At 34.9% G+C, this 115,343-nt stretch carries 112 protein-coding genes, 9 tRNA genes, 1 other RNA gene and 2 pseudogenes (2 of these 124 running past the window's edge); 83 read left to right on the top strand and 41 right to left on the bottom strand.

The genetic code is table 11. From position 1 onward, the window contains the following. Nucleotides 1-834: the beginning of an AAA family ATPase gene (locus ACZZ9T_RS01450; protein ID WP_463440622.1), read on the bottom strand. 1,641 nt of this gene lie to the left of the window's left edge; only the first 834 of its 2,475 coding nucleotides appear in the window; the start codon lies at nucleotides 832-834; the stop codon falls past the left edge of the window. Between the two features lie 19 nt (nucleotides 835-853). Further along, a complete protein-coding gene (locus ACZZ9T_RS01445; protein ID WP_463440621.1) occupies nucleotides 854-1,918 on the bottom strand; it encodes a PKD domain-containing protein in 1,065 nt (354 codons plus the stop codon). 199 nt (nucleotides 1,919-2,117) lie between these two features. On the opposite strand from ACZZ9T_RS01445, the gene ACZZ9T_RS01440 reads away from it, so the two are divergent. The 38 genes from ACZZ9T_RS01440 (at nucleotide 2,118) to ACZZ9T_RS01255 (ending at nucleotide 35,360) form a co-directional block, all read left to right on the top strand. Beyond that, complete coding sequence (locus ACZZ9T_RS01440; RefSeq protein ID WP_463440620.1) at nucleotides 2,118-2,762, top strand: NlpC/P60 family protein; 645 nt, start codon at nucleotides 2,118-2,120, stop codon at nucleotides 2,760-2,762. Between the two features lie 2 nt (nucleotides 2,763-2,764). Beyond that, entirely contained in the window at nucleotides 2,765-3,700 is a 936-nt protein-coding gene (locus ACZZ9T_RS01435; RefSeq protein ID WP_463440619.1) for a type VI secretion system baseplate subunit TssG, read from the top strand. Further along, nucleotides 3,697-4,695 (top strand): TssN family type VI secretion system protein, encoded by a 999-nt coding sequence (locus tag ACZZ9T_RS01430; RefSeq protein WP_463440618.1) that lies wholly within the window; start codon nucleotides 3,697-3,699, stop codon nucleotides 4,693-4,695. The genes ACZZ9T_RS01435 and ACZZ9T_RS01430 overlap by 4 nt, the downstream gene beginning before the upstream one ends. Nucleotides 4,696-4,697: 2 nt before the next feature. Further along, nucleotides 4,698-5,747 carry a hypothetical protein gene (locus ACZZ9T_RS01425; protein WP_463440617.1) on the top strand — a complete coding sequence of 350 codons (1,050 nt, stop codon included), beginning with the start codon at nucleotides 4,698-4,700 and terminating at the stop codon, nucleotides 5,745-5,747. Between the two features lie 22 nt (nucleotides 5,748-5,769). Continuing rightward, the gene (locus ACZZ9T_RS01420; protein WP_463440616.1) at nucleotides 5,770-6,249 is read left to right on the top strand and encodes a DUF4280 domain-containing protein; all 480 of its coding nucleotides are present in this window, start codon (nucleotides 5,770-5,772) and stop codon (nucleotides 6,247-6,249) included. Between the two features lie 11 nt (nucleotides 6,250-6,260). Beyond that, nucleotides 6,261-8,456, top strand: a complete 2,196-nt coding sequence (locus tag ACZZ9T_RS01415; protein WP_463440615.1) for a T6SS phospholipase effector Tle1-like catalytic domain-containing protein — start codon at nucleotides 6,261-6,263, stop codon at nucleotides 8,454-8,456. A gap of 71 nt (nucleotides 8,457-8,527) precedes the next feature. Then, entirely contained in the window at nucleotides 8,528-9,487 is a 960-nt protein-coding gene (locus tag ACZZ9T_RS01410; RefSeq protein WP_463440614.1) for a DUF2931 family protein, read from the top strand. Further along, nucleotides 9,475-9,606: a hypothetical protein gene (locus ACZZ9T_RS01405; RefSeq protein WP_463440613.1), complete on the top strand. Its 132-nt coding sequence runs from the start codon at nucleotides 9,475-9,477 to the stop codon at nucleotides 9,604-9,606. The genes ACZZ9T_RS01410 and ACZZ9T_RS01405 overlap by 13 nt, the downstream gene beginning before the upstream one ends. A 71-nt stretch (nucleotides 9,607-9,677) precedes the next feature. Then, nucleotides 9,678-10,634: a DUF2931 family protein gene (locus tag ACZZ9T_RS01400; RefSeq protein ID WP_463440612.1), complete on the top strand. Its 957-nt coding sequence runs from the start codon at nucleotides 9,678-9,680 to the stop codon at nucleotides 10,632-10,634. Nucleotides 10,635-11,043: 409 nt separating this feature from the next. Beyond that, entirely contained in the window at nucleotides 11,044-12,144 is a 1,101-nt protein-coding gene (locus ACZZ9T_RS01395; protein WP_463440611.1) for a DUF2931 family protein, read from the top strand. Nucleotides 12,145-12,178: 34 nt separating this feature from the next. Further along, on the top strand, nucleotides 12,179-13,333 hold the full coding sequence (locus ACZZ9T_RS01390) for a hypothetical protein (RefSeq protein ID WP_463440610.1): 1,155 nt from the start codon (nucleotides 12,179-12,181) through the stop codon (nucleotides 13,331-13,333). Nucleotides 13,334-13,418: 85 nt separating this feature from the next. After that, nucleotides 13,419-13,931, top strand: coding sequence for a type VI secretion system TssO (gene tssO / locus ACZZ9T_RS01385; RefSeq protein WP_463429638.1), 513 nt, complete (start codon nucleotides 13,419-13,421; stop codon nucleotides 13,929-13,931). A gap of 7 nt (nucleotides 13,932-13,938) precedes the next feature. Next, entirely contained in the window at nucleotides 13,939-14,550 is a 612-nt protein-coding gene (locus ACZZ9T_RS01380; protein ID WP_463440609.1) for a hypothetical protein, read from the top strand. Nucleotides 14,551-14,552: 2 nt separating this feature from the next. Beyond that, nucleotides 14,553-15,245: a hypothetical protein gene (locus tag ACZZ9T_RS01375; RefSeq protein ID WP_463440608.1), complete on the top strand. Its 693-nt coding sequence runs from the start codon at nucleotides 14,553-14,555 to the stop codon at nucleotides 15,243-15,245. A gap of 70 nt (nucleotides 15,246-15,315) precedes the next feature. After that, nucleotides 15,316-15,744 carry a GPW/gp25 family protein gene (locus ACZZ9T_RS01370; protein ID WP_463440607.1) on the top strand — a complete coding sequence of 143 codons (429 nt, stop codon included), beginning with the start codon at nucleotides 15,316-15,318 and terminating at the stop codon, nucleotides 15,742-15,744. Nucleotides 15,745-15,796: 52 nt separating this feature from the next. Continuing rightward, nucleotides 15,797-17,620 (top strand): type VI secretion system baseplate subunit TssF, encoded by a 1,824-nt coding sequence (locus ACZZ9T_RS01365; RefSeq protein WP_463440606.1) that lies wholly within the window; start codon nucleotides 15,797-15,799, stop codon nucleotides 17,618-17,620. A gap of 192 nt (nucleotides 17,621-17,812) precedes the next feature. Then, complete coding sequence (locus ACZZ9T_RS01360) at nucleotides 17,813-18,262, top strand: hypothetical protein (protein ID WP_463440605.1); 450 nt, start codon at nucleotides 17,813-17,815, stop codon at nucleotides 18,260-18,262. 19 nt (nucleotides 18,263-18,281) lie between these two features. Continuing rightward, nucleotides 18,282-19,646, top strand: coding sequence for a DUF5458 family protein (locus ACZZ9T_RS01355; protein WP_463429632.1), 1,365 nt, complete (start codon nucleotides 18,282-18,284; stop codon nucleotides 19,644-19,646). A 727-nt stretch (nucleotides 19,647-20,373) separates the two neighbouring features. Continuing rightward, nucleotides 20,374-20,760, top strand: coding sequence for a type VI secretion system tube protein TssD (gene tssD / locus ACZZ9T_RS01350; RefSeq protein WP_463429631.1), 387 nt, complete (start codon nucleotides 20,374-20,376; stop codon nucleotides 20,758-20,760). Nucleotides 20,761-20,933: 173 nt separating this feature from the next. After that, complete coding sequence (tssD, locus tag ACZZ9T_RS01345) at nucleotides 20,934-21,320, top strand: type VI secretion system tube protein TssD (RefSeq protein WP_463429630.1); 387 nt, start codon at nucleotides 20,934-20,936, stop codon at nucleotides 21,318-21,320. Between the two features lie 186 nt (nucleotides 21,321-21,506). Continuing rightward, nucleotides 21,507-21,896 (top strand): type VI secretion system tube protein TssD, encoded by a 390-nt coding sequence (tssD, locus tag ACZZ9T_RS01340; RefSeq protein WP_463440604.1) that lies wholly within the window; start codon nucleotides 21,507-21,509, stop codon nucleotides 21,894-21,896. 187 nt (nucleotides 21,897-22,083) lie between these two features. After that, entirely contained in the window at nucleotides 22,084-23,487 is a 1,404-nt protein-coding gene (locus tag ACZZ9T_RS01335; protein ID WP_463440603.1) for a contractile injection system protein, VgrG/Pvc8 family, read from the top strand. Beyond that, complete coding sequence (locus ACZZ9T_RS01330; RefSeq protein ID WP_463440602.1) at nucleotides 23,438-23,995, top strand: bacteriophage T4 gp5 trimerisation domain-containing protein; 558 nt, start codon at nucleotides 23,438-23,440, stop codon at nucleotides 23,993-23,995. Before ACZZ9T_RS01335 ends, ACZZ9T_RS01330 begins: the two co-directional genes overlap by 50 nt. A 12-nt stretch (nucleotides 23,996-24,007) precedes the next feature. Next, the gene (locus ACZZ9T_RS01325; RefSeq protein ID WP_463440601.1) at nucleotides 24,008-25,480 is read left to right on the top strand and encodes a zinc metalloprotease; all 1,473 of its coding nucleotides are present in this window, start codon (nucleotides 24,008-24,010) and stop codon (nucleotides 25,478-25,480) included. Nucleotides 25,481-25,545: 65 nt separating this feature from the next. Then, nucleotides 25,546-26,100 (top strand): hypothetical protein, encoded by a 555-nt coding sequence (locus ACZZ9T_RS01320; RefSeq protein ID WP_463440600.1) that lies wholly within the window; start codon nucleotides 25,546-25,548, stop codon nucleotides 26,098-26,100. 58 nt (nucleotides 26,101-26,158) lie between these two features. Further along, nucleotides 26,159-26,533 carry a hypothetical protein gene (locus ACZZ9T_RS01315; RefSeq protein ID WP_463433505.1) on the top strand — a complete coding sequence of 125 codons (375 nt, stop codon included), beginning with the start codon at nucleotides 26,159-26,161 and terminating at the stop codon, nucleotides 26,531-26,533. A gap of 156 nt (nucleotides 26,534-26,689) precedes the next feature. Continuing rightward, nucleotides 26,690-27,736: a hypothetical protein gene (locus ACZZ9T_RS01310; RefSeq protein WP_463440599.1), complete on the top strand. Its 1,047-nt coding sequence runs from the start codon at nucleotides 26,690-26,692 to the stop codon at nucleotides 27,734-27,736. A gap of 70 nt (nucleotides 27,737-27,806) precedes the next feature. Then, on the top strand, nucleotides 27,807-28,823 hold the full coding sequence (locus ACZZ9T_RS01305) for a WD40/YVTN/BNR-like repeat-containing protein (RefSeq protein ID WP_463440598.1): 1,017 nt from the start codon (nucleotides 27,807-27,809) through the stop codon (nucleotides 28,821-28,823). Between the two features lie 221 nt (nucleotides 28,824-29,044). After that, nucleotides 29,045-29,470, top strand: coding sequence for a bacteriophage T4 gp5 trimerisation domain-containing protein (locus ACZZ9T_RS01300; RefSeq protein WP_463440597.1), 426 nt, complete (start codon nucleotides 29,045-29,047; stop codon nucleotides 29,468-29,470). Nucleotides 29,471-29,473: 3 nt separating this feature from the next. Then, nucleotides 29,474-29,626 (top strand): hypothetical protein, encoded by a 153-nt coding sequence (locus ACZZ9T_RS01295; protein ID WP_463440596.1) that lies wholly within the window; start codon nucleotides 29,474-29,476, stop codon nucleotides 29,624-29,626. Then, on the top strand, nucleotides 29,586-30,125 hold the full coding sequence (locus ACZZ9T_RS01290) for a hypothetical protein (protein ID WP_463440595.1): 540 nt from the start codon (nucleotides 29,586-29,588) through the stop codon (nucleotides 30,123-30,125). The genes ACZZ9T_RS01295 and ACZZ9T_RS01290 overlap by 41 nt, the downstream gene beginning before the upstream one ends. A 2-nt stretch (nucleotides 30,126-30,127) precedes the next feature. Continuing rightward, a complete protein-coding gene (locus tag ACZZ9T_RS01285; RefSeq protein ID WP_463440594.1) occupies nucleotides 30,128-30,976 on the top strand; it encodes a hypothetical protein in 849 nt (282 codons plus the stop codon). A 332-nt stretch (nucleotides 30,977-31,308) separates the two neighbouring features. Then, nucleotides 31,309-32,013, top strand: coding sequence for a phage baseplate assembly protein V (locus tag ACZZ9T_RS01280; RefSeq protein WP_463440593.1), 705 nt, complete (start codon nucleotides 31,309-31,311; stop codon nucleotides 32,011-32,013). 3 nt (nucleotides 32,014-32,016) lie between these two features. Next, complete coding sequence (locus ACZZ9T_RS01275; RefSeq protein WP_463440592.1) at nucleotides 32,017-33,033, top strand: hypothetical protein; 1,017 nt, start codon at nucleotides 32,017-32,019, stop codon at nucleotides 33,031-33,033. A 24-nt stretch (nucleotides 33,034-33,057) separates the two neighbouring features. Next, nucleotides 33,058-33,366 carry a hypothetical protein gene (locus ACZZ9T_RS01270; protein ID WP_463440591.1) on the top strand — a complete coding sequence of 103 codons (309 nt, stop codon included), beginning with the start codon at nucleotides 33,058-33,060 and terminating at the stop codon, nucleotides 33,364-33,366. A 1-nt stretch (nucleotide 33,367) separates the two neighbouring features. Further along, nucleotides 33,368-33,796 (top strand): hypothetical protein, encoded by a 429-nt coding sequence (locus tag ACZZ9T_RS01265; protein ID WP_463440590.1) that lies wholly within the window; start codon nucleotides 33,368-33,370, stop codon nucleotides 33,794-33,796. A 219-nt stretch (nucleotides 33,797-34,015) separates the two neighbouring features. After that, complete coding sequence (locus ACZZ9T_RS01260) at nucleotides 34,016-34,288, top strand: hypothetical protein (RefSeq protein ID WP_463440589.1); 273 nt, start codon at nucleotides 34,016-34,018, stop codon at nucleotides 34,286-34,288. Between the two features lie 55 nt (nucleotides 34,289-34,343). After that, nucleotides 34,344-35,360 (top strand): DUF2931 family protein, encoded by a 1,017-nt coding sequence (locus ACZZ9T_RS01255; RefSeq protein ID WP_463440588.1) that lies wholly within the window; start codon nucleotides 34,344-34,346, stop codon nucleotides 35,358-35,360. Between the two features lie 310 nt (nucleotides 35,361-35,670). Here the strand turns inward: ACZZ9T_RS01255 and ssrA are convergent. Further along, nucleotides 35,671-36,069: a transfer-messenger RNA gene (ssrA, locus tag ACZZ9T_RS01250) on the bottom strand. A 158-nt stretch (nucleotides 36,070-36,227) separates the two neighbouring features. On the opposite strand from ssrA, the gene rpsU reads away from it, so the two are divergent. The 14 genes from rpsU (at nucleotide 36,228) to ACZZ9T_RS01180 (ending at nucleotide 41,488) form a co-directional block, all read left to right on the top strand. After that, nucleotides 36,228-36,425 carry a 30S ribosomal protein S21 gene (rpsU, locus tag ACZZ9T_RS01245; RefSeq protein ID WP_034723363.1) on the top strand — a complete coding sequence of 66 codons (198 nt, stop codon included), beginning with the start codon at nucleotides 36,228-36,230 and terminating at the stop codon, nucleotides 36,423-36,425. 78 nt (nucleotides 36,426-36,503) lie between these two features. After that, nucleotides 36,504-37,391 (top strand): tyrosine-type recombinase/integrase, encoded by an 888-nt coding sequence (locus tag ACZZ9T_RS01240; protein WP_463440587.1) that lies wholly within the window; start codon nucleotides 36,504-36,506, stop codon nucleotides 37,389-37,391. Further along, complete coding sequence (locus ACZZ9T_RS01235; protein ID WP_463429605.1) at nucleotides 37,388-37,678, top strand: HPF/RaiA family ribosome-associated protein; 291 nt, start codon at nucleotides 37,388-37,390, stop codon at nucleotides 37,676-37,678. Before ACZZ9T_RS01240 ends, ACZZ9T_RS01235 begins: the two co-directional genes overlap by 4 nt. A 106-nt stretch (nucleotides 37,679-37,784) precedes the next feature. After that, nucleotides 37,785-37,858, top strand: a tRNA-Thr gene (locus tag ACZZ9T_RS01230). 20 nt (nucleotides 37,859-37,878) lie between these two features. Continuing rightward, nucleotides 37,879-37,959, top strand: a tRNA-Tyr gene (locus ACZZ9T_RS01225). Nucleotides 37,960-38,046: 87 nt separating this feature from the next. Further along, nucleotides 38,047-38,119: transfer RNA gene (locus ACZZ9T_RS01220), tRNA-Gly, on the top strand. Nucleotides 38,120-38,209: 90 nt separating this feature from the next. Next, nucleotides 38,210-38,283: transfer RNA gene (locus tag ACZZ9T_RS01215), tRNA-Thr, on the top strand. A gap of 20 nt (nucleotides 38,284-38,303) precedes the next feature. After that, nucleotides 38,304-38,384 (top strand) — tRNA-Tyr (locus tag ACZZ9T_RS01210). An 87-nt stretch (nucleotides 38,385-38,471) separates the two neighbouring features. Beyond that, nucleotides 38,472-38,544 (top strand) — tRNA-Gly (locus ACZZ9T_RS01205). Nucleotides 38,545-38,584: 40 nt separating this feature from the next. Further along, nucleotides 38,585-38,656 (top strand) — tRNA-Thr (locus ACZZ9T_RS01200). Between the two features lie 99 nt (nucleotides 38,657-38,755). Beyond that, complete coding sequence (locus ACZZ9T_RS01195) at nucleotides 38,756-39,031, top strand: hypothetical protein (protein WP_463440586.1); 276 nt, start codon at nucleotides 38,756-38,758, stop codon at nucleotides 39,029-39,031. A gap of 331 nt (nucleotides 39,032-39,362) precedes the next feature. Further along, the gene (locus ACZZ9T_RS01190; RefSeq protein ID WP_463440585.1) at nucleotides 39,363-40,622 is read left to right on the top strand and encodes a hypothetical protein; all 1,260 of its coding nucleotides are present in this window, start codon (nucleotides 39,363-39,365) and stop codon (nucleotides 40,620-40,622) included. Between the two features lie 500 nt (nucleotides 40,623-41,122). After that, a tRNA-Ser gene (locus ACZZ9T_RS01185) sits at nucleotides 41,123-41,207 on the top strand. Between the two features lie 98 nt (nucleotides 41,208-41,305). Further along, a complete protein-coding gene (locus ACZZ9T_RS01180; RefSeq protein ID WP_463440584.1) occupies nucleotides 41,306-41,488 on the top strand; it encodes a hypothetical protein in 183 nt (60 codons plus the stop codon). A gap of 103 nt (nucleotides 41,489-41,591) precedes the next feature. On the opposite strand, the gene ACZZ9T_RS01175 is transcribed toward ACZZ9T_RS01180, so the two are convergent. After that, nucleotides 41,592-43,100 carry a DUF4394 domain-containing protein gene (locus ACZZ9T_RS01175; RefSeq protein WP_463440583.1) on the bottom strand — a complete coding sequence of 503 codons (1,509 nt, stop codon included), beginning with the start codon at nucleotides 43,098-43,100 and terminating at the stop codon, nucleotides 41,592-41,594. A 249-nt stretch (nucleotides 43,101-43,349) separates the two neighbouring features. Between ACZZ9T_RS01175 and tuf the strand changes: the two genes are divergently transcribed. From tuf to ACZZ9T_RS01070, 21 genes are all read left to right on the top strand, one after another. Next, nucleotides 43,350-44,555, top strand: coding sequence for an elongation factor Tu (tuf, locus tag ACZZ9T_RS01170; RefSeq protein ID WP_463429602.1), 1,206 nt, complete (start codon nucleotides 43,350-43,352; stop codon nucleotides 44,553-44,555). Between the two features lie 54 nt (nucleotides 44,556-44,609). Continuing rightward, nucleotides 44,610-44,680 (top strand) — tRNA-Trp (locus ACZZ9T_RS01165). 13 nt (nucleotides 44,681-44,693) lie between these two features. Next, the gene (gene secE, locus ACZZ9T_RS01160) at nucleotides 44,694-44,897 is read left to right on the top strand and encodes a preprotein translocase subunit SecE (RefSeq protein ID WP_463429601.1); all 204 of its coding nucleotides are present in this window, start codon (nucleotides 44,694-44,696) and stop codon (nucleotides 44,895-44,897) included. Between the two features lie 17 nt (nucleotides 44,898-44,914). Then, entirely contained in the window at nucleotides 44,915-45,457 is a 543-nt protein-coding gene (gene nusG, locus ACZZ9T_RS01155) for a transcription termination/antitermination protein NusG (protein WP_047444878.1), read from the top strand. Between the two features lie 448 nt (nucleotides 45,458-45,905). Beyond that, entirely contained in the window at nucleotides 45,906-46,349 is a 444-nt protein-coding gene (gene rplK, locus ACZZ9T_RS01150) for a 50S ribosomal protein L11 (protein ID WP_162088342.1), read from the top strand. Nucleotides 46,350-46,360: 11 nt separating this feature from the next. Next, the gene (gene rplA / locus ACZZ9T_RS01145) at nucleotides 46,361-47,053 is read left to right on the top strand and encodes a 50S ribosomal protein L1 (protein ID WP_463429600.1); all 693 of its coding nucleotides are present in this window, start codon (nucleotides 46,361-46,363) and stop codon (nucleotides 47,051-47,053) included. Nucleotides 47,054-47,070: 17 nt separating this feature from the next. Further along, entirely contained in the window at nucleotides 47,071-47,667 is a 597-nt protein-coding gene (gene rplJ, locus ACZZ9T_RS01140; protein WP_463440582.1) for a 50S ribosomal protein L10, read from the top strand. A gap of 46 nt (nucleotides 47,668-47,713) precedes the next feature. Continuing rightward, the gene (gene rplL / locus ACZZ9T_RS01135; protein ID WP_219970376.1) at nucleotides 47,714-48,082 is read left to right on the top strand and encodes a 50S ribosomal protein L7/L12; all 369 of its coding nucleotides are present in this window, start codon (nucleotides 47,714-47,716) and stop codon (nucleotides 48,080-48,082) included. A gap of 621 nt (nucleotides 48,083-48,703) precedes the next feature. After that, entirely contained in the window at nucleotides 48,704-49,303 is a 600-nt protein-coding gene (locus ACZZ9T_RS01130) for a hypothetical protein (protein ID WP_463440581.1), read from the top strand. Between the two features lie 65 nt (nucleotides 49,304-49,368). Beyond that, nucleotides 49,369-51,903 (top strand): beta strand repeat-containing protein, encoded by a 2,535-nt coding sequence (locus ACZZ9T_RS01125; RefSeq protein WP_463440580.1) that lies wholly within the window; start codon nucleotides 49,369-49,371, stop codon nucleotides 51,901-51,903. 10 nt (nucleotides 51,904-51,913) lie between these two features. Then, entirely contained in the window at nucleotides 51,914-52,456 is a 543-nt protein-coding gene (locus tag ACZZ9T_RS01120) for a hypothetical protein (protein WP_463440579.1), read from the top strand. 409 nt (nucleotides 52,457-52,865) lie between these two features. Next, a complete protein-coding gene (gene rpoB / locus ACZZ9T_RS01115) occupies nucleotides 52,866-56,687 on the top strand; it encodes a DNA-directed RNA polymerase subunit beta (RefSeq protein ID WP_463440578.1) in 3,822 nt (1,273 codons plus the stop codon). An 84-nt stretch (nucleotides 56,688-56,771) separates the two neighbouring features. Further along, complete coding sequence (rpoC, locus tag ACZZ9T_RS01110) at nucleotides 56,772-61,037, top strand: DNA-directed RNA polymerase subunit beta' (protein WP_463440577.1); 4,266 nt, start codon at nucleotides 56,772-56,774, stop codon at nucleotides 61,035-61,037. A gap of 83 nt (nucleotides 61,038-61,120) precedes the next feature. Continuing rightward, a complete protein-coding gene (locus tag ACZZ9T_RS01105) occupies nucleotides 61,121-61,429 on the top strand; it encodes a DUF3467 domain-containing protein (RefSeq protein WP_047444864.1) in 309 nt (102 codons plus the stop codon). A 278-nt stretch (nucleotides 61,430-61,707) separates the two neighbouring features. Then, nucleotides 61,708-62,358 (top strand): Crp/Fnr family transcriptional regulator, encoded by a 651-nt coding sequence (locus ACZZ9T_RS01100; RefSeq protein ID WP_463440576.1) that lies wholly within the window; start codon nucleotides 61,708-61,710, stop codon nucleotides 62,356-62,358. Between the two features lie 122 nt (nucleotides 62,359-62,480). Further along, nucleotides 62,481-63,320: a DUF5777 family beta-barrel protein gene (locus ACZZ9T_RS01095; RefSeq protein ID WP_463440575.1), complete on the top strand. Its 840-nt coding sequence runs from the start codon at nucleotides 62,481-62,483 to the stop codon at nucleotides 63,318-63,320. Between the two features lies 1 nt (nucleotide 63,321). Beyond that, nucleotides 63,322-63,672 carry a hypothetical protein gene (locus tag ACZZ9T_RS01090; RefSeq protein ID WP_463440574.1) on the top strand — a complete coding sequence of 117 codons (351 nt, stop codon included), beginning with the start codon at nucleotides 63,322-63,324 and terminating at the stop codon, nucleotides 63,670-63,672. Nucleotides 63,673-63,684: 12 nt separating this feature from the next. Further along, entirely contained in the window at nucleotides 63,685-64,230 is a 546-nt protein-coding gene (locus ACZZ9T_RS01085) for a YceI family protein (protein ID WP_463440573.1), read from the top strand. Further along, entirely contained in the window at nucleotides 64,227-64,754 is a 528-nt protein-coding gene (locus ACZZ9T_RS01080; protein ID WP_463440572.1) for an ankyrin repeat domain-containing protein, read from the top strand. The genes ACZZ9T_RS01085 and ACZZ9T_RS01080 overlap by 4 nt, the downstream gene beginning before the upstream one ends. 3 nt (nucleotides 64,755-64,757) lie before the next feature. Beyond that, nucleotides 64,758-65,420 carry a DOMON domain-containing protein gene (locus tag ACZZ9T_RS01075; protein WP_463440571.1) on the top strand — a complete coding sequence of 221 codons (663 nt, stop codon included), beginning with the start codon at nucleotides 64,758-64,760 and terminating at the stop codon, nucleotides 65,418-65,420. Next, nucleotides 65,374-65,517 (top strand): T9SS type A sorting domain-containing protein, encoded by a 144-nt coding sequence (locus ACZZ9T_RS01070; RefSeq protein ID WP_463440570.1) that lies wholly within the window; start codon nucleotides 65,374-65,376, stop codon nucleotides 65,515-65,517. The genes ACZZ9T_RS01075 and ACZZ9T_RS01070 overlap by 47 nt, the downstream gene beginning before the upstream one ends. 265 nt (nucleotides 65,518-65,782) lie before the next feature. On the opposite strand, the gene ACZZ9T_RS01065 is transcribed toward ACZZ9T_RS01070, so the two are convergent. The 9 genes from ACZZ9T_RS01065 to ACZZ9T_RS01025 form a co-directional block, all read right to left on the bottom strand. Further along, nucleotides 65,783-66,223: a hypothetical protein gene (locus tag ACZZ9T_RS01065; RefSeq protein ID WP_463440569.1), complete on the bottom strand. Its 441-nt coding sequence runs from the start codon at nucleotides 66,221-66,223 to the stop codon at nucleotides 65,783-65,785. Nucleotides 66,224-66,365: 142 nt separating this feature from the next. After that, entirely contained in the window at nucleotides 66,366-66,704 is a 339-nt protein-coding gene (locus tag ACZZ9T_RS01060; RefSeq protein ID WP_463440568.1) for a hypothetical protein, read from the bottom strand. A 7-nt stretch (nucleotides 66,705-66,711) separates the two neighbouring features. Next, complete coding sequence (locus ACZZ9T_RS01055) at nucleotides 66,712-67,581, bottom strand: RHS repeat-associated core domain-containing protein (protein ID WP_463440567.1); 870 nt, start codon at nucleotides 67,579-67,581, stop codon at nucleotides 66,712-66,714. Nucleotides 67,582-67,607: 26 nt separating this feature from the next. Beyond that, on the bottom strand, nucleotides 67,608-68,096 hold the full coding sequence (locus ACZZ9T_RS01050; RefSeq protein ID WP_463440566.1) for a hypothetical protein: 489 nt from the start codon (nucleotides 68,094-68,096) through the stop codon (nucleotides 67,608-67,610). A 246-nt stretch (nucleotides 68,097-68,342) separates the two neighbouring features. Continuing rightward, nucleotides 68,343-68,816: a hypothetical protein gene (locus tag ACZZ9T_RS01045; protein WP_463440565.1), complete on the bottom strand. Its 474-nt coding sequence runs from the start codon at nucleotides 68,814-68,816 to the stop codon at nucleotides 68,343-68,345. A gap of 24 nt (nucleotides 68,817-68,840) precedes the next feature. Next, nucleotides 68,841-72,389, bottom strand: a complete 3,549-nt coding sequence (locus tag ACZZ9T_RS01040; RefSeq protein ID WP_463440564.1) for a DUF6443 domain-containing protein — start codon at nucleotides 72,387-72,389, stop codon at nucleotides 68,841-68,843. Between the two features lie 7 nt (nucleotides 72,390-72,396). Continuing rightward, complete coding sequence (locus tag ACZZ9T_RS01035) at nucleotides 72,397-75,831, bottom strand: hypothetical protein (protein ID WP_463440563.1); 3,435 nt, start codon at nucleotides 75,829-75,831, stop codon at nucleotides 72,397-72,399. Nucleotides 75,832-75,837: 6 nt separating this feature from the next. Next, nucleotides 75,838-76,281 (bottom strand): T9SS type A sorting domain-containing protein, encoded by a 444-nt coding sequence (locus ACZZ9T_RS01030; protein WP_463442969.1) that lies wholly within the window; start codon nucleotides 76,279-76,281, stop codon nucleotides 75,838-75,840. A gap of 755 nt (nucleotides 76,282-77,036) precedes the next feature. Beyond that, nucleotides 77,037-77,393, bottom strand: coding sequence for a hypothetical protein (locus ACZZ9T_RS01025; protein ID WP_463440562.1), 357 nt, complete (start codon nucleotides 77,391-77,393; stop codon nucleotides 77,037-77,039). Between the two features lie 205 nt (nucleotides 77,394-77,598). Between ACZZ9T_RS01025 and ACZZ9T_RS01020 the strand changes: the two genes are divergently transcribed. Next, nucleotides 77,599-78,888: an alkaline phosphatase family protein gene (locus ACZZ9T_RS01020; RefSeq protein WP_463440561.1), complete on the top strand. Its 1,290-nt coding sequence runs from the start codon at nucleotides 77,599-77,601 to the stop codon at nucleotides 78,886-78,888. Nucleotides 78,889-78,939: 51 nt separating this feature from the next. Here the strand turns inward: ACZZ9T_RS01020 and ACZZ9T_RS01015 are convergent, their stop codons facing one another. Beyond that, nucleotides 78,940-79,827: an NmrA family NAD(P)-binding protein gene (locus tag ACZZ9T_RS01015; protein WP_463440560.1), complete on the bottom strand. Its 888-nt coding sequence runs from the start codon at nucleotides 79,825-79,827 to the stop codon at nucleotides 78,940-78,942. Between the two features lie 95 nt (nucleotides 79,828-79,922). On the opposite strand from ACZZ9T_RS01015, the gene ACZZ9T_RS01010 reads away from it, so the two are divergent. Further along, a complete protein-coding gene (locus ACZZ9T_RS01010; RefSeq protein WP_463429585.1) occupies nucleotides 79,923-80,279 on the top strand; it encodes a winged helix-turn-helix transcriptional regulator in 357 nt (118 codons plus the stop codon). A gap of 136 nt (nucleotides 80,280-80,415) precedes the next feature. Here the strand turns inward: ACZZ9T_RS01010 and ACZZ9T_RS01005 are convergent, their stop codons facing one another. From ACZZ9T_RS01005 to lpxK, 6 genes are all read right to left on the bottom strand, one after another. Next, nucleotides 80,416-81,471, bottom strand: a complete 1,056-nt coding sequence (locus tag ACZZ9T_RS01005) for an NAD(P)-dependent alcohol dehydrogenase (protein ID WP_463429584.1) — start codon at nucleotides 81,469-81,471, stop codon at nucleotides 80,416-80,418. A 42-nt stretch (nucleotides 81,472-81,513) separates the two neighbouring features. After that, nucleotides 81,514-82,998: an alpha-amylase gene (locus tag ACZZ9T_RS01000; protein ID WP_463440559.1), complete on the bottom strand. Its 1,485-nt coding sequence runs from the start codon at nucleotides 82,996-82,998 to the stop codon at nucleotides 81,514-81,516. A gap of 42 nt (nucleotides 82,999-83,040) precedes the next feature. Then, nucleotides 83,041-84,135 carry a DNA polymerase IV gene (dinB, locus tag ACZZ9T_RS00995; protein WP_463440558.1) on the bottom strand — a complete coding sequence of 365 codons (1,095 nt, stop codon included), beginning with the start codon at nucleotides 84,133-84,135 and terminating at the stop codon, nucleotides 83,041-83,043. 72 nt (nucleotides 84,136-84,207) lie between these two features. Then, nucleotides 84,208-84,723: a TlpA family protein disulfide reductase gene (locus ACZZ9T_RS00990; protein ID WP_463440557.1), complete on the bottom strand. Its 516-nt coding sequence runs from the start codon at nucleotides 84,721-84,723 to the stop codon at nucleotides 84,208-84,210. Nucleotides 84,724-84,803: 80 nt separating this feature from the next. Beyond that, entirely contained in the window at nucleotides 84,804-85,895 is a 1,092-nt protein-coding gene (locus ACZZ9T_RS00985; RefSeq protein WP_463440556.1) for a PIN-like domain-containing protein, read from the bottom strand. Nucleotides 85,896-85,925: 30 nt separating this feature from the next. After that, nucleotides 85,926-86,951 carry a tetraacyldisaccharide 4'-kinase gene (gene lpxK, locus ACZZ9T_RS00980; protein ID WP_463440555.1) on the bottom strand — a complete coding sequence of 342 codons (1,026 nt, stop codon included), beginning with the start codon at nucleotides 86,949-86,951 and terminating at the stop codon, nucleotides 85,926-85,928. Between the two features lie 190 nt (nucleotides 86,952-87,141). On the opposite strand from lpxK, the gene truA reads away from it, so the two are divergent. Both truA and ACZZ9T_RS00970 read left to right on the top strand, forming a co-directional pair. Further along, nucleotides 87,142-87,876 carry a tRNA pseudouridine(38-40) synthase TruA gene (gene truA, locus ACZZ9T_RS00975; RefSeq protein ID WP_463429580.1) on the top strand — a complete coding sequence of 245 codons (735 nt, stop codon included), beginning with the start codon at nucleotides 87,142-87,144 and terminating at the stop codon, nucleotides 87,874-87,876. Nucleotides 87,877-88,024: 148 nt separating this feature from the next. Continuing rightward, nucleotides 88,025-89,776, top strand: coding sequence for an ABC transporter ATP-binding protein (locus tag ACZZ9T_RS00970; protein WP_463440554.1), 1,752 nt, complete (start codon nucleotides 88,025-88,027; stop codon nucleotides 89,774-89,776). Here ACZZ9T_RS00970 and ACZZ9T_RS00965 read toward each other — a convergent pair. Continuing rightward, complete coding sequence (locus ACZZ9T_RS00965) at nucleotides 89,771-90,118, bottom strand: FEKKY domain-containing protein (RefSeq protein ID WP_463440553.1); 348 nt, start codon at nucleotides 90,116-90,118, stop codon at nucleotides 89,771-89,773. The two genes, ACZZ9T_RS00970 and ACZZ9T_RS00965, sit on opposite strands and share 6 nt — an antisense overlap. A gap of 358 nt (nucleotides 90,119-90,476) precedes the next feature. Between ACZZ9T_RS00965 and ACZZ9T_RS00960 the strand changes: the two genes are divergently transcribed. Beyond that, nucleotides 90,477-90,692, top strand: a complete 216-nt coding sequence (locus ACZZ9T_RS00960) for a hypothetical protein (protein ID WP_463429577.1) — start codon at nucleotides 90,477-90,479, stop codon at nucleotides 90,690-90,692. Nucleotides 90,693-90,732: 40 nt separating this feature from the next. Here the strand turns inward: ACZZ9T_RS00960 and ACZZ9T_RS00955 are convergent, their stop codons facing one another. The 5 genes from ACZZ9T_RS00955 to ACZZ9T_RS00935 all read right to left on the bottom strand — a co-directional run bounded on the left by ACZZ9T_RS00955 (nucleotide 90,733) and on the right by ACZZ9T_RS00935 (nucleotide 95,804). Beyond that, entirely contained in the window at nucleotides 90,733-91,497 is a 765-nt protein-coding gene (locus ACZZ9T_RS00955) for a DUF3575 domain-containing protein (RefSeq protein WP_463440552.1), read from the bottom strand. 143 nt (nucleotides 91,498-91,640) lie between these two features. Next, entirely contained in the window at nucleotides 91,641-92,615 is a 975-nt protein-coding gene (locus tag ACZZ9T_RS00950) for a T9SS type A sorting domain-containing protein (protein ID WP_463440551.1), read from the bottom strand. A 61-nt stretch (nucleotides 92,616-92,676) separates the two neighbouring features. Beyond that, nucleotides 92,677-93,027 carry a DUF2200 domain-containing protein gene (locus tag ACZZ9T_RS00945; RefSeq protein ID WP_463440550.1) on the bottom strand — a complete coding sequence of 117 codons (351 nt, stop codon included), beginning with the start codon at nucleotides 93,025-93,027 and terminating at the stop codon, nucleotides 92,677-92,679. Between the two features lie 41 nt (nucleotides 93,028-93,068). After that, nucleotides 93,069-95,126 carry a M48 family metalloprotease gene (locus ACZZ9T_RS00940; RefSeq protein WP_463440549.1) on the bottom strand — a complete coding sequence of 686 codons (2,058 nt, stop codon included), beginning with the start codon at nucleotides 95,124-95,126 and terminating at the stop codon, nucleotides 93,069-93,071. 192 nt (nucleotides 95,127-95,318) lie between these two features. Continuing rightward, on the bottom strand, nucleotides 95,319-95,804 hold the full coding sequence (locus ACZZ9T_RS00935; RefSeq protein WP_463440548.1) for a hypothetical protein: 486 nt from the start codon (nucleotides 95,802-95,804) through the stop codon (nucleotides 95,319-95,321). A gap of 319 nt (nucleotides 95,805-96,123) precedes the next feature. Here ACZZ9T_RS00935 and ACZZ9T_RS00930 point away from each other — a divergent pair, with 319 nt between their 5' ends. Then, on the top strand, nucleotides 96,124-97,020 hold the full coding sequence (locus tag ACZZ9T_RS00930) for a winged helix-turn-helix domain-containing protein (RefSeq protein WP_463440547.1): 897 nt from the start codon (nucleotides 96,124-96,126) through the stop codon (nucleotides 97,018-97,020). Nucleotides 97,021-97,209: 189 nt separating this feature from the next. On the opposite strand, the gene uraH is transcribed toward ACZZ9T_RS00930, so the two are convergent. The 11 genes from uraH to ACZZ9T_RS00875 form a co-directional block, all read right to left on the bottom strand. Next, nucleotides 97,210-97,617 (bottom strand): hydroxyisourate hydrolase, encoded by a 408-nt coding sequence (gene uraH, locus ACZZ9T_RS00925; RefSeq protein WP_463440546.1) that lies wholly within the window; start codon nucleotides 97,615-97,617, stop codon nucleotides 97,210-97,212. A gap of 23 nt (nucleotides 97,618-97,640) precedes the next feature. After that, nucleotides 97,641-98,171, bottom strand: coding sequence for a heme-binding protein (locus tag ACZZ9T_RS00920; protein ID WP_463440545.1), 531 nt, complete (start codon nucleotides 98,169-98,171; stop codon nucleotides 97,641-97,643). 66 nt (nucleotides 98,172-98,237) lie between these two features. Further along, nucleotides 98,238-98,807, bottom strand: a complete 570-nt coding sequence (locus ACZZ9T_RS00915) for a Crp/Fnr family transcriptional regulator (RefSeq protein ID WP_463440544.1) — start codon at nucleotides 98,805-98,807, stop codon at nucleotides 98,238-98,240. Nucleotides 98,808-98,961: 154 nt separating this feature from the next. After that, nucleotides 98,962-99,888, bottom strand: a complete 927-nt coding sequence (locus ACZZ9T_RS00910; RefSeq protein ID WP_463440543.1) for a Kelch repeat-containing protein — start codon at nucleotides 99,886-99,888, stop codon at nucleotides 98,962-98,964. Between the two features lie 229 nt (nucleotides 99,889-100,117). Continuing rightward, on the bottom strand, nucleotides 100,118-100,666 hold the full coding sequence (locus ACZZ9T_RS00905) for a hypothetical protein (protein WP_463440542.1): 549 nt from the start codon (nucleotides 100,664-100,666) through the stop codon (nucleotides 100,118-100,120). Between the two features lie 69 nt (nucleotides 100,667-100,735). After that, nucleotides 100,736-101,512, bottom strand: a complete 777-nt coding sequence (locus tag ACZZ9T_RS00900) for a hypothetical protein (RefSeq protein WP_463440541.1) — start codon at nucleotides 101,510-101,512, stop codon at nucleotides 100,736-100,738. Between the two features lie 265 nt (nucleotides 101,513-101,777). Beyond that, complete coding sequence (groL, locus tag ACZZ9T_RS00895; RefSeq protein WP_463440540.1) at nucleotides 101,778-103,403, bottom strand: chaperonin GroEL; 1,626 nt, start codon at nucleotides 103,401-103,403, stop codon at nucleotides 101,778-101,780. Between the two features lie 100 nt (nucleotides 103,404-103,503). Continuing rightward, entirely contained in the window at nucleotides 103,504-103,782 is a 279-nt protein-coding gene (locus ACZZ9T_RS00890) for a co-chaperone GroES (protein ID WP_047444781.1), read from the bottom strand. Nucleotides 103,783-103,979: 197 nt separating this feature from the next. Further along, entirely contained in the window at nucleotides 103,980-105,119 is a 1,140-nt protein-coding gene (locus tag ACZZ9T_RS00885; protein WP_463440539.1) for a T9SS type A sorting domain-containing protein, read from the bottom strand. A gap of 29 nt (nucleotides 105,120-105,148) precedes the next feature. After that, nucleotides 105,149-107,524, bottom strand: a complete 2,376-nt coding sequence (locus ACZZ9T_RS00880; RefSeq protein WP_463440538.1) for a M1 family metallopeptidase — start codon at nucleotides 107,522-107,524, stop codon at nucleotides 105,149-105,151. A gap of 65 nt (nucleotides 107,525-107,589) precedes the next feature. Beyond that, nucleotides 107,590-108,168 (bottom strand): HupE/UreJ family protein, encoded by a 579-nt coding sequence (locus ACZZ9T_RS00875; protein ID WP_463440537.1) that lies wholly within the window; start codon nucleotides 108,166-108,168, stop codon nucleotides 107,590-107,592. A 64-nt stretch (nucleotides 108,169-108,232) separates the two neighbouring features. Here ACZZ9T_RS00875 and ACZZ9T_RS00870 point away from each other — a divergent pair, with 64 nt between their 5' ends. Both ACZZ9T_RS00870 and ACZZ9T_RS00865 read left to right on the top strand, forming a co-directional pair. Next, nucleotides 108,233-108,475, top strand: a complete 243-nt coding sequence (locus ACZZ9T_RS00870) for a hypothetical protein (RefSeq protein WP_463440536.1) — start codon at nucleotides 108,233-108,235, stop codon at nucleotides 108,473-108,475. 273 nt (nucleotides 108,476-108,748) lie between these two features. Then, nucleotides 108,749-109,249, top strand: a complete 501-nt coding sequence (locus ACZZ9T_RS00865; protein ID WP_463440535.1) for a DUF6702 family protein — start codon at nucleotides 108,749-108,751, stop codon at nucleotides 109,247-109,249. 3 nt (nucleotides 109,250-109,252) lie between these two features. On the opposite strand, the gene ACZZ9T_RS00860 is transcribed toward ACZZ9T_RS00865, so the two are convergent. The 3 genes and pseudogenes from ACZZ9T_RS00860 to radA all read right to left on the bottom strand — a co-directional run bounded on the left by ACZZ9T_RS00860 (nucleotide 109,253) and on the right by radA (nucleotide 113,100). Next, on the bottom strand, nucleotides 109,253-109,846 hold the full coding sequence (locus ACZZ9T_RS00860) for an acyl carrier protein phosphodiesterase (RefSeq protein WP_463429559.1): 594 nt from the start codon (nucleotides 109,844-109,846) through the stop codon (nucleotides 109,253-109,255). Nucleotides 109,847-109,925: 79 nt separating this feature from the next. Then, on the bottom strand, nucleotides 109,926-111,464 hold the full coding sequence (locus ACZZ9T_RS00855) for a M12 family metallo-peptidase (RefSeq protein ID WP_463440534.1): 1,539 nt from the start codon (nucleotides 111,462-111,464) through the stop codon (nucleotides 109,926-109,928). Between the two features lie 287 nt (nucleotides 111,465-111,751). Next, a pseudogene (gene radA / locus ACZZ9T_RS00850) lies at nucleotides 111,752-113,100 on the bottom strand (DNA repair protein RadA). A gap of 116 nt (nucleotides 113,101-113,216) precedes the next feature. Between radA and ACZZ9T_RS00845 the strand changes: the two are divergent. Continuing rightward, nucleotides 113,217-113,786, top strand: a complete 570-nt coding sequence (locus ACZZ9T_RS00845; protein WP_463429555.1) for a YceI family protein — start codon at nucleotides 113,217-113,219, stop codon at nucleotides 113,784-113,786. A 175-nt stretch (nucleotides 113,787-113,961) separates the two neighbouring features. Here ACZZ9T_RS00845 and ACZZ9T_RS00840 read toward each other — a convergent pair whose 3' ends face one another. Next, nucleotides 113,962-114,303, bottom strand: coding sequence for a hypothetical protein (locus ACZZ9T_RS00840; protein ID WP_463440533.1), 342 nt, complete (start codon nucleotides 114,301-114,303; stop codon nucleotides 113,962-113,964). A gap of 94 nt (nucleotides 114,304-114,397) precedes the next feature. Here ACZZ9T_RS00840 and ACZZ9T_RS00835 point away from each other — a divergent pair. Next, nucleotides 114,398-115,343 (top strand): annotated as a pseudogene (locus tag ACZZ9T_RS00835) (CTP synthase); it runs 667 nt beyond the window's last position.

The following is a 115,343-nucleotide window of genomic DNA, read 5'->3' as shown; positions in this document are numbered from 1 at the left end:
TAAAACCGATTTAGAAATCGCCTTAAGTTCCTGAGCGATATTTTTAATACGGTCTTCAATTTCGCCTTTGTAAGAAGCGCCTGCAACAAGTGCGCCCATATCCAGCTCAAAAATCTCAAGACCGGAAAGAATATCAGGAATTTGTTTTAATAAAACTTTTTGAACGAAACCTTCTATTAAAGCCGTTTTTCCCACGCCGTGATCGCCGATAATCAAAACATTCTGTTTACTAAAGCGACAAAGAATTTCGGTAATTTTATTGATTTCGGTATCTCTGCCAACTAATAATTCTTTCTTGTTTTTCTTTTTTACCTGCTCATTTTTGTTGATGCAGTATTTTTGTACAAACCCTTTGTTGGTTTTTTTGGTAGATTCTGCGGTTCCTGTCATTTCTGAAACTCCAAAAGTGGCGATGTCTTTTAATAATTCGTTTCTTGAGACTGGAAAAGTCTTCATTTGATCGAACTTGAAGGCGACTCCTGGTGAACTGATGGCAACCATTACGGCAAAAAGTGAGATTTCTTCATGGCCTAATAATTCTCTTACCGAATCGGCTTCGGCAAAAATTTCATCGATAATTTCATCGGGTTCGCAAGAATATTTGTTGGGCGATTTCGGGAGCTCTTCAATTCGTACTTCTGCCCATTCTTCCAGATAAAAAACATCAACTCCAAGTGTTTCCAGATGTTTTTGTAAAGACAAATCTCTTGTGAGCATAGCTTTAATAAGATGCGCCCCAGTGTAATAAGCATTTAGGCTTTCCCTTCCTATTTTTTGGGCAATATTGATTGCTTTGGTAACTTCCTGATTGTAGGTAACTTCTTCTTGATTCATCGTTTTTGTGTTTTAATTTTTACTCATTCATCCAAATCAAATATTTTTTCACTTTGTATCGGATATTGATATTCTGAATGCAGTTTTTTTGGTTTTTGTTGAGCCTTAATGCTGATATTTTAATTTTTTTACCTGCAATATCTTGGCAAAACTGGTCGAAAGGAATCAATCTATTATTATTGATGACCACAGGAATATCATATTTGCCACACAGATAATCTTTAAAGTCATCTTTTGTTTTGGCTTGTGCAGCAACCTGATTGAGGAGTAACTGAAACTGTTCGTTGGATATTTCCGGTGCTTTTTTCTCCGCAATAATAGAATCTTTTTTAGATTTTGTTTTTGGCGAGACAGGAATGTGTTGCAACATATCAACCAAAGGATCTTCTTGTGCACTTCCTATGGGTAGTGAAAAAGCAGAGTGAGGTCTTTCAAATTCATAAGATGTGATATCTATTTTTTGTTTCGCACGTATGGTTTTTGGGGCTACATAAATTGTTTTTACGGCAGTATGTTCTATGTCACCATTTACGATAAGGGTGATTTTTTTATCACCGACGGTTTTAAATTTATAAAAAGGAGACTTACCCAAAGCATCGGTACTCGCAGTTTCTCCAAAACTCCATTCCCAGGATTCTCCACCTTCTTTCTCTGCATTAAACTGCACTGCATCTCCAACGAAAGCAACATCCGGAGCCATAATAATCGGCAGGTAGCCATTTTGTTGACTGATGCTGGAAATAGTAATCAATTTTTCATGAACGCAGGTTCCATTAAGAGTCAGCTTTACGATATATTCGCCGGGTTTTTTGTATTGATGGAAAGTTCTTTGTCGGTCGTCAGTAGCGGTGTTGTCTCCAAAATCCCACTTCCATGAAGTCGCTCCTTCAGTGTTGTCGTAAAATTCTACCACTCGGTTTACTAAAAATTCATCTGCATGAACGATATATTTTGCATTTTCACAGTCGATGTGACGGAAGTATTGATAAAGAAAGAAAGTAAGACTTATTAGGAAAAGAATGCCAAAACTTATATAAATTCTTGGGTCAATATTCGGAAGAAATTTGAATTTTATTTTTTTCATCATGTTTTTGTATTCATACAAATATATTCAGCATTTTAATTTCTTACAACTTTTTTTTATTAAAATGTGTTTTTTAATTGAGAAAATTAATATATTTGTTAAAACACTAACAAAAAATGATGAAACGACTACATACCATGATTTTAAATAAAAACTAGGATGATAGGCGTGACATCTGAACTATAAAATATATAGACAGATGAATAAAAAAAGAAATCAGTTACTTTTTATTCTTTTTACGGGAATTATTTTGAGTTCCTGTAACAGTAAAAAGTATATTTACGAAATCCCTTACCAATACTCATCGGATGATTTTGCCAATACCAAATCTAAGGAAAAAGAGAAAGCTTCTTCTGGATATTCTACGGTTGATGATAATCCGCAAGGTTTAAGTGATGATACCCTTAGGATAAAAGAAAAATACTCTATCATTCTGGAAGTCATGCCTAAAGAAATTAGGGATTATAAATTGTACTCCTACTTGGATGAATGGATTGGCACACCCTACCAACAGCAGATGCTGGAAAAACAGGTGGGTGTAGAAGCATCTTATTTTGTTCAGGCTCTATACAGTGATATTTACAAGGAAACTTTTCCGAAAACTCCCGATGGCATTTTCCGTTCCAAATCTTTACAATTATTTACGGGACGTACTTTTTTGAAAGAAGGAGATATTCTGTTCTTCAGATATGATAAATTTCATCCTATTTCAGATGTAGGAATTTATCTTCATAACGATCGCATCCTTGCTTGTACCAATAATGGATTGAATATTTACAACTTTAATGATGAATATTTTCAGTTGAGGTATGTTGCAGCAGGAAGAATAAAGGGAAAGGAGTAACTATGGAACCTTTGCAGTACATTTCAGAACTCATTACTACTTTTCATCATGATGTAAAAGCAGAAGTAATTGTCAGCGACCTATTAAGAGCGGGTGACATTGATTCTGACCAATATGTTATTCAAAAAGACGGTCAATTTAATCGTGCTTACCGCTTTGATATTTTGAATGCTGAAATAATTGATTTTGATTATCACAGCAAGCAGCTGCTAAAACTCATTCTTTCCAGAGACAGCATTTACGATATGCTTCCCGAGAGTATTACCCACTACACAAAAAATGATGTTCCTGATAAAGGGGTAGATACCATGATTAAGGAATACAATGCCCGAAAAAAACAGCAAAAAGCAGCAAGAGTCTTTTTTCAACCTTTTGAGAATGAGTTTTTCAGATATGGGGTAGAAATTGAAACGTTTGAAAGTACATTTTTACATGAACTTAACGGAAGCCAGGCTCCGGAAATGTTCTATGATTTTTGGAATATCAGTAAAGATTTTCCGCCATTGCTGGTTTCTAAATTCATCAAACTATTGCCTTTTGCGTACAAAATTGTAGGGGACATTCCTTTAGTGGCGCATATTCTTTCCGTTTTGTTGGAAGAAGAGGTAAAGGTAACCGATCGGGAATATCAAGAATATTCTGATGAAGACCAGGGGATTTTATTAGGAGAAAGCCGGTTGGGTTTAGATTTTATTACCGGAAACAGTTATGATGATTACTCTAAACATCTGGACATTAGAATAGGGCCTTTAAAAAATGCTGCATTCACTGAATTTATCCATGAAGGAAACAAGAAAAAATTTATAGAAATGTTTTATGAGCATTTCTTTCCTATAGAAGTGGAAATAAAAACAATTGTTTTGCTTCCCAAAGAAAAACAAAAATTTGAATTTGATAACCAAACCGAACCTATATTAGGATATAACACGTGTATATGAGCAAGATAAAAAAATATTTTTCCAATTTATTCGATCCGCAACTGCTGATAACTCTTATTGTTGTTATTGCAGTATGCGTCATCTTTTCTATGATTTTTTCCCAAAAAACCGCTGAGTTTAAGAAGAAATACAAATTAAAATTTTATATCTATTTGTTTTCAATGGCATTTGTATATGCTATCATTTCATTATTGGGTTACAACAAGTTATTTTCAGACCATCATTTGTATGAATTTGTTTTTTACCAAATCTGTTCACTGAGTATCGGAATTATTCACTGTTATGCTTACAGAGCCTATTTTGACAAGTTCGGATTCAAAAAATCAGGAATGGAATATTTGTTTGCCTTACTTGCCGTATGCTTTTCAGCAGTCCCTTTTATGCTTATTTATTCATTTCTAAACGGAACCGAACTCACTTATCTCATGTTGGGGCATTTCATTGTATTTTTTATTCCAACATTTCTTAATGATACCTTTAATCGTGCCATGACAATTCCGCCAAAAATATATGTTACATGGCAGTTTCCTGAAAACTATAAAGAGGCAGCCGGAGTAAGTGATGAAGAAATGAGAGACTTAGTCGTTTTCACTTTTTTAATGGATAAAGATAAAAATGCCACCAAGTATAGTGTATATCGAGGAAAGGGTCCTACGAGAATAGATTTTGGGAGATTGTTTTACAATTTTGTAATTGATTATAACGAAAGGCATCCGGGGGAAAAAATACAAGTCGAAGACGAAAACGGATTGTTTGAATGGATATTTTTCCTGCAACCCAAATGGTATGAACCTACCAAATACATCGATCCTAAACTGACGCTTTATATGAACGGTATCGAAGAAAACAGCGTCATCTTCTGTATGAGAACCGACCAAGTATTAAGAAAAAGCATCCCGGAACGAAAAACAGATTTTGAGTACGATCAGGAGAAGGATAATAATAGAGTAGGAAAAAATGATCAATCAGATCAAACAGAAACTATAGGTTCGTAAATATGGCAAACACAGAAAAATATAAAACCTGTAAAATAAGTCCAGGAAAGGTTAGTTTACAGGAACTCGCTGAACATTTTGGTTTGCTGCCCGAAGAACTTCGGTGGTTTCATAATCGTTTTTGCCCAACAGATGATTTAATAGATCCCGAGATAAAGTCGCACGTAGAAGTTATTTATGTTCCCATTCCCGGAATAGAAACAGGATATTTTATGACTACCCAAAAAACGAAACCGCTTTATGAAAAAACCAATACCCTAAATATCCCAAGATCTTTTGAAAATAGATACGGTATTATACAAAAAATATACGAAAACGGAACAGAAAAACTAAAACTACACTACCAAACAGGGGTAAAGAAAACGGGTAAAGACCAGCTCTTTATAACCCGAAATCCTTTGTATATCAATCAAGAAAGACCAGATATGGTAATTGAGCAGATTGCGGATGAGGTAGGAGGTGTTTTTTATCCTTTGCAATTAGAATTGCACGAAAATGCTAAACTGAAGCATATCGCTAATTTCCCCGAAATACAGAAAAGATGGCGAATCAAAAAGCAGCAATTGGCTTCGTATTACAAAGGAGAAGAGGCAGAGAAAATATTGAATAATATTGATGGGCAGTTAGAGTACCGAGGTAAAACCCAACGTGGGATTTTAGACAGTTGGTTTTTTATACTCTATTTTTTTCCGTTGTATGAAATGTTTAATGATGACAAAACGTACACCTTTCAGACATCGCTTCCTGTTTTCCCGAAAGAACCAAGGGTTTTATTTGAAATTACATTGAGGATAGACGAGACGGTTTCGGAAAACCAAAAATTCATCATCACTGCAAAAGGGAAATGTATAGACCCCAGAACCATAACTGAAATAGCCAATGGAAAACTGGTGCATAACTCTGAAATTACAGGTGAAATGCCGGAAGGAAATTTCAATTTCACCTACAAACTCGATGCTAAAGACAACAGCATACATACTATTGTGGGAGAGACTGATTTAAAATGGAGTAAAACCCATCGGAAAATAGCTTTTGAATGTTATACAGTATAGCTAAAAACGTAAAAAACACACTATGAGCGAAAAACATCTCGTTTGCCAGGGAGCTATTTGCAAATGCAACTTCGGAACAACCCCCGATAAGCTGAAGGTGCTTACCCAAAGCAAACGCTACATCAACGATAAAGAGGGCAGTAAAAAACTTACCGCCACGCACAAAGACCTTGGTAAAACCTTTGAGAAAAACACCTTTGGCTCTTGTGCGAAGATGAACAACAACCCTTGTCAGGCTATAGTAACGGAATGGAGCGGGTATTACGAAAATATTACGATAGAAGACAACAGCGGAAAAGTGCTCCTGGAAGACAGCAAAGCAACCTGCCCGGTTGGAGGTAAAGACTGCATCACGATTATAGACCATGGGCAGATCTGTGAAGTTTCTAAACAAAACCTAAAAAACGCAAGCCCCGAAGCATTGGCAGAACTGTGCCCGTTTGTAGATTTTTATGCAGAAGAAGATGAAAATGAAAACGATGAAAATTATGTTACACTCTAAATAGGTTTGATATGAAAATTATAGGAGACATAAGACCATATACCAACCAAAATTATACCTACACGATGGTAACCAACGCAGGAATACCGGTAAAGGTAAACCTTTGGCAAGTGTATAATGGGGACAAATTACTTACGGAAAATGGAAAGGGAGTTTTCAAATTTGGAATTAATACCGCAGGAGCAAATCTGAAATTATTAGCCAAAGTAAGAGATCCTAAAACCGATAAGCTGGTAGATTTTCATATCAATATACAGCCACTTGCGGGGAAGCCCAAAATATTGGATGTGTATTGGCAGGATGTAAACGGAGTTAAAATACAAAACCGTGAAGTGGCTTATCTGGATAAAGTAACACTAGTGGTGAAAACCCAGAACATCCCGCAGGGCGATACCCTGAAAGTGACCATCTATGAAGACGAATATGCAGACGGACACGGAGACAGCTCCCGAAACATGGATACCTACTACACAAAAGGTATTAGCAAAAACGGTTATGCATATGTAGAATTAAATAAGATGAGCCTTTACCAAAAGAAGCTCAACGATATGGATTCTGTGAATGAAGACACCCATGAATATTACGCAAAAATACATTATTACAAAAATAAACTAGACCATATCGAAGACAGTATACAACTAAAGGTAAAAAACGAACTCAAGCAGATGGTACAGCCCAATACAGGAAATAAACCTTCGTTGGTGGGTAAAGTAGAGAGCGTGGCAAAAGACCAAAAGAAACCCGTAAATTTTACATTTGGGGTTTTCTTAGACGGTACGCTGAATAATATGTACAATACGGAGCTGAGAGAAGTTGCCGAAGGCAAAAAGAAAAACACCAATCGTTTCCTTTCGGTTCGGGATATTGCAAAGATTATTGATAAACACGGCGGTGCAGATACAAGCTATGAAAATGCGCTTTCCAATCCTGCCATTCTTTTTAAAAATTATAAGGAAGAACCTAAGAATAAACTGTTCAGAATTTATACTGAAGGGATAGGATCCAATACTAGACCCAATGAGAAAGGAGACCTGAGGAAAGAAGACTACAAAGGCGATGATATCCCCGGTAAAGCTGCGGGTATGGGAAAATCGGGTGTCAAAAAGAAAGTCCGTTTTGCAATTGAAGATATGATCTTGAAATTGAAAACGCTTAAAAAAGATGAAAAAATTAATACAATTACCATAGATGTTTTCGGCTTCAGCCGCGGCGCAGCCGCGGCAAGACACTTTGTGCATGTGGTAACAGCTTCCCCTTATATTGCAAAGAAAAGCACCACCGGTCATGTAACCGGTACGGTAGAAGATATGCAGGGATATGATTTAGATGATCAGTATCAAAACCGCTATATGCCGTCATTCGGTTACTTGGGGCAGCTGTTGGAAGAAAAGGATTTGCTGCATGATGGTATAAAAATCAATATAAGATTTGTAGGGATTTATGATACGGTTCCTCATCATGGGGTGGTGCAGAACAATGATTATTCTGATCTTGGTTTAGATAATGTAAGCAGAGCGAGTTATGTAGTACATATGACTGCTGCAGATGAGCATCGTGCGAATTTTAGCCTGGTAGATATTTCTTCTGTTTCAAAAACTTCTCCCGAAAGTGGTCATAAAGGAGGAATAGAACTGGTTTTTCCGGGGGTACATTGTGATGTGGGAGGTGCTTATGAGGAAGGAAAGCCAGATAAACCCTTACGGATTGATGCTGCAAACACCGAAGATGAACTAAAACTTTTGCGAAGTGAGCTAATTCATCAAGGCTGGTTTAAAGAAAAGGAACTGGTAATAATTAAAGACTCTATTATAAGACCCTCTTCCTTCTTGAATAGGTTTCGTTTGGAAGGGAATAGGGCAAAACTTAGCAATCAATATAGTTTTATTCCATTGCACTTGATGGCAAATTTTTGCATAAAAAAGAATGTACCAATTGATAAAGAAAAAATTATAAAGTTTCAGAATTTTAAAAGTAATTGGATCCCGAATAATGTAGATTTTTTAGAGTCTATTCACGAAAAGCTTTATAACTATGCATTACAAGGAGGCAAACCTCTTACATTCGAAAATGATCCCCAAAATGTAAGTATCCTTAGGAATCATTACTTGCACTGGAATTCCACCTACGGACAAGAGGGAATTGATGTAGGTGTACAGACTAACTATCCCAATAAAGTAAATGGCAAGCGAAAGCGAAAAATACGGTAATGAAAGCACTTATATTCTTATTTTGCAATCTGTTGCTATTGCAAAGCTGTAACAAACAAAACAAAAACAAAATGACACCTGACCAATTCCCTTACATCGTAACTGCATCTGCAACAGAAGAATATCCTATAGAAGTACATATTGGTTATTTATTAAATAAGGAAAATAAACTTATTTGTGGAGTTCCGAAAGCAGGTATGGAAAGAGGTGGTTGGCAATATGATGGCACTGCAGCAGGACAGGGAGGTAACGAAATACCTTCCCATATTACCCTTACGTATGCTGCATATGCAGATAAGAAATTTTACCAAATAGATGCAGATCTTCCTACAGAAAAATTTTTGGAAGTTTTCAGAAAAGGATATGATCATGTAGAGCGTGACGATCGTGTAGTGCACGAAACCTATACTACCCTAACAGTTGGTATGGCTCCGGGAGGTGTAGTTGTGATTTGGCTTTCCGGAAATAACAATAGGGTAGAAATATGCAGGCTTCAGGCGAAAGAAACTTTTGTAGATGTTAATGAATTTTTTCAAAATGCTGATAATGAAAATGAAGAGCAGTTTTTTGAATCAATGTTTAAAATAGCCGTTCCCGACAGTATCCGCACAGAGATTGCTAAAAACGGTATTCCGTATGGTCTTTGGGATAAATACAGGGACAAATACAAATACCGATTTGTGCTAAAGCCATATGATGATAAGGATGTCTTTACGCTTAATTATTATTTATATTACAATGGAGAAGCTGATGAAGTGCTGCGAACAGAATTGGATAAAAAAGAATATTTGGAAAAAGGCATTCCTTACACCTGCAATTTTATTTTCACAAAATACAGTACAGAAATAATTTTCAACGATCAGGAAATGCTTACCGTTTTTAATAAGTTCAAAACTAAATATCCCGATAAGCCTGTAGATATTGTGATCACCCCAACCTTTAATTATGATGATATGAAGGTTTCTGTAAAATGTGAGAAAGAAGAAATAAAGCTGGAGAAATATAAAGTAGTGGGAGTATGGGGAGGGTAGTTCTGGCTAAAAATGACCATCACTGGAACTCTACTTACGGGCAGGGTGATATAGATATTTTGGTGCAGACCAATTACCCGAATATAGAAGGAGGTATCCGAAAACGCAAGATCTATTAACGATGAAATTATTTATAATCAGTATGCTCAGCTTCATATTCTGGACATGCCAAAATAAAAAAACAGAAAATATGGAACAGACTAATTTTCCCTATATGGTAACGGCTGCTGCACCAGAAGAATATCCGATACAAGTGCACATCGGTTATTTATTAAATCAAGAAAAAAAACTTATCTGTGGAGTACCTAAGACAGGACTAGAAAGAGGAGGTTGGCAATATGACGGATCAGAAGGCGGACAGGGAGGTAACGAAATCCCTTCCCATCTTAGCCTTACCTATGTAGCATATGCAGAGAAAAAATTCTACGAAGTAGATACCGATCTGCCTGCGGAAAAATTTTTAGAAGTTTTCAGAAAAGGATATGATCGTGTAGAGCGTGATGATCGTATCGTTCATGAAACGTATACGACCTTAACCGTTGGTCTGGCTCCCGGAGGTGTAGTTGTGATTTGGCTTTCCGGAAATAAAAGCAGGGTAGAAATATGCAGGCTTCAGGCGAAAGAAACTTTTATTGATAAAGATGAGTTTGTTCCCGTACCTGATCCTGATGAGAACCAACAGCAGTTTTTTGACTCTACCTATGAGCTGGTTCCCGACAGTATCCGTACGGAGATTGCTAAAAACGGTATTCCGTATGGTCTTTGGGATAAGTACAGAGGCAAATACAAATATCGTTTTGTACTAAAACCATATGATGAGAGGGATAAAATAACCTCTGTAAGAAATCTCCAATATAATGGTGAAGAAAAGTTTATTACTGATATAAAGAAGACAGAAGTTTATAATGAAGATAGCATTCCTTACACCTGCATGATAGGATTCACTAAATATCATACAGAATTCATTTTCAACGATCAGGAAATGCTTACTGTTTTTAATAAGTTCAAAACTAAATATCCCGATAAGCCTATAGATATTGTGATCACCCCAACCTTTAATTATGATGATATGAAGGTTTCTGTAAAATGTGAGAAAGAAGAAATAAAGCTGGAGAAATATAAAGTAGTGGGAGTATGGGGAGGGTAGTTCTGGCTAAAAATGACTGTGGGCAGGGTGGTATAGATATTTTGGTGCAGACCAATTACCCGAATATAGATGGAGATTAAAAGGATAGTTAAATATTGTAATGATGCAAAAAATTAGTAAAACACATTTTAGACACATATTTAGAAGGGTATTACCTTCTGTATTAGCTGTATTATTTACAATTCTACTAACAATAGTGAGTAGTGAAACTAGTTTAATTAGCTTGAATGCCGCTTACATTATCATGTATTTGTTTTTTGGTGTTATAATTATAAATTTCATCTATCTAATTATAGAAACTATTTGTTTTTATATAAAAAAAGAGAAAACTCTTTTTAGACTAAATTGTTATTTATTGGGAGCAATATTTTTATGTAGTCAATTATTTTCATAATATAAAATAAATAGAATGAAAAAAGCAATATTTTTTATATTAACAATCTTATCATTAACAAACTGCAAACAAATAGAAAACATGAATGATCAATATGAATGGCTGGTAGAGACAGGTGCAGACCAAGGCTACCCAATGTGGATACTATCAGGAAGTTTCATCTATGAAAATGGTGAAGAAGCAGGGATTCCTAGCAATATCTTTTTAGGGGGTGAAAGCTGGTGGTTGTCTTCAGATTCAGGAACTATTATTTCTGGGGAACAATTCCGCCCTATTCCTGTTAAAATGGAAATAGAATGGTATTCTTATGCCGAAGATAAGTTTTATACAGGAAGTTTTCAACTTGATCAACAAAAACTATTAGATTATTTTAGGAAAGGATATACCCAATGTGTCGATGGAAAGGATGCTAACTACAGTGCGTTCATGATAGGTTTAGCACCAGGTGGGCAGGTGTATCTTTATTTGTCGGGAGCCAATAGAATATTGGTACACCAATTTAAAGGACAGGAAGTACAGGTTGCAAATTTTAAAGAAGTAATGAGATATACTTTAGATGAAACAAGAAGTGAGTTTAACAAAGCCTTTGTAAAAAGTATGCCCAAACAAACCCAACAGGAAATAGCGGAGAAAAAAATATCAACCGGTATATGGCAAAATCTACTAAAAAAATATCCATGGAAGCTTACATGGGAGGTACAGCACAGCCTCGGTTATAAATTGAATATTGAGCACCATGGCGTTTCAAAATATATAAGTGCAGAATCTATGGTATGTACTTCTGCAGATTATTTTACAAATTCGGACGCTAAACCGGTTCCTTATGAGATGTTCACTGATTTTGAAAGTCCTGCAGGAAGAACATTTACTCTTTACACTTACTTTGGTTATGTAAATGGTGTAGAACCTGCCAAACAAGATTATGAAATCCATAGAAAAAGAGAACAGGAAATGGTAAAATTGTTTAAAGATTTTTCAGAAAAAATAGGAGGTAAAGAATTTGAGCTTCATCTTAAATTGGATGAAAACCTGAAAACCGCTAAAGCTTACCTTAAGTATGACAAAACAGAACAGGAAATACCCTTTGTAGTATTCGAATTTTATAGTGATAAATAATCAAAAATAACTTTACGATTAAAACCATAAACAAATGATAGAAAAACTTAATTATTTTCCCGTGAATTGGATCGACGGGATGAAAATCAATAAAAGCCACTTTTTAGAAGTGCAGAATTTTGTAAGCGATTCTATTCGCGATTCGGTGGGAATTCATACTTCAATGATGAATTACGGATTATTACCGGTAGATGAGCCTATAAAAATGAATCTTATTATAGACAATCACAAACTACTAAGAATAAAGGTAGAAGAATGCCACGCCATTACGCCCAATGGTTCAAGAATTGACATCGAAAAGTCAGAAAGTTTAAGTTTGTCTATTCCATATCCTGAAGCTGTACGGGAACTCAAAGAAAATGAAAGTGCTGTTTTACTCGCCTGTATATCGGTTAACCATTTTAAAAGAACACCTTATGGAGAGCCGGACCCGGAAGAAAATCCACCACGTTATCCTTATACCCATCCAGAATATTCACTTAATTTAATTCCGGAGGATGAGCTTAAAAACACAATAGGTTTTGGAGACAGCTATTTGACCATAGGGAAAATATTGGTCAATGCAGGAGAATCAAAAATTGATGATAACTACATTCCGCCGAGCATAAGTGTTTCCAGTCATCAAAAATTACAGGAATTATATACCGAAATCGATCGTTTTTACGGGCAAATTGAATTGTACTCGGTGCAGATTGCCCAAAAAATTCATTCTAAAAAGCAATCCACAGATTTGGCGATGATGATGGAAAGGATGACCGATAAAGCCTTGAATTATCTGGGAACGGAAATCAACAGACTCCGATGGATGTCACCGCATACTCCGCCAGCAAATATGTTATTGTCGGTTGTTGCTTTTGCGAGGATTTTAAAGAATTTTATTGATGCACGTTCAGGAGCAGGAAAAGAAGAATTACTCAATTATTTTGCCGAATGGTGCAATGTAAGTCAGGGAGATTTTGAAGTGATTTTCTCAGAGACCATCAATGCCGATTACAACCACAACCAAATGGATATTGTGATTGCGAAAATTACAAGGTTTATGAAAACGGTGGAAGACCTATTCTCTATCTTAAGCAGGTTAGATTACATTGGTAAAAAACGAGACGGAAGCATCTTTGTATCTGAAAACACAGACGATAAGGAATCCGTTATTCATGCAAAACGTAGCCGGACATTTTTGGCAGACTAATCTGTCAATGATCATTGATGAATGAAAATCACTCATCAACTGTCATTTATTACTCATCAAGTATTATTAAAATTAAAAGCACTATATGGAAGTTCTTAATCAAAAACAACGAAACAAAGCCTATTGGTTCTTCGTGTTATTCTTCGTTATTACTGTCGCTGTTTTAGTTTCGGCGGTATTTTTCAATGCTTATTTCCCGTTTAAGGAAAATAGTTTGTTAAAGAAAGAAAATGTCAAAATGCAAAAAGAAATGGAGATTCAGGATAAATTTTCATTTCAGCTGGAAAAAGTAAAAGCAGCGGTAGATTCTATGGGAATGCCAAAACAAAATGATTTTTTCAATGAAAAACTGTCGCTTTCTATTTTGGCAGATATGTACAAGCAGTTGCCGAAAGATACCTTGAAAAACAAAAATATGTACAACAATACCATTATGACCTATAAGGATTTGATTGATGCTAAAAAACAAATCAAGCAGCTTTCGGGAAATCAGGCTTTAATGGATAGTTTAAGTACCATCAACAAAACTCTGAAAGCAGAGTATGACAAAATGAAAACCGATTTAGAGGTTTGTAGACAATTATATCAGGCTCAATAATACACGTATGAAACTCCATAACTTTTTGTTTTTGAATTTTCTGTTTTGGGTATCTTTTTTCAATGCTCAAAGCAAGCCTGCAGATTCTACAGAGTTTGTACGTTTTGACTGCGGTATCACTCAAAATAAGCAACGCCTGGATAAGCTTTTTTTTGCAAGCACCCAACCCATAGAGTTGAGAGTAAACAATGAAGAATTTGTATATGTTACTGTGCAGTTTGGTAAAAGAAAAAACAAATTGTACTTGTATTTGCGAATTCTTGAAGATAATATCTGCATCAAAAAAGAAAAAAATGTGGATATTCAATTTAAATCAGGAGAAGTTATCACCTTAAAAAACGAATATCAGATTAACTGTGAATCTTTTTTTGCTAAACAGCTCAATAAAAAGGAAATCGAAAAACTCTTGCAGAACGAAGTTACGCAAATCAAGATTTACACTTACAAAAAGAATTTTGAGATGTACGTAAATACGGTACAAAATGCGAATATTCAGCAATCGTTAGATTGTCTTGTTCAGTATAAGATAAAAAAATCTGATGAAGTGAAGCTCAAAAAAGAGAAAAGAGAAAAGAATCAAGACCCACAACAAATAACTAACAACCAACAACCAGAATAAAAATGAGTCCACTTCCAGAACTTAACCTGAATCTAGGAATATCCAAAGAAAAAGAGCTACAGAATGGTTCTCAGGATGAGGTCATCGTCCGTACTGATTCTGCCATGAAAAAGCATACCATTACATTGGTGATTTCTAATCAGGAATCAGGGAAGATTTCGCTTAAAATTAATGATCAGGAGCTGGAAGTTCCTACCTATAAATTAACAGTAACAGATGATAAAACCGGCGAAACCAATGCCTATAAGATTACCAGGGATACTTTGAGTTTTGTGAATTCTAAAACCAAGAAAAGTTTTCTTTCGTTTTTCGGGTTCAAACGTTTTGATTCAACTTCTTTTTTATATGAAAACATTCCTTTTGAACCACAAGTAGAATATTTGGAGAAATTTGACATTTCCCGATATCGAAAATTGTCACAAGACGTACTTACTTATGAACTTTCAAGTAACGGAAAAAACGTTTTGCTTTATGCAGGAGATTTAAATGAATTTAAGCTTCCAAAAGAAATCTCTCAATATTTTGTAGTTGCAGACGAAGATCAGGGGAAGAGTTTTATTGGCGATATTCTATATCGTGAGAAATTTTTGAAACTGACCCCAAAAGTAGAACTGCACATTATCAAACGAAAAAAAATCCCTAAAAATTTTGAATATGATGACAAGGGGCATATCAGGAAAGTGATTTATTTATAAAGAAAAATAAAAGAGTAAAGAACAAAGAATTATCACCAACATCCATCAACCCACAACTAAAAACACAGCGATGCAAGGAGTTTATTACAAAATACCTTTCAATTTTGAGAGTTTGACCGAAAAAAAAGATGCAGAAAAAATATCATTGGAAACATCTATCCATCAGCATATTTTTTTGCTTGCCACCACCTCATTTGGAGAATGTAAATTTGACGAGGCCTATGGTTCTGAAATTTGGGAAATGGACTTTGATATTATGAAAAGTGACAACAGTCTGAAAGAATTTATAGCAGAAACACTCAAAAAATCAGTTACGACCTACGAAAGGAGAATCAGATTAGAAAATGTAAACGTGACGATTAATGATCATAACCTAGGAACATTGGGAAAAAAAAGAATGAAAAAAAAAGTTTCTATTTCAATACAGGGAATTGTTTCGGAAACCAACCGACCGTTTATGTTCAGTAATTCCTTCTTTGTAGGACCACTTTCGTATTAGACGGTTAAAACCAAGAAACTACTGAAATTATCAACTGACAATTATCCATCGTATGAATCAAGACCGTATCAAAGACCGCATATTAAGAAGAGCCGCAAGAATGTGGGGATATAACGAATTGGAAGCTGAAACCTCTTTCGATCCTATCGTAAGTTTACTGCTTTCGGCAAGTGCCGCTGAACTGGAAAAATTAGGGTTTGAATTAGAAAGTTCCCGTTCCAGAATTATAGAAAGGGTGTTGGAAGTGATGTTTCCTGAAGAAGTTTCGGGAGTTATTCCTGCGAGAACCTTGTTGCAGGTAAATCCACTCGAGAACAAAGCAGAATTATCATTATTTACCCGTTTTAAAACCACCAAAAAACAGCATAATGTATATAATCCTACCGAGACTACGACGAAAGATTTGTTTTTCAGTCCTACCCTGAAGTCAAAATTGACCACAGGAAAGGTTCAATATATTGCCTATGGAAATGTACTGAACCAAGTAGAAAGTTTTTTCTACGATGATACAATAGGGAAGTCGGAAAAGCATATTCCTTCGGGAGAAATATGGGTGGGAATTCATAGTCCGAACGGCGATGGTTTAGAAGATCTGCAGTTTTTTGTAGACATCAACAATGCCTATCAGAAAGAACTTTTCTTTTATTACATGAAACAGGCAAAAGTCTTTTTTGGAGGCAAAGAATATCCTTTGAAAGATGGCTATAACGTAGAAAACAGTTATCTGAATTTAGACAATATTATCACCAAAAACTATTCAGATCTGGAACATATTTATCATGATGTCAACCAATATTATTTTTCTAATTTTTTCACTCTTAAAGGAAATCTGGATTTCAAAGATGTTCCTGAACATGAAGAATTGTTTACCCGTTATTTTGTGGGGCATCAAGTTGCTGAAGACAAAAATGTGATCTGGTTGAAATTTAAATTTTCCGAAGCCATAGTTCCTGATATTTTACAAAATGTACGTTTTGCACTCAATTGTATTCCGGCTATTAATATCAAGCACGGAACGACGGATCATAGAATAAAGGGCAGGATGAATATTATCCCCATAAAAGTAGAAGATGATTCTTTTTTAGATTTGGATTATGTTGCTGATGAGAAGGGGAAGCGCCTGGATCTTAAGAATTATGAATCTGAAAATGAAGGCGTTTCGGCATTGCTTAGAAAAGGTGGAGTTTCCAGATTCGACCAAAGAAACGCTTCTGAGCTGTTGCAATATCTTTTGGAACTCATTAAAGATGAAACCGCTGCATTTGCGGGAATGGGAGGTGATTCTTCTGTAGAAACCTTGCGGGAGCTGAATCAAAATGTCGCATCGCTCCATCAGACAGCCAAAGAAAAGAATTTTATCCAAAGCAGCAATCCATATCTTATTATATCAACAGGGAATCCCGAAACAAGCTTCCGATGTTTTATTTCTTATTGGTTAACAGCTGCAGAAGAGGCCAATAATCTCAAACCTGCAACAGTGTGTACGCAGGAAGAAAGTGAAGTATTGAATACAACAGCAATAATGATTCAGGCTTCTTTTGGAGGAAGAAAAAAATTGTCATCTCAAGACAAAATTTTAGAATACCGAAATGCACTTCTTACCAGAGGCAGAATAGTTACTATTGCAGACATCAAAGCTTTTGGGTTGAATCATTTTAAAAGTATGATATTGGGGATAGAAGTACAAAAAGGAACAAAAAAAGAAGTGTCATTAAAAGGAGGTTTCAGCAGAACGATAGATATTTTCCTTTTAAAAAATGAAGAACAGACTGGAAAAATAAGTTCATCTGAATGGGAATATTTACGAGAAAGTTTTCTGTTAAAACTGAAAGATTCTTCTTCAAATATATACCCTTATCGGTTATTTGAAAAATAAAATACAGGAAATCATTGTATATTTAAAATATTTTTTTAATTTTATAAAGAAAACAAAAACACATTGATGAAACTTCTGCAATTCTCAGCAAAATTTGAACCTTTCTAGGGCATATTAGATTTTTGAAAATATAGAATTCATCTTTGATCAGCGCAAAATATTTAAAAAAATAAATTTTTAAAACACAATACTATGCTATCAAACAAAGGAATTGGTGGAAACGAAGTTCCACTAAACGTTAATGAGGCCATTGCAGAAATCCCTCAAAACAGAACTATTTTTGCCCAAAAACTAACTGCAGAAGACCCGGTAAGACCTGAATTGGTTGAAGGTCTTACGTCTGTAGAAAAGGTCTTTGAACATTACAAACCAGAAATCAAAGTAGATTTCGAGGATGCTGAAGGAGCCATTAAAATGGAAAACCTAAAATTTAAAAATTTAGGAGATTTCGGAACCAAAGGGATTACAGGGCAAAGCAATTTTCTTACAGGATTGGAAACCGAAAAAGACCAGTACCAGAAAATTGTAAGGCAATTGAAAACCAACAAAATTCTTAAAGCAGCCTTAGAAGATCCTGATGCTAAAAAAGCATTGCAAGATACTCTGCAATCATTAATCAAAGAATTAGAAGATAACAAATAACCAAAAACACAAATTAAGTATGTCAAAGCAACAAGAAACTCAACAGGTAGAAACACCCGTTTTAGAACAAAAAAGGGGTCAGGTTTCGTTAGATAAATCATTGGAAATATTAGCGCGTTATGGTGGTTTCGATTTGTTGGAAACTTCTATTGAAAGCGTTCAGAATATTAATCCGGACAGAAAGGCAAGAAGAAAAATTTTCCTTACCGAAAAAGGAAAAGAAAAAGAAAGAGAAACACTCAAAAAAACATTAGAACTTTGGGCAAGTGTAATGAGCAAGAGCGATTCTCTAACCGATATGGTTGCGCATTGCGATGATCAAAGAAAATCTGCAGAAGATTTGCTTTCAAAAAACCTTTCAAAAGCAGTAGAGGTAACAAGAGAATTGGAAGCTAACTACAGAACGGTTGCTATGTTTTACAAAAATACCGAATCGGATAAAGTAAAAAATATTACTGTGGTCAATGCTAATCTGGAGCAGCTAAAAGATTTGGATAATACGCGTTTTATTGATACCATTCATTCAGAACTTTCTGATAATTATGACCGTTTAGATTTGAAAAATAACTATGGATTACTGGTAATTCCCGGTTATTTAGGCTCCAACAAAGTAGTTGAAAAATGGGCAAAAATTGCTCATGAAAATAAAGTAATGCTGGTAACCGATTTCGAACATTTAGACGAGCCGGATGATGTAATGGAAATGTTTGATCAGGCTTACCTTACAGGTGGAGAAATCTACAGATCCAATGTATTGATGACTTGTAACTGGCTTGTTGGAAGAGGACGTTTTGAAGAAATCAATGAAGCAGACGATTTATTCATTCCGCCATCCGGAGCTTTAGCAGGAAAGGTCTACAAAACATTGATGTCACAAGTTACTGCGGGTAAAAAATTCGGAGGAATAAATGAAGTAGATGGGGTGAGATTTGATTTGAAGAAAAGTGAAATTGCAAATCTTGAAAACTTAGGATTAGTCCCAATGGTCAACGAGTACGGAAAAGTAATGGCATTCTCAGGGAAAACGTTATTCAATGGAGATAATTTGGGGCTTCAAACCTATTCTGTGGTAAGAGTGTTCGATTATGTAACCAAAGTATTGATGGATTTCCTGAACAGGAGAGCTTTCGAAAACTTTACTGCAGTGACCAGAAAAGAAATTATGGGACAAATTGTTCGCTTCCTTGATGCAATTACAGGACCAGGAAAACTGATTGAAAATTTTGAAATCAGAAGATTTGAACAAGATCCTGTACAAAAAGACAGAATTCATTTGGATATCCACATGAAACCGTATTTCCCAGCCAAAAACTTCCTTATTAAAATGGATGGACATAAAGGCGATGACGGAAACGAGTGGGATACAGAATACGAACAGAAATAGATTCTTCTATTTCTATTTTCATCATTGGTGTTTTAAGCATGGGAGCAGTTTTGCTTCTGTGCTTTTTTCGTATAAAACTGATCTTGCAAATCATAATGTATGACGAAGAAGTTCGCAGAGATATCATAACGCTTTCTCATAATGTAAGAAGAATGAAATCAACTCCGATGGGAATACGATCGGAGTTTTTTTATATAAAAAAGAGTAAGTCAATGCGAAAAATATTCTTAGAAAAGCAATATTTAGATAAATAGATGAAGATTTATTCATGCAAAACCTGAATACAATTGAAAAAACAAGCAATTATTAAGTAGTTTTTGTAGATATTTATCTACAAAGGCGAATAAATTATGAATTATTCATTTTACGAATAATTTATTTATAGTATATTATTAATATATATAAGTGTTATTTTTTTGTTTATGTGGAAATTTGAATATAATTTTTGCCATCAATTTTGCGAATATTTATTTGTAACAAATTGATTTACTATAGATTAATTAAATAAAAAGCATTTTAAACTATTTGCAGGATTGAAAAATATTTTTACATTTGTTTTATAAATATTTCTATAAGACGGCAAAATGTTAGAATTATTTTAAATATCCTTAGGATATATATTCCATATTGGTTTGATGTAAAAAATACAAATGATGAAGAAAAAACACAGATCAGAATATATTCCATTTTTGGTAGTAGTAAAAGTTAAATTTTAAATATATTTATTATGTCATTTAAAACCATTTTAGAGTACGCAGGAAAAAAGCGTAACGTACTATCTGTAGAATACGCAATGCTACAGGAAACCGACAAAACCGGAAGACCATCTTCTGTTACCCGAGGCGGGAAAATCTTTATTACGGTAGAAGGTACAGGCGAGACTGATCTTTTCGAGTGGATGACCAATTCATTTGAGAGAAAAGACGGAATTGTAAGATTTGTGAAAAGAGACAGTGATGCTACGCTGAAGGAGCTTAAATTCAAAGAAGCTTACATCGTAAAATACACTGAAAACTTTGATGCATCAGGGGACAACCCATTAACGGAAACTTTTGTTCTTTCAGCAAAAGAAATCGAGTTAGGACATGCGAAGCACACCAACGAGTGGGTATAATCCTTATACATCAACCAACTCATAAGACTCTTTAATCCTGTCAAACTAATCTTATTGTATAAATAGGGATTGAATTGCTTGATTTCAATCGTGTCCTTATGACTTATAAGTTTATTAGGGTTAAAGATTTTTTAAAAACAAATTCTATTTACAACAATTAAAATTTTACAATTATGTCATTTAAATCCATATTAAAAGTAGCAGGAAAAAACTACAATGTATTAAACGTGAACTATGGTTTATTCCAGGAAACAGATGCTACAGGAAGACCATCTACCATTACGAGAGGCGGGAAAATCGAAATAACAGTAGAAAGTACCGGCGAAACAGATTTATTCGAATGGATGACCAATTCGTTCGAGAGAAAAGACGGCAGTGTGGTTTTCTACAAAAGAGACAGTGAGGCTACGTTAAAAGAACTGAAATTCACAGAAGCCTATCTGGTAAAACACAAAGAGAAGTTTGATGCATCGGGAGATAATCCACTTACGGAAAATTTCATCATTTCTGCAAGAAAATTAGAGATGGGAGCCGGAGCTTATGAAAATGAGTGGGTATAAATCACAGATGTAAGGAAAATGGGTAATATAGAATTGCCCATTTTTTTGCTTTTTTTCAGAATAAAGATGAAGACGTGTTTGAAGAGTAAGAAGAGATAAAACAGACGATCTATTTCATCATAAAAACTCCATTCTTTATCTCTCATCATTGATCATTCATCACTAATCATTTATAACTTTATATCTATGTCATTTTTATCAAAACTAGAATTAGACGGAGAAACCTACAATATCCTGGAATGTAAATACAATTTCGTTCAACCTATAGACGGAACCGGAAAACCGAAAGGAATGCCCAAAGGCGGAGATATTATCATCAAAATTGAAAGTACGGGAAACCCTGAACTTTTAGCATGGATGCTGGATCACAATCAGTTGAAAAACGGAAAAATAATTTTTTATCGAAGAGATGCAATGAGTAAACTTCAGGAGCTGAACTTTGAAAAAGCATATTGTATTGAGTTCACAGAGCAGTTTAATGGCAATAACGAACAGCCCCTTCAGATAGAGATGCGGCTGATTGCCAAGAAATTCAACGTCAACGGAGCTATGCACGAAAAACAGTGGATTGAATAAAACTTAAAAACAATAATGGGAAGGGTAGAATTTCATAGTCAGCTATTAACAAAGCACCGATTTTATGAAGGTGCTGAAATTAAAGACAAACTTCTATGATTAAAATGGTCAGAACAAAAGGTCGATCATTGAAAAAAATAAAACACCATCACTATTAAAGTAACAACACCTTAAAAAACAAGTTATTATGGAAAGCGAAAACCTCGATCCCTCTATATTCGGCACTTGCCGTTCTTTTCAAGACTGGCTTCACGACAAAACCAACTCTATGGTTTATTGTCTTTTGACCATAGACGGAAAAGAATTTCTGAGAAAAAACAGCTATGAAGTAGAACTTCACCAGAAAACCAATGACCACGATACTTTTACCATTACCGTTCCGGATGATGCTTTAGACACATTCAAAGGGTATGTAATGGAAAATTCCAGGAAATTACTCGGAAAAGAAATAGGAATTACCTATTGGCGTTTTGGCGAATCCCGGTATTATTTTAGAGGCATCATCGGAAAAATCCGCAACAAAAAAGACGAAGGTGGCGGTTACGGAGATTTGCACATTACAGGATTTGCACCAGGCATTTTGTTAGAAAGCGGAAAAGACTGTCAAAGTTTTGAAGACAAAACACTTGAACAGATCATCAAGCAAGTTAACGAAGAATATCCGGAGGAAGCCCGGGTAGAGATAGACTCCAATCATCTGAATGCTTACAACAAAAAAGCCATTCCTTACACTGTTCAATACAAAGAATCTGATTATCAGTTTATCCGCAGACTCGCCATTCGTCACGGAGAATATTTGTATTACAACGGTGAAAAGCTGGTTTTCGGAGGTCAGGTACAGCCTGTTTTGAAGCTTAGGGAAAATATGGACCTAATCGATGTTGAATTTGAGATGCAGATGCAGGCACAGGAATTTACCTTCACAGGGTATGACTCGCAGAGCGGAGCCAAAATAGAGAAACACAGCAATGGTGTACAAAGCGAGTTCAAAGAAAGTCCTTTTCAGGCAATTGCGGTCATTGCTTCGAAAACCATTTTTAATAAAAAACCAAAAATGCACTTCAACCATACCGGAATCCAAAAAGGGTCAGAAGGGCAATTGGCAGAAGCTGTCCGGTTGGAAAAAGAAAAGCGGGAGAACCTGATGCAGGTAAAAGGCAGAAGTAAAACTCCCGAACTGAAAATAGGTGGAAGAACCCAGCTTTCGGATATCAACGGTAAAGCAATGGAAACTTACCGGATTATAGAAATCAAGCACGTTTATGAACCGGGTGATTATTACAACGAATTTGTGGGAATCCCCGATTTATTCAATGCCTCCCCTTACATCGATACCGAAGCCGTCCCTAAAGGTGAAGAGCAGCCTGCAAGAGTGATGGACAACAACGACCCGATGGGAATGGGAAGAGTTCGGGTACAATTCCCGTGGCAGGAAGATAAAGGACAGAAAACACCATGGATCAGACTGATACAACCACATTCAGGATCAGGCAAAGGTTTTCATTTTATTCCGGAAATTGGTGAGGAAGTATTGGTAAGCCATGAATCCCAGAAATGCAGAGAAACCTTTTGTGATGGGAACGCATTATAATGGGAGTGAAACGAGTTCTTACCACACTTCTGGCAATGATAAGAAAGTAATTCACACAAGATCTGGAACCAAGATCATTCTGAATGATGCAGAAGGTTCTGTTTTCATTGAAGATCCGAGTGGGAATACGTATTTGATGGATGGACAGGGAAATATTAATGTGAATGCACCCAATGACATGACTTTTACTGCCGGAAAAAATATGAACATTAATGTTGGTCAAAATATGACTACTACTGTCGGGATGAATAAATCTAGCAGCATTGGTATGAATAATACTCAAACTGTGGGAATGATGAAAATGACTTCTGTTGTCGGGGACGCAAGTATGTTTATTACTGGAAAACTAACAGAAATAATTGAGGGTGATGTACATAGTGAAACTAAGAAAGGAAAAACGGTAGTTAATAATGATGCTGGTGTAGAGACATCAAGTAACTCATCTATTACAAAACATGCCCAAAACGAGGTTCAGAATAACAGTGGTGAAAAAAGTAAATCTCACTAAAAACTATTTTTTATGAGCAGAATACGGATCATTGGAGGAAAGCTAACCGAAATAGTAGAAGGAGATTACAATATATATTCTACATCTGATATTGTTTATAACTCTGCAACAGAAATAAAAGAAACCGGCGTAGAAAAAGGAATAAGCTATAGCTCGCCAAAGCATGCTCCGGGTATAGAACTTCCTGCAAAATGTGTAGTCTATTTCAGACCAAAGAATAATTGGAAAGGTGAAGACTATGGTTTTGACTGGATGCGTCTTGGTGAAACCACCACTTTTGGAGACACCTATTATGAGGATATAATTGCTGAGCAATATAAGGATTCTACTTTCAATATATTAGAAGCAGATCAGAATGAATACGGGGGTTATTTTAAAACATCATCAAATATGTTTGCAAAATTGAGAAACGAATATGGAGTATACAGTATTCCTTGGAAGAAAAAAAAGGATAAAACTCCGGAAGATTATTTTTGCTCGTGGCTTTCTTTATATCCTACAAAAATTAAGGATAAAACGGGTAACGTAATAGCTTCGGGTTTTAGTAATACGAAAGCTTTGCTTAGCCTAATTGTAGAAGTGAATACAGAACCTGAAACATTAAAGTTTAAAGAAAATCCTCACTTTGCTATAACTCCCATGGAAATTACTGCTAAGTCCAAAGAAAAACATGATCTCAAAGATTATGTAACGATAGAATGTCTGGAAGAGTTTTCTACAGATCAGGCAATTGAGGTGTATGCAATTTCTAAAGATAAAGATGGAAAAGAAATTGAACAGTTAGCCGGAAAACTAAATGTATGGGCAAATGATGCTACGAAAAGGAAAAAATCGAAGGTGTTGCTTGTTAGTATAGATACAGATATTAATGGGAAAACTTCTGGTAATTCAAGCGGTCAGAAAGAATTGTTTGAAAAATATTTGAATCAGGCATTGATACAAGTAGATATTGAAACCTATTCTTTAGATTTATCCTCAGATACCAATCTGCAACCGGGTGGAAAATATGTGGACGGCTCAAAAATACTGGCATATTATGAGGATGAAAGCCTAATTCCTGCTGCTCATGCTCCGGGATACCTTAATCTTGTTTTCTACCTTAATGGTAAACTAAAAGGAGATTTAAAGGCAAAAGGAGAAAATGAATATAAATACAGCAAACATTTTGTAGCTTTCTATTTAGGAGAAAAGGGTTGTGAGAAAAGAAAATCAGGGGCTTATAAAGGGCTTAATGGGTACGCCATATCCGATTTTGTAGTTCTCTTTTCAGGAAAAAGTAACGAAACTCCCACCCATGAATTTCTTCATACTAAAGGGATTCCTCATAGTTTCACCAACTCTGTTGCAGATTCTAATGCCGAATATACTTATATTTATGGAATGACTGAAAATGTTATGGATTATTCTCATAATTTAGGGAAGGGCAGATACAGTCTCTGGAAATGGCAATGGCAAAAAGCAAACTCAAAAATAATCAACATATGAAAAAATATTATTTTTTAATTATATTGATATTAAATATTTCGTGTAACGCTCAAAAAAATAGACTAATGATTTCTCAAATCGATAATAAATTTGAAAAGTTTGATTCAGTAAGATACAATAGTATTAATCGCAATAATTCTAATATAGTATCAATAAAACTAGAAAATGGGACATATATTGAAATGATTAGAGTTAAATCTGGTTCAGCATATTATGAAACTCCAAAAGATTCATATTTTAAGATTGTTAAAGATTATTTTATTTCTGGGAATATTAAATATAAGGGAATAGCTTCAAATGTTTGGGGGGGATTAAAAAAAGGCGTTTGGTACGAATTTGACGAGCAAGGCAATTTGGTAAAAGAAATCGACTATGACAAGCCTTTCAAGTTTACATTTGAGGATATTTTGATGTTCTGTGAAACAAAAAATATTGAAGTAAAAAAAGGACCCATTTCCCAAAACGGTTGGCACAACACCATTTCCAGAAAAATAGAGAATGATAAGCCTATTTGGAAGATAGAACGTTTAAAACGTCCAGATTTGGTAGAAATTATTACTTTGGATGGTATTACAGGAAAGGTTATAAAAAGAGAAACAGAAGAGTATCTTAATAATTGATTTAGGCTGTTTTTTAGTTATAAGCCACGAATCCCAGAATGCAGAAAAACCTTTTGTGATGGGAACGCATTATAATGGTTCTGAAACCAGTTCGTACCATACAAGCGGAAATGACAAGAAAGTAATCCACACACGAAGCGGAACTAAAATTATTCTGAATGATGCGGAAGGAAGTGTTTTCATTGAAGATCCGAGTGGAAATACGTATTTGATGGATGGACAGGGAAATATCAATGTGAATGCGCCTAAAAACTTTACATTAAATGCAGGAGAAAACATTACTATGACAGCCGGAATGAATATGATCACTACTGTAGGAATGAACAAATCCGACAGCATTGGGATGAACAATAGCGAAACTGTAGGAATGATGAAAATGACTTCTGTGTTGGCGATGCGAGTATGTTCATTACTGGAAAACTCACAGAAATAATTAAGGGTGATGTGCATACTGAGACTAAAAAAGAACGAAATGAAATAAGTGAAGGTAAAATAATTTCACAAAGTTCGGGAACTCATGAACATCATTCTGATAAAAGTGTGAAAAATAATAGTTCAGAAAAAGGAAATAATTTTTAAAATTAAAATTATGAGTAGAACTAGGATTGTAAAAGGTAACATTACTAAGATAACTGGAGGAAACTATAAAGTATATTCTAAAGATGAAATTGAAAATATTGGTTCCAAAGTTATACAGGTTGGGAAAGAAGGAGGGGTCATATATGGAGAACCGGAAAAACCCAAGGGGCATGATAAGAAAACATGTAATTATGAACCTATTCCAATAGGTAAAGGAACATGTGATTATTATGTAGACCGTTTCAAAAATTTTATGAAGCGACACCCGGATTGCTTGCATACTCCTCCTGTATATTATTATGGTCCTCTTAGAAATGTAAAGGACAAAGGAAAATTATCCGAATATGAAAAATCTATAATACGTCTAAAAGTTTTAGCTAAAATGCGACTTAGCATATTTGGAGATGTTGATGGACACATGGAAATAGAGGCTGCTGAAAGACAAAGGCTAAAGAAGGATAATGTGCTTCCACAATATGTAAAAGGTAATAAAACTGTAATTCCTTCACCTTGCGGAAGTTACGGCTATAAATATTGTACAGCATTTACTGACGAATTGATGCCAAAGCTTACTGATGCAGGAAAAGATTGGCTAAAAAAAGCAAAACTAAAGCTACAAGATTATATGGAGCAGGGAGTTGTAAATAAAAATTATATTTCTATTTATAATAAATCATATAATATTAAAAATGGCTTAACCCAAGCTAATGGAGTTACTCCTATCAAACCTCCAAAAAAAATAAGTATATTTTATACAAACATAGAACTTAATAACTCTAAATTTCAATTATTTGCCTTTGCCACTCACCCAGATGCATATAATCCATATGAAATGTCAAAGCTTCCTGTTCAAGATTTAATACGTATTCTTTTGACTCCGGAGATGAAAGAGTGGATGGGAGCAGAAACTTGGGAACAGGCATGGATTATGGCAAAAAATATGGATTATGGAAGTGTAACTAATTCTTCGTGGGAACAATTGAAAAAAGATACCAAAGAAATAGTAGAAGGAACAAAAAATAATTTTAAAAATTACTGGGATGAAATTTTTAAATAGAATAGTATCACTATGTATACTTATTTTCGCTGTAAATGTAAATTCTTGTCAAACTCATAAAGAATCAAAAATGGAATGGAAAATAATAGATTTTAATAAAATACAGGGAGAAAAACCTTTTAACACTTATTTTGATGCATTAAATAGGTATGAGTTTAATCAAATAATAACCTACAATAAAGATATTTTTTTTCTGTTAGGGGATGATAGTGGAGAAAACCCAGATAATAAAAATTCTGTAATATATAGAAGTTTAGATTTCGGGAAAACTTTTTATAAAATAACTTTAGGTAAAGGGACAATATCTGAAGGATATTTTGCAGGGAAAAATTTATTTGTAGTATTAAAAGACCGGAATTTTGTTGATGGGGCAAATAAAATATCTTCTTCTCTTTTTTTATCCAAAGACTTTGGAGAAAGTTGGAAAAAAGTTAAAGACTTTGATAATGAAGATTTATATGATATGAATTTCTATTCAGAAAAAGCTGGGATAATCTGTCTCTATAAGGACAAATCAACATATTTATATACAAATGATGAAGGAAAAAGTTGGGAAGAGTTTAATCTTCAATCGGAGCAATTTGATTTAGGGTACGTTTTTCAATCTGAAAATATTATTTTATTTGTTGAAAATAATAATCTTATCGAATACAATATGAAATTGAATGAAAAAAAAGTTATGACAAAAATCCCTGTTCCCGAAGAAATGAAAATAGAAACTTTAACAAAAGATGCTAAAACAGGAGCTACATATTTGAGTTTAGTAAGTAAAGATTTAGAAAAAAATAAGATATCGATATATTATATTGATAAAAAGGAACTAGTCAATCTTCCTGATGGGTATTATGTTACAACATATGGTGATTTCTATTTTGCAGAGCTATATGGAACGCCATATTCAAGCTATATTTGGAGTGAAGACAGAGGGAAAACTTGGCACAAAGAAAAATTAGAAAATTTTTTTATTGTTCCAAGACCTATAGGCTATTCTGGTAAAGGATACATATACATGTTAGCAGCAATGTTTAAAGGTAGCCAGGAAGAAAGAGGGGCAAGATTAGTTATAGGATGTCCAAAAACAGATTAAAATAGTAGTATGGAGCTTATTCTTTTTTGATACAAAAGTTTAATACTCTATTTTAATCTCATCCCCGAGCTCAACGAAGAAGTCTTAGTCGATTTTGAATCCCAAAATGCAGAAAAGCCTTTTATTGCAGGCACGCACTACAACGGCAGCGAAACAAGCGGTTATCACACCGAGGAAACGATCTAAAAGTAATAAGAACCCGAAGCGAAACTAAAATTATTTTGAATGATGCGCAAGGAAGTGTTTTCATTGAAGATCCGAGCGGGAATACGTATTTGATGGATGGACAGGGAAATATCAATGTGAATGCGCCGAATGACATGAATTTTACTGCCGGAAAATCCATAAACATTACCGCAGGAGAAAATGTGAATGTAAGTGCTGGGATGAATATTTTTACTTCCGCTACTTTGAATTATACTCAAACTGTTGGCGTAAACTATGTAAGTACTGTCGCAGGAAATGAAAGCCATTTTATTACCGGAAAATTAATGGAGATAATTGAAGGTGATGTGCATAGTGAAAGTAAAAAAGAACGGCAAGAAACAAGCGGAGGAAAATCTGTAAGCCAAAGTGAAGACCATACAGAAATTCACTCCCAAACGCAAGTTCAAAATAATTCTGCTGAAAAATCTAATAGCCATTAAGTTATGAGCAGAACAAGAATTGTAGGAGGTAATATTACCAAAATAACTGGCGGAAAATATAAAATCTTCGCAAAAGATAATATAGAATTTCACTCTAATAAAAAGGTAATACAGAATGCAAAGATGGAGTTTTTATGGAGAGCCAGAAAAACCTAAAGAGCAAAATCTAAAACCTAAAAAAATAAAGTTTAAGCCTAATAAAATTTCCACTGAAACAAATATAATTTCAGTAATTGAGAAATTAGACGAACCTATAAAAACAGGAGATACAATATGTCTTTCAGGTAAAGTTATCGACGATAATTGGATTAGTTTAAATGGAAAATTATATTTGATACCTGAAAATATTTCGTTTTATGGAACAACATTTTTTAAAGTAAATGAAAACTTATATCAATCTTTAGATAAATTATCAAATTGTGTTTGTTTTCAAGACTATAAAGATTCAATTAATAATCAATTGGATATATTGAAAGAATTTTTGAAAGATATTGATATGTCAAGTCTAAAGTTCAAAACACATATCAAAGACAGGTTAGAACACGATGGCTATTATAGGCTAATAACATGCATTGAAGAGATTGAAAAAAAATTTTCTAATACACCTGATGAAAAGAAGATGAAAGAATGGATAGTTGATACTTTGGAAAATTAATTATGGCAAACATTGAATTAAGGGAATTGAAAGGTAATATTGCAATATATCCTCTTATTAGGAATAAAGAAGAGTTATTTTCAACCACGGTCAAAAATTCTTATAATGAAATATTAAAAGACCTGATCAAAAAGAAGATCAAAGCAGATATTTATATTATAAACGCCAATTGGTATGATGTTTCTTATTCGGGAATTTTGGATGCACAAAATGGTAAAGATCCCGTTCCCGTTGAAGAAACAACTAATTTAGGATTAATTTATAAAAACGGTTACATAACTTCTGGAAAATCTGCCAAAGAGGGATATTACATTTCTTTCATAAGGGATATTGTTTTTAAAGATTCTGACTTGAGAAAAGCTTTTAAAATGGGTATAGGAGATCCTCAATCTAAAGATTTTCCTACAGCAGCATTTGGTGATATAGGACCATTAATTATTAATGATTTGCCCTATGGTGGAATAAATAAATATAAAAACGGAACTTCCGACAAGGCTCCTCTTACAGGAGAGCCTTCAAAAGAATATAAAATAAATCTTATTCAAAGAAGTTCGAAAAAATTTTCACAATTTGACATGAAAGATAAAGAATCAGGATATGTAAAAGGTAAAACATGCATTGGGATTTCAGATTCTAAAGTAATCTTAGGCATTCAAGCAGATGGAATTAAAGGTCCTTCTTTAGGCAGTATTAGAGATTATTTTATTAAACAGAAATGTAAATATGGAGTTTTTTTCGACGGAAGTGATTCTTCTATGCTTTTTGAAAATGGAAAGTTTACTATTAGTATGGGAGAAGATAAGAATGAATTATGTACAGCAGGTATTATTTTATTAAAATATTATGTATAAAAAAAAGATAGTCTTAAATATATTTATTTCAATTATTATTTATTTTATTTTGATTAAATGTAATACTTTTATCAATGGAAATGAATTAGGAATATTTATAAAGTGGTTAGTTAATGGCTATTCTTCTTTAACTTATGAGCTAGATTTATTCAATTTATTAATTGATTTTATGCCTTTTTTTATTTCTATTTTTTCGCTGTTATTTTTTTTGAAATTTAAATACAATATTTTTTTTACAAAAATTATTTATGTATTGATTTTTTTACTTATAGTTTTTATTGCCTCAAATTTTATTGTTTCCGAAATCTATTTAGGTAAAATTTGTAACTCGTGTGATTAAATTTTATGATGTCCCAATCCGAGTGCAATTCCCATGGCAGGAAGATAAAGGACAGAAAACCCCTTTGATCAGACTGATACAACCACACTCAGGATCAGGCAAAGGTTTTCATTTTATTCCTGAAATTGGTGAGGAAGTTCTGGTAAGCCACGAATCTCAGAATGCTGAGAAACCTTTTGTGATGGGAACGCATTATAATGGTTCTGAAACGAGTTCATACCATACTTCTGGCAACGATAAAAAAGTTATTCACACACGCAGCGGAACCAAGATTATTCTGAATGATGCTGAAGGTTCTGTTTTCATTGAAGATCCGAGTGGAAATACGTATCTAATGGATGGACAGGGAAATATTAATGTGAATGCGCCAAAGAATATGACGTTTACGGCGGGAGAAAATGTAACAATTACGGCAGACATGAATATTACATCCAATGCAGGGATGAACATTTCTGAAACTGCTGGAGTAAACCATTCTAGTTTTGCCGGAGCCATGATGATGCAGAATGCGGTTGCAGATTATTCTCTGATGGCGGCGAATATTACAAATGTAGCGAGTGATAAGATCACCAAAGAAGCTAAGGATTATACAAAGCAGGCAGAAAAAATAGAATTATATGCTCTAAAAGAAAATGTGCAAGTTAAATCAGCAAAAACAGTACAAATAAACTCTGGAGAAAACTCAAACTTTCATTAAAATATGGGTGGTAGTGGTAATTTTAGAGAAATCAGCAAACAGTTCAAATTAAAATCTGATAAGATTATAATAGATTCCAAAAAGGAAAAACTGAAGATAAAGAGTAATGAAAAAACATATATAAAGGGAGACACAGGAAATTCAGTAGGTAATTATGAGATTACAGATAAAAAGAAGGAAGAGCCCTATAAAGAAAATGTGTTTTTTTATGAAACAGATGGACATTACAGTACGGTTTATTTAGTCTGTTTAATGCTAGGGATGGCAGAAGCAAGTGCAGAAGAATTAGCTATTGCAACTGAAGATCCCGATACAGATGTACATAGCAAAACTGACTTTGAAATTGATCAAACTTGGGGGTATCCTTCTGATCAAAAAGAAATACATTCATTAACAGGAGGATTTCATGGAACAGAAGAACTTTTAACAGCATTAAAATTTTTATACATAAAAGAAGTTTATGTGAAGGGTGATTCGAAAGAAGAAATTCATAAAAAGACGATAAATAAGTTAGGAGAATTATTACACCGGTTTGGTGACACTTATGCTCATACCAAATTTGATAATATAAAACCAGTTGATTTAGTTTCATATGATTTGAAACACAAACCTGAAAATGCTGAAAAAGCAATAGAAAGTTGGAAAGGACAAGGAGGGAAAAAATTGAGTGATGATGTGGAGCCTTGGATTAAATTTATAAATTATTATATAGATAAATATGGGTATGCATTCTTAACAAATGAAGATTATCAAAAGAAATCTATGTATGGACGTACTTTGAAACAATATTTAAAAGAAATTTATTTTAATAAACCCGGTGAAGATAAATTTATCATGTATGGAACGGAAGGTTATTTTACATTAGACCATATGCAAACAGATGCTGGATATCCTGACTTAATTTATATGAGACCAGAATGGTACTTATGTTATGTGAAAAACTTAGCTTGGATTATTTCAGTTAGATTTAAATTAGATCATAATAAATTGAATATTACTTTATTTAAACAAATGGTATAATTTGCAAAAGAAAACAAATGCTCTATGAAAGGAATTATAGATTATGAAATTGCAAAATTTAGAAAGAAACAAGAAGTATATATTCCTGTATTTTATTCTAAACCTGGAAGAGTTTTAGCATCAGCAGACGCTGTGTATAATACTGAATATCTAGGTAATGCAAGAGTTGTTGTTCAAAATACAAAAAAATATATCAAAGAAAATCTTGGTACGACTACTAATGATGGGCAGGAAACACATCATGGAAATACGAAAATCCATAAAAAACCTAATGGAAAGTGGTATCAATATGAAACATATGATGAGGATTATTTTATAATAAAATTTAAATAAAATGGAGATAAATGTTTTTCAAATTGTATTAGCAATAATTTTATTAGTAATTACACTTTATATATGGTTTAGATATAAAATTTACTTTATAGGTAATTTTTTTATTGGCGGTATAATATTAATCTATCTTTCTCAGTTAGATTTTTTCGGATTTGAAGGAAACATTGGTGCTTTACCTACAGTTTTAATAGGTTTATCTTATATCCTCCTAAATATCTCTACTTTATCTATTTATCTATTTAAAGATAAAAGGAAAATGTATTTTGTTATTCCGATAATTATGTTTACGATTATTTTATTATTTGAGTTCTTCTTTGTTGATCCAAGTAGGTTTATAGAATTCAAAATAGGAATTGCCGTTCGTTTGTTTTTGGCATTTTTTCCCTTATTTATTCTTACTTACTATTTACAGTTTTTAAAAAAAACTTGATCATAAAGAAAATAAAAAAATAAGAGTACAATTCCTGTGGCAGGAAGATAAAGCCAAATGACCGTATCAGATTGAGACAACAAACTCAGGATCAGGCAAATGTTTCATTATTCGCAAGATGAAAAAACGGGTGGTGTAAAGTATTTACAGAAAGGTCTTGATAACCATAAAATACAAGGCGACTTATTAACCCGTATTAACAACCAACTTATTCGCTATATGAATGCATGCAATGATCTCCGAAACCAATATGTAGAGAAATATATAAAAGGAGAAAACCCTTCGGCTGCAGCATACTTGGCAGAAATAAAAAAAATATCGTATCTTGATTTTGTAGAAGAGCAAGACCTAAAAGACCTTCGCCACCAATACCTGCATTGGTCGGTAAAAGCCAACCAAATTGGGTTGGGAGCCAAATCCCAAAACAATGCTCCAAAGAAAGAAGGGGCGTTAGAAGCTAAAAACCGGAAAAGACACATACAAAATGGATAAATTAAAAATTCTACTCTATTTATTAGTATTTACCAATTTAATTTACTGCCAAGAAATGAATAAAACACCTGAATTTCATGTAGAAATATGCGCTCCAGCAAATAAATATGAAATAGAATTTGTATCAGATCGTATTAAAACTTTAGAAGGCAGCCCTGCAGGGTTGTCTTATGGTGGTACTTCCGGAGATTGGGGGCAATCTGGTTCACGTTGGACCGAGCAGCACGGCACACCTACAGGAGCTGATATTACCTACTATGCAGGATATGAAGATGCTTTTTACCGGCTTAATGTAGATTTTCCTGTAGAAACCATAAAAGATTATATGGAACGAGCGTATGCCAACGGCGAAGCACTCCTGGAATTTCATAAAGAACCACTAGAAAAATACAAAAGATTGGGGAGATCCGAAGAATTTGCCTTCCCCCGAAGTCCTTACAACAGCTTTAGCACCCTCGTTTTTGGTTTTGCTCCCAAAGGGATGGTAGTGGTATGGTTGCGTTTCGGGGCAGGAGTGCAGATAGAATTAGGACGTTATCAAGCAGAAGTATTAAACAATAAGGAAGATATTGTAAGAATAAAAGAAAAATATCTTAAAACCTACCGTATCAGTCCAAATCGTTTTGAAGAAGAAAAAAAAGAATTGGCTATCCCCAATGCTTCTCCGCAAGAATGGGAAAACTATAGGGCAAAATATATGTATGCCCCCGTTTTCACTTCAGAAAACAGAGGGTTGAGAATGTTCCGAATGTGGATGGATTTTTACAACGGAGAAGAAGAAGTGTTTTACCGTCTCTGGATCAATGAGGTATCTTATGAAAAACGAGCCATCCCCAAAGAATTGAATTTCACATGGGAAACATCCGGAAATCAGCAATATACGGGGTATGCATACTTTAATTGGGAAAAGACCAACGAAGTTTTTAAAAAAGCAGGCAACCATGCCAAGCTGGAATTTAAGATAGCTCCTGACAATAGTACTTTTGAAGTATTGTTAAATAATCATCCTGTACCAACGGATAGTATTAGGGTTTTTAAAACAAAAGACGAGTTTAATGATTCTTACAAGTAATTAAAAATAGAAGAATTGTTATCAATTAGAGTGCTGAACAGGAGCTGGAAGAAACGGTAAGATTAGAAATAACGCAGAAAATACCTGATGCAGGTAAGGAAAACTTCCGAACTGAAAATAGGCGGAGAGCCCCAGCTTTCAGACATCAACCGTAAAGCAATGGAAACCTACCGCATTATAGTTTAATTAAATTCCAGCAGATTAAAAAATTTCATTTCAAAAATTTGGGTACAACTTTGGGTACAAAAGTAAAAAAGAGAAAATGTAATTATTTAAAATTCAATAATTTACAAATTCTCTTTAATCTTGAAAGTGGAGTTGGAGGGATTCGAACCCTCGTCCAAACAAGCAATACATAAGATTTCTACATGCTTATTTTACTATTGATTTTCGACTGGAGGCAGAGAGTAAACACCCAACTTCCAGCTTATCTTCTGAGGTTTTCGAGTTTTAGCCGAAGCGTCTAAAACCTTATTTCTGCATTACTATATCTCAGAATCAAACGCCGCAGAACAGAGCATTTGTGAGACATCTTGCTTCCTTACTATCTTCGGGAAAGCGCTTGAATCTTACTTTATTCGGATTAAGCTGCAAGAGCGAACTCTTCGTTGCCAGTTAAAAGTTTGTAGCAAGGGATTAAAGAGATTGCACTACGGTTCTCTGCATGCTTACTTACCCATTGGTCTTGCTGTCGAAACCAGTCAACCCCATGTTTTAGTAGCAACAAAGATACAATATTTCTTTAAATTGAATTCATATTAAAGTTGCTTTTAGGAAATTTGAAAAATTAATCTCATTTTTAGTTTAAAATAATTTGCTTATCAAGAAAAAAGTTATACTTTTGCAATCCAAAATGAGATGTAAATTATGTTAATAATACCTGTAAAAGATGGTGAATCCATCGATAGAGCACTGAAAAAATACAAGAGAAAATTTGATAAGACTGGTACAGTTCGTCAATTAAGATCTAGACAAGCTTTTATCAAGCCTTCTGTAACTCTTAGACAATCTAGGCTGAAAGCAGCTTATAAGCAAAGAGGATTAAGCAAGGAAGAACAAGCTTAAGGAATTTTCTTAAACACATACTAAATCACTTCTTAAATAGTTATATTTGAGGAGTGATTTTTGTTTTATATATACATTATGCGAGAGAAGTTTTTAGACTATCTACAGCTCGAAAAGAGGTATTCGCCTCATACCATTACAAGTTACCGTAAAGATCTTGATGATTTTTACTCCTTTTATCTTAAAACGGAAGGCTCTGAAAATATTGTCAAAGCCGATAAAAAAATAATCAGAAATTTTATCGTTGAACTTAGTGAGAATGATATTTCAAAAAGAAGTATCAATCGCAAGTTGTCCTCACTCCGCAGTTTTTATTTATTTCTTTTAAGATTAGGCGAAATAGAAGTTTCTCCTGTGGAAACTGTCAATTCCCTTAAATTTTATGCAGAGAAACAAATTCCCATGTCTATGGAGGAAATGGAGGTGCTTCAGGATGAGATTCTTGTCAATGTTGACGATATTTTAGAAAAATGCATTGTTGAGGTTTTATATCAAACAGGAATCAGAAAAGCTGAACTTTGTGGCTTAATATTTGAGAGTGTAAACCTCGAAGAAGAACAATTGAAGATTCTGGGTAAGGGAAATAAAGAACGTTATGTTCCTATTTCTCCTGACTTAGCGAAACTACTTAAAAGCTATTTGGAAATCAGAAGACCTCACGAAGATTTTAAACAATATTTCTTTGTCAACAAAAAGGGTAAAAAACTGACAGAAAAATTTGTTTATGTAGTGGTTAATAAGTACCTTAGTCTTGTTACTTCTAAGCAAAAAAGAAGTCCACATATCCTGAGACATAGCTTTGCTACACATGTTTTGGATAATGGGGCAGAGATATCTAAAGTAAAAGAAATATTAGGGCATTCTAGTCTCGCAAGCACTCAGGTGTACACGAATGCTAATATAGAACAGTTGAAAAAAGTGTTTAATCAAGCTCATCCAAGAGCTGTTAAAAAAGAAGAATTATGAAGATTTCAGTACAAGCAATCGGCTTAACTCCACACGAACCATTAGAGTCGCATGTTGACAAAAAAGTAAGTAAGCTTAATACGTTTTACGACAAGCTTCAGGAATGCAAAGTATTCTTGAAAGTAGAAAATAATTCAGACAAAGCCAATAAGACAACGGAGCTTATCCTAGTCGTTCCGGGTGACGATATTGTTGTAAAAAAGACAAGTACAACTTTTGAAGATAGTTTAGATCAATGTGTTGATGCGGCTAAGAAACTGTTAATCAAGAAAAAAGAATTAGCTTAGAAAATAAATTATAAAAAGTTTATAAAAAAGTTTGAGATTTCAAAAAATCTGTTCTATATTTGCACTCGCAAAAAGGAACAATCGTTTTTTGAAATCTTTTTTATTTGCCTCCGTAGCTCAGCTGGCTAGAGCAGCTGATTTGTAATCAGCAGGTCGTGGGTTCGAGTCCCTCTGGAGGCTCAATTTAATATAAAATATCTGGGGAGATTCCAGAGTGGCTAAATGGGACTGACTGTAACTCAGTTGCTTCGGCTTCGCAGGTTCGAATCCTGCTCTCCCCACATTTTATATAAAAAAAAAGACTTGCAGATTTAAAAGGATTTTCCTAAGTTTGCACAGCGTTTACCAATGATTTTGGAAACAAAATTGCGGAAGTAGCTCAGTTGGTAGAGCGTCAGCCTTCCAAGCTGAATGTCGCGAGTTCGACCCTCGTCTTCCGCTCAATTTCACACCATATTGGCGTGATTTTTTTTAACTGCTGATGCAGCACAGAGTAGAGTTTCTCTGATAGCTTTCAGTTTTTATTAAATTGCCTCCATAGCTCAGTTGGCTAGAGCAGCTGATTTGTAATCAGCAGGTCGTGGGTTCGAGTCCCTCTGGAGGCTCAATTTAATATAAAATATCTGGGGAGATTCCAGAGTGGCTAAATGGGACTGACTGTAACTCAGTTGCTTCGGCTTCGCAGGTTCGAATCCTGCTCTCCCCACATTTTATATTAGAAAAAATGTACAAGTTTAAAAAGTTTTCTTCTCAAATTTGTATAGCGTTTACCAATAATTTTGGAAACAAAATTGCGGAAGTAGCTCAGTTGGTAGAGCGTCAGCCTTCCAAGCTGAATGTCGCGAGTTCGACCCTCGTCTTCCGCTCAAAAATCACTCTTTTACAGCGTGATTTTTTTCTTTTAATGCCGACTTAGCTCAGCGGTAGAGTGCTTCCTTGGTAAGGAAGAGGTCACGGGTTCAAGTCCCGTAGTTGGCTCAACTCGGAAAGCCTTTCCCACAATGGGCTTTCCGAAGTTTTTAAATACTTCAACAAAGGCAGAAAATGTTTAAAGGTAACTATTAACATTTCGCCATCATGAAACAAGAAGCAAAAAAACTTTTGAATGGATGTTCGCGTTCAGCAATTTTCATTTCTCCAAAAAATTACAAATCGCTTTCAAGCAGATCTGCATTTCCTAAAAATTGGTTTGTGCAATGCCGGTTCTTTGATCCCAATCATTCTAAAGAATTTCAGTACCGGAAGAAATTTTCAAGCGAAGATCTTCAGGAACTAAAATTAACGGCGGAAATCTTCAAAGAAGAAATTGAGTTTATGTTAGATGTGAAAAACTTCAATCCTATTATAAAGTAGTATATGACTGGGAGGAGAAGTTCCTTTCATCTATACATGCTTTTGTAGATGCATTAAAAAAACTCATGAAAAACTTCATAAAACATATACAGAAGACTATTTCTATGAAGTTGGTAGATGTATCACAAATATTAATAAATTAAAGAGTCGTTAGGATTTGAAATTTGTTGATCAACGAAATTAGAACCTGGCATATTAAAAATATTTTGGATGAAATGGATTTGCCAATCACCGACTCATTTTAAACATCAAATTTTGAATTATTTATGTACAAACTAATCTTAAGATTTAATTGTTAAATAGATTTGTATATTTATAAAAACTTTAACCCTTGAAAGAAATAATTGACTTAGTTAAAAACATAATCGAGAATGCTCATGAAAGATTAAAAAATCCTTTTGTTGGAACATTTACAATATCATGGATAATATTCAATTGGAGACCATTATATTTCATTCTTTTTTCAAAGCAAAATGCAGAGTATAAAATCTGTTATATTACTCAATATTATATTAATCCTTTGCCATTAGTAATATTCCCACTCATTTCAACTGGAATTTACCTCTTATTACTTCCATACATTAATTGGGGCATCGAATGGGTTATAAAAAAAGCTAATATTAACCGAAATATTAATAAAAAAATTGATCGTGTAGCCGAATTAGAGCATGAAGGTGATATTCTTGTTGCAGAAACCGAGAGAGATTATAAAAAAACTAAAGCCTTGGAGGCTAATAGTAATGCAACTAGCAGAGAGGCATTACAACAACAGTACGATGATTTAATTCAATTATACAATGATGAAAAATCATATAGTAGCGAAGCAAAGGCAAAACATCTTGATGAAATTTCAGAACTTGAGAAGGCTCATAAAATATTGATTAATAATTTTGAAACGGAAATAAAATCTGTAAAAGAAGATAAACAAAATGCACTTCGAGATTATTCTATTGAATTAGAAAATAATTTAGAAAATGAAAATAAATATATTGAAAGAGGGAAGAAATTAAAAGCTGAATTAGAAAGACTTAGTACAATGTTAAAAAGTACGTCTGAATTCTTAACTGTGGATATCTCAAAAAATAATCGCGCAGGCATTAAGACTAGTAATGACATTTTAAATCTGAATAGTATTTTGGAGCGAGAAGCTGAATTATTTAGAATTTTAAAAAATCAAGCAAAAAGTCGATTTACAAAAATATTGGACTTTGGTCAAAATCGAAAGATACTAGAATATTTTGATAGAGAAAATGACATCATTTATTATAATTTAGAAAACAATACTGAAGTAAACAATGACAGTATATATGAACAACTACGAACCGAGAATGTTCTAGAAATTACAGATACACAGCAGATAAAAAATGCAGTTCACGATTTAATGCTTGCTAACTCATTAAGAGGTAGCACTAATATTCGTAAAGTTTATCATTACAGACTTTTAGATAACGTCTTTCATATTCAGTATGGGTTAGGTAAAATAACTGCTAAAAGTAATTATAACAGAATGGCAACATGTGAAGCAAAATTTGGTAATGAGAAAATCCATTTTGATATGAATAATATTGATGAACTAACATTACTTCCTTAATTCAATATTTTAAAAGGCACCATTCACTATATTTTATAAATTTCTTATAAGCATTCGCCATACTAATATTATAAGGCTCACGCCCATACTTTTTAGCAATCTCCAGAAATCAAGATCCGTTGTAAATCTTCGCAATGATAAACCAGTCTTTATTTAGAATTGCAATTTTCAAATTCTTATCGGTGTCGATGGATTTTTGCAATCTGCCATATCTAATTCTCCAAAGATTCTTTTGTGATCCCACATTTCGCCGACGGTTTTGAAACCAAATATTTTAAAATGAAATCCTAGGTCACGGGTTCAAGTCCCGTAGTTGGCTCAATTTTCATCCAGATTTCTTCGGGATATTTTTTTTCTCAAAATTTCATTTTCATATATTTTATTCCAAGACTTTTAAATTGAGCGAAAATCTTTCTTTTTAAAATTTAAAGATATATTTTGGAGATTCAAAAAAACATATTATATTTGCACCACCAAAACAACGACATCATAGTAGTTATGGAGAGATGGCAGAGTGGTCGATTGCGATAGTCTTGAAAACTATTGACTGTAACAGGTCCGGGGGTTCGAATCCCTCTCTCTCCGCAAGTTGAGAAACTAAGATACAAAAAGCCTTTAAATAGTAATATATAAAGGCTTTTTTGTGTTTATAATAATTCAATTAAAAACAAGGTCATGCGTACGTGGTAAAAAAGAAAATAAGACCCACTAAATTTAATCATACAGTCATTTATAAGCGAATTACTGTTGATGTAAAACGAGTAGAAATCTCTGCAGGAAAAAGCATCAAAACTCCTGAGTGGAATTCCCAGTCAGGGAAATTTCACGAAACCCTCTCAAGTAAAAACTTTAAATTCATTTCTTGAAAGCCTACGAACCAAAATATTCGAATATTAATTTATTTATAAAAATCGAAACCCGAAATAGAATATCTATCTCGGGTTTCTTTATATAATCAAGACTGTGTTTCTAGAATCCTAAACCTATCGTAAATCCTCTTACCGGATTTGGATAAGTTCCTAAAGAGGCTGTAGAGCCGTTAGTAGTATTTACCGTGTAAATTTTTGTTTCAGCACCTACAGAGGCAACTAAATATGCTTTCTGGCTTGTACTTCCAATGTCAAATCCGTTTGCTCCTGTGATGTTTAAACCTAACGCTCCAATTTCGGCAAGTGTACCATTATTTGGTGGATTTTGTAAGTATAATTTATCTGTATTAACATCAATTACAAACAATGATGTTGTGGTTGCACCTGCAAAGTTGTTCGTATATGCAGCAGAGCTCACAGAAGCAGGAGTGGGATTAATTGCTCCGTCAACTGCACTTACGCTACCGTCAATCGGATTCAAACGTAAATTTTGTCCCATATTACTTACAACTCTTATTCGGTCAACAGTTGGATTAAAATCAAAGCCAAACTCAGTTCCAACCAGTGCAGTAGTAAGTGTACCAGTTCCAACTTGCGTTAAAGCACCATTACCCAAATTTACTGTGTAGATTCTGTTAGAACTTCCTAAAGCATACAATTGCCCGTTCAAAGGTCTGAAATCTATTCCTAAAATATTTTCTCCGGCTTGTAATCCTGTAAGTGGTTTTGTAACAGTTGTTGCAGGTTTATTTGGGTCAAATATCTGTAAAGCGTTGGCATTGTCAATTGCATAAGCAACCGGGTTTGTAGGAATAGCAAGATCAATTACTTTTTGGGCTAGAGTTGAAATGCTTGATGCTTTTCCTGTAGCCAGATCTACACTATGTAGTGCGTTTTGCGTTCCGTTGGTCACTGCCATCAGAGCAACTGTGTTTTCAGGGTTAATGTCAAATGCAGCCTGACCGGTAAATGTAAGACCTAAACTTCCTACTTCAACTAAAGTTCCGTTATTGGGAGGATCTTGTTTAAATAATTTACCGGAAGTTAAATCCAAATCATATAAAATAGTGGATGTAGCACCAGATTTACTGTTGGTGTATGCAATTCCTGCGATTGAAGATGTAGTTGCAATACTACCATCTATAGCTACTGACGCTCCGGTTTCGGGATTTAGACGGAGGTTTTGTCCTGTGTTGGTAACCAATCTTATTCTATCAACAGTGGGATTAAAATCTATAGATGCAATCGTTCCTGAAATTGCAGGTGAAAAAGCAGTCGCACTTACCGCTCGTGTAGCTGCAGTAGTAGTATTGATGATATAGAATTTACTCGTACTCGATACGGCATAAAGCTCGCCGGTAGCCGGTCTAAAATCAATACTTAACAATTTTTCTCCGGATGCAAGCCCGGTAATAGGTTTGGTAGAAGTAAATGTTGATGCATTATTAGCGTTGAAAGCTAAAAGTTCATTATTGGCACTTAATCCGTAAACCATTACATCAGGTCCTGCTACGGGTGTTTCCGGCATACTCATTTCATCATCATCATCACAAGAGAATACCGTGATGAAGGCAAAAGTAGCCAGACAAATGTTGAATAGTTTTTTCATAATAATTTATTTTAATTAATAGTTTCAGCTAAATATACGATAGAAAAATCATCTTGGATTTTGAATGTGTTTTTTTTAATTCAATTTTTTGTTATAAATTTGCAGTTCAATTTTTACAAAAAATGTTGGTCTGCACTTTTTGAATTTGAATATTACTTTTTTTTCAAACAAAAAGATTTTAGTATTTAAAAATTCATTATATTTGCACACTGAAAATTTGAATAAACATAAAATAAATAATTTAATATCATGGCAAAGGAAACGTTTAATCGTAACAAACCACACTTGAACATTGGTACTATTGGTCACGTTGACCATGGTAAAACTACACTTACTGCAGCGATTTCTGCTGTATTGGCTAGCAAAGGTCTTGCTGAGAAAAAAGATTTCTCTGCTATTGACTCTGCTCCAGAAGAAAAAGAAAGAGGTATTACTATCAATACAGCTCACATCGAGTACGAAACTGAAGCTAGACACTATGCTCACGTAGATTGTCCAGGTCACGCCGATTATGTTAAGAACATGGTTACTGGTGCTGCTCAAATGGATGGAGCTATTGTGGTATGTGCTGCAACTGACGGTCCTATGCCTCAGACTAGAGAACACATCTTACTTTGCCGTCAGGTAAACGTACCTAGAATTGTTGTTTTCATGAATAAAGTTGACATGGTTGATGACGAAGAGTTGTTAGAGCTTGTTGAAATGGAACTTAGAGATCTTTTATCTCAATATGAGTATGATGGAGATAACTCTCCGGTAATCGCTGGATCTGCTCTTGGTGCACTTACTGCTGCTACTAATGGTACTCCGGATGACAAATGGTTCAAATCAGTTGAAGAATTGATGGATGCTGTTGATACTTGGATCGAACTTCCTGTTAGAGATCAAGAGAAACCATTCTTGATGCCTATCGAAGATGTATTCTCTATTACAGGTAGAGGTACTGTAGCAACTGGTAGAATCGAAGCTGGTATTATCAACACAGGAGATCCTGTAGATATCATCGGTATGGGTGACGAAAAATTAACTTCTACTATTACAGGAGTTGAGATGTTCAGAAAAATCCTAGACAGAGGTGAAGCTGGTGATAACGTAGGTCTATTGTTGAGAGGTATTGAAAAAACTGACATCAAGAGAGGTATGGTAATCGCTAAGAAAGATTCTGTGAAGCCACACAAAAAATTCAAAGCTGAGGTTTATATTCTTTCTAAAGAAGAAGGTGGACGTCACACTCCATTCCACAACAAATACCGTCCTCAGTTCTATGTAAGAACTACAGACGTTACAGGTGAGATCTTCTTACCAGAAGGTGTAGAAATGGTAATGCCTGGTGATAACTTAACTATTACAGTAGAATTGTTACAGCCAATCGCTCTTAACGTAGGTCTTAGATTTGCGATCAGAGAAGGAGGTAGAACAGTTGGTGCTGGTCAGGTTACTGAAATCTTAGATTAATCATCTTAATATAATAAAAGTTCCGTAAGGAAACTTACGGAACTTTTATAATCTACGGGCATCGTCCAATGGTAGGATACCGGTCTCCAACACCGTTGATCAGGGTTCGAATCCTTGTGCCCGTGCAAAAAGAAAATAATGAGCTTAGTAGAATTTTTAAAAGGTTCTTATCACGAATTTAGACATAAAGTAGAATGGCCAAAGTGGTCAGACCTACAGTCTTCAACTATTGTAGTTACTATTGCAACTGTTATTTTAGCATTGTTTACCTTTGGTGTTGATGAATTGTTTTCTAAAGCAATCAGTAATATCATCGGAATACTAATCAATACCTTCAACTAAAAAAGTATTTTCCCATAATGAGCGAATTGAAATGGTATGTGCTGAAAGCAATCAGCGGACAGGAAAATAAAGTGAAAAACTATATTGAGACAGAAATCAAACGTTTAGGGTTTGAGCAGTACGTTACTCAGGTGGTTATTCCTATGGAAAAGGTTATTCAGCTGAGAAATGGGAAAAAAGTACCAAAAGAGAGACCATATTATCCTGGTTATCTGATGGTAGAAGCAGAGTTGATGGGAGAGATTCCTCACGTGATCAAAAATATTCCCGGTGTAATTTCTTTTCTGAGTTTAACTAAAGGCGGAGATCCTGTTCCCATGAGAAAATCTGAGGTTAACAGAATGCTAGGCAGAATGGATGAACTGTCAGAATTTGCTTCAGATGCAGAAATTCCTTTCATCGTTGGTGAAAATGTAAAAGTAATCGACGGACCATTTAATGGTTTTAATGGTACCGTTGAAAAAATCTTGGAAGACAAGAAGAAAGTAGAAGTTTCTGTTTTGATCTTCGGAAGAAAAACTCCTATGGAGTTAAGCTTTATGCAGGTAGAAAAAGTTTAATACTTTTCAAATATATTAAAATACCGTTCAGAAATGAGCGGTATTTTTTTCTGTTCATAAAACAATGCAAGTTAAAGTCACTGTAATGTTATTTCTTCACTAAATTAAGTTTGAAAAAAAATGCAAACGAATGAATGTTATTTTTATTAAAACATTCTCATTTATTATTTAATTGTTATTAAATTTATTTGTCCTGGTCAAAGATTACTTTTGTTGGGTATTAGAATGGTTGTGTTACAGAATATATTCTTTGGATGGAAATATTAGGTTCAGAAATTTTTCATAAATATCATATTCTTTCTAAAAATCAATCAATTACTTTTGCTATTTAAAATAATTTTCATAATTTTGCAATCCGAAAAGTAGGGTTGCTGTATGTGAGTAGGTAATTCTACTGAATAATAAATGCTTCCAAACTCATTAATTATTCATTATTAAAAATTAAAAAATGGCTAAAAAAGTCTTTAAAATGGTTAAACTTCAGGTGAAAGGTGGCGCTGCCAACCCTTCTCCACCAGTAGGTCCAGCTTTGGGTTCTGCAGGTGTGAACATCATGGAGTTTTGTAAACAATTTAACGGAAGAACTCAGGATAAGCCAGGTCAAGTTTTGCCTGTAGTGATTACAGTGTACGAAGACAAATCTTTTGAATTCGTTATTAAAACTCCACCTGCAGCAATTCAGTTAATGGATGCAGCTAAAATCAAAGGAGGATCCGGAGAACCAAACAGAAACAAAGTAGGTGCTGTATCTTGGGCTCAGGTTCAAAAAATTGCAGAAGATAAAATGACAGATCTAAACTGTTTCACGATGGATTCTGCTCTTTCTATGGTTGCAGGTACTGCTAGATCTATGGGATTAAGAGTAACAGGAACTAAACCAACTAACGCTTAAAACTAATAGAAATGGCAAAATTAACTAAAAAGCAAAAAGAAGCTTTAAGCAAAGTAGAAAAAGGAAGAATTTATAACCTTGAAGAAGGTGCTGCTCTTGTAAAAGAAGTAAACACTGCAAAGTTTGATGCTTCTGTAGATATCGCTGTAAGATTGGGTGTAGATCCTAGAAAAGCTAATCAAATGGTAAGAGGTGTTGTATCTCTTCCTCATGGTACTGGTAAAGATGTTAAAGTTTTAGCATTGGTTACACCGGATAAAGAAGCTGAAGCGAAAGAAGCAGGTGCAGACTATGTAGGTCTTGACGAATATTTACAGAAAATAAAAGATGGTTGGACAGATGTTGACGTTATCGTTACTATGCCGGCTGTTATGGGTAAATTAGGTCCATTAGGTAGAGTATTAGGTCCAAGAGGTTTAATGCCTAACCCAAAATCAGGTACTGTAACGATGGATATTGGTAAAGCAGTAACTGAAGTGAAAGCTGGTAAAATTGACTTTAAAGTTGATAAATACGGTATTATCCATGCAGGTATCGGTAAAGTATCTTTTGATGCTAACAAATTGAAAGAAAATGCTCAGGAATTAATCTCGACATTGATCAAAATGAAACCAACTGCTGCTAAGGGTGTTTATGTGAAGAGCATTTATTTGTCTTCTACAATGAGCCCGGGTATTGCAATTGATAGTAAATCTGTTAACTAATTATAATCCTTAAGACAATGACAAAAGACCAAAAAGTTGTAGCAATACAAGAGATCAAAGACTTGCTTCAGGATGCAAAAGTAGTTTATGTAGCAGATCTAGACGGTTTGAACGCTGCAAAATCTTCTGACTTCAGAAGACAGGCTTTCAAGCAAAATATCAAAGTAAAAGTTGTGAAAAACACACTTTTGCAAAAAGCAATGGAGCAAATTGAAGGAGTAGATTACTCTGAAATGTTCGAAACTTTCAAAGGGAACTCTGCATTAATGATTGCTGAAACAGCTAACGCTCCGGCAAAATTAATCAAAGACTTTAGAAAAAAAGAAGATAAGCCGGCTTTAAAATCTGCTTTTGTACAAGAAACTTTCTATGTTGGTGACAACAACCTTGATGCTTTAGTAAGCATTAAGTCTAGAGAAGAAATGATCGGTGAAATCATCGGATTGCTTCAGTCTCCAATTCAAAGAGTTGTTTCTGCTCTTCAAAACAAATCTGAAACAACAGAAGCTACAGCTGAAGAAGCTGCTGCACCTGCTGTAGAAGAAACTCCTGCTGAGGCGGCTCCAGAAGCTCCAGCTGCAGATAGCACTGAGGAAACTCCAGCTGCTGAATAATTACTCTCAAAAAATTAAATAAATAATCAACAAAAACATTACAACAATGTCAGATTTAAAAAATTTAGCTGAAACGCTAGTAAACTTAACAGTAAAAGACGTAAATGAATTAGCTACTATCCTTAAGGATGAGTACGGAATCGAGCCAGCTGCTGCTGCTGTAGTTATGTCTGCAGGTGGTGGTGCTGAAGCTGCTGAAGAAAAAACAGAATTCGATGTAATTCTTAAAGCTGCTGGTGCATCTAAATTAGCAATCGTTAAATTGGTAAAAGATTTAACTGGTGCTGGTCTTAAAGAAGCTAAAGATATCGTAGATGGAGCTCCTGCTGCTATCAAAACTGGTATCTCTAAAGACGAAGCTGAAGCTCTTAAGAAGCAATTAGAAGAAGCTGGTGCTGAAGTAGAATTGAAATAATTCGTTTCTTTTTACAAGATATGAAGGTCACTATTTTTATAGTGACCTTTTTTTATAAGTATTATTTCGTACTGAACTTATTTCAGAGAATCATATTGTTTTTTGAGAAACACCAACATTTATGTCTATTAATCAATAATGGTGGGATGATGTGCAGGGATTCAGATATAATTTTTAAATGGTAAAGAGAATATGAAAAATTGATATGGAGAGTTAACATCTAAATCTGTAGAAAGAGAAAGTAGCTTGTTTTAAGCTGAGAATTTGTTATTTTGGAGACCTTAACTGTAAATTCTGCACTGTAATTTAATTGCTTGGTTCTGGATGATTTTTTTTATTTTAAAAATAAATTTAATTCAAATTATAAATAGAATAATTCTGGATGAAGAATTATTTTAATTTTTCCAAGGCAAATTGTATTTCATACCATTTGGATAAATTTATAGAAACATGATAAATTCACATATTAACAACAAATTAATGTAATAATATTGATAAATTGGTTATTTTTGCGCTTGTAAATTATTATAGTTGCAAAAATCTCTATTTTATATTAATAATATTGTAAATAATTCAAAGACGAGTAAAGGCTTTGATTATTTTCGTATATTAATAATGTGTTTGCTGTCTTTTTGCAGTATATTGGGATATTCGCAGGAAAATGATACGATAAAACGTACTTCTTCTCCAACCATTTTTCTAAAAAATGATGCAAAAATCTTCTCAAAGGATGAGAGCTTCAATAAGCAGATTCGTGACAAAAAAATTATTCTAAAAAATTCTGATCTTACTTATCAGGAAAACGGAGATAAAGGAAGCTTACTTAAAGTTACTTCTAAAACACAAAAAGAAGAGAAAAAGGATCTTAAAAACCAGCTTAAAACAGTTGAGAAAAAAAAAGAGACAGAAGCCTTAAAAAAAATTAAAAAAGAGATTGATCAGCATAAGGAAAGATCAAAGTCTTTTCTTCATAAAGAGCTGGATACCATTCCTTCTTCCGAAGAGTTTATGGCTTCCACTCATATCAATCAGGATTATGTAGCACCAAGCTATAGAAATCAGGATTTTTCTAAAATATGTCTTATTGAAAACGCACCATATTTACAGACTGCCTTAGATTTTCTCTATTCACAACAATTCTTATCTTATAATAACAAATCTTTAGATTTTTGTTTCTCTGAGGTCTTTTCTGTGAGACCGCCGCCCATTTTTAATATTTAATAGTTAATGACTTGATGGTTATTTATAAATCAAGTTGAATCTTATAAAATATTAAAAATAAAAAAGTGAATAAGAATATACTTTTACTAGCAGCATTTTTTGTGATGCTGTTTAATACAACTGTGTTTTCCCAGCAAGCAGGGAGAATTTATATTTCCTCCGCAACAACAGGAAGAATCTATGATATAACTACAGGCGTTACACCTACAGTGATTAATACTCCTGCACCATTGAATACTAATTTAGGGACAGCTGTTACCAATCTTGCAATAGGTTATGACGCTCCGACTGCGCCTAATACCTTAGTTTATATCAGTTCAAATACAACAGCTGCAGCTGCAATTAATAAAAACGGAACTGCTGTAGCTGGGACAACCCTTCCGGTAGCTATGGGTGGGTTTGGTACTAATAACGTACCGGGAACGTATTTCGGTCAGGTGTTTGGCTTTGGTAGTAATACAAAGAACTTATACAGGGTTTATCCTACACCAAGTGCAACACCTATCACTGTAACTGGCGCAACAGGCGATACAATTTGGAATTTGGGGACAACAACTATCTTTGTTAATGATGCAATATTTGATTATCAGAATAATGTTTATACGGTTGTCGCAAATTCAGCAGATACTAACAGATATTTATACAGAATTACCCTGGTAAATGCTACAACGGCGACGGCGTCACTAGTTGCCCAGATTTCTGGTCCTGTTGCTACCATTGCTAATGGTTTAGGTGCAGCTTACCTTAATGGTAAAATGTACGTTGTGGATAATACAAACCCACAGCAGCTTTACACTATTGATTTAGTTACGGGTGTTTCTGTTGTCGACAGAGTTTTTGATAATTCAGTAAATTTCACAGGAAGTAAGGATTTAGCTTCTGTTGATTATTATATACCGTTTCAGTTTGTCTGTGGTGGTTCGACGTTTATCAACGGAAGTCCTTTTGTACCTGGGGTTACAGCAACTAGAACACTTAGGATTCCTATTACAGCAGTTTATATTCCGGGAACATATAATATCTCTGTAAGCGGAACCAACTTTAATACTGCAAATCAAAGTGTAAATGTGACGAGTACAACAACATACGTTGATGTCGACATGACTTATACCGGAGGTGGTGCGGTCGGTACACGTGCTCTCACTATAAGTTTAAGTACTACAACATGTACCGAAACAGTCTTTGTAGAATTAGATACAGATGGTGATGCGTTGGCAGACAGTGTAGATCTTGATGATGATAACGATGGTATTTTAGATACAGCTGAAGGTTGTGCCGGAACCGTCACAATGGCGACAGTAACACCCGCATTGGCAACAGAACTAAGTACAGGAAATACGGTAGTTTTTCCTTTGGTTCCGCCTGGAGCAACACTTCCCGAAGGCGGTGTTAGAATTACAAAAACGTCTGGAGGAAATGGGTGGGGAACTTTTACCCCTCCTAATGCCACCGCTTCGTTAACAGTCAATGGCTCTGCAACCGCAACTTTCTCCACGACTTATTTAGATGTTGTTGCGGGAGGAACTACGCCTGGAGTTCCAAGAGTTTTAAATTTTAATTTTGGTGCAAGTGCAAAATCAATAAGTACCGCGAATAATGACTACCAATATATAATCGGAATTGCAGGTTTAGGGAATGAGGGTGCGACAATAAGCTCTACGTTTTCAGTTCCTTTGACAGTAATCCAGAATGTGGATGTTTTTAATTCGGGTAGATTCTCGTTGTTTGAAGGTGTTACGCCAACTCCAGGACAGACCGGTACTGTTTTTTCAACCAGCTTACCGAATGCTAGTCCTGCACAGGGGTATACTTTCTTTTTTATTCCTAAAGAGGTTGCTACATTTATCATGAGTATCACCGGAGGAAATGATCCGCATGGTTTTATTTTTGGAGTTTATAGACAGAACTGTACTGTAGATACCGATAATGATACTGTACTCAATTATGTGGATGCCGATTCTGATGGTGATGGTTGTGCTGATTCACTAGAAGGTTCTGAAACAGTACGATACAATCAGATATATCCTTTAACCTTTGCAACGCAGTCACTTAGAGGGCAGATTAGAGTTTTAGGAAATGGGACAACAACAGGAACTCCTTCACAGGTTATAAGCACTGTTGCTGCTGTTAGAGGTGTTCCGTTATTAGTAAATAATGCGGCAAATAATACAGGTGGTGTTGCCGGCATCGCTGATAATACAGATGCAACCGCAGACTTAGGTCAGGGGTTGGGGACTTCTCAGAGCGCAGGTACTAGAGATACAGAGTGCGACAGATGTTTCCGTCCTGCAACATCTCCGGGAGTAGGCGGGGTGCCAACAAATCATGGTATAACAGCTTTAGGAAGAGCAGGTGTTAATAATGGGAACTGGCCAATGAAAATTACAGGCGCATATACTGCTTTGGATGCTAAAACGAAAGGTTTTGTCATCAACAGGCTTCCTTTTACAGGGACTCCAAGTGTGCCAACCGGAATTGCTCCTGCAAACTTTGTACAGGGTATGATGGTGTACGATACTACCAACAACTGTTTAAAAATATATGACGGCACACAGTGGTTCTGCTATACAAAGCAGACATGTGACGATTTTACTCAATAAAAAAGAAAAAATGAAAAAATATATAATATTAACAGTAATATTCATCTCAGGTTTTTTATTCAGTCAGGTAACAATTGGTAAAACTACCAATTCTAATGCTCCTGCTAATACAAGTGTATCTTTAGAATTGGGTAATGCTGCGTCAGGAACAAAAGGAATTGTGCTGCCTTGGGTCACTTCTGCTGCGAGCGTTACAACACCGGTTGCCGGCACATTAATATTTGATTCTACAGACAAAAAAATCAAATACAGAAACAATACGGTTACTTGGTTTGATCTTTCGAATGGAGCATTCAGCCCCGCAGTAGGAGTAGGTGTGCCAGATACGAATCTGGAAGTATCAACTGCAAAAACTCAGATAGGAGGTTTGGTAACAGATACTACATCAGGAATTTTAGTTCTGGCGGATACCAATAAAGCAATGATTTTACCAAGAGTAAGTTCTCATACATCTATAGTCAATCCCAGTCCCGGGATGATGGTTTTTGTAACGGCTACCAACCAGCTTGCGCTTTATAATGGATTAGAATGGTCTTTTTGGACTAAACCTTAAAATATTATTAACTCATATTGAAATGACCACTTCAAAACGAAGTGGTCATTTTTGTTTCTTATTTCGATTTTATTTCGTACATTTGCAGTCTCTTTTGGCGCTAAAACTATACATATTACGGTAAAACATTGTAAATCAACTCTTTCATTTTTTGAAAGGGGTTTCTTGTTTGTAAATGATAGGTACTTTTCGTCTAAAAGTAAAATTTAAAAATATTTTGCATTACGCTGTGAAAAGATATACCAGCGTTGCAGTTAGAATTAGAGTAAATAATAAGAATAAAGAACTAAAGACTGCTTCTGATAGCGCCAAACATCATAAGTCTTTTATCTGAGCTCTTTCTCTTTTAATCTTTTTCTGATATTTTTTGTAAAATCAAAATATTTTTTAACCCTTTCTTAAAAGTTTTATGAGTAAAACAACCGCAATTACTAAAGGAAATGAGAGAATAAATTTCTCTACAGCGAAAGGAAAAATCATTACTCCGGATTTCTTAGATATCCAGTTAGAGTCATTTAAAGATTTTTTCCAATTAGACACACTTCCGGAAGACAGAAAGAAAGAAGGTTTGCACAAGACCTTCCAAGAAAACTTTCCAATTACCGATTCTAGAAACCAATTCGTTTTGGAATTCTTAGATTATCTGGTAGATTCTCCACGTTATTCGATCGACGAATGTGTGGAAAGAGGTTTAACGTATTCCGTTCCTCTGAAAGCCAGACTTAAATTGTACTGTACAGACCCTGAACATGAAGATTTTCAGACTGTTGTACAGGATGTTTATTTAGGTCCGGTTCCTTACATGACTCCGTCTGGTTCATTTATTATTAATGGAGCAGAGCGTGTTATCGTAACTCAGTTACACAGGTCTCCAGGTGTATTCTTCGGACAGACTTACCACGCAAACGGAACAAAATTGTACTATTCAAGAATTATCCCTTTTAAAGGATCTTGGATGGAATTTACTACGGATATCAACAGCGTAATGTATGCGTATATTGACCGTAAGAAAAAATTACCTTTAACAACATTATTAAGAGCGATTGGTTTCGAATCTGATAAAGACATTCTTCAGATCTTTGACCTTGCAGAAGAAGTGAAAGTTTCTAAAGCTGCCCTTAAAAAAGTAGAAGGCAGAACTTTGGCTGCGAGAGTATTGAATACTTGGTTCGAAGATTTTGTAGACGAAGATACTGGTGAAGTAGTTTCTATCGAAAGAAACGAAATCATCCTAGACAGAGAAACGATTCTTGAAAAAGAACATATTGATCTTATTTTGGATGCCGGTGTGAAATCTATCTTGATTCACAAAGAAAATTCAAACGAATTCTCTATCATTCAGAATACTTTACAAAAAGACCCTACCAACTCTGAAAAAGAAGCGGTAGAATATATTTACCGTCAACTTAGAAATGCAGATCCACCCGATGAGGAAACTGCAAGAGGAATTATTGAAAAATTATTCTTCTCAGAGCAAAGATATTCACTTGGTGAAGTAGGACGTTACAGACTAAACAAAAAGTTAGGTCTTAATATCCCGACTACAACTGAGGTTCTTACGAAAGAAGATATCATTGCGATTGTAAGACACCTGATCGAATTGGTAAACTCTAAAGCTGAGGTTGATGATATTGACCACTTATCAAACAGAAGAATTAAAACTGTTGGTGAGCAATTAGCAGGACAGTTTGGGGTAGGTCTTTCAAGAATTGCAAGAACGATTAAAGAGAGAATGAACGTTAGAGATAACGAAATCTTTACTCCTCTTGATCTTGTAAATGCAAAAACTTTAACATCAGTTATTAACTCATTCTTTGGTACCAACCAGCTTTCTCAGTTCATGGATCAAACCAACCCATTGTCAGAGATCACGCACAAGCGTAGACTTTCTGCACTAGGACCTGGTGGTTTATCAAGAGAAAGAGCAGGTTTCGAGGTACGTGACGTTCACCATACTCACTATGGTCGTATTTGTCCTATCGAAACTCCTGAAGGACCAAACATTGGTTTGATCTCTTCTTTAGGTATCTATGCTAAAATCAATACTTTAGGTTTCATCGAAACTCCATATAGAAAAGTAGAAGGAAGTACGGTAGACTTACATGCTGATCCTATTTATCTGAATGCAGAAGACGAAGAAGATAAAGTAATTGCTCAGGCAAACGTTGAGTTAGATGATAACGGAGCGTTCTTAACAGACAGAATTATTGCCAGATTAGATGGTGATTATCCTGTAGTTGAGCCTTCTCAGGTTAATTTGATCGACGTTGCACCAAACCAGATTTCCGGTATTTCTGCTTCATTGATTCCATTCTTGGAGCATGATGATGCAAACCGTGCATTGATGGGATCAAACATGATGCGTCAGGCAGTTCCTTTGTTGAAGCCACAAGCTCCAATCGTTGGTACAGGTCTGGAACAACAAGTTGCAAAAGATTCAAGAATTTTGATCAATGCAGAAGGTAATGGTGTTGTAGAGTATGTAGATGCTGATCAGATTATTATTAAATATGAAAGAAGCGATGACGAAGATTTAGTATCATTCGAATCTGCTACGAAAACATATAAACTGACTAAGTTTAGAAAAACTAACCAGAGTACGACGATTACCCTAAGACCAAACGTAAGAGTAGGTGAAACGGTACATAAAGGTCAGGTTCTTTGTGACGGTTACGCAACTGAAAACGGAGAATTGGCTCTTGGTAGAAACTTAGTAGTAGCCTTCATGCCTTGGAAAGGGTACAACTTTGAGGATGCAATCGTAATCAACGAAAAAGTAGTACGTGAAGACTGGTTTACTTCGATCCACGTAGATGAGTATTCTCTTGAAGTTCGTGATACCAAATTAGGTATGGAAGAACTGACAGCAGATATTCCGAACGTTTCAGAAGAAGCTACAAAAGATCTTGATGAGAACGGGATGATCAGAATCGGTGCTGAAGTGAAGCCTGGTGATATCATGATTGGTAAGATTACTCCAAAAGGTGAATCTGATCCTACTCCTGAAGAGAAACTTTTGAGAGCAATCTTTGGTGACAAAGCCGGTGATGTAAAAGATGCTTCATTGAAAGCAGATTCTTCATTAAGAGGTGTTGTGATCAACAAAAAATTGTTCTCTAGAAACATTAAAGACAAAAAGAAAAGAACTGAAGAAAAACTGAAGCTTGAAGAGATTGAAAACACTTACAAGGCTAAGTTTGACGAGTTGAGAAATACTTTAATCGAAAAATTAAACACTCTAGTTAGCGGTAAAACTTCTCAGGGAGTTACGAATGACTTAGATGAAGAAATTATCGGTAAAGGAGTGAAATTTACTCACAAATTATTGACTTCAGTAGAAGATTACGTAAACGTTAGCGGTGCAGACTGGACGGTTGACAACGATAAAAATGAATTGATTAAACAATTGATTCACAACTACAAAATCAAGTTCAACGATATCCAAGGAGTTAAAAACCGTGAGAAATTCGCAATTTCTATCGGCGATGAGCTTCCTGCAGGGATCATGAAATTGGCTAAAGTATATATCGCTAAAAAACGTAAACTAAACGTTGGAGATAAAATGGCGGGTCGTCACGGTAACAAAGGGATCGTTTCGAGAATCGTTCGTGAAGAAGATATGCCATTCTTAGAAGACGGAACACCGGTAGATATCGTATTGAATCCACTTGGGGTACCTTCTCGTATGAACATCGGACAGATTTATGAAACAGTTCTAGGATGGGCTGGTCAGAAATTGGGAATGACGTTCGCTACGCCAATCTTTGATGGGGCAACTCTTGATCAGATTACAGAGTACACTGAGAAAGCAGGAGTTCCTAAATTCGGTCACACTCACCTTTATGATGGGGGTACCGGAGAAAGATTTACACAGGCTGCAACAGTAGGTATTATCTATATGTTGAAACTTGGGCACATGGTAGATGACAAAATGCACGCACGTTCTATCGGACCTTACTCATTAATTACTCAGCAGCCATTAGGAGGTAAAGCTCAGTTCGGTGGTCAGAGATTCGGAGAGATGGAGGTTTGGGCTCTTGAAGCATTTGGAGCTGCAAATATCTTGAGAGAAATCTTGACTGTGAAGTCGGATGACGTGATTGGTAGAGCAAAAACTTATGAAGCGATTGCGAAAGGGGAAGCAATGCCTGAACCAGGTATTCCGGAATCTTTCAACGTATTACTTCATGAGCTGCAAGGTCTTGGATTAGACGTAAGACTAGAGGAATAATTTTAAATTTTAAATTATAAATGTTGAATGGCAACATTCAAAAGTTAATCTAAAATCTAAAATCTAAAATTTAAAATCTAACAAATGTCAAATAAAAATAAATCAAGTAGATTTAATAAAATAACTATCGGTTTAGCTTCACCTGAGTCAATTTTACAAGACTCAAGAGGGGAAGTTCTTAAACCGGAAACTATTAACTACAGAACGCATAAACCAGAAAGAGACGGTTTGTTCTGTGAAAAAATCTTCGGTCCTATCAAAGATTACGAATGTGCTTGTGGTAAATACAAGAGAATTCGTTACAAAGGGATCGTTTGTGACCGTTGTGGTGTAGAGGTTACGGAGAAAAAAGTACGTAGAGAAAGAATCGGACATATTGGTTTGGTTGTTCCTATTGCGCACATTTGGTATTTCCGTTCTTTACCAAACAAAATCGGTTATCTTTTGGGTATTCCTTCTAAGAAATTAGATATGATTATCTATTACGAGAGATATGTTGTGATTCAGCAGGGTATCGCTAAGAAAGCAGATGGTTCAGATTTTGACGAGAAAGAATTCCTTACAGAAGAAGAATATCTGGATGTTTTGGAAACTCTTCCTCCGGATAATCAATATCTTGATGATGCAGATCCAAACAAATTCCTTGCTAAAATGGGTGCGGAAGCTGTTGAAGAATTGCTGAAAAGAATTGATCTTGATGCATTGTCTTTCGACTTGAGACACAAAGCTCACAATGAAGGCTCTAAGCAAAGAAGAACTGAAGCTCTGAAAAGATTGAACGTAGTAGAAGCATTGAGAGGTGCTAATACAAGAATGATCAACAGACCAGAGTGGATGATTATGCGTGTGCTTCCTGTAATACCACCAGAACTAAGACCATTAGTTCCGTTGGATGGAGGGCGTTTCGCAACTTCTGACCTTAATGACCTTTACAGAAGAGTAATTATCAGAAACAACCGTTTGAAGAGATTATTGGAGATCAAAGCTCCTGAAGTAATCTTGAGAAACGAGAAGCGTATGCTTCAGGAATCAGTAGATTCATTATTTGATAATACAAGAAAATCTTCTGCCGTAAAATCTGAATCAAACAGACCATTGAAATCACTTTCAGATTCATTGAAAGGTAAGCAGGGTCGTTTCCGTCAGAACTTACTAGGGAAAAGGGTAGATTACTCTGCTCGTTCGGTAATTGTTGTAGGTCCAAACTTACAGCTTCACGAATGTGGTATTCCTAAAGATATGGCAGCTGAGCTTTACAAACCGTTTATCATCAGAAAACTGATTGAAAGAGGAATTGTAAAAACAGTAAAATCTGCAAAGAGAATTATTGACAGAAAAGAACCTGTAGTGTATGATATCTTAGAAGGTGTAATGAAAGGTCACCCTGTTTTGCTAAACAGAGCACCTACTTTGCACAGACTGGGTATTCAGGCTTTCCAACCTAAGATGATCGAAGGTAAGGCAATCCAATTACACCCGTTGGTAACAACAGCATTCAACGCCGATTTTGATGGTGACCAGATGGCGGTACATTTACCGTTGGGTCCGGAAGCAATTTTGGAAGCTCAGTTATTGATGTTAGGTTCTCAGAATATCTTGAACCCGGCAAACGGTTCTCCAATTACAGTACCATCTCAAGACATGGTTCTTGGTCTTTATTTCATGACCAAAGAATTAAGCTCTACAGATGAGAAAAAAGTATTGGGAGAAGGTCTTGCATTCTATTCTCCGGAAGAAGCGGAAATCGCTTATGCTGAAGGTAGAGTTTCATTAAACGCTAAAGTAAGATGTAGACTTCCAATTAAAGAAAACGGTGAAATCACAACGAAATTAACTGAAACTTCTGTTGGTAGAATCTTATTTAACCAGATCGTTCCTAAACAGTCAGGATATATTAATGAACTTCTTACAAAGAAATCATTAAGAAATGTTATTGGTAAAGTACTTGCTGATACAGATTTCCCTACCACTGTGAAGTTCTTGGATGCGATGAAAGACTTAGGATATTCAAATGCATTCAAAGGAGGTCTTTCATTCTCATTAGGTGACATCGTTGTTCCTGTTGAGAAAAAGAAAATGATCGCAACATCTATTGAAACTGTAGACGAAATTAGAGCCAACTATAACATGGGTCTTATTACAGATACAGAAAGATATAATCAGGTAATTGACGTTTGGACAAACACCAACGCAGGATTAACTGAAATGATCATGAGCAGAATGAAAGTTGACCAAGGTGGATTCAATTCTGTATACATGATGCTTGATTCTGGTGCGAGGGGTTCTAAGGAACAGATCCGTCAGTTATCAGGGATGAGAGGTTTGATGGCAAAACCGCAGAAAGCTGGTTCTACCGGTGCGGAAATTATCGAAAACCCGATTCTTGCAAACTTTAAGGAAGGTCTTTCGATCTTAGAATACTTTATCTCTACTCACGGTGCTCGTAAGGGTCTTGCGGATACCGCATTGAAAACTGCCGATGCAGGTTACCTAACGAGAAGATTAGTAGACGTTGCACAGGATGTTATCATTACAGAACAAGACTGTGGAACACTTAGAGGAACTGAAGTTACCGCACTGAAGAAAAATGACGAAATCGTTGAAAGAATTTCTGAAAGAATCTTAGGTAGAGTATCTCTTCATAATGTATACGATCCTGAAACCGACGAATTGGTAGCAAACGCTGATCAGATTATTGATGAAGCTTTAGCTAAAAGAATCGAAGAAATGGGTATTGAAGCTTTGGAAGTACGTTCACCACTTACTTGTGAAACTCAAAAAGGAATCTGTGCTAAATGTTATGGTAGAAACCTGGCAACTGGTAAGAAAATCCACATGGGTGAAGCGGTAGGTGTAATTGCTGCACAATCAATTGGGGAACCGGGAACTCAGCTTACGTTGAGAACTTTCCACCAAGGGGGTGTATCTACAAACGTATCAGAAAATCCTTCAATTTCCGCAAGAAGAGATGGTATCGTTGAATTGGATGAGGTAAGAACAATTACTTCTGAAGACGAAAGCGGAAACACTGCGGAAGTAGTAGTATCTCGTACAACAGAATTCAGATTGGTTGCTGATAACGAATCCAGAACTCCATTAATGATAGCAAACGTACCTTACGGTTCTCAGTTATTGGTTAAATCTGGTGATAAAGTGAAAAAAGGTGATATCATTGCAAAATGGGATCCTTATAACGCGGTAATTATTGCAGAGAACGCTGGTAAAGTAGAGTATGAAGATATCATCCAAGGTATTTCATTCCAGTTGGAGATTGACGAACAAACAGGATTTGAGGAGAAAGTAATCTCCGAATCTAGAAATAAGAAAGCCGTACCTACACTGAAGGTGGTAGATTCTAAAGGGGTTGAGCAAAAAGGTTACAACTTACCGGTAGGAGCCCACTTAATGGTAAACGATGGTGAAAAAATTAAGGCTGGTAAAGTCTTAATCAAAATCCCAAGAAAATCTGCTAAGTCAGGGGATATCACCGGAGGTCTTCCGAGAGTTACAGAATTATTTGAAGCAAGAAACCCTTCAAACCCTGCGGTTGTTACAGAAATCGATGGGGTAGTTTCTTACGGAAAAATCAAGAGAGGTAACCGAGAATTGATCGTTGAGGCTAAAACTGGTGAGAGAAAAATTTATTTAGTTAAATTATCAAACCAGATCTTAGTACAGGAAAATGACTTCGTGAGAGCTGGTTCGCCACTTTCTGACGGTTCAGTTACTCCGGACGATATCCTGAAGATCAAGGGACCAACTGCGGTTCAGGAATATTTAGTAAATGAAATTCAGGAAGTTTACCGTCTACAAGGGGTAAAAATCGACGATAAGCACTTCGAAATCATCGTAAGACAGATGATGACAAAAGTATCAATCGTTGACGGAGGTGATACTCAGTTCCTTGAAGCTGCTCTAGAGCACAAATATGATTTCTTGGTTGAAAACAACAGAGTATTTGGTCTTAAAGTAGTTACAGACGCTGGTGATTCTAAAGAATTCAAGCCAGGACAGATGATTACTGCAAGAGAACTGAGAGACGAAAACTCTAAGTTGAAGCGTGAAGATCAGAAATTAGTTGAAGTAAGAGAAGCACTTCCTGCAACCGCTACACCGGTATTGCAAGGGATTACAAGAGCAGCTCTTCAAACTAAATCATTCATGTCTGCAGCATCGTTCCAGGAAACAACTAAAGTTCTGAACGAAGCAGCAGTAGCTGGTAAAGTAGATACGCTGAACGGTCTTAAAGAAAATGTAATTGTAGGACACAGAATTCCTGCAGGTACAGGTCTTAAAGAGTATCAGAATGTAATCGTAGGTTCTAAAAAAGAATTTGAAGATTTAAATTAATTCAAAATTTAATGTTCAGGGTTCAAAGATTTAATTTATTTTTGAGCCTTGAATTTTTTAAACATAAAACTTAAACAAAAATAATGGACAACCAAAATCAAAACAACGATCCAAACAACATCAACATTCAATTGAACGAAATGGTAGCTTCAGGGGTATATTGTAACCTTGCTTTAGTAAACCATTCTCCATCAGAATTTGTAGTAGATTTCATCCAACTAATGCCGGGTGTACAGCAGGCGAACGTGCGTTCAAGAGTAATTCTTGCTCCACTTCACGCTAAGAGAGTTCTTACAGCTCTTCAGCAAAACATCACAAACTACGAGCAGCAGTTCGGAGAAATCAAAGAAGTTGAGCCTTTCGTATTAGGTGGAAACAACGTACAAGCGTAAGATTTTCTCAAAAACATATAAGAATGCCCCAGCGAAAGTTGGGGCATTTTTTTATACTAATTATAGTGATGATATTTATTTGATAACAATTTTCATCCGGAATTTATCCTAGCGAAGTACAATATGTACTTTTCTCTTTCATTGATCATACTTCTAAATATTTGTTTTTTTGTCTAAATGGATTATCAAATATTAATAAAAATATTATTTTTAACGAAAAAAAATATAATGACGTTGTTACAATTTAATACCTTTGCTTTAGATATTATTTAAAATCTATGTTGGATAATCAATTTATTATTAACAAATTTGGTTTTTTGGGTAGCGATTTTTTAAGAGAAATCAATAAACACGCTATTATCACCAATATAAAAGCAAAAACTGAAATAACCAGAGAAGGGCAAAAAAATAAATTTGTTCCGTTTCTCATCAAGGGTTCTATCAGAGTTTTTTCATTAAATGATGGGCGAGAGCTCATTTACTATTATGTAAGAGAAGATGATAGTTGTATGATGACTTTTTCTTCTATTTTTTCTGATTATATAAGTCGTATTTATGCAGTTGCAGAAGAAGATTCGGAAGTTTTGCTCATTCCAGTTTCCGTCATGCACGATTGGTTAATAAAGTTTCCCGCAATAAACAAATTGTTTTTCCAGGAATATGACAAACGTTTTTCAGACGTTATGAATATGGTGAATGAAGCTGTATTTCACAAACTTGATAAAAGAATTCTCAGCTACATCAAACATCAGATTATCTTAACAGGCAATAATCCCATAAAACTTACTCACAGGGAAATTGCTACAAATCTCGGCACCTCGAGAGAAGTGGTAAGTAGAGTACTGAAAAAAATGGAAAATGAGGGAGAGATTTCTCAAGGCAAAGCAGGAATCAGAATTGCCCAGACTGAAAATGTTAGTCAGCTCTAATAAATTTGTTTTAATACTTTTATTAATCTGATTGATAAAAACAATCTCATTGGTGACTTTTGTCACCTACTTTTAAAAATTTTAGTCGATAAGTTTGTTGTATCAATTTTAATTAAAATTATATGACAAAAACTCTCCTCTTTTTGTCAATGTTATCATCAATTCTTGCCTATTCTCAGGAAGATTTGCTGAAGGATATTGACACCATTCAAACAACACAAAATAATCCGCCGGCATTCAAAGCCTTACAAATAGTTACCGGACAATCTACAAAGCTAACTGCCAAAAACGAATGGTATATGGTGGTTGCACACCGTTTTGGCGATGTGAGTATGGGTTTTAAAAACTTCTTCGGATTAGATGAAGCATCCACAAAGTTGGGTGTTATTTATGGTCTTACAGATGGTTTATCGCTCAGTCTTTCCAGAGAAACCAATATGAAAACATTCGAAATGGGAGCAAAATACAGCATTCTGAAACAGAATGATCATTTTCCGTTGGATGTTGTAGGCTATAATGTTGCAGCTCTTAACACAGCATTAGACAAAGATAACTATCCGTACCTGAAGTTTGGTGACAGGCTTTCATATTTAACGCAGGCTCTGATTTCAAGAAGATTCAGTGATGAATTTTCTCTGCAGGTCACACCTTCTTACGTTCATAAAAATTTATATGAGCCGGCTGTAGAAGATGATAATCAGTTTCTTGCAGGATTGGGAGGCCGTTACAAAATCTCGAAGAGAATTTCTATCAACGCAGAATATTTTGTGAATTTTGATCATCACAGTTTCTACAAAAATCCTTTGTCTGTGGGAATGGATATTGAAACCGGGGGTCATGTTTTTCAACTTTTATTCAGCAATTCTCAATTGAATTCAGATATTGGTTACCTCACCAATGCGACCGGAAAGTGGGAAAAAGGACAAATTTTCTTTGGATTTAATCTTTACAGAGTATTTTAAGATGAAAAAAATAATCTACATATCAATTTGCTTTCTTTTCATTACCGCATGCGAAAGCAGAACCTATGAGGAGATTTCGAATAACGAAACGATCACAGAAGCTGTAAAGTACAATCAAAATATAAAACCGATTGTTGATGCGAACTGTATTGTGTGTCATTCTGCAACGGGTTCTGCATCATTTCAGCCGTTTACCAATTATAATCAGGTGAAAAACAACATTGATAACATTTTAAACAGAATCCAAAGACCCAACGGAGATCCGCAAAAAATGCCTCAGGGAGGTTCGTTATCAACAAGTCAGATCAATCTTTTCATCAAATGGAAAGCAGACGGTTTAATTGAAAATTAAAAAACTAATAAAATGAAAAATTTAATAGCAATATTATTTCTTACAATCTGCGGAAATTTGGCTTTGGCACAAAAATACAGTTCAAAAAACGGAAAAGTTACTTTTGAAGCTTCTGTTCCTTTGTTTGAAGATGTTTATGCCCAGGATAACAATAACACGGTGATTTTAAATGCTGATACCGGTGATATGGCAAGTGTCTCTCAGGTGAAAAATTTTAAATTTAAAGTGAAGCTGATGGAGGAACATTTTAATGAAAGCTACGCTGAAACTGCAAAATATCCAAAAACTACATTTAAAGGAAAAATTCAGGGATTTGATAAGTCTAAGTTATCTGCAAACCCACAGAAATACACCATACAAGGTACCTTAAACTTCCATGGTAAAGATCGGCCTGTAACTTCTACTGCAACTCTCTATTCAAAGGATGGAAAAATTTTTATACAAGGAAAATTCTTAGCAAAACCAGTAGATTTTGATGTAACAATACCAAAAATGGTTACAAAAAAAGTAGCTGAAAATGTAAACGTTGAATATAATTATACACTTTCAAAACAATGAAAAATTTAATATTAGTAATAGGATTTTTATTGAGCTTTTCTTATGTATCAGCTCAGGAAAAAGCAAAATCAGTTTTTGATATTGCAAGAAGCGGTACAGTGGCAGAGCTTAAAGATGTAATGAAACAAAATCCTGATGCGATCAACCAAACCAATGAAAGAGGATTTTCTGCATTGATTTTGGCCTGCTACAGAGGGAATAAAGAAGTTGCATCTTTTTTAATTGATAATGTAAAAGACCTTAATTATAAGAGTCAGGAAGGGACAGCTTTAGCCGGGCTTTCTATCCGTTACGATAAAGATCTGGCAGAACATTTACTTAAGAAAAATGCAGACCCCAACATTGCTGATGCGACAGGAACTACGCCTTTATTTTGGGCTGTAAAATCGGGTAATAAAGAACTTGTTGAGATGCTGCTGAAATATAAAGCTGATAAGACCCTAAAAGATGCGATGGGAATGACACCTTTTGAATATGCATTAAAAACCGACAATAAAGAAATCATCAACCTTTTAAAAAATTAATATATGAAAAAATTATTACTTATTTCAAGTCTGGCTTTGGCAACAATTGCTCAGGCACAGTTTTCATCGGGTGTGGTCAATCTTGGATCGACCGGGATGACCGTAAAGTTGGATACAACTCCTACTTTAGCTACAATAACGCTTACAGGAAGTGATACCTCTTACTTAGGAATTGGTTTCGGAAATGCTGGTGAGGGTATGCAAAGTGGGAAAGATGGTTTTATTTATAATTCAACTACCAGTAGAGATTACACATTTGTAGGAGTGGGATCAACTCCTACAGCAGATGCTACCCAAGATTGGACACAAACCACTAACACAACTTCAGGCGGAATTAGAACAGTGATTGCTACAAGATCTTTATCAGGAGGTGCAGGTGATATGGCAATCGCAAACAGTGCAGGAACACTAAATATTTTCTTTGCTAAAGGACCCGGAACTGCTTTGTCAAGTGGTTATCACGGAGGAACAAACAGAGGGTATACTTCTTTAACAATGACAGCATCATTAGGAACTAATGATTTGTTGGCAGAAAGTAAAAAAGTGGTACTTTACCCAAATCCTGCGAAGGAAACTGTAAGCTTCAAAAATGCAGATAAAATAAAATCTGTCGATATTTATGAATCTACAGGGAAGAAAAGTAAAATCTGTGAAGCTGGAAAGTGAAAGCATTAACGTTTCAGATCTGAGATCCGGAAGTTATTATCTGGAAATCACCTTAAAAGACGGAACTTTATCTTTTGAGAAATTAATTAAAGAATAAATTGGAAGCCACTGAAAAGTGGCTTTTTTGTTTTTAAACTTGAGCTTTTAGGAGCTAGAATGGATCGGGCTTATTAAATAACCTCAAGCATAACTACTGGAAACAATGTTAATAAAGAAAAATTTAAATACTTCTTTAATAAGAATGTAGCAGCAGTAAATACAAGATGCAATCTTGAGAGATAAATTACTATATAAATATTTCTTCAGGATCATCAAGGTATATATCTATAAAATCATCAAACTTATCTGATACACTACCGAAGCTACTTAATAATTTCCGCATCTGATTTAAACTTTATTTGAAACGCATTCTCCCGAATTCTAATCGTCTTACCAATTCCTTCTTCAGTTCCAAGTTTATTAAGCACATTGTCTCTTTTTTCAGAATATGAAAATATTTCATCCATTGAAAAATAAAATGGTATTATTAAATTATTCTCTAAAAACACAGCTCTATTGCTGTTCTGAAGCCAGAAGTTTTCAGATTTATTCGGATTTGTATTTAAATATAATACATAAATGTCTTTATTTTCTTGTTCCAAAACTATAAATATTTCTTTATCTATGTAGGTTCTTTTATTAACCTCTTTGGAAAGAATTTCCTTTACAGAAGCAGGCAGAAAATATAGAACATCAGATTTTGTTTTTTGTGCTTGGCAGCTAAATATAGCAAAACAGAACATTATTAATAGGTGTTTTTTCATGATCAAAATTTTATTTTTATAAGTATTTCTGATACATACCGAAGCTACTTGATAATTTCCCCATCTGATTTAAACTTTACTTGAAATGCATTCTCTCTGTTATGAATAGTAGTTTTAATTCCTTCTTCTTTTCCAAGCTTTTTTAGTACGGTTTTCCCTTTTCTGGTGAAGAAAAATATTCATCCATATCAAAATACAAAGGAATTAGTTCTGTTTCTAATAAAACAGATCTGTTACTATATTTTAACCAAAACCTTTTTGAAGAATTAGAAACTGTACTTACATATATTATATACGTTTCTGTATTCTCTTTATCTAAAACAAAGCCTACCTCTTTACCTTCTTTTTTTCTTTTCTGTACTTCTTTGTAAAGAATTTCTTTCACAGAAGCAGGCAGAAGATATACAATATCTGACGTGGATTTTTGTGCATTACAGCCATATATTAAAATGCTGAATAATATGAATATGTATTTTTTCATTACTACTTTATTTATTTTTTATAAGCCTTTTTAAGGCATCCTGTCCGATACTTTGATTATTTGTTGTTCCCACATTTTTCATCATAGTGCCATCTGGCATAACTCTATGAATTGCATTACCTCCTTTTTGAGTTCCTAAATAAGAATCTATAGCATGAATAGGAATCTTTAATTTCCCAGATGTAACTTTATCTCTACCAGATGTTCCAGAAATATTTACTCGGTCAGGGTCTTCGAGTATATTATGTGTATGTATTTGTGTAAGAGCTAGAAGTTTAGTGCCGTCAAACACTCGTCTTTCAGTATTTCCAATTATAGAAGTTTCAGCTTCTCCATCTGTTCCATCTGGTCCTCTAACCGAAGTTATTTGTGCAGTTGGTATATCGCCTCGTGTAACTTCTAAACCTACATATATTTGTCTTTCTTTAGTTTGATCGGCAATAGTTTCATTATTAGCATTATTTATATCAGAACTTATTTGAGTTTCATTTACCGTTATTATTGAACTTTTTGCTTGTAAAGCAGTGGTTGCGTCTGTAGAAAGAGATCCTCCTTTTGCAGAAATAATATCATTCCATTCATTTCCATAGATGATTCTGGTATTTTTTGTTGCAGCACCATCACTACCTAAATACTTGCCATTTGTATCTACATAATCATCAGGCGGCATACTACTTCTAAAATTCCTAAACGCCTGTTGAGCAGCAGATCCTGAAAGAACAGCCTCTCTGCCATCAGGATCTATAAACATGATCGGGTTGTCTAAAGCATAAGTATATGTAGAAAACCTTCTGCTTGTTTCTGCCAACGGATCTACGACTCCCCATCTACCGATATCAGGCATATAGAGCCTTGCGCCGTAATCATAATTTGCCATTGTACTGATAACAATGATCGTCCCATTTAATTTTTACACTTATTTTTTTGAATTTTATTTTTTCTTGGTAAGACTTCAGAAATAATAGGTGAAATATATTCAAATCCATAACCTGTGTTCTTTATAAATATGTTAGGATATGATTGAAAATTGTATATTTTTAACAATAAATATTCTTGTAAAAAAAGTGATAAATTAAGTTGAATGTTATAAGTAATATTATCTAGTTTAGAACAATAACTTGTCACCGTAAAAGATAATGTAGCTTCTTTATTATTAGAAGAAGAAGCGATTTCTTTTAACAATTTATAATCATTTTGATCGATCTCAAATCTTCCAATTTTGTACAGTAATTTAACATTATAGTTATCGAATTGTAAGGTACTTTTAGAAATGAAAGTAGGTTCTATATTAATATCATCTATTGTCAACAAAGTATAAATTTGATTTTGTGCGAATGATTGTATCGACATTACAAATGAAGTTACAATAAAAAAGATGCGTAAGATTTTCATATATTTATTTTACAATTTTTTCAACAACAGTTCTTGGTAAACTTAACAGAAAATTACCCTGTCTATTTCAGTTATTTAGGTATATTTTTACTTCAAAAATAAACAAGAGTAGGGGGGAATACCTACTCTTATTTTGATTGTTAATTTATTAATGCTGTTGAAATTCAGTGAGCTAATCTATTGAAATTGCTCATCACTGACTTTGATACATTACCAGAAAACAACACTTTCTGATACATTAGCATATTACCACCCTATATGGAATTTATTTATATCTTCTTTTAAGTTTTGATAAAAATCTGATTTAAATTGAGAGTTTTTTAAACATTTCAAATAAATTGGGTATTCTTCTTTAATTTTATATCCATTACTGGAGTTAATATTAAATATTAATATTCCTCCGTCTACTGCTTCGCAATTTTCTAATTCATAATTTTCTTTATTTATTTGATTAAACCAGTTATTATTACTCGAATAACTTTTTTGCGCTTTTATTTTTCCTTTGTTGAGAAAAAAAATATTGATTTTTTCTTTTTCGTAAGTCCATATATATGATATTTTTCCTCCTGGAGCAACAAGCTCGAAAACATTATCGTTCTTTTCCAAAAGTTTGTTTAAAAGTTTATTATTTGTAGAAAATTTTTGATTTTCTACTTTTTGAGATAAACAATTGAAAAATAAAAGAAAAGAAAACAATATAAAAATATAACTCTTTTTCATTATAATATATTTAAATTTTAATTATTATTTTTTCTTTGCATTTTGTCCAGCTTGCTTCCAAGATGAATAATCAACAGTTACTATGACACCTTTCTTTTTGAAATAAGTTACAGTTCCTGTTTTTGCTCCAATAACAAAAGAATTTCCCTGATATCCAATTTTCTCTAACCTTCCTTGCGAAATTAAGTCTGCATCTGATGGTGTTGAATGTCCTAATTGAACGCGAGATAAAATATTTATTAATATATCTGGATGGACATGCCAGAACATTTCTAATTTTGAACCATCTGTAGGTCTGAGATTTTTTCCTCCAACATTAAATATAAACATCCCTGCCTCCGTAATAATATTACCTCTTGAATCGTAAGACTGAGAAGCGGGATATCCTTCATCACTTCTAGTAACTTCGCTATCACCTTTTAACGCAAAACCTCCATTTTCTAATCCAGAAGCTCTTGTATCTTCTACAGATTGGACTACAGCATCCATTCTATTTCCAGTAGGGATGTGTGCAATGTAATCACTTTCAGTAAGACTACCTGTGTAAAACTCATTTTTATCTGTTGCTTTTTCAACATCCCTTCTTGCTTTCCCTGTTACAATATATGCTTTTCCATTATTTTGTCCGTCATCTCCAATTAATTTCAGTTTATTACTAAATGTACTTTCTCTTCCGTAAATAGGATCAGGCGGCATACTACTTCTAAAATTCCTAAACGCCTGTTGCGCCGCAGAACCTGAAAGTACAGCTTCTCTACCATCGGGATCTATAAACATGATCGGGTTGTCTAAAGCATAAGTATATGTAGAAAACCTTCTGCTTGTTTCTGCCAGCGGATCTACCACACCCCATCTTCCAATATCCGGCATATAAAACCTTGCTCCGTAATCATACATTCCAGTCTCTTGAAGTTCCTTTCCGTTGTACTTAAAATTTGTATAACTTCCGGTTCCAAAATAGGCATCTTCTTTAGGATCCCTTACAAAGCTCATTCCGAAAGGATAGTAATCATTACTGTCGGTTATTGTCAGTTCTCCGCTTGCTTCTTTTTTATAGCTTAATCTCACGTTACCCAAATGATCTTTATACTGATAAATGTACTCATTATTTTCGAAATCAAAAAAACCTTCTGCAGTGGGTACAAACTTTAACACATTATCGAAGCTTGACGTATGGATCATATTGATAAATGCTTCAGGTTCATATGCCTGCCCTGTTTGTGCATTCCATTCCCACCATAATTCATCTCCTGTAGATGATGCGTAATGAAAGCCATCGAGGTATTCTGTGGATGAGGAGTGCATCGCACCATTATCTCCCGCTGAAATGAAGCTTTTCTTGAGCTTCGTTCCGTCTGCTCTGTACAGATAACTCATACTTTTGTTATACCCGTCAATTTTAAGGAGCTTAGGGAGATTCAGGTGGTTGTAGGTAATATGATCTATCAGTTTATCGGGCATGGCGATCATATTTCCGTTATTATCATAACCGATTGAGCTTCCTCCTCCTTCATAGCCGGTAGAATTTCCTGTGCCGTCAGTAATACTTATAAGCCTGTTTCCATTATAATCATAACTTAAATTGTCAATCTGTTCGGCAGTTCCGTAATACGATGGTGCGTTTCGGGATAAATTGATGATATTGCCATTGAGATCGTAGCTTATCTGCTCATCATATTTATTGTTAACAGGAAGAGAGGTGTTTGGTTCGGAAAATACAGCTTCGGTAAGCCTGTTGAGCTTGTCGTATTGGTAACTGTATCTTCTTAATGAAGAGTCCTGTTCCGTATGATTTTTTACCCAGTCAACTTCTGCGATATTTCCGTTGTATTTGGATGCAGATAGAGACGTATTGGAAGGATTGGTATACTTTATTTCATACCCGAAAAGTTTTCCATTCAAATTCGCAGGATCATTAATCTTTGTCATCCAACCACGGATGTTGTACGCATAATCAATGCTTTGCAGAGGTGTTGCCGGATTGGTTCCGCCTACTTTTTTGTTTTGTAACTGCGACAACTCGTTATAGTTATTCTGAGCAAGAATCTCTTCCGCATTGTTATCTACTTTATGTTTATGAACCAGCAGTCTGTTCTGATGGTCATACGTAAAAGTTTCCGTGATTACTCTTTCGTTATCAGTGGCAAGTCTTTTATGTCGGGTGATCACCTGTTTGGGGGTACCCGAAAAATCAAGCTCAGATTCTGTTTTGGTGTAACCGCCGAGATGGTTGATAGAGTGGGATCCGATCGGTCTTCCCTGGGTGTCGTACCAGCTGTAGCTTTTCGTCCAGTTATCATCTTCAATGTTTTTCACATAAGAGGCAACCGGCAGACTTTTGCTGCTCACATTGGAGTTCTGGGCATCCTGCGAAAGCACGTTCTTCCCTAAAATCTGAGCCGGTATTGAAGGGCTTCCTGTAGGATAAGTATCGTAATAGTTAACGGATAATACGGTCTCTATATCTAAATAACCATTCGTGTAATAAATCTGCATTCCGTTTCTGGTAAAACCTGTCGGATGCTTTGATTCGGTAATCACCAAACCGCCTGCCTGGCTCTGCATACCTGCTCTGTTCCCGCCTGCAATAATACCTGTGTAAATCACTCTGCCATATTGGTCATATTTTGTAATGAGCCATTTACCCTGTTGATTTAAGTTGGCATCCTGCGTCATGATCAATCGGTCTGCTTTATCATACACCATATATTCCCAGCCTTTTCCGGGAAGCTTCTTTTCGACAAGGCGGTTTTTGCTGTCATAGATATACCGGTAGCAGAGATTGTTTAACGTCGTTTCATCTACCGCATTCGCTTCCACAGCCAAAGGCGGGATCACATACGCCAACTGATTGTAATCGTTGTATACATAGTAGGTGTCGGCATTTTTTGTAGCGTCCAGCACTTTTCTTACCAGCAGGATCCGGCCTTCACTGTTTTTAAATTCGATGGTTTTATTTCCGTCTTCGTCTGTCACGGTATTTTTATACAGCTGCCCGATTCCGTAGCTGCCCGATAAGCTGATTGAAGCTTGAGATGTTGTATAATTATAGGTTGCGGTGTACTTTTTTACTTCTCCGTCTGCATTGAAATCGTATTCAAATTTTACAGATTTGCCGCTCCATGCCGTGCCGACCTGTTTCTGCTCCATTACCCTGTCTAGAGGTGAGCTGTCAAATTCTTTTTTTGCAAAAATGATTTCAGATCCGTAAAGATCCGTCTGCGTAGCATTGGCAAGCGGGTCGGTGACTATAGCGCCGTTAGCGGTTCCTCCCTGGGGAACGGGAAGATAATCCAGAGCCTGCCTCCCGTACTGGTCGTACATGATATGAGACACCACATCTCTTCCCAGAGGTGAAGCTTTGATATTGACCACCTGTTTGGGCCTTCCCAAACCATCAGAGTACTGCACGGTTTCAGAGGTTTTTATGGTCTGGTCTGCATCCGTCGGTTGCGGATAATGAAGGTATGTTTTAGAATATACATAATTTTCATTCGTACTGAGATTGGCAGTCTGTGCGTAGGACAAACCTGCTACAAACAGTGCACTGATAGGGATGATTATTTTTTTCATGGTGTTTTTAATGTTTGTAGTTGTATTTGAATTCTTTAAGCACTTTACCGGTAGCATTCTCTTCCCTGATTTCTTTCAGCCTGTTGGCAGCATCATAAAGATAAATCCCTTTAATTCCCGATGGGGGAGTGACACTGGTAGCTCCCACTAAAGGATCATAGGTAAAAGTGGAAATCTGATAACCCGATAATGCCGTGTTTTTTCTGAATGTATCCAGGGCATTGATCAATGCAGGTTCATTCAAAGGATTGGATGCATCTGCATCCGAAGCGCTCACAATCGCAGTAATCAAAGACTGCGGAATATTGGAGAGTAATGCTCCTTCCACCTTTGCAATAGGCTGGGTCTGGTTGTAGCCCCAGATAATTGTGGTGGAAAAGCCATCTTTTGTTGTATACTGCAATAGATTTCCTTTACTGTCATAGCTGTCGTACGTAACTTCGGTAGAAGTATTGTTCAGAAAATCAAATGACAAAGCCGAACTTGGGAACAGGTTTGCAGGATGGTCATATTTTGATTCTGTTTTTCCGATTATTTTACCAGGGTCTGCAGAACCCAGTTTTTGAAGGACAGAAGTTTCTAACGGAACAGCGATCATATTGGCATTGATCAATCTCGTGTTGCCTTTCTCATGAGCATACTGGTAATTGGTTTCAGTAATTTTTGAATCTGAATGAATAGTCACCTGTTTGGTAGGATAATCTCTTGTGTTAAAAGTATTGTCCTGGTATGTTTTTAAGGTTTTTCCGTTAAGATATTCTGTGGTTTCAGAATGATTCTGATTGGCTCTGCCTACAATTTCCCGGCTTGGAGTTTTTGCGATAATTCCTGAAGGATCACCTCCGTTTCCTGCACAGTAATTGCTGGGATCAAAAACATTCACACATCCCGCTACATATTGCTCATAGGTTTTAAAGCCACTTGCATAGAGATACTCTGTATAAGGGGATTGCATATGTCTTAAGTTAAGACCGGTCAGTTTTTCTGTATCTGAAGTGCTGTAAAGGTTGATTTTTTTAGACAAAAGACTGGAAGCATTGTCCTTTCTCTGTTCTTCATTCAGCAAACCTCTTTTATAATCATAATTTCCAATCGGAGCAAATGGCGGAAATTCTGAAGACATCAGTTCCGGATTGGGAGAATCGATGGGAGAGCTGTAGATATAAATGCTTTCCCCCTTATTGTTTTCTGAAACTTTTATTCTCTGGTAACCTACATCTGCACCCTGCGTTTTCTGTACCGGCAAAAAGTTATCAGAAGAATAAACAGTAAATGTATTATTGAAATCTTCTTGGCATCCTTTTGTTATCGTAGTACATTTATAAACAAAGGTATTTGCATAATTATACGTGTAGTGATGCAGAGGTTTGGGAAACACCAGTGCACCGCTGCTTTTTGAAATATCAGCAGCATCTGTATAAGAGAAATTTATTTTTTTCGCAGGTTGGGTATCTCCTGGTTTGTCGTAATAGCTTATGCTGTTGATTCTTACACCGCCACCTGCTAAATAATTTTTAAGATTGGTGGTTTTTTTTGTCTTATGGGTTACGGTAAAATTAACAGTACCACTGTAATTTGCCATAAAATCTACATTGAATACCGTGTAATATTCTCCGGCTTCAAAATATCTTGTATGGTCCTGCGGAAAAGCAGGATCAGGATCTACGGCTGGTCCCACACTTCCTGCAGGGATATATGTATTTCCTTCTTTTCTGAAAAAAGAAACGCTCCACGGATAAGCTGTTGTCTGACTCGCAAAAGTCTGAATATCTACAGTTTGAGGACTGGCTATTGTAAAGAAATATTTTCGTGCATTATTTTCTGTTTTCAGATAGGTAACTTCATTGGTAGACGCCGTCCAGTTATCCGGATTCTGATAAATATCTACAGGCTGATCACCGGTAAAAGAATAGGTATTGGCACCAAAATCAAAAACCCTCACTCCTCCCGATGGAAGTTTCATGCTTTTCAGAATATTGACAGGCATGCATTCTACAGATGCTTCTTTTGCCAAAAGGTAATTGGCTGTAGGCTTTACACAGTTAAAATGGTCCCAGTGATCTTTTCCTAAATTGAGGCCAGAATTATTCTGATAATAATCAAAAACGTAATCAAACTCTTTAGATAAAGCAGAATTGTATTTTGTTATTTTTGAGAGAAAAAGCCGTTTATCGTCCATATCTCTTCCCAATATTCTATAGGTAAAATAATCGTAATCAAATTGATAAGTCTCTAATGTTTTTCCTGCAAAATCTGTTGTACTTATCTTATCCAGCTTATGAAGTTGTTGGGGATTTGTGAAATTAGAATCCTGCCTGCCCTGCAGATAGGTAAAGTTAATTTTCCCTTTACCGGGAACTTCAATGTTCTGCAAAATTCTTACACCGGTATTGGTGGTGGTACTATTGGTTTCCTGTGATGCCGGTATTTCAGAATCAAAAGGAAACTGTTGAGGAGTGAGCGGAATATCCATAGCTCTGTAGACCTGAGAATTGTCTGTATAATACACTTGATGCTCCTCGGGATAATAATTAAATTTCACAAATTCTGATTCTGCCGAATCAGTTATTTTGGTGAGGTGAAAAGCAGAGATGGTTGTTCCCAAAGATGATTCATTGGTATTGATAAATCCTTTGAAACCCACTTTATTTGATAATGTAGACCGGGTTGATTTTTCTACTGTATCAAAAGTGTATTTATTTCCCTGTTCGTCAGTAATCACAAAAGCCGTCGGTTCAAAAGCATTATTAGGATTTGAAGTTATGATGGTTATTTTAAGATTGTTTCTATCTAATTTTTCTACGAACAGATGATTATCAGAATCTTTTTTAATGATAAATCTCCCTGTTTGCCCCATAAAATTGTATTGATACAGATCGTATTCCGTATCATATCTATTGATAAATGCCGCCTCATAAAACAATTTTTTAAACTGAGGATTGCTGGGATCCAGACCAATACCGGTTGCCTGGGCATCAAGATATTTTCTGGTATAGTTTTTATCTGTAAACTTTGACGTAAACTCATCAAAATAAATTCCTATGGTCGGTATACCTCCCATAGCTGCTAAAACAGCCTGATCATCCGGTGTACCGCGTACTGTTCGTGTAATGCTTCCGCCTGCAAATAAACTCCAGCCCAAACCGATATCGCCGGCTTTATCATCAGGTTTTGCATTGAGTGGATGATAGTTTAAAGATACCCCTACTGCAATCTGACTGTTAGCTGAAAGATTTGCGATAGGTATTTTAATATCAGGAATTCCTGTATAGTTGCTTACCGGAACTTCCTCAAATTTCATAAGACTGTTTGCCGCAGGTGCTGCAGGAAATAATTGTTTGATATTGTCCATCGGATTGCTTACAGACGTTGGCGGTTCCGCTGTCTGAGAAAAATGATATTGTGACACCAGTATAATTAATGGCAATAGTATTTTCTTCATGTGTGTTTACTTTTTAATCAATTTAGCATTCGCCGTTTTGTTCGTATCTGTTTTAATGGTTACCAGATAAGCTCCCTGAATCAAATTCTGCGTATTAATCTTGGTCACTTTGTTTTTGGTTTTTAGTGTTTGGAGCTGTCTTCCGCCCATGTCATAAAGCGTAATATCCGCTTCCTTAAAATCGAATCCAATCTCCACATAACAGTAATCCGATACCGGATTCGGATAGATTTTGATGTCTTGTTTTTCAATTAATTGATCAAGCTGTTTATCTCCCAGCTTAACGATCTTCCAGTTTTCCTTTCCTAATTCTTCGGCACTGGTTCCAGCTAAAATAATTGAGCCGTCTCTGTTTAATTTGATGTCAGACAAACGTTCTTCCTTCTGTCTCGATTCTCCTTTTACATGTTTTCTCCACTGTTCACTGCCTTCAGAATTTAAATACAACATCCAGAAGGTTTCGTCATCGGTTTCAATTCTGCCTTCCGCCTGAGTGTAACCGCCGAGTAAAATTCCCTGAGTTAAATCTTTATTCTTTTCTCTGTCATCTTTCCTCTGAATCACATTCATCCCCATCAAAACATCCCTGTTTTTAAAATTGTAGGATTTTTGCCAAAGTTCTTCGCCCCGGTCATTTAAAGAAATCAACCAGATATCGGTTCCTTCTTCAATTCCTGTTGTTTTATTTCCGGATTTTTCTGAACGGCTTTCACCACCTACAAGAAATCCTGTAGAAGTCATTGCCAAAGTTCTTAAATGGTCATCGCCTTTACCTCCAAAGTTTTTTTCCCATTCTACTTTTCCTTCTTTATTTAGCTTGACAATCCAAAAATCTCCTTCACCAAAATTTTCGGTTTTCTTTGAACCACCAACAGTACTTCTTGAATAAATTCCGAGCAAAGCACCGCCGTCCAAAGTAGGAATCATCTTTTCCACTTCATCCAAACCTTTTCCGCCTAAAATGATTTGTGACAGTTCTTTTCCGTTTTTATCGAGTCTTGAGATCACTACATCTTTCGAACCGTAACCTTTTGGAGCATTCTGAACATTTCCGGCTACAAAAAATCCGAAATCTGTGGTTTGAATCACTGCTTTCGCTTCTTCATCAGAAGTTGATCCCAAGGTTTTCTGCCAGAGTTCATCTCCGAATTCATTGATTCTTATCAACCAAATGTCGCTGCCGCCTTTTGCATTGTCTTTTTTGTCTAAACCTGCATTGGAGTACGAAGTTCCTGCCAGTAAAAAACCGCCTTCCTGTGTCGCAACTGTGGCAGAAAGAAAATCATGGTTCTGTCCCGAGAAATATTTTTCCCAGACTTCCTCACCCTGTTGGTTGAGCTTGACCAAGTGAAAATCGTAACCGTTGTTTTGTTTGTTTTCGGAGTCAGTTTTTTTGCATGAATGGAACTTCCTGTAATGAGATATTGCTGATCGATCGTGGTGGTTACCTGAGAAAGAAAATCCTGAGTGGAGGATTTGATGTCTTTCTGCCATACCACATCCTGAGCATAGAATATTGCAGCAGTGCATATAAGGAATGCACTCGTGTAGAGTTTTTTCATCATAGAGTTTTTTTAGTTGCTATTAATTTTTTGCTAATATAAAAATATATTTCAATCTTTCATACAGCTAAAACTTACTTTACTTTTATTTAATGCAAAGATGTCATTCTAATGCGACAGAACCTGACGTAATAAATAATGTTTTTTTAATCTGACAAATTTTTTACAAAGTATTACACGAACTACCTTTGCCAAAAAATTCATAATGAAAGGACTTTCGTTTTTCCTGTTTCTTATTTGTGTTTCTGTTTTTGCTCAAAAGACAATTTCAGATACTGCTCAGGTGATTATTCCCAACCGATTCAATAATATAGAAGCACAATCAAAACCTTACGTAATTATGATTTCTTCGGACGGTTTCAGATACGATTATGCCAAGAAATATAATGCTGAAAACCTTTTAAAATATTCAAAAGCTGGAGTTCAGGCTAAAGCTATGACTCCTAGCTATCCAAGTATCACTTTTCCGAATCACTGGAGTTTGGTTACCGGATTATACCCTTCTCATCATGGTTTGGTTGATAACTTCTTTTACGATTATGAATTGAAGAAAAACTACGCCATGAACAAAAAAGAAATTGTGGAGGAAGGAAAATGGTACGGCGGAATTCCGCTTTGGGCATTGGCGGAAAAACAAGGAATGTTGAGTGCTTCGTTACAATGGGTAGGTTCTGCAAGTGATGCAGGAGGAAAAAGACCAACCTATTATTATCCGTATCATGAAAAGTTTAAACCTTTAGAAAAAGTTGATAAAGTAATTAATTGGTTAAAATTACCGGAAGATCAAAGACCGCATTTTATTTCATTATACTTTCCGGAAGTTGATGGAGCAGGACATCATTTTGGTCCGGATGCTAAAGAAACAGATGCAGCAGTTCATTTGATAGATGACTCAATTGGAAATTTAGTTGAGAAAGTAAATAAGTTAGGGTTGAAAAATGTCAATTTTATTTTCGTTTCCGATCACGGTATGATACAGGTTGATGGCGGAAATCCTCTGGAAATTCCTAAAATTCTTTTCAACAAAGAAAGATTTGATTTTTATAATTCTCAGACTTTGGCAAGGGTGTATGTAAAAAACTCAGAAGAAGTGAAAGATATTTTTAAAGAATTAAAAGAAAATAAAACAGATGACTACGAGGTTTATCTGGATAAAAAGTTGCCTAAATATTTACATTTCGCAACCAAGGATGATCGGTATAATAGGATAGGGCAGATTCTCCTGATTCCGAAAGCGCCCAAAGTATTTTTAGAAAAAGATCAGAAAACATCTCTAGGAAAACACGGCTATGATCCAAAATTAGTACCTGAAATGAAAGCAGTGTTTTACGCATGGGGATCTGAAATTAAAAATAATTTAATTATTGATGAATTTGAAAATGTAAATGTTTATCCGCTTATCGCTGAAATTTTAGACCTAAAATTGGAAAACAAAATTGACGGAAAGCTGAAAGTCCTGAAAAAAACTTTGAAAAAAATAAAAAGGAGCAGATAGAATATATGAATAGAGTTTCGGCGGGCCAAAGGCCCGCCGAAACTCTTGCAACTATAAAGAATTAAATTGATCCGCAAACTCTTTTGCAAATTCTTCCAATTTCGTTTCACCATTAATGGGCGAACCATATTTAATAAAATCATCCTGTACGACACCATTTCTTATTCCTCTTCCCATTTCTTCATACAGTTTCGCCATTTCTTCGGGAAGTCCGGCTTGTGACATTCCTTCAAAAGTCTGTTCATCCGTAAATTCTACCCAAGGCAAATCTGGTTTTCCAATTTCTGAACCCAATACTTTCGCAAAATCTCTTGCTTCAAGGTTGTCACTTACCACATAACGGATCTTTTGGTCAGATGAGGTTTTTACCAGTTCTTCAGCTGCTGCTTTTGCAATATCTTTCGGATGTACCAATGGAACTTTAATTTCAGCAGAGTAATTGGCTCCGATAATTCCGGCATTTTTAATTAACGGAATATCATTGAAGAAATTAATATAAAAATACCCTGCTCTAAGAAAAGTTGAAGAAACGGTTTCAAGATCGCTGTACATTTTTTCAATATGATAAAGACCTGCAATGGGTCCGTTTTCTATTGGAGAATCTGCGCCTACACTGCTGAGCATTACCAGACGTTTTACTCCTGTTTCTTCAATAGCATCAGCGTAAATTTCACCAATTTTAATGGTATTTTGTATAATATTGCTCTCACTTACAAGAGGCGGAGTCATCAGAAAAACCGAATCGGCTCCGGAGAAAGTTTCTTTCAGGAATTCTAAATCTGAAATCGATCCGATAGCGGCTTTTGCACCTAAAGTTTCAATTTCTGATTGCTTTGCTTCGTTGCTGCTGATTACTGTAATGTCGTGACCTTCTTTAATTAATTGCTGTGCTAATGGTCTAGCGACGTTCCCAAGGGAACCTGTGATGATAATTTTCATGAGTGAATTTTTTAATATTAGATGTTGTTTATTTCTGATAACAAAGTTATATTTGTACTTACTTTTATACAAGTACTTACCCTAAAGTATGTAACATGACGGCAATCAAAGAAAATTCTACCATTCAGGAAAACAGAAAACATTTATTGGATCAGTGTCCCGTAATGTATGTCATGGAAAAGATTTCCGGTTTTTGGAAACCTGTTATTCTGTTTCAGCTTTCTACAGGAGAGAAAAGATACAGCGAACTGAAAAGAGCAATTCCTACAGTTACGGAAAAAATGTTGATTCAGCATTTAAAACAATTAGAAAATGACGGACTTGTCATCAGAACCGCAAAACCGGTTGTTCCGCCTCACGTAACATATAAACTGAGTGAAGCAGGAAATAAACTCGCTCCTGTGATTGATGCGATGGCAGAGTGGGCATATCAGGATATGGAGCAGAAATAATATCAGCAGCTTTTTTAAGATAAAGTCTGCGTAGTCTCCTTAATCTTCAAAATAAATTCAAAAGATTTTAAACTCATTTAAACAAAAAAAATACCCTTCAGAGCGAAGGGTATTTCTAAATATATCTTTAAAAAGTCTATGACAAAGATTTCATGTCAATCACAAAACGGTATCTCACATCGCTTTTCAGCATTCTTTCGTAAGCATGGTTGATGTCTTGCATTTTAATCATTTCAATTTCAGAAACAATATTGTGCTCTCCGCAGAAATCAAGCATTTCCTGAGTTTCAGCGATTCCACCGATAACAGAACCGGCAACAGATTTTCTTCCCATAATCATTGGCGGAGTAAAAAGTGCTTCATCCATTTTACCAATAAAACCTACCAAAACATGAGTTCCGTTGACATTTAAAGTCGAAATATAAGGATTTACATCATGGTCATAAGGAACAGTATCAATAATTACATCAAATTTTCCTGTAACAGATTTCATCTGCTCTTCATCTGTAGAAATGACCACATGATCGGCACCCAGTTGTTTTGCATCTTCAGATTTCCCCGGAGTTCTTGAGAATAAAGTAACCTCAGCTCCCAAACCTTTTGCCAGTTTGATTGCCATGTGACCCAATCCGCCTAAGCCAACGACAGCAACTTTAGAATCAGATCCTACATTCCAGTGTTTCAGAGGCGACCAGGTTGTAATTCCGGCACAAAGAAGCGGTGCAACAGCAGCTAAATCTAAATTTTCAGGAATTCTCAAAACATGGTCTGCATCTACCACCACTTTTTCAGAATATCCACCGAAAGTATGACCTCCTAAATGCTCATCTTTTCCGTTATAAGTTCCGATAAATCCGTTTTTGCAATACTGTTCAAGATCTTGTTTACAGCTTTCACAAGTTCCGCAAGAGTCTACAATACATCCGACTCCGGCTAAGTCTCCAACTTTGAATTTTGAAACTTCACTTCCAACTTTTGTGATTCTTCCTACGATTTCGTGCCCGGGAACTGCAGGATATTTTGTTCCGCCCCAGTCGTTTCTTGCTGTGTGAAGATCTGAGTGGCAAACACCACAATATAGAATTTCTATTTCTACATCTTTTGCGGTTGTTTCTCTTCTCTCAATATTCATTTCATTTAAGTCGGCTTCCTTAGATTCCGTACCGTAAGCTTTTACTGTGTATGTATTCATTTTTTAATTATGTTTGAATTTAAATTAATAGTTGTAAATAAATTATTTTTTAGGTGATTCTGGTATCCAGACGCTCACATTACCTGCAGGAACGGGAAAGTTTCCCCATCCATTTTCATCAATGATAATTGTATCTTCGAATCTTTTTAAAGCATCAACAAAATTTTTACCGGCATATCTTTTTCCTACTTCCATAGGTTTATTGTATGCGTCTTTATTGCTGAGCGTTACGGCAAGACCTTCATGTTCTTCATCACCTTCACGAGTCCAGCCAAGACAGTTTGCGTCTTCGAAATAATCTCTCTGAAAGCCATAAGCATTGTTTTTTCTGGCAACCAGCATTTCTTCAATACCGTCCACTTTATCCAGAAATATTTCCTGTTCGTTTCCTTCACGGTCATTATCCTTATAACTTGCACCATACAGATCGGGATAAAAAACACACGGATAACCATTTTCTCTCAATAAAATTAAAGCATAGGCTAAAGGTTTAAACCATCCTTCTACCGGTGCTTCCAAATCCTGTAATGGTTGAGTGTCATGATTATCAACAATACTTACAGAATGCAGTGGGTCGGCTTCAGTCAAAGTTTCCTCAAAAATTCTCCGCAAATCATACGAGTCACCTTCATTAGATGCAGTGTGAAAATTGTGGTGAAGCGAGCTGTCAAAAAGACTCATGCAGCCTTCCGTTGTATCGATATATTTTTGAAGTAAATTCAGTTGCCCGGGAGCCCAATATTCTCCAACTGCAAAGATGTTTTTACCGGAATTGGAACGCAACATCGTCAACCATTCTTTATAGAAATCATAAGAGATATGCTTCAGGGCGTCTAATCTTACACCATCAAAATCTGTCTGTTCAATATACCATTGTGCCCAGTTGTTGAGTTCTTCTCGCACGTGAGGATTTCTATGTTCCACATCATTGAACATAAGATAATCGTAGTTTCCCTTTTCGTCATCGATCATTTTTTCCCAGTCGTTACCGTATTCAGATTGAATTTTGTAGATGTGAGATTCTTTTCCTTCTGCATAATCTACACCGCTGAAACAGGTGAAATTCCATTCAAAATCTGAGTATTTTTTTCCTCTTCCCGGAAATGTAAATTTGGTGTATGACTGAATATCAGAAAAATCTGAAATTATTTTTTCACGATTTTCTTCATCCACTTTAGCAGCCTTAAAGGTTTCAAGCTCATCGCCACCTGCTTTATGACCCAAAACAATGTCAACAATGACCTGTATGTTTTCTTTTTTTAAAGCTTTGATACAATCAAGATATTCTTGTTTCGATCCGTATTTGGTCTTTACACTGTTTTTTTGGTCAAATTCGCCCAAATCATACAGATCGTATGCATCATATCCTACAGAATTCCCCCCGTTTGTTCCTTTGTAAGCTGGAGGAAACCAAACGGATGTGATTCCTAATTGTGATAAATATTTTGCCTCTTTTTCGGCATGTTTCCATAGTACACCGTCTCCGTCACTGTACCAATGGAAAAATTGAATCATTGTCTGGTTCATAGTTATTGTATTTGGTAGTATCAATTTAATGAAAATTACTATCTAATCTTCGAATTCCTCAAAACGAATCTTCAGCTGAACAGAAATCTGCTTTTTTTCTTCGGTATTGAGATGAGATAACGACAGACCCAATAATCGTACCGCTTTATCGTAGGGACGGAGTTCCCAAAGTTTTTTTGAAATTTTAAAATATTCTTGTGATGTGGTGAAGTATTCTTCCTTCGTAATACTTCTTGTATACAGTGAAAAATCTTTATATTTTATTTTTAACGTTAAAGATCTGCCTTTAATATTGTTTTTCTGAAGCCGATTGTGAAGTTCTTCACTAAGGCTGCCAAGTTTTTCATTGATCTGTTGCTCATCAGAAAGATCTTCAAAGAAAGTTCTTTCAACTGCTACGCTTTTCTGAATCCTGTGAGGCTTAACTTCAGAATGATGAATTCCTCTTACCACATCATAATAGTATTTTCCTGATTTACCGAAAAGTCTGGTTAAATCTTCCAGCGATCTTTTCTTTAAATCTTTGCCTTTAAATATCCCTAAAGTAAACATTTTATTGGCAGTTACTTTTCCGACACCATAAAATTTTTCGACAGGAAGTTCTTCCAAAAATTTTTCAATTTTTTCTGGATGAATTGTTTTTTGCCCGTTGGGTTTATTAATATCTGAAGCTACTTTCGCCAAAAATTTGTTGACAGAAATTCCTGCCGAAGCTGTTAAACCCGTCTGTTCAAATATTTTCTGACGAATTTCTCTGGCAATCTGATTGGCAGATTCTATTTCTTTTTTATTTTTGGTTACATCAAGATAGGCTTCATCCAGTGAAAGGGGTTCTACCAGATCTGTATATTCATAGAAAATCTCACGAATCATTCTTGAAATCTCTTTGTACCTCGAAAATCTTGGCGAAACAAAAATAAGATGCGGACATTTTTCTTTCGCAGTCTTACTCGGCATTGCAGAGCGCACCCCGAATTTTCTGGCTTCATAACTTGCTGCTGCAACTACACCGCGATGTCCGCCGCCTACAGCAAGTGCTTTTCCTCTCAGTTCGGGATTGTCATGCTGCTCCACGGAAGCATAAAATGCATCCATGTCGACATGAATTATTTTGCGGAGCGGAAAAGGCAAATCCATATCACAAAGATATGGATTCTAATATTTTATTATTCAATGTAAAAATTTTAAGCTTTAGCATCAAACTTTGCTTTATTTCAAAAGTCTGTCTATCGTAGCCTGAATTTCCGGATCTTCAGGAGAAATGGCGTAATATTTTGCAATCTCCGATTTTTGGTTGATCACCATGTATCTGGGAATCCAGTTGAGGTCGACATAATCGTTGAAATCATTTTTCCAGCCTGTCGAAAACCAATAATTTTCTTTTTCTTTCATATTGAATCTCTCAAGACTGCTGTCAAATTTCTCTTTTGATCTTTCGAGTGAAAAGAAAACAAAATCGATGTCTGGATTATTTTTCTCTAATTCTTCAGCTTTGGGGAGTGCTTTTAAACAATCTCTGCACCAACCTGCCCAAAAATCGATCACCAAAACTTTTCCTTTATGTTGGTTTAATATTTCCTGAACACTTATTTTTTTACCGTTTTCATCTTCAAGTTGTTGCTTTAAGGCTACTTTTGAAAACTGAGTTTTTGTAACTTCAGGTGTTTTTTGAGAGCATCCTAAAGTGAAAATACCCAACATCAAAAATGTTATTAACTGCTTCATTCTATTTTTTTTACAAATCTAAACATTGAAATGTAATTTAAAAATGAAACTTAAAAATAATTTCTTGAAAGAAGAAGTTATTATTCGTTTATATCTTTTCTAACGCTTACATCCTTGGCATTATTAAATAACTTATCTAACTCTGAGGCAATTTTCTCATAATTAATGTTTGTGGATAATTTATTAATTTCATCTTGACTTAATGAAGAAAGCGATGAACCGCCATAATATTTTGCTTTACGTCGATAAGTGGGGTTAACAAGTTCTATTTTTGAATTAGTTTTCTCATCAAAAACACGAATTTCTTTAATTTCTTCTAATGTTTTATCATCAATTTCTGGTAAGAGTTTTCTTTCTTTAGCGAAATGTAAAAAACTATCAGCATTGTAAATTAAAATCCGAATCCCAGTTAAATCATAAAATTCTTTTATTAGTTCTTCCCTAGGTCTTATTGTTTTACCTTTCTCAATAGTCCACCAATCTTCTTTTCTATCGTCAGTTACAAAAATTATTGGTTTCTTTTCTTTCTTTGTGTACTCAATTAATTCTTTCCAAATTATGAGATCTCCATAAATATTTCTATCTCCCTTATTTTTTTTCTCCTCCATGTCCATATAACCTGGGGGAATTTTTTCTGCATATCTTTCTCTACCATCATCGTAGATTTTCTTTAAATCTGATTTTTGAAAATCCTTCCCTATACTATTTTGAAACAGATCTGTTATGGAATACAGCAAAGAATCATCATATTCAAAATCAGGATGCGTTTTTTGCTGATCTTCTAATTCTTTTGATATTTGAAGCAAGAATTTACTATTTAATTTTTCTAAAGAATCTAATTTTAATGAAGGATGCTTTTTAAATCTATCAAGTTGTTTTTCAATGTTTTCTTGAAAACATTTTTTATACGAATCTTCTAAATCTTTATATGCAGACTTTGTACCAGCTATTACAATAAGTCTGTTTTTGTGAAACTCAAATGCAGCTTGGTATGGTATAAAAAGTCTTTTTTGAATAGAATTTAAAGCATTAATAAAATCGTTTCTTGTACTTTCTGAATAGCGATAAAGATTTAGAATAGAATTAGCATCAAAACAGAATATACCTTCATCCCAAGATTTATCAGTTTCTTCTTTCGTAGGATTATAAAACCCAATAAATTCTTTTTTCATTAAAATTTAATTTGTGTTTATATGGATAAATTATTTTTTGTTAACGTAATTCAATATCATTTGATTGAACTCTTCTTTCTTGTCAATAACGACATTGATCGGCCAATAATAAACCAGATCTCGCAGATAATCGAAAGTTTTCAAACGTACATAATCTTTTTCTGTGGTCAGAATCAATTTATACTCTCCCAGTTTTTTGTATTCTGCTACGATATTTTTGATGTCCGCATCAGAAAAATTATGATGATCTCTGAATTTCAAATGTTTTACTTTCTGAGAAAATTTAGACAAATGATTCAGCAAAGGTTTTGGGTTGGCAATACCTGTGATGAGCAGAATGTCATAATAGCTGAGGTTATTGTCTGGCAACATTTTATCTTTTGAATATACATTTTCATCATATCCAATCGATGAGAAAAATACTCTCTGATTATGAGCGGGTCTTATTCTTGAGATGTAATATTGTTTGGTTTCTTCCGTCAGTTCATCGGGACATTTGCTGACCATGATGATATCTGCACGGCCTGCTCCCGCTCTCGATTCTCTCAAATCTCCTGCCGGGAGAAGATGATCTTTAAAATAAGGATCATTAAAATCAGTCATCAAAATATTAAATCCGGCTTTGATCGCTCTGTGCTGCATTGCATCATCAAGAATCAAAACATCAAGATCCATATCACCGATTACTTTTTTGGCTCCGGGAACTCGCTCTTCAGAAACTGCAATTACAAAACGGTTTTTGAAACGTTCAAATAACTGCATCGCCTCATCACCCACAGTTTTATAATTGCTGTCGTAGTTGGTCACTTCATACCCTTTCGTCAGTCTTCCGTAACCTCTAGACAGTACTCCGGTTCTGTAATATTTAGATAAAGATTTAGCCAAATACATCACCATTGGCGATTTTCCGCTTCCGCCCACAGAAAGATTGCCGACGTTAATAATCGGAGTGGTGAATTTCGTGGATTTTAATATTCCCAGATCATACATGGTGTTTCGGACGCCCGTAACCATGTGATAACCTAAAGAAAAAGGATAGAGATACCATCTTTTCATACGTTGGCAAAAATAAGAATTTTATAGACGATTTTTTAGAATATGTCTATGATTTATCAACAATTATTTTCAAAAATCATTTCTTAATTATTGTTAAATTAAATTATTTTTGCAATATTGTTTTAAGCTCATCCTGAAGTAAAATTCTTAAGTAGGAATAGCTTAGTTTAAAAAATAAACTTATTTTGATTTGAGGTATTTTATAGAATTTTCATACAACGGTAAAAATTATTTTGGTTATCAGGTTCAGCCGAAAGATATTTCTGTCCAGGAAGAACTTGAAAACGCACTTTCCACCATATTACGGGAGAAAATTAAAACAGTAGGAGCGGGGAGAACAGACACTGGAGTTCATGCCAAGAAAATGTATGCTCATTTTGAGACCGAGCAGATTCTAAGCAATCAGCTGACTCATCAACTCAATAGTTTTCTTCCTGCAGATATTTCTGTTAAAAGAATTTTTAAAGTTAAAGACGATTTTCATGCTAGATTTGATGCTACTTTCAGAACATATGAGTATTACATTTCGCTGGAGAAAAATCCATTCACCCAGGATTCCGCTTGGCAACTCTGGAGAAAAAATCTGGATGTTTATAAAATGAATGAAGCCTGTAAAATTCTTTTTGAATATGAAGATTTTACAAGCTTTTCTAAATTGCACACCGACAACAAAACCAATCTCTGTAAAATGTATAAAGCAGAATGGGAACAAAACGGAACTGAGTTGAAATTTACTATTTCAGCCAACCGTTTCCTCAGAAATATGGTGAGAGCTGTGGTAGGAACGATGATTGAGGTGGGTTCCGGGAAAATTCTGCCTGAAGATCTACGCAAAGTGATTGAGGACAAAAACCGGAACTCTGCCGGAACTTCTGCACCCGCTCACGGGCTTTTTCTGGTGGATGTGGGGTATGAATTTGATTAGAACCAAACAGTTACTCGCTTTTGAGGTTAATTATTGTTTATTATAATGGCTGTAATCAGTTTTTTCTACATAGTTATCAGTTTGTAAAATTTTAAAGTCTTAATTTTGCAGAGAATTTTTCAAATTAATTCTTTACGTCAATTCTATAATGAAAAAACAAGATACCTGGGCAATTGTAAAGAGACTTTTCTTCATCGGTATGAAGTTTCGTTCATGGTTTATTTTTACCCTGATTATTTCTATTATCCTATCCATAGTTTCTACTTACAGACCTTATCTTACCATGCAGATTGTAGATAATGACATTACTAAGCTGAAAGATGAAGCGTTGATGATGAAGCATATTTATGCTTTGGTAGGATTGGTTTTTGCCGAAACGATCTTAAATTTCTTTTTAGTTTATTTTTCAAACTATATTTCGCAAAATGTCATCAGAGATATTCGTGAGCGATTGTATAATAAACTGATCTATTTCAGAACTGCTTTTTTTGATAAAACTCCGATTGGGCAGCTTGTGACTCGTGCCGTTGGTGATGTTGAAACGATTGCGACGGTTTACACAGACGGCTTTTTGATGGTTTTCGGAGACGTTTTGAGAATTATTTTCGTCTTGTTTATGATGTTTCAGGTCGATGTGCATTTGAGTTATATCTCATTGGCTATTTTACCTTTAATGGTTGTTATAACAAGATTCTTCCAGAAAAGATTAAAAAAAGCTTTTGGTGATGAAAGAAACTGGACTTCCAACCAAAACTCGTTTGTTCAGGAAAGATTAGCAGGAATGCCGATTATTCAGGTTTTCAACAGGCAACAGGCAGAATTTAAAAAATTTGATGAGATTAATATCACTCTGAAGAGTGCTTTGCTGAGAACGGTTTTTATCTTTTCACTGTTTTTTCCTGTTGTTGAATTGATTTCTTCACTTTTCATTGGTTTTGTCCTTTTTTATGGTGGTTATATTACAATTAGTGCAGGTGTTGTCATTGCATTTATCCAGTTTATTTCAATGTTGATTCGGCCGTTAAGACAGATTGCAGACCGTTTCAATAATATTCAGCGTGGAATTGTAGGTGCGGAAAGGGTTCTAGGAATTATGGATGAAGACTACGCAATGCCCAATAAAGGTAAAATTGCTAAAGATCATTTTGACGGAAAGATTGAATTTAAAGCCGTACATTTTGCTTATGACGATAAACAGGAAGTTTTAAAAGGGATTGATTTTAAAGTAAATCCAGGTGAAACTGTTGCAATTGTCGGGGCAACCGGAGCGGGAAAATCTACAATTATCAGTTTGATTACAAGATTATATGACATCAATTCTGGCGAAATTTTTATTGATGATGTAGAACTGAAAGATTATGAATTGTATAATCTAAGAAGTCATATTGGTGTTGTATTACAGGATGTTTTCCTTTTCCACGGAAGCATTTTTGAAAACCTAGCGTTCGGGGATGAATCGGTAACATTAGATAAAATAAAAGCCGGCGCCAAAGAAATTGAAGTAGACGAATTTATCGAAAGTCTTCCCGGAGGTTACGAATATGTGGTAAGCGAAAGAGGCTCGTCTATTTCACTCGGACAGAGACAATTGTTGTCTTTCCTGAGAGCTTATTTATCTGACCCGAAAATCTTGATTTTGGATGAGGCAACTTCATCAATCGATCATGAGAGCGAAAAATTGATTCAAAGAGCGACAGAAAAAATCACCAAAAACAGAACTTCAATTATTATCGCACACCGACTTTCTACCATAGAAAAAGCAGATAAAATTATCGTGATGGATCAGGGTAAAATCGTTGAAGAAGGAAAGCATCTTGAGCTTCTTGACAAAAACGGATACTACGCAACTTTGTATAAAGCACAATTGAGACACGAAGTTGAAATAGTGGAGAAGTTATAATCCGAAAGGAATAAAACCAAGATCTTTTTTCCATACTTCGCCGAATTTTTCTGTGAGAAATTTAGCGACCAACTTATTATTTTCTTTTGCTTTCTGAGATAAAAACTGGCTGATCACACAATTTTGGTAGATCACCGCGATTCCGTATTTTTTTCTGAATTCTTCGTGATTTCTCGACATGATTCCGAACTGTATAAAATGAGGAGTATTTTCATCATACACAACCATTTTATGATTTTCTTTTGTATTCACAGTTTTAACCTTGTCTTTGGTGTTCTGTGAAAAAATGACAATCGGAAATGACCATAGGCTAATTAGTAAAAATGTTTTTAATTTTTTCATCTGGTAATTTATTTGAACATTTGATTCAAAACTTGACTAGGAGTTAAATGCAAATATCAGCGCTTGTTGATTAATGCATTTTTTTAAGCCAGAATTACAAAATTCTTGGAAGTTTATATTTAAAATTTACCTTTAAAATAACAATCTGTTAACATTAAATTCACATTAAATTAATTTATTATTCACAAACAGACACTTAGGTATAGTTTTTGATATTTAGTGTTTTAATTAAAAAAATGGTAAACCCTATGGTTAATTTAAAATAATTGACTAAATTTAATAAATATTTGGCTGAGGTGTTTAATATATAGGGGGTAAGCCAGATAAATAACAGTAATTTTAACTAAACAATATGATAATGATGGATACTATACAAGATGAATTTCAAGTTCTGAGAGAAGAATTAAAGAAATTAAATATTGATGTGCAAAAAATAGTAAAAGTAGGAAATGGCAGTATGGATTTTCATGAAGTTTTCTACAAATCTCCACGATATGATGATATAAGAACAGTATATGTGCAGCGTCACACATTAGATCATCTTATTGAAAAATTTAAAGATGCTTACAAATAAAAAAACACCGTTCACGATTTGTGAACGGCGTTTTTTTGAATTAAAACCTGTATCCTAGAGAAAAACCACTGCGGAAACCTGCCCAAGGTCCGTCAATTTTTACTCTTGCACCATTCGGATTGGTTTCTACAGTATAATCTACAAAAGGAATATCTAAATTTTCAATCTCTTTTTTGAGCTGTTCCTGCATTTCCGGAGTGAGAATGATGTCACTCGTTAAATTGAAATCTCCTTTCCCAGAACCGTAATGGGCACCGGCAATCCAGAAATCTAATATAAGGTTGTGTTGTTTATTAAGAAAAAACTGTGCTCCCACCATCAATCCTCCACTATTTCCTCTTGCGTCGCCTAAACCTTTTAAAGGAATGGGAACTGTTGTTCCAAAAGCGGTATAATCATAAGTGAAATCAAATGTATTGGTAGACACTTTTGAATATCTGTAGTAAGGTGCAAAGTAAAATCCTTTTCCGTAACCTTCCCCGATATAGAACCTTGGTTCAATCGTAAAATTGGTGGCTTTGATTTTTAAATTCTGAAAATCTTTTTCATCCTCATCGTTCAGAAAAGAATTCATAAACGGAACTTTTCCCTCGGCTACAGTTCCAAAACCTACATTAATGGCAAACCAACGGTTGATTGACCTTTCATAAGACAGATTGATATTTCTGAATGCATAACCTGTAATATTGGTTTTAATAATATTCATTTTATCTTCAGGAACTGTACTTACTTCAGTAATAACTGTTTGCTGAGCGCTGACTTCTGACATCAGAAGATAAGAGGCAAGAATAAAGAGTTTTTTCATGGGTATATTTTTGATTTAAATTAAGTATAAAAATGGTTTGATTTGTTGAAACCTGCAAGAACAAAACATTATAATTATGTTAAATCAAAAACCGTTCTAAAAATGAAGAACGGTTTGAAATATTCTGAAATAATTAATGATAATTACTTTTTGATAAATTTTACGCTTTCAGATTGAGAATTTTTTCCTGAAAACCCAATGAAATAAGCTGAAGGAGGCAATTCTGAAATTTCTACTTTTACGGATTTTAAATCGGTACTTTTAATCATTTTTCCATCTAAACTGTAGATAATTGCTTTAGAATAAGTTGATAAATCTCCTGAAAACTCAATAAAATCCTGAGCGGGATTAGGATAAATTTTAAAGGTATCTTTCTTTACAAAATCTGATACTGACAAAAATGTTTCGTTTAAAGCCTGTGCAACATTGCTTGTCTGTGGTACTCCCTGCGCTGTGATGACAGCATTGGTTGTGCTTAACAATGGGAACTTATGCAGACTGTCATAGTAAGTATAAGCTGTGCTTACAACTGTTCCTACAGGAAATCCGAACAAGGTGAGCGAAAAATTCTGTACAGATTTTATTCTTAAAACATTGGTGTAGGTTTTTGCGCCGATCAGAAGCGTTCCGGATGCATCGGCGTTGATGGTAATTGTTCCGCTAAAATTTCCGGAACCTGCAGTTGCAGAAAATGTTCCGGATGCGGTATCAGTTTCCGAATATCCGAATGCTGCAGGATAGCTTATAAATGTTCCGTTGTTTGCTGAAAAATTAAACGTAGCATCTGGTGTTACCAATCCTGTAATTTCCAGTTTGGCAGCGGTCTGTTTATAATATACAGTGCTTCCTCCGCCTGTCATTTTAATGGTTGTTCCGGGGAAAGTCGTTATTTCTGTTGAAGTTGGTGCAGAATAGGTGGTAACTGAAGCTGAGCCCTGTGTCAAACTGCTGTTTGAGAACGTGGCATTAGCTCCGGTTGCAGAATTATCAACGGTTCCGTTGACATTCACATTGTTGACTGTTTCCCCAATAATGGGATCATTAAATGTCTTTGTAATCGTGGTTTGCGCAGACAATACTGCCGTAGAAGTGATTAGAAATAATAAAGTTGTTTTCATAAGTGAATTTTTTGTGAAGATAATTAAAATATGAAACAGTGACGAAAATATTTGATTATAACTAAGTTCTCAAGATTTTTTCCATCTTTTTCCCTTTAGCCAATTCATCAATTAACTTGTCAAGGTAACGGATATTTCTCATGAGTTCATTTTCAATTTCCTCTACACGGTAGCCACAAATCACGCCTTTAATCAATGAAACGTTCGGGTTCATCTGCGGTGCTTCATCAAAAAAAGTTTTAAAATCTATTTTGTTTTCGAGTACATTTTGGAAACCAGATTCGTTGTATCCCGTAAGCCAGAATATGATTTGATGAACCTCTTCTTTGGTTCTGCCTTTCTTTTCAGCTTTAGCCAGGTAATGTGGATAGACACTTGCGAATGCTGTTGTGAAAATTCTTGTGTTTTGCATGATAATTCCTCAATTTATAGATAGTTAGATATACAACACAACTAATAAACTTTTTCAACACGCTGGTTGTCTTCCAATTCTTTCATCAAAGACAACAGTTCTTTTTTCATCAAAAAATACTTTCGGTGAAGAAAATAGGGCAAAGTATTGATTGCGTTCATCAGCAAGTGCAAATTGGCTTCAAAATACTCTTCATTACGGAAATAGATATGCTCTTTCTCTATATAATCTTTCAAATCTTTTATTTCCTTTTCACTCAAATCGGAGATGAGACGCTGATTTTGAAGGTGAAATCTTATTTCTTGTTTTAATTGGTTTTCAAGAGACTGAAGGGCAATAAAATTATGCCTGATCTTCTCAAAAGGGGTTTTTGTACTGATAAAAGCGGTTGCATTTGCAAGATCTGTATATAGCTTGTATTTTTCTTCATACAGTTGGTCATAATCAGCGAATGATTGATAAACGCTTTTAAATCCTGATTTTTTATTCTGATTTTCTGAGATTTTCAGGAAGTAATTATAAATATCAGAATCATTTTTTACAATCAGGTCTTTTATTTCTGCAATAGATTGATCAATTTCCGGGATTAGTTTTTTGGCTTCGGCAGCTTTGTATTTTTTACCGTCGTAGTCGAATGTTTTTAAGATAAATTCTTTTTTGGCAATAGCTTCAATGGTTTTCTTATCACTTTCTAAAGCGATGAGAGTGTAAACGAGTTCTATCTTTTCGTTGTCGAAAAGACTCTCGAACGGTATATCTTCTGACGAAATATTTTCCTGAACTTCTGAATCAGGGTTCTTATTATCGTAATAATTATTAAAAATTTTATCGAAAGAATCTTTCTGATATTGTGTTTCGAATTCGTTTTTGAAAGTTTCGAATTCTAAATCTGTTCTGCCCCGCTCATATTTTACGTTGGAGAAAAGTTTGGCAGTCAGTTTTTCTTCTGTTTGTTCAAAATTTTTGAATAAATCTCTTGCAGGCTGATCATCAATATCTTTTACGATACCAAGCTGTCTGAGCTTTGCAACCCGGTCTTCAGTAGATGGATGCGATGCCCATTGATTTTCTATATTCAATTTTGATTTATTAAACAATCCTGATTCTGAAAGTTTGACAAGTGGGAGATTGTATTTAGTTTCCAGTTCGCTCTGCTCTGCAAGAAAATTCATGACAAAAAACTGTTCGCGGTAGATATTTTTACTCGATTGGTTTTTTGAAATTCTCGCTTCATAAAAATTGATCACATTATTGTAAGAATTGTTGGCCAGTTCTAATCTCAAGAGTGATTCTTCTAAAGCAATAGAACCCGCAATATTGGCGGCAACTTCATCGGCATGAAATTCCATTTCTCTGGAAAGCGCCATGTGACGGATGTTTACATAAGAATACATCTTCGCAAGAACCCACTGAATTTTTGAAGTAAAGAAAATGGCGAGCGATGCAAAAATGGTAAAATAACCGCTGAAGCTTGCGAATTTTTCGATAGAATTACGGTATGATGAATCTTCATTCACCAGATTAAAAATGATCTGATTTACATTGTACACATAACTTCCTACTTTCATGGAACGCTGTGAGAAATGTCCGAATTCATGAGATAATATCGCTTTCAGTTCTTGTTTTGTAGTGGTGTTGATCAATCCAAGTCCGATTGTAAGATTTTTCTTGATCGGAAAAAACATACTCCAGAAACTCGAATCATAGAATACACTTGCATTGACATCGTTTGATAAATAAACTTTTTTCGGGAAGTTTGTTTCAGCTTCTTTTACAATGTCATCAATCATTTTAAAAAGTTCAGGCTCGTCTGATCTTTTTATTTCAGTAAGATAACTGAGATCGTTGATATGTTTTTTAAATAAAAATTTGATGATAAAAAAGAATACGAAAATTCCTGTTCCTGCCAATCCTGCTCCTAACATAAGTGTTAAAAACATTGGTTTCGCTACGATGAGCCAGATTCCGCCACCGATACAAGCTAATGCTAAAGCAATGGTAAAGAGGAAAATAAGGATGTAAACAAAAACAAAAATCACGATAGAAGAGACTGCTGCTTTGGTTTTTTGTTTAAAATCCTGAGAAATCTGAATATGCATTGATAAATTTTTTACAATAATACATACATCCAATTAATCGGGCAAGAAAAATTCTGCGGGATGAGGTTAATTTATATTGATCTTAAAAATTAAAATCGAGCCAACAAGACCTCTTTAATGATTGGTGATTGCAATTAATCTTGTCAAGATTTTATGCCTTGACAAGATTACACCTAAAAATAAAGGGCTTACTTAGCAGCCACCTTTACGAGGAATTCTTTTAAAAATTACTTTACGATCTCGTTCGAGATATCCGCAAGATATGATAGGATAAGAATACTTCGGTGCGTGCGATACATGATGGCTTTTTATCATTATTTTGTCGTTAACGTTCAGGCTGTGCAATTGCTCAAGTTGAGACTTTTCCGCATCAAATGTTACAATATAATCGTCATCATTAATCCTGACCATCACTCCGAAACCTAATCTAGAGCCTGGCGGAAGAGAAAGAGAGGTTACAGTTCCCTCTATGTTGGTATACTCTGTAATGTGCTTCCATATTTTATCTTCGGCGGCATACACTTTTTTACCTCGGGGAGATTCTTCCCATTGTTTGAACTTGATACCATCGGGCGTAGCTTCCCATTTTTTCATCTCGGCATTCCGTTCTGTAGCAGAAAGTTGCTTCTTTTGAGTTTCACTCTTGATTTCGCGATTGGCGAATACGAGTCCGCTCACTACAATCAGTGGTAACAGGAGCGCAAAAATTACTTTTTTCATAGTCTTGTAGGTTTATTAAATTATATTTGAATATTTATATTGGTCATGATGCTTAATTTAACGAAAGGGTAAACAGAGAATTTTAAATACTGATTGTTTTTAAGTTATACAATGGCGTAAAATTACTTCTAGATTCTCTTGATAAATAAGATCAGATATACTATGATTTTTCATGTGCTGTCAAATTTGATTCAGCGAAAATACTTTGATATTTTTCGGATTTAGGGATTTGAATTGTAAATAAAATTGTAAACTTTGTAAATAATAACTTGACACTATGCATCTTAGTCAAAATCTCCTCTCAGGAAGGCGAAAATACCTGTTCGGATTCATATTCCTATCATGGATCTTTATGATCAGTGCGGCTTTCAGTAAGGAGGACAATGACGACTTTGATTTTGCAAAACGGGAAGTGTTACTCCGCAGAATAGGCCATGAATTGCTTTTACAATCAGGTGACAGTACATCAAGAGTGCTTCCGGTGAAAAAGAATGCAGAAAATGAATATGAGATCAACTTTGAGAATACACTTACGTTTCAACCGGATTCTCTGGTGAATCTTACAAAGCGGGTGTTGGCAAAAGATCCTCTTGCAAGTGATTATATTGTTAACGTTCTGAACTGTGGCAATTCAAGTGTGGCTTATGGATATGCTGTTTCGAAAAATAAAAAAGATGATGTTGTAGCATGTATTGGAAGAAAACAACCTAAAGCCTGTTATAAGATCAGCATCAAATTCAAACCGACAGGAATCAACACAACAAAAAGTGCATATCTTTTTGGTGGTCTTTCATTTTTAGCATTGATCGGTTTTGCTTTTATGAGATCTAAATCGGTAAAGTCACAAAAAGTTATACCTGAAAGTCAGCAGACAGATATGTTCACTTTGGGCTCGATAATTTTTGAAGCAAAAAACAGAAAGCTCATCATCAATGAAAAGACCATAGATCTTACCGCAACTGAAAGCCGGGTGTTGCTTATTTTCGCATCGTCTCCCAACGAAATCATCGAGAGAAGCCGACTGCAAAAAGAAATCTGGGAAGATGACGGTGTGATTGTAGGGCGCAGTCTGGATATGTTTATCTCTAAACTCAGAAAAAAACTGGAAATTGATCAGAATATTAAGATTGTGGTGATTCGCGGGAAGGGGTACAGACTGGAAATTGGTATTTAAAAAATTTTTGTCAGCACAATGATTTTATTAGAAGTCATTGTTGATTTAAATATAAATGTTATCTCTCGGCATAAAAACCGCTCGGATTATGAGCGGTATGTATTTTTTAGTTTATCATTTAGCTACAAGATAAAATCGTTTGTTAGTGAGTTGTTTTAATTTACATAAATCACTAACTTGATTAAATGATCAACTACCTCTGTACGTAGAATAACCATAAGCGGATAGCGTTATAGGAACGTGATAATGAGTTGCATCCTTGATTTCAAATATCACTTCAATATAGGGATAGAAACTTTCTGTGTTATTTTTTTTAAAATAATCTTTGGTGTAGTAGGTCAGTTTGAAAATACCCAGATTATTTTTTTCTGAGGACAGAAAATCTGAAATCCTGCCGTTTGTATCTGTATTTTTTTCATCAACAAAAGTCCAGATTTTTGATTGATCATTATACTTTTCTAATTTTATTTTTACTCCTGCGGCAGGGGTTCCCTTAGATACATCTAAGATATGACTTGATAGCTGAAAATTATTTTTTTGAGCAGAAGCCTCTATTGACAAAAGTGCAAAAAGGATGGTAAAGATGAATGTTTTCATTTTCTATTTATTTTAAAGTTAAACTATTTTGTTGTTGTGATCCCGATTTCAGGTATTGATGCGGATCGAGCTATCCAGTCATCATTTTCCGGACTGCCGCCGCCAGATATTCCTACACTACCAATGATGTCACCTTTGTACCAAATGGGTACTCCACCGCTCAATAAAAGTAGCTCAGGAAGTGAATTCAGATTTTTTGTGTCAGCATTTTTTTCTGCATTTCGTAACAATACAAGGGTTGAAGTCTTGGTGGATAAAGCTGTGTAAGCTTTTCTTCTTGATGCCTCTGTGTTGTGAGGCCCGACACCATCGCCACGGAGAATTAATATTGTTGTTCCTGAAGCGTCTAATATGGCAATAGAAACATTTTTATTTTTTAAGGATGCTGCTTTTGTGATACGGTTTTTCAACTCTAATGCTGCTTCAATGCTTAGATTGTTAACAGATTTTACATAGCAGCTTTCAGCGGAGTAGGGCGGTGTTGTTTTTTCGGTTTTGCTTTGCCCGAAACACAGGCAATAACTTACCAGTAAAAATAAAAATTGCATTTTCATATCCTTATCTTTTTATGCAAAGTTAAATACATGAAAAATCAAAAACGTTGTGCTATGTCAACGTTTTTAGAGTTTTGATTTTATTCTGCTTAATGTTGAAGGAGATATTCCTAAATAAGATGCTACCATCTTATTGGATACCCGAAGTAAAAGTTGCGGCTGATATTCAATCAGCCATTTCACCTTATCTAACGCATCAAATCCCTGGAAACCATAAATTCTCTTTTGTGCAATGATAAATCCAAGCTCTAAGATTTCAGTATATATTTTGGCAAACTCTGGTACTGTTTCAGTCAAATGATAAAAGTCTTTCCTCGAAATACAAAGCAGCTGTGATTTTTCAATCGTTTGTAAATACTCGTTCGCCGGTTTTTGATCAATAAAACTAGGCAGGGCGGTCGCAAAATTTCCTTCAAAAGCAAAGTACCTTGAGCTTTCTGTACCATCTTTTGTAGTGGTGAATAAACGGATACATCCTTTGTTAATAAAGTAGTAATGTTTACAGATCTGGTCAGATTGCAGGAGTATTTCGTTTCGCTTTGAGGTTACGGGTATAAAACAGGATGTAATTTTCTCCAGTGTTTGGGGAGCAATTTCACTTTTACTCCGTATGAATTTTTCAAGAGTTGAATACATGGTTGATTATGTTTTGTAGCGACAGATAAATAATTTTTTAAATTACAATTTTTAAATGATGAACGTTTAAATTTAACAATTGATTTTAAATTAAAAAACCGCCCAGAAAGTATGAACGGTTTGTATATTTTGATTTAAATACATCTTCACTGGTTTATTTAGCGGAAAGTGCTGCTTCGCTAATATCTGCAATCTGAATGCTTTTAATAGCTGATTTGGTTGAAGACGCTGTACTTCCACCCATGATGTATAATTTATTGTTATATATTTCTGCAGCAGCATGCCTTCTTGGGATCATATTGGATGATAATTGATGCAATTTATTGGTTTCTGTATCAAAATAAGCCAAAAAATTTTGATTATTATAACCGCCTGCGATAAAAATCTTATTGCCAAATACCGCTAATGAATGACCCGATATCGCAGCAGGCATCGTGTATTGCTCAGTCCAAATATTTTTGTTGAGATCAAACACATTGACCAGGCGGGATGATGTACCGTTAAAACCGCCAATAACATAAAGCTTATCATTCACAATTTTGCCCCTTGCTTCTCTGGCTGTTGGCATATTCGGTAACGGATGCCATGTGTCTGAAGCAATGTCGTAATATTGGAATCTATCAGAAAATACAGTGGTGGCGGCATTGTTTAGCCCACTTCCGCCGAATGTATATATTTTTCCGTTATGGATGGCAGAACCTGCATTTCCGGTATAAGCATGATTAACAGCTCCTTTCGTTTTTTGATGAGTTTCAAGGTCTACAATTTCAAGGTGACTGTTTCCCCAACCGTTAAAAATATAAACTTTATTATCGTAAGTCTCCGAATTGGCGAATCTTTTAGGAACCAAACTGGAATTGATAACACTCCAACGGTTATCTTTAATATTGTATTTCTCAATAAAATTAGCATAACCATCCGTATCTTTATACCCATTGCTCACATAGATATTGTCACCTGCAATGGCACTGCTTATCGCTCCTCTGCGAACAGACATATCCGCAAGATGTTTAAAGTTCAGGGTTTGTGCATTAGCTAAACATAAACCGAAAAGTGAAAGGAGGAATAATTTTGTTTTCAATGACGTTGAGGTTTGGTTGAATTGATTTTCTGTGTAGAAAAATATGTTTTAAATATAGGGAAAAAGTCACGGATTGGAATCCGCGACATCGGGTTTTTATTGGAGTGGTTTTTTGTGTATTTTTATTGACCTTGTATTTGCTGGTTTCTGATTTAGTGCAGTTGGTGACGAAATTACATAAAAACTTGGTTGAATTTTAAAACTTTTGACTGGTTTATGATTAGTGTTTTTAAAAATTAACAGTACCGGTTGAAATCTTCTTCAAAATTTCCTGTTTGTTTTTTTTCATATTAATATTTTTAAGTAGTTTCATTAGTAGTTTATATTCAAATCGATATTCAAATCTGTGAAGTTTATGATTTGCGACATCTTCATAGTCAATTCGGATGTAATATTCTTTAAGATTACAAATGTTGTGTTTTTCTTGGAGAACTCTTTTTAAGTCTTTTAATAAAATAAACACATCATTCTTTGATTTTGAACTGAGAGAAGAGATTTCTTTTTGTGTTGGAGTAGAAGTCTTTAATGCTTTTGTGATTTCTATCCAGATATTGTCTTCAATATCTACATATATAAAGTGACTCTTTGTTAAAGTAATATTATTATCAATTTGAAATATTTTTCCATAATAACCTTTTTTATCAAGTTTTCTATCAATTTTTTTTTCTTTTTTTAACGCACATTCATAATTATTTGTTTCCGGCTTCAATTTGAATTTATGTTGTGAATATGCATAAGGTGCAATTAATAATATCAATAAGTAAAAAAGAAATTTCATACAATTAATTTAAATGAGATGCAATTCAAGCTATGCAAAGTCTCCCGACATTATTCTTACAAGCGGGTATTAGCTTTTATATTTAATAGTTCTTATAAACTCTGATTTTTTTATACGATTCCCGTTTTGAATTTGATAATGAATTTTTTTAATCCAGTTCCCTGATTTGTCATATTTAATTTCCTGCTCAAAAGTCGGAGACTTTATCACATCCCCATATTCATTTACTATCTCTTTTGAATCTGGGGTTGTATTTTTTATTTTGTTCTTTATAGAATTTTTAAGATCATTCTTTTGATTATAATAATTTATCACAACCAGATTTTCATCGTAAAAATATTCTGCTGTTTCCCTACCTTGAATCACATTTCCTATTGAAATAATTAACTCTATTGGGTTTCCTTTTATATCGTTTTTTAGAGTCGTTTCTCTAAGGATAATTCCTCTATCATTCTTTTCGGAAATGTTCAATAGAAAGCCATTTTGATCGTATCTGTAGTTTACGTCTTCAACTGTTCTGCCTAAGATTGGATGCCAATTTTCAAATCTTCTGAATGTACTTCGCACGTTTGTTTCATCATAAAATCTGGTAAGCCGTTGCTTTAGATTATTATCGCCATCATATCTCATTTCAATCATCGCTCTATTAGCAACATTATATGTAATAACTTCTTTTTTATTTTCAACTCCGGATTTATTATAAAAAGTAAAAAGTAGAGTCGCTTTAGAGACCGGTTTATTCGAAAAAAAATCACTTTCTGTCGTAAAGTTTAGATAGCTAAGTATACTTTGGGAATATATAAACCCGGAAAATAGTAATAAAAATAATGTAAATATTTTACTCATATTCGATTATAATTGAGTTAATACCAAATTTACGCATTGCGCCAATATAAAAAATATATAATTGCGCTACTGTTGTTTTTATTTTTGCTATATAATTGCAAATCATCAAATTATTTTAGATAACTAACAAAATTTAAAGATAAATAAAATTTCTGTAAAAATATTTCGCTACAATTCTGCTATTTGCATTAAAACTTTATATTCAAAAAAAGCCGCCCAGAAAAATCTGAACGGCTTAAATTTATATAGTCTCAGAAAAACGCTGTTACATCATTCCCGGCATTCCACCTCCCATTGGCATGGCAGGTTCTGCGCTCTTAATTTCAGTGATAACACACTCTGTAGTTAATAGCATTCCAGAAACTGAAGCTGCGTTTTCAAGGGCAACTCTTGTTACTTTCGTAGGGTCGATGATTCCTGCTTCAAGCATGTTTACATACTCGTCAGTTTTAGCGTTGTATCCGAAGTCTCCGCTGCCTTCAGCAACTTTAGCTACGATTACAGAACCTTCACCTCCTGCGTTGGCAACGATTTGTCTTAATGGCTCTTCGATTGCTCTTTTTACGATTTTAATACCAGTAGTTTCATCCGCATTGATTCCTTCAAGGTTGGTTAAAGCAGAGATTGCTCTTACAAAAGCAACACCACCACCTGCAACGATACCTTCTTCAACCGCTGCTCTCGTAGCGTTTAATGCATCATCAACTCTGTCTTTTTTCTCTTTCATTTCAACTTCAGAAGCTGCACCTACGTAAAGAACGGCAACACCACCAGCTAATTTAGCCAACCTCTCCTGTAGTTTTTCTCTGTCGTAGTCAGAAGTCGTAGTTTCCATCTGAGCTTTGATCTGGTTTACTCTACCTTTGATCTTGCTTTCTTCACCACCACCGTTTACAACTGTTGTGTTGTCTTTGTCGATCGATACTTTCTCAGCAGTTCCCAACATATCAAGAGATACGTTTTCCATTGTGAAACCTTGCTCTTCAGAAATTACTTGTCCACCAGTTAAGATTGCGATATCTTCCAACATTGCTTTTCTTCTGTCACCAAATCCTGGAGCTTTTACAGCAGCGATTTTAAGAGAACCTCTTAATTTGTTAACTACCAAAGTTGCCAAAGCTTCACCTTCAACTTCTTCAGAAATAATCAATAAAGATTTTCCGCTTTGTGCGATCGGCTCAAGAACAGGAAGCAATTCTTTCATTGAAGAGATTTTTTTCTCAACCAAAAGAATGTAAGGGTTTTCCAATTCAACCGTCATTTTCTCAGGATTCGTCACGAAATATGGAGACTGGTAACCTCTGTCAAACTGCATACCTTCTACAACATCTACCGTTGTATCAATACCTTTAGCTTCTTCTACAGTGATAACTCCTTCTTTACCTACTTTTCCGAAAGCTTCAGCGATCAAAGATCCGATCGTTTCGTCGTTGTTTGCAGAAACTGAAGCAACCTGCTTCACCATTTCTGTAGAATCTCCAACTTGCTTAGACTGCTCTTTAAGGTTAGCAACAACAGCAGTTACTGCTTTGTCGATTCCTCTTTTCAAGTCCATTGGGTTTGCACCTGCAGCTACGTTTTTAAGACCTTCTCTTACGATTGCCTGTGCCAGAACAGTAGCGGTAGTAGTACCGTCTCCTGCGATATCATTGGTTTTGGAAGCCACTTCTTTTACCATTTGCGCTCCCATGTTTTCTACTCTGTCTTCAAGTTCGATTTCTTTTGCTACAGAAACACCATCTTTAGTAACGTGAGGTGCACCGAAAGATTTTTCGATGACAACGTTTCTGCCTTTTGGTCCTAAAGTTACTTTTACTGCATTAGCCAATGCATCAACCCCTCTTTTTAGAGCGTCTCTTGACTCGATATCGAATTTTATTTCTTTTGCCATTTTGATTAGATATTAGATGTTAGATGTCAGAAGTTAGACATGTAACACTTGTTTTAATTTGAATTTAGTTTGAATAGTCTGAAATCTGATGTCTGGAATCTTATCCGATTACTCCTAAAAGATCACCTTCTTTTACGATTAAGAAATCTTTTCCGTCTAGTTTTAATTCGGAACCTGAATATTTCCCATAAAGAACTTTATCTCCTACTTTTACAGTGGTAGGCTCGTCTACTTTACCAGGACCTACTGCTACTACGGTACCTTCCTGTGGTTTTTCTTTAGCAGTGTCTGGAATAATAATACCTGAAGCTGTTTTGGTTTCTGCAGCGATGGGCTCGATAAGCACTCTGTCTGCTAAGGGTTTAAAGTTTACTGACATAATATATTTTATTTTTAAGTTATTTCTGTGTCGTAAATCTCTAAATCTGTGCCACGGAACGATAACTAGAATTTTGGCAGATTTTTTTTAAAGATGTGAAATTTTGGCAGAAAAAAAGTCATCTGAAAAAGATGACTTTTTTGAAATTATTGCGAAAATATCTGAAAATTGTCTCGTTATTATTGATAAATAGGATCCTATTCTTTTATAAATTTACTGTTTCCTGATTCAGTATTGAGGAAATATGTGCCCTCTGGAAGGTGAGAAATATTAACCTTTAAATCAGTATTTTCCTTTTTTTCAAATACAAGCTTGCCTTCTAGGCTATATATCTTAATTTGTTTTACCATATAATTTAAATTAAGGTATTCCTTGGCAGGATTGGGATGAATAACCAAATTCGTGTCTTTTTTTAAGACTTCCTGTGTTGATAAAACACAACCACCTGTTAATTGTGGAATGTTACTGGCGTAGAGTGAGGGTAATACATCATAACTGTCTTTGCAAATAAACTGAATAGGATTAAATTGCAAATTTAAATACTGGAGATTTTGTAAAAAACCGTCTTGAAAAGAAATACTGCTGAGTAGATTATTGTAAAGACTTAAAATTTTTAAGGTTTGTAGACCACCTAATTGTATGGAGGTTACCTTGCTGCTATTCAGATAAATTCTATTTATATTAGGCAAATTATTAAAAGTAAAAGTTGAAGGCACCTGATTATTTTGACAAGTGAAATTTGTTAAGCTGGGAAAATTAGATACATTCACTGACGATAAGGGATTATTATTCAAATTAAAATAATTTAATAATATTGCTCCGGTAAGATTACTAGAATCGAAAGAAGTCAATTTATTATCCTCACATACAAAATATGTTAATTTCGCAGCACCATTCAAATTAAAACTTGTAAGATTATTTTGTGCCATGCCTAGAGCCTGTAACTTTGTCATTCCACTTAAGTTAGCAGTGATAAGATCATTGGATGTTAAGCCCACAGTCTCAATATTTGTCATTCCGCTCATATCAATACTTGTAAGATTATTCGAGTTAGCGTATAGAGTTTTGACATTTATAAATGCCTTTATTCCTGTTAAGTCGGAAATGTTTTTATTTTCAAGATTGAGCACATTATCAATAGCCTGCGCTTCATTTACTTGTATCTCACCATCATTATTAGTATCTACACCAACAGAAATTAACGCATTTTTAAAATTAACATCAGGAATGTTAATATTTTGTGCCTGAATAAAAACGCATAGCAGAACTGGCAGAATGCAAAACAAGTTTTTCAATTTCCGCACAAAAAATATTTTTATAGTAGGTTTTATTTTCATGGAAGTTATTTAATTTTTTTGGTAATGAATTATTTCTTTCCAGCCGCCTGCATCGGGTTTACTCTTCCGTTTGCACCACCTCTCACAGCTCCGTCTTGTTTTTGCTTAAATACTTGGAATTTGGAAGTTTCGGAACTTGCCTGGTCGTTGCTCCAAAGGTTATTTGAAGTATCAATGTCTGCCGTTTCTCTCATCGGATCTAGCTGAATCGATTTTATTTTTTTGTCAAAATAAAACGTTTTAGAAGCTTTCTTCTCGTTGCTTCTCCAGATTTGCGCAGATGATTTATCCTTTAATTTTGAACCGTCTTCAAATGTAAACTCAAGAATAATAGGCATTACCAAACCGCCTTTGTTCACAAAATCGATTTGATACGCTGTGAAATTTTTAAGTTTTTCCTGTTCTTTTTTGTCTAAAGCTACGCTGCCTTCTGCTTTGAAGCTGTACTCTTTATTAGAATCTACTTTTTCCTGCCCACGGTCATATCGGTAATAAAAATCCTGAAGATCTTTATCTTTTTCTACCTCAAAAATGATGGTTTTATCTTCTTTGTTTCTGATTTTTGAAATATCTTCAAACTCATTCTGCAAAGGTTTTTCAACCTTATATTTTGTTTCATTGGCTTCTTTTACCGCTGTTAAATCCGGAGTTGCCATTGTCACTTTGTCAATCGCAATATCAACAGGATCTGTTCCGTAAAACCATCCTCTCCAAAACCAATCTAGGTCTTCACCGGTTGCATCTTCCATTGTTCTGAAAAAATCTGCAGGTTCCGGATGTTTAAAGGCCCATCTCTTAGAATAGGTTTTAAAAGCTTTGTCAAAAAGCTCTCTTCCCATAATGGTTTCACGAAGAATATTCAATCCGGTTGCAGGTTTTGCGTAGGCATTCGGGCCAAACTGGATGATGTTTTCAGAGTTGCTCATGATCGGTTCCAGTTGATCTTTCGGAAGTTTCATGTAATCAGTAATTGTCCACGCCGGACCACGTTTTGAAGGGAATTTATTATCCCATTTTTCTTCCGTTAAATATTCTGTAAATGTGTTTAAACCTTCATCCATCCAGCTCCATTGTCTTTCGTCTGAGTTGATGATCATCGGGAAAAAGTTGTGCCCCACTTCATGAATAATGACACCAATCATTCCGTTTTTCGTACCCTCAGAATACGTACCATCTTTTTCTGTTCTTCCGAAATTGAAACAGATCATTGGGTATTCCATCCCATTAGAAGCTTCTACAGATTGCGCCACGGGATAAGGATATGGGATTGTAAATTCCGAATAGGTTTTAACGGTATGAGCAACCGCTTTAGTCGAGAATTTTCTGTACAAACTATAAGCTTCTTTTGGGTAGAAACTCATTGCCATTACTTTATTGTTATTTTCCGGAATCGTTACACCCATCGCATCCCAAACAAATTTTCTTGAAGCCGTCCATGCAAAATCTCGTACGTCTTTGGCTTCAAAAATCCATGTTTTTCTTTGTTTTGAATGGTTTTTTTCTGCTTTTTTAGCTTCATCCAAAGTCACGATTTCGACAGGCTCATTTGAGTTTTGAGATTTTTTATATCTGGCTAGTTGATCGGATGTTAAAACCTGTTCGTAGTTTTTGCACTCTCCGGTTCCGCCGATGATGTGATCTGCAGGAACGTTCATAGAAACTTTATAGTTTCCGAAAACCAAAGCAAATTCACCCCTTCCTGTAAACTGGTGATTCTGCCATCCCTGGAAATCACTATACACACACATTCTCGGGAACCATTGGGTGATGGTGTACAAATCGTTTCCGTCTTCCGGGAAGTTTTCATAGCCTCCACGACCACCCATTTTCATTCGGTTCGGAATATTGTAATTCCAGTCGATTTTAAAAATGAATTTTTCTCCTTTTTTCAGAACTTTAGGTAAATCAATACGCATCATCGTTTTGTTGACGGTATATTGTAAAGGATTTCCTGAAGCATCGGTTACTTTTTCCAGATTAACGCCGTAGCCATTATCTTTTGCAGGTAAATCTGTTGTCTTTAATTGCTGGTCTGAAGTAGATTTTGGCAGGGTAGAAGAGAACTGATAATCTGCTTTTTTGATAGTAGACTGCTGGTTTTCGTCTAATTGAAGCCAGATATAATCTAAATCATCAGGAGAATTGTTGTAATATGTTACGGTTTCAGAACCTTTCAGATTTCTTTTGTCTTCATCCAGGTATGCCGTGATGTCGTAGTCTGCTCTGTTTTGCCAATACGCCTGTCCGGGAGCTCCGGAAGCCGTTCTATAAACGTTTGGTGTGGGTAGAATTGTTCCCAACTGTTCAAATCTGTTTCCGTGGTTACTACCAGGATTGTTTTGAATATTCTGTGCCGAAACGCCTACATATAGAAATACTGAAAGTACAGTAACTTTAAAATTCATGTGAAAAAAATTTAGAATGAGCAAATATAATAATAAGTCGTTGAAAATTTAGAAATGTTTCAAACTTAAAAAGGAATTCTTTCTAATGTCATTTTTAAAGCCAATGCAAAAACTCCTGATGATACAAAAAGAATCCAGTCTTTTTTATTGATTTTGAAAAGGTTTAATAATATAAACAGAATTACTAAAATTGCGGCAACAATTACTATTTGTCCGAGTTCCAAACCAATGTTAAATCCTAAAAGCGGAACAGCGATGCTCTGGCTTTTGGCGATCATCACCCTTACAGTATTGGCAAAACCTAATCCGTGAATGAGTCCGAAAAATAATGCTAAATAATAATTGGTTTTATTTTGCGACTGCTTTTTATTTTTCATTAAAATATTTCCGGCTGCCGTTAAAACAATGGTAAGCGGAATTAAAAATTCTACCCAATCTGAAGGAAGCCTTACTATATTGAAAATACTTAAAGCTAAAGTTATCGAATGGCCTATTGTAAATGCAGTTACCAAAATCAGAATTTTTTTCCAGTCTTTGGCGGTGTAAACAGCAATTAAAACTAATACAAAAAGCTGATGGTCCAGTGCATCGAGTGAAATAATGTGTTCCCAGCCAAGTTTTAAATAAAATAAAAAGTCCTGCATTTTTCGATATTTTTTTGAAATGCGATGATACAAAATTTATTTTAACTTTGTATAAATTGAAGTGATGAACCTTACTATTGAAATTGAAGACAAGGAAGATTATATTTTTGTTAAAAAACTTCTGGAAAAATTAAAAGGTGTCAAAATCATTGAAAATAAGTACGAAACGATTGAAGGTTTACCTGTTCAGGTTTTTGAAGAAATTGAAAAATACGGTGAATCTTTGAAAGATGAAAATTTGATTTCAAAAAAAGATTTTTACAAGTTGATTGATGAGGAAATATGGAAGTTGAATTCTCAAAAATAGCTAAACAAACTTTATTTGAGAATATTGAATTTCTTAAGAAAGTTTGGACCAATCGTGAGATTGTAATTTTTTTGGAAGATGTAAAAAAAATCGCAAATAATTTGGAAGAAGGTAAATACCTGCAATTTCAAAAATCTACGAGGAAAACAAGAAGTGTATTAATAGGGAAGAAGCATGTAAGAATGTTTTTCAGAATGGAAAATGATACTAAATCATCATTCTTCTTTTTTTCGACATGCGACAAGACCCACAAAAAATAAATGAACTTTTAAAATGAAGAAGATACTATTTCTACTGATTATTTTTCTCGGATTATCATCATTCACTAAAGAAATCCATCCCTATCACGTTGGTTCGGTAGAAATCAATTACAATTCAAAATCAAAAACTTTTGAGATTACCGGAAGGTTTTTCTTAGATGATCTGGAAAACGGTCTTAGAAAAAAGTATGGAAAACCTTATTATTTTAACGAATCGAAATATAAAGCCCAGCTTAACGAAGCGCTAAAAAATTACAGTTCTGAATATTTTAAATTGAAAACAGATAATCAGTTTTTAAAGATCAATTACGTGGGTTATGAAGAAGATAATGAGTCGGTTATCGTTTATTTGGAATCTGAAAAAGTGGAAAATCCAAAAAAAATAGAAGCTGCGGTAAGCTTTCTGTATAATCTCTTTGATGACCAGATCAATTTAGTTCATATTATCGTTAACGGCAACCGCAAAAGTGAAAAACTGACATATCCCAATCGATATTTGTACCAACAGTTTTAATAGTTATTTCTGAAGTTGAAGCAAAGCATTTTCAGCTTTCGCATGAGCTAAAAGATCTGGAAAAAAATCGTCATAACATTTTTGTAAAACATCTTTATTATCTAAGAAAGCTTCATAAACAGGAATATCTTTATCCAAATATTTGGCTTTATTCAAGACATTTCTCATGCTGAATTTAATATTCTGGTCATGACGATAATTGTAAAGCCAATCATCCTGCTCCATTTTTGTGAGCATATATTTAAAATTTTCAGGAAGAAATTCATCATGCTCATGCAGAACTCGGTACACTTTTAATGAATGTTTTTTCCAGCCTTTTAATGAATTTAAATGTAAATCATTTGCAACAAAATAATCCAAAGAAACATCTACAAAAGCTCCTGCATAAAGCCGAACGAGAGGACTGAAAACTTTTTTTGCTTCGTGAATTGCCGGATGAGAATCTGTAAATGTATCAATGGTGCGATGCAGAGTAATCCCATCCTGAATATCTTTCGGGAAAGAATACCGGTCTTTGTTTCGGATAAAATCTTCGAGAAACTGCCCGACAATTTGTCCGTCATTGAAAGTGAGAAAAGAGTGGGCAAGAAAGTTCATACTGCAATTTAGTATTTATAATTAAAAAATCCTTCTAAAATAATTTAAAGAAGGATTTGAAATATCTTAGAAGATTTTTTTATTTTTTAATAAATTTTTTGCTTCCAACCAAAGAATTTTTATCGGTATAAACACTTAAAAAATATTCGCCTGAAGCTAAACCTTGAAGATTAATACTTTTTGTATACGATGTCAAAACAATTTGACCTAAAGGATTAATGATTTTGAAAGTATATTTCTCATCATTTTTAATCCAGATATTGATTTCATCTTTTGCAGGATTGGGAAATACGGTAAAATCCTGAACATCTGCCGAAAAGTTTTCTACAGTTGATAAAGATGAAGTTGGCGTAAATTGTGAAACTACACACGCAAAACGGGAGAAACCGAATGCTTCGTCTGAAGGATTTGGGTTTCCGATAGAAACTCCTGTTGGCTCAGAATTGTAATTTACATTAGGATTTGCCCATCTGTTAACTCTCGAGCAATTAATTCCGCTTGCCACACATTCATCATTATAAGCCATGATGGTTCTCCATCGTTGAGCATTTGTACTTGAAGCTCCTAAGTTTACTGCTGTTTGGTTGCTATATCCGTGGTGGTTATTGCATGGTGCGGTAGACTGGCTCACAAACCAATCGTGATTAAGACCCATATTGTGTCCCATTTCATGCGCCAGAGTATAATTTGACACTACACAACTATAAATAGATACAGTGAATGCCGAATTAGAAGAATAATTAGTAGGATTTGAGTTCAAATATCCTAATCCGCAAGTATTGGTAGGTGTTGAGGTAATCAACCCACACAAATCGGCGCCATAAGTACTGCGGAGTGTATGAACATCATCCATTAACCCGTCGGTGCTGTTTCGGAAAGATGCGAGATCGGTGTTGATACTGCCTGATTCTGTGTAAAAAATTTCACCAGAATACACTAAATTAATCGTCACGTTATTGACTCCTGAATTTACAAGTGCCGTATTAAAATTGGTAATTGCTGTAGCAACAAAAGCATTACTTTGTGCTACGCCACCCCATGCGATTCTTGCAGCACTTGTATAAACTACGAGGACATCAATCGTGGTTGCAGCGCAAACAGGTGTTGTCGATAGACAAATGTTGGCATTTGCTTTTTGACTGATAGCAGATTCGTTAAGAATAAAATCATTTTTTGAATCCTGATTAATAAGATTTGATTCGCTTACAGTGGAAACTGCGAAAGTATTACTGTCAGTTTGGTGAAAAATAATTTTTTCTCCGGATTCTGAAACATACATTCCGGTTATTACGTTTCCGGCTTTTGATAAAACCAATTCAGATTTCGGTTCATTTTCCACAGAATATACAGAAGATTCGCTCTTATTGCTGTATAAAAACGATTTTTTGTAATGAGCTTTAATAACCTTGTTATTAGACAAAGGAATCTGTAGATCAGTTTTCAAATCAAACGAAGGCTGCGAATAATATTTTGTAAGAATATAAGTAGACGCAAGATTTGCACTGATTTTTTGCTGATCGCTAAGGTTATTTTCATTTATCGGATGATCAAAAATTCTGTTTTGTGCCGATAGAAAAGCTATACAAAAAATGAAAAGACAGGTAAATTTTGTTTTCACAATTGAGTTGTTAATGTTATTGATACACAAATATATACAATTACTCTTAGAATTTTAAGATTTTTTTAATACTGAAAAATACCCTCGTAGAAATTTCCACCTAAGTTAAAGATAAGGCTAGAATTATTTTATAATAAATTTTTTACTTCCCAAGAAAGTATTTTAATCTGTGTAAATACTCAGAAAATATTCTTCTGAATGTAAACTTTACAAAACGTGCAAACCCGAATACTTCATTAGGGGATTTGGGTTGCCACTGGCAATTCTGTAGGTTCAGCATTATAACATTAAAACAATCTTTCATGAAAATCCTCAACCTTACTCACTTCCTCAATCTTGATCCCGAATTTTCTTTTGGGAATTTTATTTAAATTTGAAACGAAGATTTTCTCGTAACCCAGTTTTTCTGCTTCAGTAATTCTTTGTTCGACTTGTGCTACGGGGCGTATTTCTCCACTCAGACCAATCTCTCCGGCAAAACAGAAATGTTCAGAAATAGCAATGTCTTCATTAGATGATAAAATTGATGCGACAACCGCCAAATCTAAAGCAGGATCGTCTGTTTTTATTCCGCCTGTAATGTTTAAGAAAACGTCTTTTGCTCCCAGCTGAAAACCTGCTCTTTTTTCTAACACAGCCAAAAGCATGTTCAGTCTTTTAGAATCAAAACCAGTACAGCTCCTTTGCGGAGTTCCGTAAACTGCGGTGCTTACCAACGCCTGAATTTCAGAAGCATCGGTCTGTTTCCTTCCAGAGTTACTGCAACAGAATTTCCAGACAGTTCTTCAAATTTTTTAGTAATTAGAATTTCTGAAGGATTTTTTATTTCCTTTAAACCTTGCGAAACCATTTCGTAAATTCCGATTTCCGAGGTTGATCCGAAACGATTTTTATTCGCTCTCAGCAATCTGAAAAGATGATTTCTGTCACCGTCAAAATTCAAAACGACATCAACCATGTGTTCCAGAACTTTTGGTCCTGCAATTTGTCCGTCCTTTGTAATATGACCAACCAGGAAAACGGGAACATTGTTTTCTTTCGCATATTTGATGATTTCATTTGAGCATTCGCGGATCTGGGAAACTGTTCCGGGTGAGCTTTCAATCAATTGTGACTGCAACGTTTGGATAGAATCTATAATCACAAAATCCGGTTCAAGTTTCTTAGCTTCGTGAAGAATTTTTTCTAAAGAAGTTTCAGTGTACAGAAAGCAATTCGGATTTTTCACATCAGCCAAACGATCGGCTCTCATTTTGATCTGAGATGCACTTTCTTCTCCGGAAACGTAAAAAATTTTCTTTTTCATCTTTAAGGCAAGCTGAAGAAGAAGGGTAGATTTTCCGATTCCGGGTTCGCCACCAATTAAAGTGACCGATCCTAAAACAATTCCGCCTCCCAAGACGCGGTTCAGTTCATCAGAAGGGGTTTTTATTCTGGGCTCTTCAATGGCTTCAACTTCGATAATGTTGATGACACTCTGTTTGGTTTTTGAAGGAGATAAACTTTTTTGAGGAGTTTTTTCTACAATTTCTTCTACCAGAGTATTCCATTCTCCACAGTTTTTACACTGTCCCATCCATTGTGAATATTGAGATCCGCAGTTTTGACAGAAATATGCTGTTCTTAGTTTTGCCATGCTGTAAAATTATAAAAAATCTGTCTCAAAATTTTTCACAAATAGTATTAATGTTATCATACATCAATGAATATTTTGAATTTTCTGGTGTACATTTGTTCTATAAATTTTAAAAAATGAAAAAAATACTTTTTAGTTTCATATTTACATTAGTAGGTATATTCACATTTGCTCAAAATAACTGGAGCGTAGATCCGATGCATTCATCTGTCAATTTCAATATCAAACACATGGGAATCAGCTTTGTGCAGGGTAGATTTGATAAATTTGACGGAACTGTTTCCATGCCGGGAAATAATTTGGATGATGCTAAATTTAATTTCAATGTTTATACAGAATCAATTAATACAGGTGTTGATCCGAGAGATAAACATTTAAGAAGTGCAGACTTCTTTGATGTAGAAAAGTTTCCTTCGATGTCTTTTGAAGGTGCAACTATTTCTCAGGCAAAAGGAAATAATTATACATTAAAAGGTAAATTAACCATTAAGAACGTCACTAAAGATATAACCATTCCTGTAACTTTTGGAGGTATTACAAAAAATCAGCAGGGAAAAGAAGTTGCAGGATTGCAGGCAAAATTTACCGTAAATCGTTTGGATTACAATATTAAATATGATCCTACCGGAGCTGGTGTGGCAAAAGATGTTGAGGTGAATTTGTATTTTGAATTGGTAAAGCAATAATTTTCATATATATATAATTTGGTTTAGGTGGAGGTTTCTCAAGTTTTGAGAAGCCTTTTTCTTTTTATAAGCAAATAAATTTCTATGGTTAAATTATTTATGACGTAGATCAAGATAAGTTCTTTCCAGTCTTTCATATTCATTTTTCCAATCTGCTGCGGTTTTTTCAATTTTTTCAATTTTTAAAATCTGAAATTTCTATTTCTTCGAGATTATCTATTGTGTTTCTATCTTCTATGTGTTCGAAATCTACAGCACACCAAACATTTAAATGCTGATTACAAATTTCAATATATAATTTTTCACCTATTTGACTTTTAAATAAAAGATGATAATTTAAAATATTCTCTTTGAAATAGATAAAAACACCTTCGTAATAATCGTGATGGCGGTCTGTAAAATAAATATTGAAGCCGTCATTTCTCCAACGTGGTAGGTTATCAAATTTTAACAATAGCCCATTTGTAGTTAAAAGCTCAACCTTTTTTAGACAGACAAGTTTATTAAGAATTTGCATTGTTAAAAATTTAATTACTAAAATACACAATCAAATTCAGTTACAAAATTGCTTTGCTTTGCTTTTTCCCCTAACTTTGCACAAACCTAATCTAATGAGTAAAAAGAATACAAAGTATATCTTTGTGACAGGAGGTGTAACTTCATCTTTGGGAAAGGGAATCGTTTCTGCTTCTCTGGACTTCTACTAAAATCACGTGGCTTTAATGTAACGATCCAAAAATTAGATCCTTATATCAATATCGACCCGGGAACGCTGAATCCTTATGAACACGGAGAATGTTACGTAACTGAAGATGGTGCTGAAACAGATTTGGATTTAGGACACTATGAGCGTTATCTTGACTCTCCAACTTCTCAAAATAACAACGTTACTACCGGGAAAATCTACCAAACTGTAATCGAAAAAGAAAGAAAAGGAGATTTCCTTGGAAAAACAGTTCAGGTAATTCCGCATATTACCAACGAAATTAAACGCAGAATTAAAATTTTATCTAAGCAGAACTACGACATCATTATTACTGAAATCGGCGGAACTGTAGGAGATATAGAATCTTTACCTTACATAGAAACTGTACGTCAGCTGAAATGGGAATTGGGAGAGAAAAATTCTATGGTAATACACCTTACTTTGTTGCCATATTTAGCTTCAAGTGGAGAATTAAAAACAAAACCTTCTCAACATTCTGTTCGTCAATTGATGGAAAGCGGAATTATGGCTGATGTTTTAGTATGCAGAACCGAGCATAAAATTCCAAAAGATCAAAGAGCAAAACTGGCTCAATTTTGCAACGTTTCTTTAGATAATGTGATTGAATGTAAAGATCTGGAAACAATTTATGAAGTTCCGATGTACCTTCAAAAACAAAACTTTGATGATGTAGTGCTGAAAGGATTGGATCTGAAAAGTGACAAAGAAGCTGATCTGAAAGACTGGAAAACCTTTCTTAAAAAATTCCAGAATCCAAAAAGAACGGTTGAGATTGCGTTGGTAGGAAAATATATTTCTCTTCAGGATTCTTATATTTCAATTGCAGAAGC

This window comes from Chryseobacterium sp. AC417 (assembly GCF_979258215.1).
This window is presented reverse-complemented; position numbering and strand designations above follow the sequence as displayed.

Excerpts from the sequence above, each read along its gene's own strand:
- ACZZ9T_RS01445 (WP_463440621.1), bottom strand. The coding sequence starts at position 1,918 with ATGAAAAAAATAAAATTCAAATTTCTTCCGAATATTGACCCAAGAATT.
- ACZZ9T_RS01440 (WP_463440620.1), top strand. The coding sequence starts at position 2,118 with ATGAATAAAAAAAGAAATCAGTTACTTTTTATTCTTTTTACGGGAATT.
- ACZZ9T_RS01435 (WP_463440619.1), top strand. The coding sequence starts at position 2,765 with ATGGAACCTTTGCAGTACATTTCAGAACTCATTACTACTTTTCATCAT.
- ACZZ9T_RS01430 (WP_463440618.1), top strand. The coding sequence starts at position 3,697 with ATGAGCAAGATAAAAAAATATTTTTCCAATTTATTCGATCCGCAACTG.
- ACZZ9T_RS01425 (WP_463440617.1), top strand. The coding sequence starts at position 4,698 with ATGGCAAACACAGAAAAATATAAAACCTGTAAAATAAGTCCAGGAAAG.
- ACZZ9T_RS01420 (WP_463440616.1), top strand. The coding sequence starts at position 5,770 with ATGAGCGAAAAACATCTCGTTTGCCAGGGAGCTATTTGCAAATGCAAC.
- ACZZ9T_RS01415 (WP_463440615.1), top strand. The coding sequence starts at position 6,261 with ATGAAAATTATAGGAGACATAAGACCATATACCAACCAAAATTATACC.
- ACZZ9T_RS01410 (WP_463440614.1), top strand. The coding sequence starts at position 8,528 with ATGACACCTGACCAATTCCCTTACATCGTAACTGCATCTGCAACAGAA.
- ACZZ9T_RS01405 (WP_463440613.1), top strand. The coding sequence starts at position 9,475 with ATGGGGAGGGTAGTTCTGGCTAAAAATGACCATCACTGGAACTCTACT.
- ACZZ9T_RS01400 (WP_463440612.1), top strand. The coding sequence starts at position 9,678 with ATGGAACAGACTAATTTTCCCTATATGGTAACGGCTGCTGCACCAGAA.
- ACZZ9T_RS01395 (WP_463440611.1), top strand. The coding sequence starts at position 11,044 with ATGAAAAAAGCAATATTTTTTATATTAACAATCTTATCATTAACAAAC.
- ACZZ9T_RS01390 (WP_463440610.1), top strand. The coding sequence starts at position 12,179 with ATGATAGAAAAACTTAATTATTTTCCCGTGAATTGGATCGACGGGATG.
- tssO (WP_463429638.1), top strand. The coding sequence starts at position 13,419 with ATGGAAGTTCTTAATCAAAAACAACGAAACAAAGCCTATTGGTTCTTC.
- ACZZ9T_RS01380 (WP_463440609.1), top strand. The coding sequence starts at position 13,939 with ATGAAACTCCATAACTTTTTGTTTTTGAATTTTCTGTTTTGGGTATCT.
- ACZZ9T_RS01375 (WP_463440608.1), top strand. The coding sequence starts at position 14,553 with ATGAGTCCACTTCCAGAACTTAACCTGAATCTAGGAATATCCAAAGAA.
- ACZZ9T_RS01370 (WP_463440607.1), top strand. The coding sequence starts at position 15,316 with ATGCAAGGAGTTTATTACAAAATACCTTTCAATTTTGAGAGTTTGACC.
- ACZZ9T_RS01365 (WP_463440606.1), top strand. The coding sequence starts at position 15,797 with ATGAATCAAGACCGTATCAAAGACCGCATATTAAGAAGAGCCGCAAGA.
- ACZZ9T_RS01360 (WP_463440605.1), top strand. The coding sequence starts at position 17,813 with ATGCTATCAAACAAAGGAATTGGTGGAAACGAAGTTCCACTAAACGTT.
- ACZZ9T_RS01355 (WP_463429632.1), top strand. The coding sequence starts at position 18,282 with ATGTCAAAGCAACAAGAAACTCAACAGGTAGAAACACCCGTTTTAGAA.
- tssD (WP_463429631.1), top strand. The coding sequence starts at position 20,374 with ATGTCATTTAAAACCATTTTAGAGTACGCAGGAAAAAAGCGTAACGTA.
- tssD (WP_463429630.1), top strand. The coding sequence starts at position 20,934 with ATGTCATTTAAATCCATATTAAAAGTAGCAGGAAAAAACTACAATGTA.
- tssD (WP_463440604.1), top strand. The coding sequence starts at position 21,507 with ATGTCATTTTTATCAAAACTAGAATTAGACGGAGAAACCTACAATATC.
- ACZZ9T_RS01335 (WP_463440603.1), top strand. The coding sequence starts at position 22,084 with ATGGAAAGCGAAAACCTCGATCCCTCTATATTCGGCACTTGCCGTTCT.
- ACZZ9T_RS01330 (WP_463440602.1), top strand. The coding sequence starts at position 23,438 with ATGAATCCCAGAAATGCAGAGAAACCTTTTGTGATGGGAACGCATTAT.
- ACZZ9T_RS01325 (WP_463440601.1), top strand. The coding sequence starts at position 24,008 with ATGAGCAGAATACGGATCATTGGAGGAAAGCTAACCGAAATAGTAGAA.
- ACZZ9T_RS01320 (WP_463440600.1), top strand. The coding sequence starts at position 25,546 with ATGATTTCTCAAATCGATAATAAATTTGAAAAGTTTGATTCAGTAAGA.
- ACZZ9T_RS01315 (WP_463433505.1), top strand. The coding sequence starts at position 26,159 with ATGGGAACGCATTATAATGGTTCTGAAACCAGTTCGTACCATACAAGC.
- ACZZ9T_RS01310 (WP_463440599.1), top strand. The coding sequence starts at position 26,690 with ATGAGTAGAACTAGGATTGTAAAAGGTAACATTACTAAGATAACTGGA.
- ACZZ9T_RS01305 (WP_463440598.1), top strand. The coding sequence starts at position 27,807 with ATGGAATGGAAAATAATAGATTTTAATAAAATACAGGGAGAAAAACCT.
- ACZZ9T_RS01295 (WP_463440596.1), top strand. The coding sequence starts at position 29,474 with ATGAGCAGAACAAGAATTGTAGGAGGTAATATTACCAAAATAACTGGC.
- ACZZ9T_RS01290 (WP_463440595.1), top strand. The coding sequence starts at position 29,586 with ATGCAAAGATGGAGTTTTTATGGAGAGCCAGAAAAACCTAAAGAGCAA.
- ACZZ9T_RS01285 (WP_463440594.1), top strand. The coding sequence starts at position 30,128 with ATGGCAAACATTGAATTAAGGGAATTGAAAGGTAATATTGCAATATAT.
- ACZZ9T_RS01275 (WP_463440592.1), top strand. The coding sequence starts at position 32,017 with ATGGGTGGTAGTGGTAATTTTAGAGAAATCAGCAAACAGTTCAAATTA.
- ACZZ9T_RS01270 (WP_463440591.1), top strand. The coding sequence starts at position 33,058 with ATGAAAGGAATTATAGATTATGAAATTGCAAAATTTAGAAAGAAACAA.
- ACZZ9T_RS01265 (WP_463440590.1), top strand. The coding sequence starts at position 33,368 with ATGGAGATAAATGTTTTTCAAATTGTATTAGCAATAATTTTATTAGTA.
- ACZZ9T_RS01260 (WP_463440589.1), top strand. The coding sequence starts at position 34,016 with ATGAATGCATGCAATGATCTCCGAAACCAATATGTAGAGAAATATATA.
- ACZZ9T_RS01255 (WP_463440588.1), top strand. The coding sequence starts at position 34,344 with ATGAATAAAACACCTGAATTTCATGTAGAAATATGCGCTCCAGCAAAT.
- rpsU (WP_034723363.1), top strand. The coding sequence starts at position 36,228 with ATGTTAATAATACCTGTAAAAGATGGTGAATCCATCGATAGAGCACTG.
- ACZZ9T_RS01240 (WP_463440587.1), top strand. The coding sequence starts at position 36,504 with ATGCGAGAGAAGTTTTTAGACTATCTACAGCTCGAAAAGAGGTATTCG.
- ACZZ9T_RS01235 (WP_463429605.1), top strand. The coding sequence starts at position 37,388 with ATGAAGATTTCAGTACAAGCAATCGGCTTAACTCCACACGAACCATTA.
- ACZZ9T_RS01195 (WP_463440586.1), top strand. The coding sequence starts at position 38,756 with ATGAAACAAGAAGCAAAAAAACTTTTGAATGGATGTTCGCGTTCAGCA.
- ACZZ9T_RS01175 (WP_463440583.1), bottom strand. The coding sequence starts at position 43,100 with ATGAAAAAACTATTCAACATTTGTCTGGCTACTTTTGCCTTCATCACG.
- tuf (WP_463429602.1), top strand. The coding sequence starts at position 43,350 with ATGGCAAAGGAAACGTTTAATCGTAACAAACCACACTTGAACATTGGT.
- secE (WP_463429601.1), top strand. The coding sequence starts at position 44,694 with ATGAGCTTAGTAGAATTTTTAAAAGGTTCTTATCACGAATTTAGACAT.
- nusG (WP_047444878.1), top strand. The coding sequence starts at position 44,915 with ATGAGCGAATTGAAATGGTATGTGCTGAAAGCAATCAGCGGACAGGAA.
- rplK (WP_162088342.1), top strand. The coding sequence starts at position 45,906 with ATGGCTAAAAAAGTCTTTAAAATGGTTAAACTTCAGGTGAAAGGTGGC.
- rplA (WP_463429600.1), top strand. The coding sequence starts at position 46,361 with ATGGCAAAATTAACTAAAAAGCAAAAAGAAGCTTTAAGCAAAGTAGAA.
- rplJ (WP_463440582.1), top strand. The coding sequence starts at position 47,071 with ATGACAAAAGACCAAAAAGTTGTAGCAATACAAGAGATCAAAGACTTG.
- rplL (WP_219970376.1), top strand. The coding sequence starts at position 47,714 with ATGTCAGATTTAAAAAATTTAGCTGAAACGCTAGTAAACTTAACAGTA.
- ACZZ9T_RS01120 (WP_463440579.1), top strand. The coding sequence starts at position 51,914 with ATGAAAAAATATATAATATTAACAGTAATATTCATCTCAGGTTTTTTA.
- rpoB (WP_463440578.1), top strand. The coding sequence starts at position 52,866 with ATGAGTAAAACAACCGCAATTACTAAAGGAAATGAGAGAATAAATTTC.
- rpoC (WP_463440577.1), top strand. The coding sequence starts at position 56,772 with ATGTCAAATAAAAATAAATCAAGTAGATTTAATAAAATAACTATCGGT.
- ACZZ9T_RS01105 (WP_047444864.1), top strand. The coding sequence starts at position 61,121 with ATGGACAACCAAAATCAAAACAACGATCCAAACAACATCAACATTCAA.
- ACZZ9T_RS01100 (WP_463440576.1), top strand. The coding sequence starts at position 61,708 with ATGTTGGATAATCAATTTATTATTAACAAATTTGGTTTTTTGGGTAGC.
- ACZZ9T_RS01095 (WP_463440575.1), top strand. The coding sequence starts at position 62,481 with ATGACAAAAACTCTCCTCTTTTTGTCAATGTTATCATCAATTCTTGCC.
- ACZZ9T_RS01090 (WP_463440574.1), top strand. The coding sequence starts at position 63,322 with ATGAAAAAAATAATCTACATATCAATTTGCTTTCTTTTCATTACCGCA.
- ACZZ9T_RS01085 (WP_463440573.1), top strand. The coding sequence starts at position 63,685 with ATGAAAAATTTAATAGCAATATTATTTCTTACAATCTGCGGAAATTTG.
- ACZZ9T_RS01080 (WP_463440572.1), top strand. The coding sequence starts at position 64,227 with ATGAAAAATTTAATATTAGTAATAGGATTTTTATTGAGCTTTTCTTAT.
- ACZZ9T_RS01075 (WP_463440571.1), top strand. The coding sequence starts at position 64,758 with ATGAAAAAATTATTACTTATTTCAAGTCTGGCTTTGGCAACAATTGCT.
- ACZZ9T_RS01070 (WP_463440570.1), top strand. The coding sequence starts at position 65,374 with ATGAATCTACAGGGAAGAAAAGTAAAATCTGTGAAGCTGGAAAGTGAA.
- ACZZ9T_RS01065 (WP_463440569.1), bottom strand. The coding sequence starts at position 66,223 with ATGAAAAAACACCTATTAATAATGTTCTGTTTTGCTATATTTAGCTGC.
- ACZZ9T_RS01060 (WP_463440568.1), bottom strand. The coding sequence starts at position 66,704 with ATGAAAAAATACATATTCATATTATTCAGCATTTTAATATATGGCTGT.
- ACZZ9T_RS01055 (WP_463440567.1), bottom strand. The coding sequence starts at position 67,581 with ATGGCAAATTATGATTACGGCGCAAGGCTCTATATGCCTGATATCGGT.
- ACZZ9T_RS01050 (WP_463440566.1), bottom strand. The coding sequence starts at position 68,096 with ATGAAAATCTTACGCATCTTTTTTATTGTAACTTCATTTGTAATGTCG.
- ACZZ9T_RS01045 (WP_463440565.1), bottom strand. The coding sequence starts at position 68,816 with ATGAAAAAGAGTTATATTTTTATATTGTTTTCTTTTCTTTTATTTTTC.
- ACZZ9T_RS01040 (WP_463440564.1), bottom strand. The coding sequence starts at position 72,389 with ATGAAAAAAATAATCATCCCTATCAGTGCACTGTTTGTAGCAGGTTTG.
- ACZZ9T_RS01035 (WP_463440563.1), bottom strand. The coding sequence starts at position 75,831 with ATGAAGAAAATACTATTGCCATTAATTATACTGGTGTCACAATATCAT.
- ACZZ9T_RS01030 (WP_463442969.1), bottom strand. The coding sequence starts at position 76,281 with ATGTTGTATTTAAATTCTGAAGGCAGTGAACAGTGGAGAAAACATGTA.
- ACZZ9T_RS01025 (WP_463440562.1), bottom strand. The coding sequence starts at position 77,393 with ATGAAAAAACTCTACACGAGTGCATTCCTTATATGCACTGCTGCAATA.
- ACZZ9T_RS01020 (WP_463440561.1), top strand. The coding sequence starts at position 77,599 with ATGAAAGGACTTTCGTTTTTCCTGTTTCTTATTTGTGTTTCTGTTTTT.
- ACZZ9T_RS01015 (WP_463440560.1), bottom strand. The coding sequence starts at position 79,827 with ATGAAAATTATCATCACAGGTTCCCTTGGGAACGTCGCTAGACCATTA.
- ACZZ9T_RS01010 (WP_463429585.1), top strand. The coding sequence starts at position 79,923 with ATGACGGCAATCAAAGAAAATTCTACCATTCAGGAAAACAGAAAACAT.
- ACZZ9T_RS01005 (WP_463429584.1), bottom strand. The coding sequence starts at position 81,471 with ATGAATACATACACAGTAAAAGCTTACGGTACGGAATCTAAGGAAGCC.
- ACZZ9T_RS01000 (WP_463440559.1), bottom strand. The coding sequence starts at position 82,998 with ATGAACCAGACAATGATTCAATTTTTCCATTGGTACAGTGACGGAGAC.
- dinB (WP_463440558.1), bottom strand. The coding sequence starts at position 84,135 with ATGGATTTGCCTTTTCCGCTCCGCAAAATAATTCATGTCGACATGGAT.
- ACZZ9T_RS00990 (WP_463440557.1), bottom strand. The coding sequence starts at position 84,723 with ATGAAGCAGTTAATAACATTTTTGATGTTGGGTATTTTCACTTTAGGA.
- ACZZ9T_RS00985 (WP_463440556.1), bottom strand. The coding sequence starts at position 85,895 with ATGAAAAAAGAATTTATTGGGTTTTATAATCCTACGAAAGAAGAAACT.
- lpxK (WP_463440555.1), bottom strand. The coding sequence starts at position 86,951 with ATGAAAAGATGGTATCTCTATCCTTTTTCTTTAGGTTATCACATGGTT.
- ACZZ9T_RS00970 (WP_463440554.1), top strand. The coding sequence starts at position 88,025 with ATGAAAAAACAAGATACCTGGGCAATTGTAAAGAGACTTTTCTTCATC.
- ACZZ9T_RS00965 (WP_463440553.1), bottom strand. The coding sequence starts at position 90,118 with ATGAAAAAATTAAAAACATTTTTACTAATTAGCCTATGGTCATTTCCG.
- ACZZ9T_RS00960 (WP_463429577.1), top strand. The coding sequence starts at position 90,477 with ATGATGGATACTATACAAGATGAATTTCAAGTTCTGAGAGAAGAATTA.
- ACZZ9T_RS00955 (WP_463440552.1), bottom strand. The coding sequence starts at position 91,497 with ATGAAAAAACTCTTTATTCTTGCCTCTTATCTTCTGATGTCAGAAGTC.
- ACZZ9T_RS00950 (WP_463440551.1), bottom strand. The coding sequence starts at position 92,615 with ATGAAAACAACTTTATTATTTCTAATCACTTCTACGGCAGTATTGTCT.
- ACZZ9T_RS00945 (WP_463440550.1), bottom strand. The coding sequence starts at position 93,027 with ATGCAAAACACAAGAATTTTCACAACAGCATTCGCAAGTGTCTATCCA.
- ACZZ9T_RS00940 (WP_463440549.1), bottom strand. The coding sequence starts at position 95,126 with ATGCATATTCAGATTTCTCAGGATTTTAAACAAAAAACCAAAGCAGCA.
- ACZZ9T_RS00930 (WP_463440547.1), top strand. The coding sequence starts at position 96,124 with ATGCATCTTAGTCAAAATCTCCTCTCAGGAAGGCGAAAATACCTGTTC.
- uraH (WP_463440546.1), bottom strand. The coding sequence starts at position 97,617 with ATGAAAACATTCATCTTTACCATCCTTTTTGCACTTTTGTCAATAGAG.
- ACZZ9T_RS00920 (WP_463440545.1), bottom strand. The coding sequence starts at position 98,171 with ATGAAAATGCAATTTTTATTTTTACTGGTAAGTTATTGCCTGTGTTTC.
- ACZZ9T_RS00915 (WP_463440544.1), bottom strand. The coding sequence starts at position 98,807 with ATGTATTCAACTCTTGAAAAATTCATACGGAGTAAAAGTGAAATTGCT.
- ACZZ9T_RS00905 (WP_463440542.1), bottom strand. The coding sequence starts at position 100,666 with ATGAAATTTCTTTTTTACTTATTGATATTATTAATTGCACCTTATGCA.
- ACZZ9T_RS00900 (WP_463440541.1), bottom strand. The coding sequence starts at position 101,512 with ATGAGTAAAATATTTACATTATTTTTATTACTATTTTCCGGGTTTATA.
- groL (WP_463440540.1), bottom strand. The coding sequence starts at position 103,403 with ATGGCAAAAGAAATAAAATTCGATATCGAGTCAAGAGACGCTCTAAAA.
- ACZZ9T_RS00890 (WP_047444781.1), bottom strand. The coding sequence starts at position 103,782 with ATGTCAGTAAACTTTAAACCCTTAGCAGACAGAGTGCTTATCGAGCCC.
- ACZZ9T_RS00885 (WP_463440539.1), bottom strand. The coding sequence starts at position 105,119 with ATGAAAATAAAACCTACTATAAAAATATTTTTTGTGCGGAAATTGAAA.
- ACZZ9T_RS00880 (WP_463440538.1), bottom strand. The coding sequence starts at position 107,524 with ATGAATTTTAAAGTTACTGTACTTTCAGTATTTCTATATGTAGGCGTT.
- ACZZ9T_RS00875 (WP_463440537.1), bottom strand. The coding sequence starts at position 108,168 with ATGCAGGACTTTTTATTTTATTTAAAACTTGGCTGGGAACACATTATT.
- ACZZ9T_RS00870 (WP_463440536.1), top strand. The coding sequence starts at position 108,233 with ATGAACCTTACTATTGAAATTGAAGACAAGGAAGATTATATTTTTGTT.
- ACZZ9T_RS00865 (WP_463440535.1), top strand. The coding sequence starts at position 108,749 with ATGAAGAAGATACTATTTCTACTGATTATTTTTCTCGGATTATCATCA.
- ACZZ9T_RS00860 (WP_463429559.1), bottom strand. The coding sequence starts at position 109,846 with ATGAACTTTCTTGCCCACTCTTTTCTCACTTTCAATGACGGACAAATT.
- ACZZ9T_RS00845 (WP_463429555.1), top strand. The coding sequence starts at position 113,217 with ATGAAAAAAATACTTTTTAGTTTCATATTTACATTAGTAGGTATATTC.
- ACZZ9T_RS00840 (WP_463440533.1), bottom strand. The coding sequence starts at position 114,303 with ATGCAAATTCTTAATAAACTTGTCTGTCTAAAAAAGGTTGAGCTTTTA.